The sequence below is a fragment of the Chryseobacterium sp. FW101-FHT12H09 genome, assembly GCF_058790395.1.
In genome coordinates this window covers 1-115343 of record NZ_JBYTCP010000002.1, presented here as the reverse complement: position 1 = coordinate 115343, position 115343 = coordinate 1, and the positions used below count along the sequence as shown (strand labels likewise).

The 115343-nt window shown below is 33.8% G+C and carries 100 protein-coding genes and 2 riboswitches; of the genes, 59 read left to right on the top strand and 41 right to left on the bottom strand.

The features are described from left to right. Positions 1 to 58: 58 nt before the first annotated feature. The 11 genes from AC3WRL_RS06200 to AC3WRL_RS06150 all read left to right on the top strand — a co-directional run bounded on the left by AC3WRL_RS06200 (position 59) and on the right by AC3WRL_RS06150 (position 8831). Positions 59 to 772 (top strand): Crp/Fnr family transcriptional regulator, encoded by a 714-nt coding sequence (locus AC3WRL_RS06200; protein ID WP_089028117.1) that lies wholly within the window; start codon positions 59 to 61, stop codon positions 770 to 772. Positions 773 to 832: 60 nt separating this feature from the next. Continuing rightward, complete coding sequence (panB, locus tag AC3WRL_RS06195) at positions 833 to 1648, top strand: 3-methyl-2-oxobutanoate hydroxymethyltransferase (RefSeq protein WP_261510269.1); 816 nt, start codon at positions 833 to 835, stop codon at positions 1646 to 1648. Continuing rightward, a complete protein-coding gene (locus AC3WRL_RS06190) occupies positions 1648 to 1971 on the top strand; it encodes a hypothetical protein (protein WP_261510268.1) in 324 nt (107 codons plus the stop codon). The genes panB and AC3WRL_RS06190 overlap by 1 nt, the downstream gene beginning before the upstream one ends. A 6-nt stretch (positions 1972 to 1977) precedes the next feature. Next, on the top strand, positions 1978 to 2658 hold the full coding sequence (locus AC3WRL_RS06185; protein WP_261510266.1) for an RluA family pseudouridine synthase: 681 nt from the start codon (positions 1978 to 1980) through the stop codon (positions 2656 to 2658). Positions 2659 to 2787: 129 nt separating this feature from the next. After that, positions 2788 to 2885: riboswitch (TPP riboswitch) on the top strand. A gap of 65 nt (positions 2886 to 2950) precedes the next feature. After that, entirely contained in the window at positions 2951 to 3157 is a 207-nt protein-coding gene (gene thiS, locus AC3WRL_RS06180; protein WP_492329943.1) for a sulfur carrier protein ThiS, read from the top strand. 27 nt (positions 3158 to 3184) lie between these two features. After that, a complete protein-coding gene (gene thiC / locus AC3WRL_RS06175) occupies positions 3185 to 4996 on the top strand; it encodes a phosphomethylpyrimidine synthase ThiC (RefSeq protein ID WP_492329942.1) in 1812 nt (603 codons plus the stop codon). Further along, positions 4993 to 5583 (top strand): thiamine phosphate synthase, encoded by a 591-nt coding sequence (locus AC3WRL_RS06170; RefSeq protein ID WP_492329941.1) that lies wholly within the window; start codon positions 4993 to 4995, stop codon positions 5581 to 5583. The genes thiC and AC3WRL_RS06170 overlap by 4 nt, the downstream gene beginning before the upstream one ends. A 9-nt stretch (positions 5584 to 5592) precedes the next feature. Continuing rightward, positions 5593 to 6207 carry a thiamine phosphate synthase gene (locus AC3WRL_RS06165; protein ID WP_492329940.1) on the top strand — a complete coding sequence of 205 codons (615 nt, stop codon included), beginning with the start codon at positions 5593 to 5595 and terminating at the stop codon, positions 6205 to 6207. Continuing rightward, complete coding sequence (locus AC3WRL_RS06160) at positions 6204 to 6977, top strand: thiazole synthase (RefSeq protein WP_492329939.1); 774 nt, start codon at positions 6204 to 6206, stop codon at positions 6975 to 6977. The genes AC3WRL_RS06165 and AC3WRL_RS06160 overlap by 4 nt, the downstream gene beginning before the upstream one ends. Before the next feature lie 13 nt (positions 6978 to 6990). Then, complete coding sequence (gene thiH, locus AC3WRL_RS06155; RefSeq protein WP_492329938.1) at positions 6991 to 8109, top strand: 2-iminoacetate synthase ThiH; 1119 nt, start codon at positions 6991 to 6993, stop codon at positions 8107 to 8109. Between the two features lie 11 nt (positions 8110 to 8120). Next, complete coding sequence (locus tag AC3WRL_RS06150; protein ID WP_492329937.1) at positions 8121 to 8831, top strand: HesA/MoeB/ThiF family protein; 711 nt, start codon at positions 8121 to 8123, stop codon at positions 8829 to 8831. 159 nt (positions 8832 to 8990) lie between these two features. Here the strand turns inward: AC3WRL_RS06150 and AC3WRL_RS06145 are convergent, their stop codons facing one another. Beyond that, positions 8991 to 11213, bottom strand: a complete 2223-nt coding sequence (locus AC3WRL_RS06145) for a TonB-dependent receptor domain-containing protein (protein ID WP_492329936.1) — start codon at positions 11211 to 11213, stop codon at positions 8991 to 8993. Between the two features lie 200 nt (positions 11214 to 11413). Next, a riboswitch (SAM-I-IV-variant riboswitch) is annotated at positions 11414 to 11513 on the top strand. A 306-nt stretch (positions 11514 to 11819) separates the two neighbouring features. On the opposite strand from AC3WRL_RS06145, the gene AC3WRL_RS06140 reads away from it, so the two are divergent. Beyond that, positions 11820 to 14564, top strand: a complete 2745-nt coding sequence (locus AC3WRL_RS06140; RefSeq protein ID WP_492329935.1) for a TonB-dependent receptor plug domain-containing protein — start codon at positions 11820 to 11822, stop codon at positions 14562 to 14564. A gap of 72 nt (positions 14565 to 14636) precedes the next feature. Here the strand turns inward: AC3WRL_RS06140 and AC3WRL_RS06135 are convergent, their stop codons facing one another. Both AC3WRL_RS06135 and AC3WRL_RS06130 read right to left on the bottom strand, forming a co-directional pair. Continuing rightward, positions 14637 to 16904 carry an aconitate hydratase gene (locus tag AC3WRL_RS06135; RefSeq protein WP_261510250.1) on the bottom strand — a complete coding sequence of 756 codons (2268 nt, stop codon included), beginning with the start codon at positions 16902 to 16904 and terminating at the stop codon, positions 14637 to 14639. Between the two features lie 316 nt (positions 16905 to 17220). Then, positions 17221 to 20001 carry a bifunctional aconitate hydratase 2/2-methylisocitrate dehydratase gene (locus AC3WRL_RS06130; RefSeq protein WP_492330248.1) on the bottom strand — a complete coding sequence of 927 codons (2781 nt, stop codon included), beginning with the start codon at positions 19999 to 20001 and terminating at the stop codon, positions 17221 to 17223. Positions 20002 to 20472: 471 nt separating this feature from the next. Between AC3WRL_RS06130 and AC3WRL_RS06125 the strand changes: the two genes are divergently transcribed. From AC3WRL_RS06125 to AC3WRL_RS06090, 8 genes are all read left to right on the top strand, one after another. Then, positions 20473 to 21237, top strand: a complete 765-nt coding sequence (locus AC3WRL_RS06125) for a WG repeat-containing protein (RefSeq protein ID WP_492329934.1) — start codon at positions 20473 to 20475, stop codon at positions 21235 to 21237. Positions 21238 to 21575: 338 nt separating this feature from the next. Then, a complete protein-coding gene (locus AC3WRL_RS06120; RefSeq protein WP_492329933.1) occupies positions 21576 to 23687 on the top strand; it encodes a TonB-dependent receptor in 2112 nt (703 codons plus the stop codon). A 151-nt stretch (positions 23688 to 23838) separates the two neighbouring features. Continuing rightward, positions 23839 to 24591 (top strand): HU domain-containing protein, encoded by a 753-nt coding sequence (locus tag AC3WRL_RS06115; protein ID WP_261510246.1) that lies wholly within the window; start codon positions 23839 to 23841, stop codon positions 24589 to 24591. After that, positions 24576 to 25118, top strand: a complete 543-nt coding sequence (locus tag AC3WRL_RS06110; protein WP_492329932.1) for an acyl-CoA thioesterase — start codon at positions 24576 to 24578, stop codon at positions 25116 to 25118. Before AC3WRL_RS06115 ends, AC3WRL_RS06110 begins: the two co-directional genes overlap by 16 nt. Positions 25119 to 25302: 184 nt before the next feature. After that, positions 25303 to 26232: a 2-hydroxyacid dehydrogenase gene (locus tag AC3WRL_RS06105; RefSeq protein ID WP_492329931.1), complete on the top strand. Its 930-nt coding sequence runs from the start codon at positions 25303 to 25305 to the stop codon at positions 26230 to 26232. 229 nt (positions 26233 to 26461) lie between these two features. Beyond that, a complete protein-coding gene (locus AC3WRL_RS06100) occupies positions 26462 to 27724 on the top strand; it encodes a serine hydrolase domain-containing protein (protein WP_492329930.1) in 1263 nt (420 codons plus the stop codon). A 25-nt stretch (positions 27725 to 27749) separates the two neighbouring features. Then, positions 27750 to 29480 carry an Ig-like domain-containing domain gene (locus tag AC3WRL_RS06095; protein ID WP_492329929.1) on the top strand — a complete coding sequence of 577 codons (1731 nt, stop codon included), beginning with the start codon at positions 27750 to 27752 and terminating at the stop codon, positions 29478 to 29480. An 11-nt stretch (positions 29481 to 29491) separates the two neighbouring features. Then, entirely contained in the window at positions 29492 to 29944 is a 453-nt protein-coding gene (locus AC3WRL_RS06090; RefSeq protein WP_492329928.1) for a heme-binding domain-containing protein, read from the top strand. A gap of 114 nt (positions 29945 to 30058) precedes the next feature. Here AC3WRL_RS06090 and AC3WRL_RS06085 read toward each other — a convergent pair whose 3' ends face one another. From AC3WRL_RS06085 to AC3WRL_RS06065, 5 genes are all read right to left on the bottom strand, one after another. Further along, positions 30059 to 30574, bottom strand: coding sequence for an NUDIX hydrolase (locus AC3WRL_RS06085; protein WP_261510236.1), 516 nt, complete (start codon positions 30572 to 30574; stop codon positions 30059 to 30061). Positions 30575 to 30615: 41 nt separating this feature from the next. Further along, on the bottom strand, positions 30616 to 31530 hold the full coding sequence (xerD, locus tag AC3WRL_RS06080) for a site-specific tyrosine recombinase XerD (protein WP_261510235.1): 915 nt from the start codon (positions 31528 to 31530) through the stop codon (positions 30616 to 30618). A gap of 5 nt (positions 31531 to 31535) precedes the next feature. After that, the gene (locus tag AC3WRL_RS06075; RefSeq protein ID WP_200243497.1) at positions 31536 to 31958 is read right to left on the bottom strand and encodes a deoxycytidylate deaminase; all 423 of its coding nucleotides are present in this window, start codon (positions 31956 to 31958) and stop codon (positions 31536 to 31538) included. Positions 31959 to 32003: 45 nt separating this feature from the next. Beyond that, entirely contained in the window at positions 32004 to 32771 is a 768-nt protein-coding gene (locus AC3WRL_RS06070; RefSeq protein WP_261510231.1) for an enoyl-CoA hydratase/isomerase family protein, read from the bottom strand. 106 nt (positions 32772 to 32877) lie between these two features. Then, entirely contained in the window at positions 32878 to 34365 is a 1488-nt protein-coding gene (locus AC3WRL_RS06065) for a catalase (RefSeq protein ID WP_261510229.1), read from the bottom strand. Positions 34366 to 34485: 120 nt separating this feature from the next. Between AC3WRL_RS06065 and AC3WRL_RS06060 the strand changes: the two genes are divergently transcribed. The 8 genes from AC3WRL_RS06060 (at position 34486) to AC3WRL_RS06025 (ending at position 41992) form a co-directional block, all read left to right on the top strand. Next, the gene (locus AC3WRL_RS06060; RefSeq protein WP_261510228.1) at positions 34486 to 35436 is read left to right on the top strand and encodes a LysR substrate-binding domain-containing protein; all 951 of its coding nucleotides are present in this window, start codon (positions 34486 to 34488) and stop codon (positions 35434 to 35436) included. A 232-nt stretch (positions 35437 to 35668) separates the two neighbouring features. Next, positions 35669 to 36949: a methionine adenosyltransferase gene (metK, locus tag AC3WRL_RS06055; RefSeq protein ID WP_261510226.1), complete on the top strand. Its 1281-nt coding sequence runs from the start codon at positions 35669 to 35671 to the stop codon at positions 36947 to 36949. An 84-nt stretch (positions 36950 to 37033) separates the two neighbouring features. Next, the gene (locus AC3WRL_RS06050) at positions 37034 to 37525 is read left to right on the top strand and encodes a hypothetical protein (RefSeq protein WP_261510225.1); all 492 of its coding nucleotides are present in this window, start codon (positions 37034 to 37036) and stop codon (positions 37523 to 37525) included. A gap of 197 nt (positions 37526 to 37722) precedes the next feature. Continuing rightward, positions 37723 to 38313 (top strand): RNA polymerase sigma factor, encoded by a 591-nt coding sequence (locus AC3WRL_RS06045; RefSeq protein WP_261510223.1) that lies wholly within the window; start codon positions 37723 to 37725, stop codon positions 38311 to 38313. A 199-nt stretch (positions 38314 to 38512) separates the two neighbouring features. Continuing rightward, the gene (locus AC3WRL_RS06040) at positions 38513 to 39208 is read left to right on the top strand and encodes a YjjG family noncanonical pyrimidine nucleotidase (RefSeq protein WP_492329927.1); all 696 of its coding nucleotides are present in this window, start codon (positions 38513 to 38515) and stop codon (positions 39206 to 39208) included. Positions 39209 to 39292: 84 nt separating this feature from the next. Continuing rightward, positions 39293 to 39742 (top strand): PepSY-like domain-containing protein, encoded by a 450-nt coding sequence (locus AC3WRL_RS06035; protein ID WP_492329926.1) that lies wholly within the window; start codon positions 39293 to 39295, stop codon positions 39740 to 39742. Between the two features lie 295 nt (positions 39743 to 40037). Continuing rightward, positions 40038 to 40709: a response regulator transcription factor gene (locus AC3WRL_RS06030; RefSeq protein ID WP_261510220.1), complete on the top strand. Its 672-nt coding sequence runs from the start codon at positions 40038 to 40040 to the stop codon at positions 40707 to 40709. Further along, positions 40709 to 41992, top strand: coding sequence for a sensor histidine kinase (locus AC3WRL_RS06025; protein WP_492329925.1), 1284 nt, complete (start codon positions 40709 to 40711; stop codon positions 41990 to 41992). Before AC3WRL_RS06030 ends, AC3WRL_RS06025 begins: the two co-directional genes overlap by 1 nt. Positions 41993 to 42007: 15 nt before the next feature. Here the strand turns inward: AC3WRL_RS06025 and trpS are convergent, their stop codons facing one another. From trpS to ileS, 7 genes are all read right to left on the bottom strand, one after another. Beyond that, complete coding sequence (gene trpS, locus AC3WRL_RS06020) at positions 42008 to 42976, bottom strand: tryptophan--tRNA ligase (protein WP_261510218.1); 969 nt, start codon at positions 42974 to 42976, stop codon at positions 42008 to 42010. A 156-nt stretch (positions 42977 to 43132) separates the two neighbouring features. Further along, positions 43133 to 43777, bottom strand: coding sequence for a SanA/YdcF family protein (locus AC3WRL_RS06015; protein WP_492329924.1), 645 nt, complete (start codon positions 43775 to 43777; stop codon positions 43133 to 43135). Between the two features lie 11 nt (positions 43778 to 43788). Further along, entirely contained in the window at positions 43789 to 44427 is a 639-nt protein-coding gene (locus AC3WRL_RS06010; RefSeq protein WP_261510216.1) for a lipoprotein signal peptidase, read from the bottom strand. Next, complete coding sequence (locus AC3WRL_RS06005; protein WP_261510215.1) at positions 44427 to 44621, bottom strand: DUF2683 family protein; 195 nt, start codon at positions 44619 to 44621, stop codon at positions 44427 to 44429. The genes AC3WRL_RS06010 and AC3WRL_RS06005 overlap by 1 nt, the downstream gene beginning before the upstream one ends. 17 nt (positions 44622 to 44638) lie before the next feature. Beyond that, positions 44639 to 44884 carry a DUF6576 domain-containing protein gene (locus tag AC3WRL_RS06000; protein ID WP_261510213.1) on the bottom strand — a complete coding sequence of 82 codons (246 nt, stop codon included), beginning with the start codon at positions 44882 to 44884 and terminating at the stop codon, positions 44639 to 44641. A gap of 80 nt (positions 44885 to 44964) precedes the next feature. After that, on the bottom strand, positions 44965 to 45345 hold the full coding sequence (locus AC3WRL_RS05995) for a TraR/DksA family transcriptional regulator (protein WP_034740299.1): 381 nt from the start codon (positions 45343 to 45345) through the stop codon (positions 44965 to 44967). Positions 45346 to 45404: 59 nt separating this feature from the next. Beyond that, on the bottom strand, positions 45405 to 48794 hold the full coding sequence (gene ileS, locus AC3WRL_RS05990) for an isoleucine--tRNA ligase (RefSeq protein ID WP_492329923.1): 3390 nt from the start codon (positions 48792 to 48794) through the stop codon (positions 45405 to 45407). 543 nt (positions 48795 to 49337) lie between these two features. Between ileS and AC3WRL_RS05985 the strand changes: the two genes are divergently transcribed. The 3 genes from AC3WRL_RS05985 to AC3WRL_RS05975 all read left to right on the top strand — a co-directional run bounded on the left by AC3WRL_RS05985 (position 49338) and on the right by AC3WRL_RS05975 (position 53096). Then, positions 49338 to 51017: a M23 family metallopeptidase gene (locus AC3WRL_RS05985; protein ID WP_492329922.1), complete on the top strand. Its 1680-nt coding sequence runs from the start codon at positions 49338 to 49340 to the stop codon at positions 51015 to 51017. Between the two features lie 72 nt (positions 51018 to 51089). After that, entirely contained in the window at positions 51090 to 52382 is a 1293-nt protein-coding gene (gene flxY / locus AC3WRL_RS05980) for a flexirubin biosynthesis putative acyl-CoA ligase FlxY (RefSeq protein WP_261510209.1), read from the top strand. Positions 52383 to 52496: 114 nt separating this feature from the next. Beyond that, positions 52497 to 53096 carry a hypothetical protein gene (locus AC3WRL_RS05975; protein ID WP_492329921.1) on the top strand — a complete coding sequence of 200 codons (600 nt, stop codon included), beginning with the start codon at positions 52497 to 52499 and terminating at the stop codon, positions 53094 to 53096. Between the two features lie 31 nt (positions 53097 to 53127). On the opposite strand, the gene AC3WRL_RS05970 is transcribed toward AC3WRL_RS05975, so the two are convergent. Further along, entirely contained in the window at positions 53128 to 54369 is a 1242-nt protein-coding gene (locus AC3WRL_RS05970) for an NAD(P)/FAD-dependent oxidoreductase (RefSeq protein ID WP_492329920.1), read from the bottom strand. A gap of 98 nt (positions 54370 to 54467) precedes the next feature. Between AC3WRL_RS05970 and flxA the strand changes: the two genes are divergently transcribed. From flxA to AC3WRL_RS05930, 8 genes are all read left to right on the top strand, one after another. Then, complete coding sequence (gene flxA, locus AC3WRL_RS05965; protein ID WP_261510206.1) at positions 54468 to 55988, top strand: flexirubin biosynthesis tyrosine ammonia-lyase FlxA; 1521 nt, start codon at positions 54468 to 54470, stop codon at positions 55986 to 55988. 56 nt (positions 55989 to 56044) lie between these two features. Beyond that, positions 56045 to 56776: a flexirubin biosynthesis SDR family reductase FlxB gene (gene flxB / locus AC3WRL_RS05960; RefSeq protein ID WP_492329919.1), complete on the top strand. Its 732-nt coding sequence runs from the start codon at positions 56045 to 56047 to the stop codon at positions 56774 to 56776. A gap of 17 nt (positions 56777 to 56793) precedes the next feature. Continuing rightward, positions 56794 to 58014 carry a beta-ketoacyl-[acyl-carrier-protein] synthase family protein gene (locus tag AC3WRL_RS05955; protein ID WP_261510204.1) on the top strand — a complete coding sequence of 407 codons (1221 nt, stop codon included), beginning with the start codon at positions 56794 to 56796 and terminating at the stop codon, positions 58012 to 58014. Between the two features lie 4 nt (positions 58015 to 58018). Next, positions 58019 to 58273: an acyl carrier protein gene (locus AC3WRL_RS05950; RefSeq protein WP_492329918.1), complete on the top strand. Its 255-nt coding sequence runs from the start codon at positions 58019 to 58021 to the stop codon at positions 58271 to 58273. Positions 58274 to 58333: 60 nt separating this feature from the next. Next, positions 58334 to 59215, top strand: coding sequence for a lysophospholipid acyltransferase family protein (locus AC3WRL_RS05945; RefSeq protein WP_261510202.1), 882 nt, complete (start codon positions 58334 to 58336; stop codon positions 59213 to 59215). A 140-nt stretch (positions 59216 to 59355) separates the two neighbouring features. Continuing rightward, a complete protein-coding gene (locus AC3WRL_RS05940; RefSeq protein WP_261510201.1) occupies positions 59356 to 60894 on the top strand; it encodes a phytoene desaturase family protein in 1539 nt (512 codons plus the stop codon). Between the two features lie 85 nt (positions 60895 to 60979). Beyond that, entirely contained in the window at positions 60980 to 62641 is a 1662-nt protein-coding gene (locus AC3WRL_RS05935; RefSeq protein ID WP_492330247.1) for a C45 family autoproteolytic acyltransferase/hydrolase, read from the top strand. Then, positions 62638 to 63003 (top strand): hypothetical protein, encoded by a 366-nt coding sequence (locus AC3WRL_RS05930; protein ID WP_492329917.1) that lies wholly within the window; start codon positions 62638 to 62640, stop codon positions 63001 to 63003. The genes AC3WRL_RS05935 and AC3WRL_RS05930 overlap by 4 nt, the downstream gene beginning before the upstream one ends. A 132-nt stretch (positions 63004 to 63135) precedes the next feature. Here the strand turns inward: AC3WRL_RS05930 and AC3WRL_RS05925 are convergent, their stop codons facing one another. The 4 genes from AC3WRL_RS05925 to AC3WRL_RS05910 all read right to left on the bottom strand — a co-directional run bounded on the left by AC3WRL_RS05925 (position 63136) and on the right by AC3WRL_RS05910 (position 67187). Next, positions 63136 to 63543: a hypothetical protein gene (locus AC3WRL_RS05925; RefSeq protein ID WP_261510199.1), complete on the bottom strand. Its 408-nt coding sequence runs from the start codon at positions 63541 to 63543 to the stop codon at positions 63136 to 63138. Between the two features lie 750 nt (positions 63544 to 64293). Continuing rightward, positions 64294 to 64617 (bottom strand): helix-turn-helix domain-containing protein, encoded by a 324-nt coding sequence (locus AC3WRL_RS05920; protein ID WP_492329916.1) that lies wholly within the window; start codon positions 64615 to 64617, stop codon positions 64294 to 64296. A gap of 132 nt (positions 64618 to 64749) precedes the next feature. Beyond that, complete coding sequence (locus tag AC3WRL_RS05915; RefSeq protein ID WP_492329915.1) at positions 64750 to 65217, bottom strand: transposase; 468 nt, start codon at positions 65215 to 65217, stop codon at positions 64750 to 64752. 536 nt (positions 65218 to 65753) lie between these two features. After that, on the bottom strand, positions 65754 to 67187 hold the full coding sequence (locus tag AC3WRL_RS05910; RefSeq protein WP_492329914.1) for a LuxR C-terminal-related transcriptional regulator: 1434 nt from the start codon (positions 67185 to 67187) through the stop codon (positions 65754 to 65756). A 394-nt stretch (positions 67188 to 67581) separates the two neighbouring features. On the opposite strand from AC3WRL_RS05910, the gene AC3WRL_RS05905 reads away from it, so the two are divergent. Both AC3WRL_RS05905 and AC3WRL_RS05900 read left to right on the top strand, forming a co-directional pair. Further along, on the top strand, positions 67582 to 68676 hold the full coding sequence (locus tag AC3WRL_RS05905; RefSeq protein WP_492329913.1) for a hypothetical protein: 1095 nt from the start codon (positions 67582 to 67584) through the stop codon (positions 68674 to 68676). Positions 68677 to 68704: 28 nt separating this feature from the next. After that, the gene (locus AC3WRL_RS05900) at positions 68705 to 70717 is read left to right on the top strand and encodes a CRTAC1 family protein (protein WP_492329912.1); all 2013 of its coding nucleotides are present in this window, start codon (positions 68705 to 68707) and stop codon (positions 70715 to 70717) included. Between the two features lie 68 nt (positions 70718 to 70785). On the opposite strand, the gene AC3WRL_RS05895 is transcribed toward AC3WRL_RS05900, so the two are convergent. From AC3WRL_RS05895 to AC3WRL_RS05795, 21 genes are all read right to left on the bottom strand, one after another. After that, positions 70786 to 71958 carry a DUF2062 domain-containing protein gene (locus AC3WRL_RS05895; protein WP_492329911.1) on the bottom strand — a complete coding sequence of 391 codons (1173 nt, stop codon included), beginning with the start codon at positions 71956 to 71958 and terminating at the stop codon, positions 70786 to 70788. A gap of 4 nt (positions 71959 to 71962) precedes the next feature. Then, positions 71963 to 72448, bottom strand: a complete 486-nt coding sequence (locus tag AC3WRL_RS05890) for a hypothetical protein (RefSeq protein WP_492329910.1) — start codon at positions 72446 to 72448, stop codon at positions 71963 to 71965. Continuing rightward, positions 72445 to 72825: an ApeI family dehydratase gene (locus AC3WRL_RS05885; protein WP_261510191.1), complete on the bottom strand. Its 381-nt coding sequence runs from the start codon at positions 72823 to 72825 to the stop codon at positions 72445 to 72447. The genes AC3WRL_RS05890 and AC3WRL_RS05885 overlap by 4 nt, the downstream gene beginning before the upstream one ends. A 3-nt stretch (positions 72826 to 72828) precedes the next feature. Further along, positions 72829 to 73464: a flexirubin biosynthesis protein LolB2 gene (gene lolB2, locus AC3WRL_RS05880; RefSeq protein WP_492329909.1), complete on the bottom strand. Its 636-nt coding sequence runs from the start codon at positions 73462 to 73464 to the stop codon at positions 72829 to 72831. After that, a complete protein-coding gene (lolA2, locus tag AC3WRL_RS05875) occupies positions 73430 to 74056 on the bottom strand; it encodes a flexirubin biosynthesis/transport protein LolA2 (protein WP_261510189.1) in 627 nt (208 codons plus the stop codon). The genes lolB2 and lolA2 overlap by 35 nt, the downstream gene beginning before the upstream one ends. Further along, on the bottom strand, positions 74049 to 74804 hold the full coding sequence (locus tag AC3WRL_RS05870) for a polysaccharide deacetylase family protein (protein ID WP_261510188.1): 756 nt from the start codon (positions 74802 to 74804) through the stop codon (positions 74049 to 74051). The genes lolA2 and AC3WRL_RS05870 overlap by 8 nt, the downstream gene beginning before the upstream one ends. Positions 74805 to 74903: 99 nt before the next feature. Next, positions 74904 to 75965 (bottom strand): beta-ketoacyl synthase N-terminal-like domain-containing protein, encoded by a 1062-nt coding sequence (locus AC3WRL_RS05865; RefSeq protein WP_492329908.1) that lies wholly within the window; start codon positions 75963 to 75965, stop codon positions 74904 to 74906. Continuing rightward, positions 75962 to 77161: a beta-ketoacyl-[acyl-carrier-protein] synthase family protein gene (locus AC3WRL_RS05860; protein ID WP_492329907.1), complete on the bottom strand. Its 1200-nt coding sequence runs from the start codon at positions 77159 to 77161 to the stop codon at positions 75962 to 75964. The genes AC3WRL_RS05865 and AC3WRL_RS05860 overlap by 4 nt, the downstream gene beginning before the upstream one ends. Positions 77162 to 77164: 3 nt before the next feature. After that, entirely contained in the window at positions 77165 to 77422 is a 258-nt protein-coding gene (locus tag AC3WRL_RS05855) for a phosphopantetheine-binding protein (RefSeq protein WP_261510185.1), read from the bottom strand. Between the two features lie 87 nt (positions 77423 to 77509). Next, positions 77510 to 78049, bottom strand: a complete 540-nt coding sequence (locus tag AC3WRL_RS05850) for a 3-oxoacyl-ACP synthase (RefSeq protein WP_492329906.1) — start codon at positions 78047 to 78049, stop codon at positions 77510 to 77512. Between the two features lie 11 nt (positions 78050 to 78060). Beyond that, the gene (locus AC3WRL_RS05845; protein ID WP_492329905.1) at positions 78061 to 79194 is read right to left on the bottom strand and encodes a beta-ketoacyl synthase N-terminal-like domain-containing protein; all 1134 of its coding nucleotides are present in this window, start codon (positions 79192 to 79194) and stop codon (positions 78061 to 78063) included. Beyond that, entirely contained in the window at positions 79191 to 79619 is a 429-nt protein-coding gene (locus AC3WRL_RS05840) for an acyl-CoA thioesterase (RefSeq protein ID WP_492329904.1), read from the bottom strand. Before AC3WRL_RS05840 ends, AC3WRL_RS05845 begins: the two co-directional genes overlap by 4 nt. Beyond that, a complete protein-coding gene (locus AC3WRL_RS05835) occupies positions 79609 to 80877 on the bottom strand; it encodes an ABC transporter permease (RefSeq protein WP_492329903.1) in 1269 nt (422 codons plus the stop codon). The genes AC3WRL_RS05840 and AC3WRL_RS05835 overlap by 11 nt, the downstream gene beginning before the upstream one ends. Beyond that, a complete protein-coding gene (locus AC3WRL_RS05830) occupies positions 80864 to 81622 on the bottom strand; it encodes an ABC transporter ATP-binding protein (protein ID WP_261510180.1) in 759 nt (252 codons plus the stop codon). Before AC3WRL_RS05830 ends, AC3WRL_RS05835 begins: the two co-directional genes overlap by 14 nt. A gap of 1 nt (position 81623) precedes the next feature. Continuing rightward, entirely contained in the window at positions 81624 to 82619 is a 996-nt protein-coding gene (gene darH / locus AC3WRL_RS05825) for a BtrH-related acyltransferase DarH (protein ID WP_492329902.1), read from the bottom strand. A 63-nt stretch (positions 82620 to 82682) separates the two neighbouring features. Further along, positions 82683 to 83087: a flexirubin biosynthesis protein DarG gene (gene DarG / locus AC3WRL_RS05820; RefSeq protein WP_492329901.1), complete on the bottom strand. Its 405-nt coding sequence runs from the start codon at positions 83085 to 83087 to the stop codon at positions 82683 to 82685. 11 nt (positions 83088 to 83098) lie between these two features. Further along, a complete protein-coding gene (locus AC3WRL_RS05815) occupies positions 83099 to 83539 on the bottom strand; it encodes a hotdog family protein (protein ID WP_492329900.1) in 441 nt (146 codons plus the stop codon). Between the two features lie 5 nt (positions 83540 to 83544). Next, a complete protein-coding gene (locus AC3WRL_RS05810) occupies positions 83545 to 83976 on the bottom strand; it encodes a hotdog family protein (RefSeq protein ID WP_261510176.1) in 432 nt (143 codons plus the stop codon). After that, positions 83976 to 85115, bottom strand: a complete 1140-nt coding sequence (gene darB, locus AC3WRL_RS05805; RefSeq protein ID WP_261510175.1) for a dialkylresorcinol biosynthesis protein DarB — start codon at positions 85113 to 85115, stop codon at positions 83976 to 83978. Before darB ends, AC3WRL_RS05810 begins: the two co-directional genes overlap by 1 nt. Before the next feature lie 3 nt (positions 85116 to 85118). Further along, positions 85119 to 86033: a dialkylrecorsinol condensing enzyme DarA gene (locus AC3WRL_RS05800; protein WP_261510174.1), complete on the bottom strand. Its 915-nt coding sequence runs from the start codon at positions 86031 to 86033 to the stop codon at positions 85119 to 85121. A gap of 31 nt (positions 86034 to 86064) precedes the next feature. Then, entirely contained in the window at positions 86065 to 89730 is a 3666-nt protein-coding gene (locus tag AC3WRL_RS05795; RefSeq protein ID WP_492329899.1) for an MMPL family transporter, read from the bottom strand. Between the two features lie 187 nt (positions 89731 to 89917). Here AC3WRL_RS05795 and AC3WRL_RS05790 point away from each other — a divergent pair, with 187 nt between their 5' ends. The 18 genes from AC3WRL_RS05790 to AC3WRL_RS05705 all read left to right on the top strand — a co-directional run bounded on the left by AC3WRL_RS05790 (position 89918) and on the right by AC3WRL_RS05705 (position 114815). Beyond that, positions 89918 to 90925, top strand: a complete 1008-nt coding sequence (locus AC3WRL_RS05790; protein WP_261510171.1) for a hypothetical protein — start codon at positions 89918 to 89920, stop codon at positions 90923 to 90925. Then, the gene (locus AC3WRL_RS05785; protein ID WP_261510170.1) at positions 90922 to 92061 is read left to right on the top strand and encodes an EpsG family protein; all 1140 of its coding nucleotides are present in this window, start codon (positions 90922 to 90924) and stop codon (positions 92059 to 92061) included. The genes AC3WRL_RS05790 and AC3WRL_RS05785 overlap by 4 nt, the downstream gene beginning before the upstream one ends. Positions 92062 to 92378: 317 nt before the next feature. Then, positions 92379 to 95885, top strand: a complete 3507-nt coding sequence (locus tag AC3WRL_RS05780) for a T9SS type A sorting domain-containing protein (protein ID WP_492329898.1) — start codon at positions 92379 to 92381, stop codon at positions 95883 to 95885. Positions 95886 to 96144: 259 nt separating this feature from the next. Then, positions 96145 to 98706, top strand: coding sequence for a type I DNA topoisomerase (gene topA, locus AC3WRL_RS05775; RefSeq protein WP_261510168.1), 2562 nt, complete (start codon positions 96145 to 96147; stop codon positions 98704 to 98706). A gap of 143 nt (positions 98707 to 98849) precedes the next feature. Then, positions 98850 to 99962, top strand: coding sequence for a family 43 glycosylhydrolase (locus AC3WRL_RS05770; protein WP_261510167.1), 1113 nt, complete (start codon positions 98850 to 98852; stop codon positions 99960 to 99962). A gap of 459 nt (positions 99963 to 100421) precedes the next feature. Beyond that, positions 100422 to 101492 (top strand): formimidoylglutamase, encoded by a 1071-nt coding sequence (locus AC3WRL_RS05765; RefSeq protein ID WP_261510166.1) that lies wholly within the window; start codon positions 100422 to 100424, stop codon positions 101490 to 101492. Between the two features lie 3 nt (positions 101493 to 101495). Next, entirely contained in the window at positions 101496 to 102500 is a 1005-nt protein-coding gene (locus tag AC3WRL_RS05760) for a glycosyltransferase family 2 protein (RefSeq protein ID WP_492329897.1), read from the top strand. 109 nt (positions 102501 to 102609) lie between these two features. After that, complete coding sequence (locus tag AC3WRL_RS05755) at positions 102610 to 103728, top strand: glycosyltransferase family 4 protein (RefSeq protein ID WP_261510164.1); 1119 nt, start codon at positions 102610 to 102612, stop codon at positions 103726 to 103728. 37 nt (positions 103729 to 103765) lie between these two features. Then, positions 103766 to 104632, top strand: coding sequence for a polysaccharide biosynthesis/export family protein (locus tag AC3WRL_RS05750; RefSeq protein ID WP_261510163.1), 867 nt, complete (start codon positions 103766 to 103768; stop codon positions 104630 to 104632). Between the two features lie 4 nt (positions 104633 to 104636). Beyond that, complete coding sequence (locus AC3WRL_RS05745) at positions 104637 to 107120, top strand: exopolysaccharide transport family protein (protein ID WP_492329896.1); 2484 nt, start codon at positions 104637 to 104639, stop codon at positions 107118 to 107120. Positions 107121 to 107332: 212 nt separating this feature from the next. Next, positions 107333 to 108226 (top strand): type IX secretion system protein PorG, encoded by an 894-nt coding sequence (porG, locus tag AC3WRL_RS05740; protein WP_261510161.1) that lies wholly within the window; start codon positions 107333 to 107335, stop codon positions 108224 to 108226. Between the two features lie 5 nt (positions 108227 to 108231). After that, entirely contained in the window at positions 108232 to 108981 is a 750-nt protein-coding gene (gene uppS / locus AC3WRL_RS05735; RefSeq protein WP_261510159.1) for an undecaprenyl pyrophosphate synthase, read from the top strand. A gap of 29 nt (positions 108982 to 109010) precedes the next feature. Then, positions 109011 to 111566, top strand: coding sequence for an outer membrane protein assembly factor BamA (bamA, locus tag AC3WRL_RS05730; protein WP_261510158.1), 2556 nt, complete (start codon positions 109011 to 109013; stop codon positions 111564 to 111566). A gap of 8 nt (positions 111567 to 111574) precedes the next feature. After that, complete coding sequence (locus tag AC3WRL_RS05725; RefSeq protein ID WP_492329895.1) at positions 111575 to 112135, top strand: OmpH/Skp family outer membrane protein; 561 nt, start codon at positions 111575 to 111577, stop codon at positions 112133 to 112135. 66 nt (positions 112136 to 112201) lie between these two features. After that, positions 112202 to 112705, top strand: a complete 504-nt coding sequence (locus tag AC3WRL_RS05720) for an OmpH/Skp family outer membrane protein (RefSeq protein ID WP_261510156.1) — start codon at positions 112202 to 112204, stop codon at positions 112703 to 112705. 69 nt (positions 112706 to 112774) lie between these two features. Then, the gene (locus AC3WRL_RS05715) at positions 112775 to 113260 is read left to right on the top strand and encodes an acyl-CoA thioesterase (protein WP_261510155.1); all 486 of its coding nucleotides are present in this window, start codon (positions 112775 to 112777) and stop codon (positions 113258 to 113260) included. Beyond that, positions 113260 to 114120, top strand: coding sequence for a dTDP-4-dehydrorhamnose reductase (rfbD, locus tag AC3WRL_RS05710; protein WP_261510154.1), 861 nt, complete (start codon positions 113260 to 113262; stop codon positions 114118 to 114120). Before AC3WRL_RS05715 ends, rfbD begins: the two co-directional genes overlap by 1 nt. A gap of 11 nt (positions 114121 to 114131) precedes the next feature. After that, on the top strand, positions 114132 to 114815 hold the full coding sequence (locus AC3WRL_RS05705) for a hypothetical protein (RefSeq protein ID WP_261510152.1): 684 nt from the start codon (positions 114132 to 114134) through the stop codon (positions 114813 to 114815). The last annotated feature ends 528 nt before the right edge of the window (positions 114816 to 115343 follow it).

Below are 115343 nucleotides of genomic sequence, written 5' to 3'. Positions count from 1 at the left end.
AAATTTTTTTGTTTATCGAGTTAAAATGTTCTATTTTTGTGATAAATGTCATATTAAAATGTCGCAGGAACAACAGATTGCAATTGAAGAGAGGTTCGCCAGAGTTTTTAATGATAAATCCTTTAAGGAAAGACTTTCAAGCGCAGATTTTGAAAAATATATTAGCACGAAAAAGAAATTAAATTTTCAAAAACACGACACTATTTTTGAAGATGGTGAAACTCCAAAAGGAGTTTACTTTTTAGAAAATGGTGCAGCTAAACTTTCTAAATCCGGAGCTTTTGGAAAAGATCAGATTTTAAGATTTATTAAAGAAGGCGATATCATTGGTTACCGATCTTTACTTTGTGGAGAAAATTTTCAGGCTAAAGCTGAAGCAATGACTGATATTGAATGTACTTTTCTACCTGCTGATGTATTTATGTATCTTTTGGAAGTAGATTCTCAATTATCATTCGTAATGCTTCAGAAAATTGCTTATGAACTGGGTGAGTCTTCAAACACCATTACATTCCTTGCTCAAAAAACGGTTAGAGAAAGATTAGCTGAAATTTTATTACTTCTGGAGCAGAAGTTAGGTGTTGATCCGGAAGGATTTATTAAAATTTCTTTAACAAGAGAAGAGATTGCTAATATCATAGGTACAGCTACCGAGAGTGCTATTCGTTTGATCTCCGAATTTAAACAGGATGATCTCATAGAAGTTGATGGTAGAAATATCAAGATCCTCAATCACGACAAACTAATGAAACTAGGTCACGTAGTTTTATAAATCATACAAAATTTAAGTCGGCGGAAGCCGACTTTTTAACTTTTAAAAAATAGATACATTATGTCTGTTCATTCTGAAATAAAAAAAGTTACAACTGAAACCTTGCGTAAGATGAAATTCGACAAGGAAAAGATAACAATGCTTACTGCATATGATTTTACTACTGCGAAGATGGTAGATGCCGGAGGAGTTGATGCTATTTTGATAGGAGATTCTGCTGCCAATGTAATGGCAGGTTTTGAAACAACATTACCAATTACTTTAGATCAGATGATCTATCATGCTCAAAGTGTTGTTCGTGGAGTAGACAGAGCACTTGTCATTGCGGATTTGCCATTTGGCTCTTATCAGAGTAATCCTGAAAAAGCATTAGAGTCTGCAGTTAGAATGATGAAAGAAGGAGGTGCTCACGCTGTGAAAATTGAAGGTGGTAAGGAGATTTCAAAATCTATCAAAAAAATTGTTAATGCAGGAATTCCTGTAATGGGGCATTTAGGATTAACACCACAGTCAATTTACAAATTCGGAACTTATAAAGTAAGAGCAAAAGATGAGGCGGAAGCTGAAAAATTGATCAGTGATGCGCAACTTTTGGAAGAATTAGGCTGTTTCTCTATTGTTTTGGAAAAAATTCCGGCAGATTTAGCTAAAAAGGTATCCGAAAGTATTTCTATTCCGACAATCGGAATTGGAGCAGGTCCTGATTGTGATGGGCAGGTTTTAGTTTATCATGATATGGTTGGAATGAATCAGGGATTTAGTCCAAAGTTTTTAAGGAGATACCTTGACCTTTACACTGAAATTACAGGTGCGGTTGCACAATATGTAAAAGATGTGAAAGCTGTGGAATTTCCGAACGAAAAAGAAAGTTATTAATGAGAAATAATCAACAGGCTATACAGGGAATTATTTCCGTTATCGCTTTAATTTGTCTGGCAACAGGATGGTTTAAATTCTTTTCACCGGAAATTAATGATATTCTTTCAAGAAGGGTATTTTATATTTTAATAGGAATAAGTTTTGCTGTTCAGGCACCTTTTCTATCCAATAGAAATTTTGTCTATCCAATGTATGCAGCAGCAGGTCTTTGTATTGTAGGGGCATTTTTGCCATTAGAATCAAGATTAGCAGGAATGAAAACACTTGGACTTCTTGGAGGGATCATTCTTTCTTTATCCAATAGAAGACAGACTAACTAAATTAAAATGGAGGAGCAGATTGCTTATGAAGACAACCATCTTTTGGTTGTAAATAAAAAAGTTGGTCAGCTTGTACAGGGTGACAAGACTGGTGATGAATCGTTATTAGAATCAATCAAGAATTTTATAAAGAAAAGAGATGCTAAACCGGGAAATGTTTTTCTCGGTTTGGTTCATCGTATAGACCGACCAACTTCAGGTTTGGTTATCTACGCAAAAACGTCAAAGGCTCTTACCCGTCTTACTCAGATGGTAAAGAACAGGGAAATTGAAAAAACGTATTGGGCTGTAGTCCCTAAAGAAATGATTCCGCATAGTCAAAAGCTGATTCATTATTTAAAGAAAAACGAAAAAAATAATAAAGCAATTGTTTTTCCAAAAGCGACAGAAGGAGCTAAAGAAGCGATCTTAACTTATAATGTCATTAAAAGTCTGGAAAATTATATGTTGCTTCAAATTGATTTGGAAACTGGAAGGCATCATCAGATCCGTGCACAATTATCAAAAATTGGAATTCCCATCAAAGGAGATTTAAAATATGGTGCACCACGATCTAATCCTGATGGAGGTATTAATCTTCATGCAAGAATGTTAAAATTTATCCATCCTGTCACAAAAGAAGAGATTGAAATTGTAGCTTCTGTTCCACAAAATGATGCCATCTGGAGAGCTTGTGAAGAAATATAAATCAATACGATCTTTTTATAAGATTAAAAAGAATTAAAAAAGTCTGTTTCATTTTGAAGACAGACTTTTTTATTTGCTTTAATAATAAAGCTGAAGTTTTGCTCATTTTGAAAAAATAACTATCTTCGCTCCATACTTTAGGGGTGTCTGCTTACAAACAGACTGAGACTTTACCCTTTGAACCTGATCTGGATCATACCAGCGTAGGGAAAAGTGAGATGACTTTTTGTTGTACATTCTATTGTACAATTATAGCCATTCCTAAAGTGATTTGTTTAACAAAAACCTTGGAATGGAACTTATAATCAATCACACACGGAAAATTTTCAATATCCCCCCGGAAAACCTGGAGGCATTGATGGCTTTGGAGGCTCCCGGCCGAAAGAAAGGAATTGCTGTAGCATTAAATAACAGTATCATTCCCATTTCATCCTGGCAGAATACTTTACTGCAGGATCAAGATTCAATTTTAATTATCACTGCCACACAGGGCGGTTAATATTCATAATAACAATATCCCAAACTTATGGCACATTCTATTACATGTTCACCATTTCCCAATTCTAAAAAAATATATGTGGAAGGACAGATCCATCCCATTAATGTGGCAATGCGTGAAATTCATCTAAGTCCCACAAAACTTAGTAAAGGAGGACTTGAACATAATCCTCCCGTAACAGTTTATGATACATCGGGCCCTTATACTGATGAAAATGCAGAAATCGATATTTTAAAAGGCCTTCCAAGAATAAGGGAGCAATGGATTTTAGATAGACGAGATGTGGAAATATTGCACGGAATATCATCAGAATACGGAAAGGCACGTTTGGCCGATCCAAAGCTCGATGAGTTGCGTTTTTCTTACAATCATAAACCTAAAGTTGCTTTAGAAGGAAAAGAAGTTACCCAATTGTATTATGCTAAACAGGGAGTCATCACTCCTGAGATGGAGTATATTGCTATCAGGGAAAACCAAAGAATAGAACAGCTTGATTTTGTCTCTAAAGAAATGGCTTCTCAGCATCCAGGAAATAACTTTGGAGCCAGAACTCCCAAAAATAAAATTACCCCTGAATTTGTAAGAGATGAAATCGCAGCCGGAAGGGCGATCATTCCCAATAACATCAACCATCCTGAAAGTGAACCGATGATTATCGGAAGGAACTTTTTGGTGAAAATAAATGCTAATATTGGAAACAGTGCTGTTTCATCCAGTATTGAAGAAGAAGTTGAAAAAGCCGTTTGGGCTTGCAGATGGGGTGCGGATACCATTATGGATTTATCCACAGGAAAAAATATTCATGAAACCAGAGAGTGGATCATCAGAAACAGCCCGGTACCCATTGGAACAGTTCCCATTTATCAGGCACTGGAAAAAGTGAAAGGTGTTCCTGAAGATCTTACCTGGGAAGTATTTAAAGATACACTTATAGAACAGGCAGAACAGGGAGTTTCCTACTTTACCATTCACGCTGGAGTTTTATTAAGATACATTCATCTTACCGTGAATAGAGTGACGGGAATTGTTTCGCGAGGTGGTTCAATTATGGCAAAATGGTGTCTTTTCCATCATAAAGAAAACTTCTTATATACTCATTTTGAAGAGATCTGTGAGATCATGAAAAAATATGATGTTGCATTTTCTCTTGGCGACGGATTACGTCCGGGCTCAATTGCAGATGCTAATGACGAGGCACAGTTTGCTGAATTGGAAACTTTAGGAGAGCTTACAAAAATTGCCTTGAAACATAATGTGCAGGTGATGATTGAAGGCCCTGGCCATGTACCAATGCATATGATCAAAGAGAATATGGATAAGCAATTGGAAGAATGTCACGAGGCTCCATTTTATACTCTGGGTCCATTAACTACAGATATTGCGCCAGGTTATGATCATATTACTTCGGGAATCGGAGCGGCAATGATCGGATGGTTTGGATGTGCAATGTTATGTTATGTTACTCCAAAAGAACATTTGGGACTTCCGAATAAAAAAGACGTAAAAGACGGAGTTATTACATATAAGTTGGCAGCACATGCTGCAGATCTGGCAAAAGGTCATCCTGGTTCTCAGTATAGAGATAACGCTTTAAGTAAAGCGAGATTCGAATTCAGGTGGGAAGATCAATTCAATCTCTCGTTAGATCCGGAAACGGCAAAAGCTTATCACGACGAAACACTACCCGCAGAAGGAGCGAAGATTGCCCATTTCTGTTCTATGTGTGGACCAAAATTCTGTTCTATGAAAATTACTCAGGAAATCCGGGAATCAGCAGAAATGGGAATGTTGGTGAAATCACAGGAGTTTATTGAGAGTGGAAAGGAGATCTATTTATGATCATTGTAATAAGCTCTGAAGAAACAATTTCTAATGAAGCTAAGGTTGTAAATCAATTATTTCTGGAGGGATTGGACTTATTTCATGTAAGGAAACCTTTCCTCAATGATCATGAAATGAAAGGTTTCTTAAACCAAATTAATGAATCTTTTTGGCCTCAATTGGTTTTACACAGCCATTTTGAACTTGCTAAAGAATATGGCATTTCCCGACTTCATTTCCGGGAATCTGATCGGATTAATGGCTCATATCAAATGTACGTTAAAGAAAATATGATCTCTACTTCAGTACATGGTATTGATACTTTTAATGCACTTGGACAAGAGTGGGAATATGCTTTCGTCAGCCCCTTCTTTCCAAGTATCTCTAAAAGAGGATATGGAAATGAGACCACCATTCTGGAAGATAGTAAAGCAAGTGATAATCCAAATGTAAAGTTGGTTGCTTTAGGCGGGATTACTGATGAAAATATGAAAGAAGCACTTAGAGCAGGAGCTGATGGGGTTGCTTTATTAGGAGCTATATGGCAAAGTGAAAACCCACTTGATATATTTCAAAGGTGTAGAGAAAATAAAATGAATTATTGAAAACTGGTCATGGAAAAATTACAATATATCTCACAGGGAAGTACAAAAGAAGAACAGGAATTAAATATTTATAAAGCCCTGGATGCGGGAGTAAAATGGATTCAGGTAAGATGGAAAAATGCTTCTGAACTGGAATTGATTGGACTCTGTGAAAAAGCCAAATTATTGTGTGGTGATTATAAGGCAATATGCATTATTAATGATCATGTAAAACTGGCAAAAGACATCAATGCAGATGGAGTGCATTTAGGATTAAATGACTGTTCTATATTAGAAGCAAGACATATTTTAGGAACAGATAAAATAATTGGAGGAACAGCAAACACATTGGAAGATGTCCTTCAAAGAATATCAGAACCATGTAATTATATTGGTTTGGGACCATTAAGGTTTACTTCCACAAAAGAGAAACTCAGTCCAATACTTGGTTTTGAGGGATATCAGCATCTGATTCAATATTTAGAAGAAAGATCTTTTGATCTACCTAAAATATTCGCAATTGGAGGGGTAAGACTGGATGATATAGAATTATTACAACAGATCGGAATATATGGAGTGGCAGTTTCCGGACAAATTACAAATCAGCCATCCATTGCAAATGACATTATAAAATCTTTCAAATGAATCAAATACTAACAATAGCAGACAGAAATTTTGCATCAAGGCTTTTCCTTGGAACTGGTAAATTCGGAAACCTGGCGGAAATGACACAATCTATCATTGCATCAGAAAGTAATATGGTGACAATGGCTTTAAAAAGAATTGATGCCTATTCACAGGAAGATGATCTTCTCAATGCTTTAAAGCCTACAAATACTCATCTTTTACCCAATACTTCAGGAGCACGAACTGCTAAAGAAGCTGTTTTAGCGGCGCAATTGGCAAGAGAAGCACTCGAAACGAACTGGGTAAAATTGGAGATACATCCTGATCCCAAGTATTTATTACCTGACCCTATTGAAACATTATATGCGACAGAAGAACTTGCCAAACTTGGTTTTATTGTAATGCCTTATATTCACGCTGATCCTGTTTTGTGTAAACGTCTTGAAGATGTGGGAACAGCTGTGGTGATGCCTCTGGGGGCTCCGATTGGAACTAATAAAGGACTTAGAACGATGGATTTTTTAGAAATTATCATCAGCCAAAGTAAGGTTCCGGTGGTGGTTGATGCCGGAATAGGCGCTCCATCTGATGCTGCAAAGGCTATGGAAATTGGAGCAGATGCCGTTTTAGTAAATACAGCAATTGCGGTTGCCAGAGATCCCATCAATATGGCATTGGCATTTAGAGAAGGGGTAATTGCCGGAAGAAGAGCTTATGAAGCAGGACTTGGATCAATAAGTTCTCATGCCGAGGCATCGAGTCCACTGACTTCATTTTTATTTGAATAATAAAGATCATCTAATGAATAATTTTGAAGAAGTTTTTAGCTGCTATGAATGGGACGATGTTAAACAAAGATTGGAAAGCGTCACATTATCCGACGTAGAATACAGTTTGCATAAAAAACAAAAAACATTAGATGATTTTCTCAATCTGATTTCAAAAGCTGCTGCCCCAAAACTGGAAATAATGGCTGCTATGACGCGGGCTATTACTCAGAAAAGATTTGGGAAAGTTATACAGCTGTATGCTCCTTTATATCTTAGTAATGAATGTCAGAACATTTGCACCTATTGCGGTTTTAGCTTAGATAATAAGCTGAAAAGAAAAACGCTCAATGATACTGAGCTTATGATGGAAGCGATGGTCTTAAAAACAATGGGGGTAAATCATGTGTTACTCGTAAGTGGTGAGGCAAATAAGACAGTAGGTATTTCCTATTTTATTAATGCAGTCCGTTTATTAAAGACTCATTTTGCTAATATTTCAATTGAAGTACAGCCGCTATCAGAAGAGGAGTATAGATTATTACATAAGGAGGGGGTTCATTCTGTCTTGGTATATCAGGAAACTTATCATCAGGAAGTTTATAAACAATACCATCCCAAAGGAAAAAAATCTAATTTTCATTTTCGTTTGGATACCCCTGACAGAATTGGAAGAGCTGGAATTCATAAGATGGGCTTAGGAGTTTTACTTGGATTGGAAGACTGGCGGGTAGATAGTTTGTTTAATGCAATGCACATTGACTATCTGCAAAAACAATATTGGAAAAGTAAACTCTCAGTGTCTTTTCCAAGACTAAGACCCGCAGAAGGAATCATAGAACCCAATTTTATCATGGAGGATAAAGATCTGTTACAGCTTATCTGTGCATATAGGATTTGGAATGAAGATATTGAAATATCTATTTCTACCAGGGAAAATGAGAGTTTTAGAAATCATATTGTCTCATTAGGTGCTACAGCAATGAGTGCCGGTTCAAAAACAAATCCAGGTGGTTATGCGGTCGATAAACAGTCTCTGGAACAATTTGAAACCAGTGATGAAAGAAGTATGCACGTGATTAAGAATATGATTAAAGGAGCGGGATATGATCCGGTAATGAAAGATTGGGACTCCGTATATAGTGGTTTTTAAAAAAGATGATCATGAATAGTGAAGAGATGTTTTCAAGATATAGCCGGCAAATATTTATTAATGAAATAGGTGTTGCAGGCCAGCGAAAAATAATCAATGCAAAAGTACTTGTTGTTGGTGCTGGAGGACTTGGAAGTCCGGTTATTCAGTATTTGGCTGCTGCAGGGGTTGGAACATTGGGAATCGCAGATTTTGACGTCGTAGAATTACATAATCTAAACCGACAGATTATTCATAGTGAAAACAGTGTAGGAACGTCAAAGGTAAAAAGCGCAGTCGAGTTTGTTGAGAGTCTCAATCATCATGTAAATGCCATTCCTATTGAAGAGAAAATAGATCAATCCAATATTGAAAAAATAATTTCTGAATATGATCTTGTAGTAGATGGATCAGATAACTTTGCCACTCGATATTTAATTAATGATACCTGTGTAACATTAGAAAAATCTTTGGTATATGGAAGTATACTTGGGTTTTCTGGCCAGGTTGCAATATTTAATTATAAAGAGAGCAAAAATTTAAGAGATCTTTTTCCTGAACCTCCTTTTGATGAAGACCTTAATGACTGTGACAGCCTTGGTGTCCTGGGATCATTGCCAGGAATTGTTGGAAGCATGATGGCGCATCTGACTTTAAAAATAATAACAGATTTACCTTTAAATCTAAATCAACTAACTCTTATCGATACTTTAGAATGGCGATTTCAAACCATTAATTTTTAAATTATATTGTTTTAAATAAGAGAGGCAGTAAGAATATTCTTACTGCCTCCTTTTTTATTTTAATACTTAGTATAGATTTCTCCTTTGTTGAAATGACAGACAACATTGAGCACGAGTGTACAAATTAACAAATCAACGATTTTGCAATTTCACGAAGTTTTATTTATTGTCCTGTTGCATTACTCCGCCGTTGTCCTCTTTTTTAGTACTGTTTAAGATATTAGGGTCTTCCTTAGCTAATTTATTCTTAGTTGGAATTTTATAATTAATAGAGATCCCGAAGTTTCTTGTATCATATTTCGTTCTTAGCGTAACAGCTTCGCCATTTGGTGGATTAGAACGTACCTGCATTACCTGCCCATTGAAGATATCATTGGCAAAAACAGAGACTGTAAGGCGATTATCCAAAAACTTTTTAGTTAAGGTAATATCAACCGTGTTGCTGAATGGTTTCTCTGCAGTAAAGTAGAAATAGCCTGCCTTTGGAGTCAGATAACTATAATTAGCCGTCAGCTTTATTTGCTTAGGTAAAATTAACTGAGTCATCACATTGAAAATCCAAAATCCTCTATTGTTTAAATTATCAATTTCATGTTTTTGGTATCCGGCGTAGATATACATAAAGTTAATCTTATCAGGGTTAAAATCAAACTTCATGATCTCACTCATAGGCTTACTGAAAATCATAAATGGTACAGGAAGGCCTATATTGAAATTATGAATCCTCATACTGGAGATATTCACCTGTTCGTTGAAGAGATTCTTACCATCTTTTCTGATAATCTGAGCCACCTGATTCTTTGCTGAACTTACACTATATCCAATAAATGCATAATCAAAAGCAGAAAGCTTTACTTCATAGTTATCAAAAATTGTTGGCTGTAGATTAGGGTTACCTGTAACCTGAGTGTTTGGCCCTTGGAATGTTGTGTTGTTTGGGTTAAGCGCAGAAATACTTGGCAAACTGATCTTCTTGTTATAGTTAGCAGAAAGAGAAACCTGATTCATCAGGCTGTATTGTACGCTTGCATTAGGAAATAATTTGAACTTGTTAAAAGGAAGTAAGTCTTTCTGAACAACTGCCCCTTTGCTATCAATGACTCTCGTTATTCCGGAAATGTCATAGTTCTCAGCACGCGATCCTAACGTAAAATCGAATTTTTTCAATTTTGCCTGAAACTCTAAGTAAGTAGATGCTGTTTGCCTTTGGTAATCCAGATTGGTCAACCCTCTGCTTTGAGTGTCGAAGTTTTGCTTTTCATATAATCCTCCAAAACTTACTTTTCCACCATCAAGAATTTTAATTGGCTGGGAATAATCAATTTTGAAATTGGCTATTTTCATGTCAGATTCGTTGTTTAGTAAGATGCCATCTGAAAATCTCGGGAAAGTCTCATCAGGATTAATATAAGTGATATCCCTAAAGACATTATTCTGATCAAACTTACTGGTAGATTTAGTATATCCGAATTGGAAATCTAGTTTCTGAGATTTATCACTAAAGCGTTTCTGATAAGTCACAACAGCTTCCTGTCTTAAGTTGTTTGTATAGGCAGCATCAAATGCATGAAAATTACCCTCTCTTATGCTATCTTTGATTGGAATATATGGTAGATCGGCAAAACCATTGCTGTCAGTATAGTTGCTATTTCTATTGTGATAAATGTCGTAGTTTAATAATAATCTGTCCTGGCCTAAATCAAATGTTAATCCTGACTTTGCAAAATAGCCACGACCAACCCTATCCGTATTACTTAGTAATAAGTCATTTTGATTCGAGTTTAGCATACTTTCACGATAATTCTGACCAAAATTCAATTGCCATCCGAAATATTTATTTCGGGCATTTAAATTTAAAGAATTAGTGGTTCTATTTCTGAATTTACCATAATTGCTAAAAGAATAGTTTCCTGAATAGGTTGCTGTTAGGTATTTATTAGCATTTTTATTCGTAATGATATTCATGATTGCACCCCCTGAAGTTGCTGGAAATTCAGCTCCAGGTTGTGTAATGACTTCAATCCTGTCTACCGAATTAGCTGGCATTCCTTCCAGAAAAGAATTAAGTTCATTGGACGTAATATTCAAGGGACGCCCATTAAGATAGACATCAAGTATTTTTCCCTGATACATCATTCCTGCAATATCTGTTGAAACAAGCCCTGGAAGTTTTTTGATTCCTTCTAATACATTCCCGTTATTAAGCTGAGGTTGCTCAGAGAAATCGAAAATTGTTCGGTCTGCTTTCTGTTCAACGGCTTTTTTAGTTTTGGTCATTACAACCTCTTCAATTTGCTTTTCCTTTACCTGATTATTGGTCTTTTCCTGTGCATGTATAACTGTAATACCTAGAAAAGATAAAACGAGTATAATTTTTTTCATAATGTTTTTTTACTACTACTTGGTTAGACGCGTAAAAGTAAATTTTGTTACAAGAATCTTTTCTTGTATCATATGATATTTCCCTAAATGTGCCAAGAATACATTAAATTATAGACTCTAAGGACTTGGATTGATTTTGCGATTAATGTAATTTTTCCGTGAATTATTTTTTTATTTGCAAAATAGTTATATCTTTGCCCCATAATTATCAAGAATCTCATAGATGGGATAGCAACCTGCAAAACAAGCAAGGTGCTGAAATAGATAAGCCGACTCAGTTTCGGAAAAAATGTTTACTCTATTCTTCCCATCTTATAATTTTTGTTTTAAAGTATAAATCAATGTTTAAGAACACGGGAAATGACACCACAATGAATTTGACTTTTTGTCTACCGGATACTGAAGCGAAGCTTCAGTATTCCCATCAATATGCATATCATTATTTGATGTGTATGTGTTGCTGTTCTTAGTTTTCTATAGTTTCTATTAACTAATAAATCCGTTTATCGTTTCCGTAATAGCCTTGTATCCCAGGGTTACGGAATTTCTATTGCTTAAAAGTTTTAAGCAGATAATCATTAATACAAAAAATTAAAAATAAAACACATGCGCAATTTTAAACACAGAAGTATTATTACTTCAGCCACCCTTATTTCGACATTTTATTATGCTCAATCGGATACTTTGAAATCTAAAAAAATTGATGAGGTGGTTCTACTTGGATCCAGAGGATCTGGTAGATCACTAACAGATACACCCGTTCCGGTAGATGTTATTAATATCTCAAAAATATTGAAACAAAGCCCTGTCAACAATATCAGTCAGGCCTTAAACTATATAGTCCCTTCTTTTTCTTCTACATCACATACTGTGAATGATGGAACCGATTTTGTCGATCCGGCACAACTAAGAGGGTTAGGACCGGATCAGGTTTTAGTCTTACTTAATGGAAAAAGAAGACACCAATCTTCACTGATTAACGTTACCCTTACACCTGGAAGAGGTTCTGTAGGAACAGACCTTAATGCTATTCCTGCTTTTGCATTGGATAAAATCGAAGTATTAAGAGACGGTGCTTCTGCACAATATGGTTCCGATGCGATTGCCGGAGTTGTCAATTTAGGTCTTAAAAAGAGATTAGGTTTTTCCGGTCAACTATTTTTGGGTGGATATGCTTCACCTGTTACCAATAATTTTTCGGGAGGCTTGGATGGAGAAACCATTTCCTTAGATCTTAATTATGGTTTTAAATTGGGGAAACAAGGTTTTTTTAATATTACCACATCAACGCAATATCGGGATCCTTATTCAAGAGCAGGGGTGAGAAATGGTGATATTTACAATGCCTATAATGCCATTAACTATAGAGCAGCACAAGATGGAGTGGACATTGATGGATTGTATAAAAATATTGGTAATACACTTAATAACCAACATATTATCAATGCGATCAAGCAATATGCAACAAAAGTAAATTACTTTTCATCTAGTTTACAGTCGCAAATTTCAAATGCAAATAGTATTTCAACATTACAGGGATTACTGGGTGGAGACGTTACTAATGATGAACTTGCTTACAGAGGATTGGAACGAAAAGATTTCAGTATCAGAGCTGGACAATCGAAACTGCAGTCGGCACAGGTGTACTATAATTCAGAAGTTCCTATTAATGATGACTGGAAAGTTTATTCTTTTGGTGGTTATAGCTACAGGTTAGGAAATGCGGGTGGTTTTTTCCGTTTACCAAATACGGAAAGGAATATCAATTTTATTACCCCTAACGGATATTTACCACAGATTGAAGCAACCATTAATGACTATTCTTATGCAGCTGGAATTAAAGGAAAATTGAATGGCTGGAATGTAGACCTAAGCAATACTTTTGGTAAAAACATATTCAATTTCGGAGTAGTAAATACTTTTAATTCTTCCCTGGTTAATAACTCTCCAAGAAGTTTTGATGCCGGAGGTTTAGAGTTTTTACAGAACACACTTAATCTTGATTTCTCAAAAAAATATGACGTACTACATGGGCTAAACATAGCTTTAGGAGGAGAGTACCGTTACGAAAATTATAAAGTGAATGTGGGTAAAGAAAACTCTTATGCTTCTTATGATATTTTTGGAAATGTAGTCACAGTCAATACTCCTAAAAATGAGTTGGTAACCGATTTTTTTGGAAATACCAGACCTGCCGGTTCACAGGTATTTCCGGGTTTCAGCCCTGATAATGCAGTTTCTGGTAATAGAAATAGTGTTGCGGGATATTTGGATGTTGAACTGGAGCCAACTGATTGGTGGTTGGTAGAAGGAGCATTACGATATGAGAATTATTCAGATTTTGGATCAACATTCAATTATAAATTTGCGACCAATGTAAAATTGGTTGATAATTTCAATTGGAGAGGTGCTGTATCTACAGGGTTTAGAGCACCATCATTGGCTCAGATTTATTATAGTTCAACATCTACGTTGATTCAGCAGGGACAGACTACACAGGTGGGAACCTTTAGAAATAATTCTGAAGCGGCACAGGCTTTGGGAATTCCAAAATTGAAACAGGAAACATCACAATCTTATAGCACAGGCGTTACATGGAAAGTTCCAAAATTGAATCTTACCCTAACAGCGGATGTTTATTATATTAAGATTAAAGACAGGGTAGTATTGACGGATTTATTTTCCCGTCCGGAAGGCACCTTTACCCCGGGATCTGACCAAGCTGTTCTTCAAAATGCTTTTGATCTTGCCAGGGCTAGCGCTGCTAATTTCTTTGCTAATGCAGTTGATTCACAAACAAAAGGGCTTGATCTTACTATTTCACAGACCACGAGATTAGGTTCTGGAATTAGCCTGGAAAACTATTTTGGTTTCAATCTTAATCAGACCAAAAGGATTGGTGAGATCCATGCGTCTCCCAAGTTAGTAAGTCAAATTGATAGTTATTTTTCAGAGCCTAACAGAGTGTATTTTGAAGAAGCAGTTCCTCGTGTAAAAGCTACTCTTTCGAATGCTCTAAAATTTTCTGCCTTTAATGTTCTGGTAAGAAATTCTTTCTTTGGTAAGGTAACAGATGCTGATGTTTTGGATGCTAACTTTGATGGAGTTGTAGGTAAACAGGAACATTTTGTATTGAATAATCGCTTTGTAACCGATCTTTCTGTTGGATATGATTTTAATAAAAATGTTTCAGCAACAATAGGAAGTAATAATATATTCAATGTTATGCCTTCTAAAAATCCTCTTATCAATTCTTTAACTGCAGATAATCAGTTTGTTTATTCGAGACAGGTTTCCCAATATGGTATTGGTGGGAGATTTTTATTCGCAAGAGTTGAATTTAAATTTTAATAATATAATCCAAACTGGAAAAGAAAAAGCCTCGCATTTGCGAGGCTTTAATTATATAGAACTAAAATTTATTTAGTTTTCCTGTTTCTTGATAAGGTTTAGCGCAGAACCTGCTTTGAACCAGTCAATTTGTTGAGCATTGTACGTATGGTTTGCCATAATAATGTCTTTTGTTCCATCAGCATGTACAAATTCTAGTGTAAGCTGTTTTTCTGGGGCAAACTGATCAAGATCTAAGAAGTTAACAGTATCATCTTCTAAGATTTTATCATAATCAGCTTCATTAGCAAATGTTAACCCTAACATACCTTGTTTTTTAAGATTCGTTTCGTGGATTCGTGCAAATGATTTTACCAATACTGCTTTTACACCAAGATGTCTTGGTTCCATTGCGGCATGCTCTCTTGATGAACCTTCACCATAATTTTGATCTCCTACTACAATCGTAGGAATTCCAGCAGCTTTATAAGCTCTCTGTACAGCAGGAACTTCTCCAAATTCACCTGTTAATTCATTTTTAACATGATTCGTTTCCATGTTGTAAGCATTGACAGCTCCAATCAACATGTTATTTGAAATGTTATCAAGGTGACCTCTATATTTCAACCATGGCCCAGCCATAGAAATATGGTCGGTTGTACATTTTCCGAAAGCTTTAATTAGAATTTTAGCTCCGGTAATGTTTTTACCATCCCAAGCTGGGAATTCTTCCAGCAATTGAAGTCTATCAGATGTAGGGCTTACCTTTACTACTACTGACGAACCATCTTCAGATGGAGCCTGGTAACCGTTGTCATCTACAGCAAATCCTTTAGCCGGTAATTCAGATCCTTTTGGCTCGTCAAGTCTTACCTGATCACCGTTTTCTGCAGTTAATGTATCTGTAATAGGGTTAAAGTCTAATCTTCCTGAAATTGCTACTGCTGCTACCATTTCTGGAGAAGCTACGAAAGCATGAGTATTTGGATTACCATCTGCTCTCTTTGCAAAGTTTCTGTTGAAAGAGTGGATGATTGAGTTTTTCTCTCCTTTATCAGCACCTTCTCTGTCCCATTGTCCGATACAAGGCCCACAAGCGTTCGTAAAGATTCTCGTGTTTTCAAATTTTCTGAAAGAATCTAAGAAACCATCTCTTTCTGCTGTGAATTTCACTTGCTCGGATCCAGGGTTGATTCCTAAGATTGCTTTTGGTTTTACTCCTTTTGCTACCGCATCTTCAACGATAGAAGCAGCTCTTGATAAATCTTCGTAAGAAGAGTTGGTACAAGAACCGATAAGAGCCCATTCAACTTCTAATGGCCATCCGTTAGCTTCAGCTTTAGCTCTGAATTCAGAAACCGGAGTTGCTAAATCTGGAGTAAAAGGTCCGTTTAAGTGAGGTGCCAGTTCTGAAAGGTTAATTTCGATTACTTGGTCAAAATATTGTTCAGGGTTTGCATATACTTCAGCATCACCAGTTAGGTGTTCTGCAATTTTGTCAGCCGCATCTACTACATCTTGTCTTCCTGTTGCTGCCAAGTATCTTCTCATTGAATCATCATATCCGAAAGTAGAAGTAGTCGCTCCGATTTCAGCACCCATGTTACAGATGGTTCCTTTACCTGTTGCTGAAAGTGATTCTGCTCCTTCTCCGAAATATTCTACGATACATCCTGTTCCCCCTTTTACGGTAAGGATTCCTGCCACTTTTAAGATCACATCTTTTGCAGAAGTCCAGCCACTCATTTTACCGGTTAACTTGATACCAATCAATTTAGGCATTTTAAGTTCCCAAGCCATTCCTGCCATTACGTCTACCGCATCAGCACCACCTACTCCGATGGCTACCATACCAAGGCCTCCTGCATTTACCGTATGAGAGTCCGTACCGATCATCATACCTCCAGGGAAAGCATAGTTCTCCAATACAACCTGGTGAATGATACCAGCTCCCGGCTTCCAAAAGCCAATTCCATATTTATCACAAACGGAACTCAGGAAATTGAAAACTTCAGAGTTTTTGTTGATACCTTCCTGTAAATCTGATTCTGCACCTACTCTTGCCTGGATCAGGTGATCGGCATGAGCAGTTGAAGGAACAGCCACTTTAGCTTTTCCAGCCTGCATGAATTGTAAAAGTGCCATCTGCGCTGTTGCATCCTGCATGGCTACTCTGTCTGGAGCGAAATCTACATAAGAATTTCCCCTTTCATGTGCTTGTGTTGCATTTCCTTCCCAAAGGTGGGTGTATAATATTTTTTCAGATAGCGTAAGAGGTTTTGCCACGATTTGTCTTGCCGCAGCAATTCTCTCGGGGTAGCGCTCGTACACCTTTTTAATCATATCAATGTCGAAAGTCATATCTATTTTAATTTTTCTTTTTCAATAATTTTTTCCGGACTTTAATTTAAAATTAGGAGCAGAAATTCCTCAAATGTACTCATCAAATTCTATTCCTACCATCTAAAAATGGTATAAATAAGATGAATCATTAATATTTTTAATACCTATCAAGTTAAGGAAAAAATAATTTTTGAGCCGTTGACATAGGTTAAAATAATTCTACTGACTCTTAAATGGAAAGGTTCTAAATAAAAAAAGAAAGATTTCAAATCCAATGGATTAAAATCTTTCTTATATAATGTAAAACAGTCTTTTGACTTGTCATTTAATGCTGTTAATGACCAACCTGAACCAGTTCTTTAATAGGGGGTACAAACTTAGTCAGGTCAATGCCCTCAACTGCAGCTTTATATTCGTCTATGTTAGGAATTCTTCCAATGATAGCAGATAGAACAACAACCGGAGTTGATGCAAGTAGAGATTCTCCTTTTTTACGCTCAGAATCTTCAACTACTCTTCCTTGGAAAAGACGGGTAGAAGTCGCCAATACAGTATCTCCTTTAGCCGCTTTTTCCTGATTACCCATACAAAGGTTACATCCGGGGCGTTCAAGATACATCATGTTTTTATATTCAACACGAGCCTCGCCTTTAGGAGTATTATCATCAAATTCGAAGCCAGAGTATTTTTCTAAAAACTCCCAGTCTCCTTCTGCTTTTAATTCATCGATGATGTTGTATGTTGGTGCAGCTACAACAAGTGGAGCATTAAACTCAACTTTGCCTTGCTGTCTTTCAATATTTTTAAGCATTTGAGAAACAATTTTCAAATCTCCTTTGTGAACCATACAAGATCCAACAAAACCAAGATCTACTTTTTTCTCTCCTCCATAAAAAGAAAGCGCTCTGATCGTATCATGGGTGTATCGTTTAGAAACATCATCATTGTTTACATCAGGATCGGCAATCATTGGTTCTATAATCACATCAAGATCAACAACCACTTCAGCATAATACTTAGCATTTGCATCTGGAGTTAGAGCCGGTTTTTCACCTGATCTGATTTCAGCGATTCTCTTGTCAGCTTTGTTAATTAATCCCTGAAGAACCTGATTATGATTATCCATGCCTTTGTCAATCATGATCTGGATTCTGCCTTTTGCAATTTCCAATGATTCAATTAGGGTGCTATCTTCAGAAATATTGATAGAAGCTTTTGCCTTCATTTCGGCAGTCCAGTCTGTAAATGTGAATGCCTGGTCAGCAGGAAGCGTTCCAATGTGAACCTCGATGATTCTTCCCTGGAATACATTCTCTCCTCCAAACTGTTTAAGCATTTGAGCCTGTGTTGCATGAACCACATCACGGAAATCCATATGCTCCTTCATGTTTCCTTTGAAGGTTACCTTAACAGATTCGGGAATTGGCATAGATGCCTCACCTGTAGCGAGTGCAAGAGCAACTGTTCCTGAATCTGCTCCAAAAGCAACACCTTTGGACATTCTTGTGTGTGAGTCACCACCAATAATGATCGCCCACTCATCGATTGTTATATCATTAAGAACTTTGTGAATTACGTCTGTCATAGCGTGATACTCACCTTTCGGGTCACGAGCTGTGATCAAACCGAAATCGTTCATGAATTTCATTAATTTTGGAATATTGGCCTGAGCTTTTTTATCCCATACTGAAGCGGTGTGACAACCTGATTGGTATGCACCATCAACAATTGGGGAAATTACTGTAGCCGCCATTGATTCCAATTCCTGAGAAGTCATAAGACCAGTTGTGTCCTGTGAACCAACGATATTAACTTCTACACGAACATCTGAACCTGCGTGTAACACTTTTCCTGGTGTTGTACCTACTGCATTTCTGTTGAATATTTTTTCTACTGCTGTAAGACCCTGTCCCTCATGAGAAATTTCTTTTGACGGAGCAAAAACAAGGGGTGTTTCTATTCCTAGAAGTTTTGCGGCAAATGTCTGAAGTTTTTTACCAAATACGATAGCGTATGATCCACCAGCTTTTATAAATTCAACTTTCTGTGGAGTGAATGCCTTAGAAATGTCAATCAGCTCTTGATCACCATTATAAAGTTTTTTTGTCTTTGTATTAATGGTAAGAACAGTGCCGGTAGCTACAGAATAAGTTTCCTCAAGGATGGGTTCTCCATTTTCATTACGGATCGGGTTGCCATCTGCGTCCAGCTTTTTCACCCAGTTTTTAAGGTCAATACCAATACCTCCTGTAACATCAACAGTTGTAAGGAAAATCGGAGAAATACCATTTGTTCCGCCCACGATTGGAGCAATATTTACAAATGGAATATATGGGCTTGCTTGTTTGCCAGTCCATAAAGCAACGTTGTTTACTCCAGACATTCTTGATGAACCTACGCCCATAGTACCTCTCTCTGCGATTAACATCACACTTTTGTCAGGATGTTGTGCCTGAAGAGCCTTGATCTCCTCTTGTGCCTGGGGAGTAATCATACATTTACCGTGAAGTTCACGGTCTGATCTTGAGTGAGCCTGATTACCCGGAGAAAGTAAGTCAGTTGAAATATCCCCTTCACCAGCAATAAATGTCACTACTTTAATCTCTTCAGCAACTTCCGGTAGTTTAGTGAAAAACTCTGCTTGTGCATAGCTTTCAATAATTTCTTTTGCGATTTCATTACCGCTATTGAATGCTTCCTTTAAACGATTTGTATCAGCATCATAAAGGAAAACCTGTGTTTTAAGAACGTTTGCCGCTTCTTTGGCAATAGATATATCATTACCCAAAGCCAGATCCAGCAACACTTCAATTGAAGGGCCACCTTTCATATGAGATAACAACTCAAAAGCATAAGCTGGTGAGATCTCATCTATTAGAGATTCACCCAGAATAATTTCTTTTAAAAATTTAGCTTTCACTCCCGCTGCACTTGTCGTTCCGGGTAAGGTGTTATAAATGAAAAATTTAAGAGAATCCGATCGATCTGCATTACCTGAATCTTTAATTTGTGTGATAATTTCACTTAGTAATTCAGCACCATCAATTGGCTTTGGATTAAGCCCCTGGTTTTTTCTTTCTTCAATCTCTTTGATGTAATCCTTATAAATATTCATAATAGAAGTCTCTTTTTCAATGTTAAAGGTAAATTTATAACGCAGTTCGTAGTACTGCCACATTTTTTGCCAGTCTGTATAAACTACAATAATACCATTTGAGCTGTCGAATCTTGATATGCAAGATGGACTGAAGTAAAATCAGCATAATCTATACCTCTTTTAAAAATGTGAGATAATAATTCCGTCCCAAAAGTGATTATAAAAGGGCCTTGTCTGAAAAATGTAAGTAGCTTACCTGTAATCTTTCTTGCCGCAAAAAACTCTTTCCGGGTAACGTTCGGATACTTTTTTGATCATGTTAGTGTCAAAAGTTCGATCTCAATACGTTTTAAAATTATCAAACAATTAAAAATGTTCCCAAAATTACGAATTTTTAATATTTTATCAGGGTGTAATTATTTAGATTCTTTATAAATATGATTTTTATATTTTCTATTTTGGCTGTACTTTTGCAAAAAAATGATGAAAGTGAAAAACACAATAAGTCTTCTATCCCTCTTTATTTCGGTTTTTGTTTTTTCCCAAACAAAATCTGTAAAAAAATATCAGGTTAAAAAAACTTCAAAAACGGTTCAGAAAAAAGTAGCTCAACCTAAAATTAATCCTGATCTGGTATTTATTAATGAAGATATTCCTGTCCTGATTCCTCAAAAGAAGGATGGAAAATTCGGATATATTAATCAAAAAGGAAAGTTTATTATTCAACCTGAATATCATATTGCCGTATTTTTTGCTGAAGACTGTAATCTTTTGTACTCTCCTAATGAAAAAATCAGAAAGTTTGGAACAAAAGATTATGCTACTGTTGAAAAAGATCTGATTTCCTACAGAATAGATCAGTCCGGTAAAAGAGTTTACCAATACAAAAATCCAGATTTGGGAAAATGTAAAACTGAATTTAAACAACAGCAATATCAGGCTTATATTTTGAATGGCTTCTATGGAATTATTGAACCTTCAAAATTCGTAAACGCAGCCGATTATAGAGATTATCAGATCTATCCTCAGTATGAATATCTTCATATCATGGAAGGGGATGATGTTTCAGACCCTATGATCGTAGCATCTCATAATGACAGATTTGGAGTGATCGATGTTCATAATAAAGTGGTCATTCCTTTTGAGTATTCTAATATCAAGCGAAACTTCAGTTGGAAATTGGGGAAAATGTTTGAAGTAACCAAAGATGGAATCAACTACTATTATATTGATTCAAAGAACAAAGCATATTAGATAAGGGGCGAGGTGTAAAATATTTGTGCCTGTTATTCGATCTGGGAAAAGAATATTTCAAAAACGTGAATTATTCGTAAATGTTGACTATTCTTAACTCGAAGCCTTGTTCCTGAACCTCGCAAATGGAGCCAGTTAGCTGAATCTCGAACCCCATTTCTCGTCTCATATATTTTTTGTAATTTTGCGGCTGAAATAAAGGGGTGCTTTTACAGGCTGAGATTATACCCAATGAACCTGGAACAGGTAATGCTGTTTAGGGACGCTTCGACTAAATGTCGGAAATGTATAATATCTTATTGATCCCCTTTTATTCATTAAATTTTAAAATTTATAGAATGAAAGGATTACTTTTTTTAGGGCTTACTGCAAGCTCGTTGGGTTTTGTACAAGCCCAAAAAACAGACACCATAAAAATTAAGGAAATTGAGGCTGTCAACTTCACCAAAAGACTTCCTGTTGCTAAAGAAATTATTAATGTTCAGAAAGATCTTGATAGTCGAAATCTAGGTCAGGATCTACCTATACTTTTAAAAAATCAGACTTCTGTTATATCTACTTCAGATGCTGGAAATGGAGTTGGATATACCGGATTTAGAATTCGTGGGGTTGCTGGTAGAGGAATCAATGTGATGATGAATGGAGTTCCTTTCAATGACTCCGAAAGTCAGGGGACCTTTTTTGTGAATGTTCCTGATTTAACGAGTTCTGCTTCACAGATCATTATTCAAAGAGGAGTAGGGACATCAAACAATGGAGTTTCAGCCTTTGGAGCAAGTATTAATGTGATCTCTAAAGATCCGGATGATAAGTTCTATGTAAAAACTGATGATAGCTATGGATCATTCAGTACTTATAAATATTCAGCGGAAGTTGGTTCTGGAAAATTCTGGAACAACCGTCTTTCTCTAATGGGAAGATACACGCACATTAGTTCTGATGGATATATTGATAGAGCTTCATCTAGATTGGATTCCTATAATTTCACTGCTTTATTTGAGGAAGGTAAAACAAGAATTCGTTTAATGGCTTTTGGTGGGAAAGAAAAAACCTATCAGGCCTGGAACGGAATAGACAGAAAGACCTGGGAAACAGATCCTAAATTCAATTATTCAGGAGCAATCTACGGAACAGATGGGAATATCACCGGTTTTTATAATAATGAAACAGATAATTACAGACAGAATCATTATCAATTACTTTGGGAACAAGGGTTTAATGATCACTGGAATTTAGAAACTACTTTGCATTATACGAAAGGAAAAGGGTATTATGAAAACTACAAACAGGGGGATCCTTTTTCAACATATAACTTGCCGGATATCCTTGATGAAGGAGAGTTAATAAAAGATTCTGACTTTATCAGGAAAAAATGGCTGAATAATGACTTTTACGGAATTGTTTCAACGCTTTACGGAAAGTATGAAAATCTGGATCTTAATTTTGGAGTAGTTGGAAATCAATATTATGGAAGACATTATGGTAATGTAACCGGAGTTTTTCATCCTATTAATGAACACGAATACTACAGGGGACGATCTGTAAAAAATGAAGTGGCTGGATTTGCTAAGGCTTTGTATAAAATAAATGACTTTGAGTTTTTCGGAGATCTACAGCTTAGAAATATAGACTATGACACAAAAATTATATTGGCTGGTGATAATGAAGGTGCTAATTTAAAGAAGAATTGGTTGTTCTTTAATCCAAAAGCCGGTGTAAATTATAGAATTGGAAATGGGAAAATATTCTTATCATATGCCCATGCTCAACGTGAACCGAATAGGGATGATCTTATCGCTAATAATGATGTAAAAGCAGAAAAGCTTCATGATTTTGAGGCAGGATTTGAAAAGCAGTTAGGAATTGTTTCGTTGACTGCTAACTTGTATTATATGTATTATGTAAATCAGTTGGTTCTAAATGGTGAGCTTAATAACGTTGGTGCATTTATAAGAACAAATTCTGGTGAAAGTTATAGAAGAGGAATTGAAGTGGGGGCAGTAGCAAAACTTTCAAAACAATGGGAAGTTTCAGGTAATGTGAGTGTGAGCCAAAATAGGAATCAGGATTTTAAAATAGAAAATGAAACGTTGGTTAAGGAGTTGGGAAATACACAGATTTCATTCTCACCGGACATTATTGCCAACTTAGGGTTGAAATTTAATCCTAATAAAAATTTCCAGTTTTCTTTGATGAATCAATATGTAGGGAAACAGTATCTTGATAATACAGAAGATAAAAATTTGCAGCTTAAAGATTATCTTCTTACTGACTTTAATGCACAGTATGAATTCAAAATTGCCAATAACGATATTGCTTTAAAGCTACTGGTGAATAATATTTTTAATAAGAAATACGTGAACAATGGAGCTGTGTATGGTGGAGAGCCTTACTATTTTTCACAGGCAGGAACTAATTTTATGTTTGGAATAAGTTGGAAAATTCAATAACGATATTACAAAAATAAGAGGTATTTATTTCCAAATGTTTAAAAAACGAATTTAAACCTGAAATTATACATTTTAAGACTGTTATGGCAGTCTTTTTTTATGCAAATAAATGTCATAAAAAGTCCTGAAAAAGTTATAAATTTGCTGCCAAATGAATATTTCTGCTTACATTCTAGAATATCTGAAACAATTTGGTACTGTTACAGTTCCGGCTTTTGGTGTGTTTTCTTTGGAAAACTCTAAAGCGATTATTAATTCAGAAAATGGAAGTATACTTCCTCCCTCCAGTCAGATTGCATTTGCATCAGATTATGAGGTGGAATCTGATGAATTGATATCTTTTATAAGTAATCAAAAACAAATTTCACAGGAATCTGCTCAAAGTGAATTACAGATTCAGACTGATTTTTGGAAAAAGAAACTTCAGGCAGACCAGACTTTAGAAATTCAGAATTTGGGGTCGATTTTCATCGAAGATGGAGTGACACACTTCAAAGGGAATAGATTAGAATCTAATCATCCGGATTATTATGGTTTGGAAGAGATCAAGCTTTCTGATATAAGTAGTACAGAGAAGTCATCAGTTTCTGAAAATACAGATAAAGATTACAAGTTCAATAAATCTATTCTCTGGATTTTTCTTTTTATAATTCCTGTTTTAGGTATACTTTATCTGGCATTTACACAACAAGAACTTTTATTTGGTAAAAAATCTTTTGATAGTGTTTCTGTACAGACTAAAACAAGAAGGATAGAAAAGGATACAGTAAAAGTTAAAAGAGATTCTACACAGATGAAGGTTTTGGATTCTTTAAAAAAAGATTCCTTAATACAACCAGCTCAAAAAGGAGGCAACCTCAAAACCACTCAAAACAACACTAAGGCAACATGGCAAAAAAAATAAAAAAAGCGTCAGATTCACTGACGATTATGACTAACATTGTTCTTCCCAATGAAACAAATTCCTTAAGAAATCTTTTTGGAGGTGAACTTTTAGCAAAAATGGATCGTTGTGCATCTATTTCTGCAGCAAGACATTGTGAAAGAAGAGTAGTGACAGCTTCTGTAAATCATGTTTCTTTTAATCATCCAATTCCTGAAGGAGGGATTGTGATTTTAGAATCTAAAGTTTCTAGAGCATTTTCTACTTCTATGGAGGTGTATGTTGATGTTTGGTTGGATGATCCTATTAATCAGAAGAAGATTCATACCAATGACGGAATTTATACTTTCGTTGCTGTAGATGAGTTTAACCGTCCGATCCCGATCCCTGAAATGATGCCTGAAACGGAAGAAGAAAAAGAGAGGTTTGCTGCCGCTTTCCGTAGAAAAGAACTTTCATTGATCCTTTCTGGAAGAATGAAGCCTTTGGAATCTGTAGAGCTGAAGAAGTTATTCCAGGAGCCAGAGAAAGGAAAAAAAGATAAATAGTATCAGGGCTTTGTATAACCCAATACTTGTATATAATTATAGAATATTACAGAGTTCTTGTCATTTCGTAGGAATCTAAACATCTATCTATTATCTTTTTGTTGAAATTCTTTAAAAATGATCAAATGCTCAGTTATAGTGTCATCATAGATTAAGTTAATTTTAAGCTTTCAATACTTATATCATGAGAATCCTCCTTTTAGATAAAAATCACCCCCTTATCACTGAACAGCTTTTAGCGAAAAAATTTGTTTTAGAAGAGGATTTTACTTCTTCCTATGATGAGGTTTGTAATAAGATTGCTCAGTACGATGGCGTTATTATAAGGAGTAGAATTCCCTTAGATAAAAACTTTCTTGAAAAAGGAAAAAATCTGAAATTTATTGCCAGAGTAGGGGCTGGAATGGAAAATATCGATATCCCTGTTGCCGAAAAATTAGGAATTCAACTTATCAATTCTCCAGAAGGAAATAGAGATTCCGTGGCAGAACATGTTGTCGGGATGTTATTGATCTTGATGAATAGACTTTTCATTGCTTCTCAGGAAGTGAAGAATGGGATCTGGTTGCGTGAAGAAAACAGAGGAGATGAGTTGTTGGGGAAAACAGTTGGACTTATTGGCTATGGAAATATGGGAAAAGCCACTGCACAAAGACTTTCAGGATTTGGCTGTAAAGTAATTTTCCATGATATTTTACCTAACCTTTCTGATGAATATGGAACACAGGTTTCTTTAAAGGAACTAAAAGAACAGGCTGAGGTTCTAAGTTTACATATTCCATTAACTGATGAATCTTACTATCTGATCGACGGCCCATTTATTTCCGATATGAAAAATGACTTCTATTTCGTAAATACAGCGAGAGGGAAAAACATAGAAACTAAAAGTTTAGTAGAAGCTTTAAAGGCTGGAAAAGTAAAAGGAGCTTGCCTGGATGTTTTGGAATATGAGAAGTCTTCTTTTGAAAATCTAGAAATTGGAGAAAATGAAGATCTACAATATCTTTTACACTCCGAAAAAGTAATTGTAACGCCTCATATCGCAGGTTGGACTCATCAGAGCAAGGAAAAGCTGGCTCAGGTTATTGTTGATAAAATCATAGGTTCTTTTTAGGTTAAATCACCATCTATTGCTGATGATTCGCTCTATTAATGATTTAGAGCCGATAATCTAATTCAACATTTTCTAAGCTGTTGTTTGTTTCTACAATTGATAATTCTGAGATTTCAAAATTTTACTTTTTTTGTGAATCCCGTTTTTTGTGTTAAATAATTCATAATTTATCTTCTCTGTTCATTATTAATTTTTTGTTTTATTAAATTGCCGCTCATTTTTGATACTCATGAAGAAGCATAATTTTGTCCTTATTTTAACTGTTTTTGCATTTCTATTTTCTTGTAAAAATAAATCCGAAAGTAAAGAATCTGTAACTGAAAACACGACTAACCTTCCTAACTATGGGAATGTAGATCTTAATAAAGTTTTTACAAAAGCGGATGATCAACTTTCTGATAAGGCCTCTTTAGTTCAATATATTGATCAATATTACAAAAAAGTATGGGATGCAGGTGACTTAAGTGGCGGAATACTGGTTGCAAAAGGAGATGATATCTTATATGAAAATTACAGAGGTTTCGGGAGAGAAGGAAATCAGATGCCTATTGATAAAAATACACCTTTACACGTAGCTTCAGTTTCGAAAACTATGACCGCAATGGCAATGATGAAATTGATTGAAGCGGGGAAGGTAAAACTGACAGATCATCTGATTCAATATTTTCCAGGGTTTCCATATCCTAATGTTACCATTCAAAATTTATTGTCACAGAGAAGCGGTCTTCCGAAGTACGAATATTTTATTACTAAAATTCAACCCGCACCTGCAGAACTTTCAAAAGCATTTATTACCAATCAGGATGTATTAAATATGATTATTAAATATAAACCTGAGTTGGCAAGAGATACCGATACCGGGTTTATGTATTGTAATACCAATTTTGCTTTACTGGCACTAATTATAGAACAGGTTACCAAAACTCCTTTCCCCCAGGCGATGAAAGAAATGGTTTTTTCACCACTAAAAATGAAAAATACATATATTTTTCAGGAGAAGGATATTCCTACTGCCGCACAGTCTTTTTATTACGGACGAAACAAATTGTATCCTCTAGACAGACTTGATCTCATTTATGGAGATAAAAATGTATATACCACACCTAGAGATCTTTTTAATTTTTCGAAAGCGATGTATTCAAAAGACTTTTTAAAACCTGAATTGATGCAGATGGTTTTCACACCTTACAGCAATGAAAAAGCTGGAATGAATAATTATGGCCTAGGTTTCAGAATGAAGATTTTTGATAATGGAGAAAAGCTGACCTACCATAATGGATGGTGGCATGGTACAAATTCTGTTTTTGCTCATTTGCTTAACTCTAAAGTAACGATTGTAGCAATCGGAAACAAATATTCAAACAGAGTATATACTGCACTGGCTTTATCGGGATTATTCGAGGATTTTCCGGTACAGAAAGACAAGCTCCACAGTGTAATGAATGATAATCAGGATTCTTTAAAAAACGGACATGAAGTTTTTGGAGAATAATGTTTACTTTTGCTTAAACATATTCATGAAAAGACTTCTTTTACTATTTACTATCGGTTTTCTTGTGCAATCTTGTGCGAGAGTGGGTTCTCCGGTTGGAGGTCCCAAGGACACATTGGCTCCAAAATTTTTAAGTTCAAATATTGATACCACCAGAATAAATGTGCGAAGAGATATTAAGGAACTGCGTATTGATTTTGATGAATATGTGACTTTAAAGGATATCAATAAGAATTTAATTATTTCTCCGCCGATCAAAAAGATCAAAAGAATTTTACCATCAAATATTGCCAACAAATATCTTTTAATTCAGTGGGAAGATACGTTACAGGCCAATACGACTTATAATTTTAATTTTGGAAATTCGATTGTAGATAATAATGAAGCAAATGTTTTACGATACTTCAATTTTGCATTTTCCACAGGCGATAAGCTTGATGATCTGTATATAAGTGGTGATGTCCGTGACGCAGTATCCATAAAAAAAGAAACGAGCTCAGATAATAAATTAGTTGTGGGGTTGTACAAGGTACAGGACACTATGAATTACAAGCAAAAACCTTACTACATTACAAAGGTTGATGATGATGGATATTATGAGCTTAATTATTTATCGCCTGGGAAATATAAGATCATTGCCTTTGAAGATGAGAATGGTAATTCTATGTATGATCCAGGTAAAGAAAAAGTGGGTTTTCAAAAAGAACCTGTAGAGATTGAAAAGTCCATTTCTGGATTGAATTTAAAGATTTATCCATCTAAAAAGCCATTGAAATATGGGGAAATGAAAGAAACACCGGGAGGAATTACAATGATGTTTGAAGGGCGTCCCGATAATGTGAAAGTTCTTTCCATTAATGAAAAATTACAAGATATAAAAGTAACCCATCGTCCTAAATCAGATACTGTAAAGATCTGGTTTGATGCAGTGAAAAATAATATAGGGCAAACAGTAACTGAGAATTTAAAATTCAGTTATGATGCTGATAATAAAAAGGATACGGTTTCTGTGTTTTATAAGTACAATGCCAAAAATGCAATGAGCCTTGATAATAATGATGGATCGCTTTTACCCCCTAAAACTGATTTTAAAATTACTTCAAATTATGTAATTGATAAGATCAATACTGATAAATGGGTGCTGAAAAGTGATAGTTTAACAACTCAGAATTTTACGGCAAAGATTTCCGAAACCAATCCATATCAGATCTTAATACAATCGGATTTTATTGAAGGCAAGAAATATCAGTTAATAGTTCCTAAAACGACCGTATTGTCTTTCTATGATAAGAATCCTGCATCAAAACGTTTTGATTTTGAAACGGATAAAGTGGAAAACTATGGCAGTCTGACATTTAAACTTCAAAATGCACCAACATCAAATTATTGGCTTCAGCTACTGGATACATCAGAAAAGGTAGTGTATCAGAAATATACGAAAGGAGACCAGCTCAAATTCGATATACTGAAACCTGGCGAGTATATTGTCAGAATATTGGTTGATAATAATGATAATAAATATTGGGATGAAGCCGACTTTCAAAAGGATATTTTTGCTGAAGATTCTTATATTTTCTATAAAGTAGCTGTCGTAAGACCTTTATGGGACAGTAATGAAGACTGGGATCTGAAAGATACAAGGGTATTAGATACTAAAACGCTGAATATTCCTAAACCGGAAAATAATAAACCTCCTGAGAAGAAGGATGATCGTACGCTGAAATCGGGCAATACAGCATTACAGCCTTTGAGATAGAAATAATGAAAATGGTAAAGAAGATCGTATTCTGGAGCTTAGTTGTTTTTGCACTGATCCAGTTTGTTCCTATTGATAGAGCTAACAAACCTATTGATCATAAAGTGAATTTTGTTGATGCAAAGAAAACTCCTGAAAAGATCAGAACTCTGATAAAAGGAGCTTGCTATGACTGTCATTCAAATGAGACAGTATATCCAAAATATTCTTATATAGCACCGATATCCTGGTCTATAAAAAGCCATGTCAATGAAGGGCGGGAACATCTTAATTTTTCAATATGGCAGACTTACAACTCGGATCTGAAAGCCAGCATGCTTACCGGTATTCTTCCAACACTTCAAGCTAAGACTATGCCAATGCCAGGATACATTGTTTATCATGAAGAAGCAAATTTATCTGATGCCGAAAGAAAGTTATTGACCAATTACTTTGAGGAAATGTTGAAATCAAAATCTTATTAGATCAATATAGTCTCTTGATCCTAAAAAGGATTTGAGTTTGTGGATAAAATAGTTTCTATACAATAATAGCAGAGCCCAGGCTCTGCTATTAATATTTTTAAATAGGTGTGTAATCTATAAATTCTTTAGATACTGCTCAAAAAATATTTTTTGAGAGTCGAAAGCGATATCATCAAGATTAATATTTTTCAGTGGTATCCATTGCGTTTCTGATATCTCAGATAATGCAAGATTAACTTCAAATTTTTCTGAAACACGATACTCATAAAATAAATCGATTGTATTATAATCAATTTCTTTATACTGGTAGATGTTTGGAAGACTTGTAATATACTTTAAGCTTGAAATATCAATATCTAACTGCAGTTCTTCAAAAAGCTCTCTTTTGCAAGCTTCTTCAGCACTTTCTCTAGGATCAACAAAACCACCAGCCAAATCTAATTTTCCTTTTTTAGGATCCTGATTTCTCCTTGTCAGATAGATTTGATCTCCATGTCTGATAACGACAGCTACCGCACCGGCAACATTGTTATATAGCCTGAAATCGCAATGATTGCAGCTCCATTTTTTTTCGCCGTCCCAGTTTAGAGATTCTTTGCCACAATTTGGGCAATATTTCAATGTCTTCATCTGTTTATAATTATTTTTTAAGTGTCAGATGCAACTTCCTTTTACTGAGTAATATTAATGTTTCTCGGATGATAATTTAAAATTACGTCCCGTAGTTCTTCAGTTTTTAAATGAGTGTATATTTCTGTTGTTGTAATACTGGAATGTCCCAGCATTTCCTGAATATAACGTAGATCAGCCCCGTTTTGTAACAAATGAGTTGCAAAAGAATGTCTAAAGGTATGTGGAGATATTTTTTTGCTAACTCCAGCTTTATCAGTGAGTTCCTTAATGATCAGAAATACAATAACCCGGGACATGGAAGTTCCTCTACTGTTAAGAAATAAAGAGTCTTCATACTTTTTATTGATCTTATTTTTAGCACGAATCTCCTTTATGTAATTCCCTAGTAAATCTGCTGTATAGTCAGCTAAAGGAACGAAACGGGTTTTATTTCCCTTTCCATTTACCTTAATATAATTTTCATTGAAATTAATATTTGAAATCTTTAGATCTATAAGCTCTGATACACGAAGACCACAGCCATACAATACTTCAACAATACACTGGTTTCTTCGTCCCAGATCAGATGAAACTTCAATAGCACCAATAATCTTATTGATATCTACCAAGCTTAGTGTATCAGGGAGATACAATCCTAATTTGGGGCCTTCAAGCAATGCAGCAGGATTATCTTCACGGGCTTCATCCTCAAGCAGAAACTTGAAGAAGGCTTTGATGGAAGAAATCCATCTCGCTTGTGATCGTTCGCTGAACTTTTGTTTAGAAAGGTTAAAGATGTACTCTTGCAGATTGTCGTATCCGATAACATCGGGTGCAATGTTCCCAAGGTCTTCTTCTGCGTATTCTTTTAGTTTTTTAATGTCTCTAACGTAAGCGTCGAGAGTGTTTTCTGAAAAATTTCTTTCGAAACGAAGAAAGATCTCAAAATCCTTAATTTTTTCATCCCAAGTCATTTGTGTTATTTTTTTAGTTCACAATCAGAAATTTGTTCTATTTCAATATTATGGTTTCTCAAGAATGATATCCCGTCGTCATCCGAATATTCATTAATATACACTAGTCTTGTAATTCCTGCCTGTAAAATTAATTTACTGCATTCCTTACATGGAGAAAGCGTTAAATATAACGTTGCTCCTTTTGCAGATTGAGTAGAAGCTGCTAATTTTAATATAGCGTTAGCTTCTGCATGCAATACATACCAGTGTGTTTTTCCATCCGCATCTTCACAGCAATTTTCGAATCCCGAAGGAGTTCCGTTGTAACCATCTGAAATAATCATCCTATCTTTTACGATAAGAGCTCCTACCTGTTTTCTCTCACAGTAGGAAAGTTTCGCCCATTCCTGAGCCATTTTTAGATAAGCTTTATCAAACTTATTCATACCGCTGCATTGGTTTTTTCGAAATAATTTGTAGTAATAATTTTTTTAGAAGTTGGGCTTTCTTTTTTCCATAAAAGCAGCAACACCTTCTTGTTTATCAGCTAGTTCAAAAAGCTCGCCAAAATATTTAATTTCGGTTTCAAAACCTTTATCAGTATCCGATAGATTTACAGCATGAATAGCTTTCGATATTGCCATTGGTGAATTAAAGGCAATAATGTTAGCTAATTCTTTTGTTTTTGTTAATAAATCTTCAATGGGATATACTTCATTTACTAATCCAATTTCCTTTGCTCGTTGAGCAGGAATCATTTTAGCAGAGAAGATAATTTCATTGGCAAGGCCTTTTCCGACAAGCTTTGGAAGTCTTTGTGTGCCCCCGTAACCTGGAATTAATCCCAACGTTACTTCTGGAAGCCCCAATCTGGCATTTTCCGATGCATATCTGATATGGCACGCCATAGCAAGCTCTAAACCACCGCCTAAAGCAAAACCATTTACGGCTGCAATTACAGGTTTAGATAAGTTTTCTATTTTGTTAAAAAGAGAATTCTGACCATTTTTAGCTAATTCTTCAGCTCTTTCCTGTCCAAAATCGCTGAATTCTTTTATGTCAGCTCCAGCAACAAAAGATTTTTCTCCACTTCCTGTAAGAATAACTACCCTACAAGAATTGTCCGAATCTAGTTCGTCTAAAGCTGTACTTATTTCTTGAATTGTTTTAGCATTTAAGGCATTAAGACTTTCAGGTCTGTTTATTGTAATAATAGCTAATTTATCTTCTTTTTTTAATAAAATATTCTCGTAACTCATTTTTCCACTTTAAAATAGTATCGCCTGCAAATTATAATTTTTTTACAAAAAAAAGGAAAAAAAATTGATATTTTTTCCTTTTATGTTGAAATATTGTTTAGTATGACTATTTAATATGATTCATCATATTGCTATCAATATTGATATTTAGTTGTGATGCTACTTTCATGCCAAGTTCTATATTAGCTCTAAAAAAATGACATAATTGACGATTTATAATCTCATCTTTCTTTGGTCCATCTATTCCTTTCATGCTTCCAACGATGTTATGAATAAGATGTTCTCTGTCTTCATTGTTCATGGCTTTTGTATAAAGAAGCCCCGGTTGGGTATAATGATCATCATCATTTTCATTTCTATTATAACTGGCAACATGTGCACTGTCTAATTCATATTCATAATTTTTATAGGCTGCATCTGGTTTAATATCATCAAAACTGTTAGGGTGATAGTTAGGCTTATCTCCATAATCTTTAGAATCTGCCATATAACCATCTCTTTGGTAATTATGAGTAGCAAAAGGACATCGGTTCACTTCCAGCTGATGGGCATTTACTCCCACTCTGTATCGGTGTGCATCAGGATAAGAGAACAGTCTTCCTTGCAACATTTTATCCGGAGAAAAACTGATTCCATTGATCAGGTTGCTTGGAGAAAAAGTAGATTGCTCTACATGGGCAAAATAGTTAACAGGAACTTCATTTAATTCCATTTCTCCTACTTCAATTAACGGAAAGTCTCCCTGGAACCAGACTTTAGTGACATCAAAAGGATTCCATCGGAAATCTTTAGCCTGTTCTTCAGTCATCACCTGAATATACATGGTCCATTTTGGGAAATCTCCATTTTCAATAGCATTACAAAGATCTTCCTGCGCGAAATCAGGATTTTCGCCCGAAAGCTTAACCGCTTCTTCATTATTGAAGTTTTTGATTCCCTGCTTTGTTTTAAAATGAAATTTCACCCATACTCTTTCATTGTTCTCATTGATCATCGAAAAAGTGTGAGAACCAAAACCATGCATATGTCTATAACCATGAGGAGTTCCTCTATCAGACATTAAAATAAGAACCTGGTGAAGTGATTCAGGATTCAGACTCCAGAAATCCCACATCATCGTTGCGCTTTTCAAATTGGTTTTTGGAACTCTTTTTTGAGTGTGAATGAAGTCTGGAAATTTTTTTGCATCCTTAATAAAAAATACGGGAGTATTATTACCTACCAGATCCCAATTCCCATCTTCAGTATAGAATTTTAGAGCAAAACCTCTTGGGTCTCTTGCTGTATCTGCACTTCCTTTTTCACCACCTACCGTCGAGAATCTTGCAAACATCCTGCAAGAATTTCCCACTTTTGAAAACAATTTAGCTTTGGTATATTTACTAATGTCATGTGTTACAGTAAGAGTTCCATAGGCGCCACTTCCTTTGGCATGAACAATTCTTTCAGGGATTCTTTCTCTTACAAAATGTGCTAAATTTTCCTGAAGTATAAAATCCTGCAATAAAACCGGACCTCTTGGACCTACAGTCTGAGAATCCTGATGCTCAAAATATGGCGCACCACTGCTTAATGTTAATTTTTTTGAATCCATATAGTTAAGATTTGATTTATTTATTGTGTCGTTTTGGGTGTAATAATTATCAAATTTACTTGAATTTTTAATTGCTTATAGCAAAAACATCATATCTTTGTAATAGATAATATTAATCAGATGAACATTCAGCAATTGGAGTATCTTATCGCTGTAGATAAGTACAAACATTTTGGAAAAGCAGCTCAAGCATGCTTCATTACGCAACCTACACTAAGTGCGATGATACAGAAATTTGAGGATGAACTGGATGTAAAGGTGTTTGATAGAACTACACACCCGATCCGTACAACAGATGTGGGACTTCAAATCATTGATCAGGCGAAGGTAATTATAGAATCTGTCAATGAGCTGAGGAATAAGGCTAACCTTTTAAATAACATTTTAGGAGGTACCATTAATCTTGGAATTATCCCTACCGTTTCTTCTTTTATTTTACCAAGTGAGATCTTCAAATTCTTGGATGAAAATCCAAAAATTCAGATGAATGTAAAAGAAATGACAACAGATAGTATTATCAAGGCTTTAAAAGCTGGTGAGCTAGATGCTGGAATTATTTCAACGCCATATGATACAGCGGACGAATTTTATCAGGATTTCTTATTCAACGAAGAATTGATGATCTACAGTTCAGATACACAGGCTAACAAAAAGAATTCTTATATCATTCCTGAAGAGCTGAATGTTGAAAAAGTATGGCTTTTAGAAGAAGGAAACTGTTTGAGAAATCAATTTGAAAATATTTGTCATTTAAAAGAGAATACATTGAAACCTAAGAATTTAGACTTCTTAGCTTCGAATATTCAAACTTTAGTTCATATGGTTGATAAGGTTGGAGGAATCAGTATCTTACCAGAACTGGCTTTAAGTCAGCTTTCTGACGAACAGAAAAGTAAAGTTTTCAGATTTAAAAAACCCTTCCCTTACAGAGAAATAAGTATTATCTATTATAAGCCAACCTTCAAACAGAAAATTATTGACGAATTATCTTCTTCAATACAGACTTCTTTGAAAGAAAGGCTAAATTACAATGAAAATCCAAAAGATTTCGTAAGCATAAAACCACAATAGTTTTTAATTCTGAGCGGGATAAATTCCTAATTTCAAGAAAATTATAATTATTTCTTAAAAGTTTTGAGTATTAAAAAATAGTACTTAACTTTGCAGACGTTTACGAACGAGGAAAAATTTGACCTGATTGCAACCTCTATAAAAAAAAGCTAAAACAGTATTCCTTTTTGAGCTTTCAAGGCAATTATTCTCATTATTCCTCAAATTTTAATCTAATAAAACAAAGAATAATATGTCTTATTTATTTACATCTGAATCAGTTTCAGAAGGACATCCTGATAAAATTGCTGATCAGATTTCTGACGCTTTAATTGATCATTTTTTAGCATACGATAAAAATTCAAAAGTAGCTTGTGAAACCCTTGTTACAACTGGGCAGGTAGTATTGGCAGGAGAAGTTAAGTCAGATGCTTATCTTGATGTTCAGACTATTGCCAGAGAGGTTATCAATGGTATTGGTTATACAAAAGGTGAATATATGTTCAACGGAGATTCTTGTGGAGTGATCTCTGCAATTCATGAGCAGTCACCAGATATTAATCAGGGTGTTGACAGAAAAGTTGCGGATGAAACTTTCGAAAGTAAAGCCAATGCACAAGGTGCAGGAGACCAGGGGATGATGTTTGGGTATGCAACCAATGAAACGGCTAATTATATGCCTTTAGCATTAGACTTGGCACATACGATCCTGAAAGAACTTTCTGCGGTAAGAAGAGAGAATACTGAAATTACTTATTTACGTCCTGATGCGAAAAGCCAGGTTACCATTGAATATTCTGATGATCATAAGCCGGTAAGAATTGATTCTATTGTTGTTTCTACGCAGCATGATGATTTTGGATCTGAAGAAGAAATGTTGAACAAAATTCGTGAGGATATCAAAAGTATTTTGATTCCAAGAGTGGTTGCTCAACAAACTGATGAAATTAAAGCTTTATTTAATGATCAGATCAAATATCATATCAATCCGACAGGTAAATTTGTGATTGGTGGGCCTCACGGAGATACAGGACTTACAGGAAGAAAGATCATTGTAGATACTTACGGCGGAAAAGGAGCTCACGGTGGTGGTGCATTCTCTGGAAAAGATCCTTCAAAAGTAGATAGAAGTGCTGCATATGCAACAAGACATATTGCTAAAAACCTTGTGGCTGCTGGCGTTGCTGATGAGGTATTAGTGCAGGTTTCTTATGCTATCGGTGTTGCAGAACCTTGTGGATTGTATATCAATACATACGGAACTTCAAAAGTTGATCTTCATGATGGAGATGTGGCCAAAAAAGTTTCTAAGATCTTTGACCTGAGACCTTACGCTATTGAGGAAAACTTAAAATTAAGAAATCCTATTTATCAGGAAACAGCTTCTTACGGACATATGGGTAAGGAACATTATATTGCTGATAAAACCTTCAATAAGGGGCATAAAAACGAGCTTACGTTAAAAGACCTGGAATTCTTCACCTGGGAGAAATTAGACAAAGTAGAAGAGATTAAAACAGCATTTGGCATTTAATTTTTTCTTTAAGATATTTATACTGCTTTATCTTCCATTAGATAAAGCAGTTTTTTTTAATTTTACACCTTAAATAAATAAGAAATGATGAACTTTCGATTGGTAATAAGTGTTATATCTATATTCTTTCTGTCAACTTACGCAAATGCTCAATATACCATGCATAAGATGATTAATGTAGGATACGTGTACCAGAATCAAAGCTTTGGAGAAGTAGGTGGAAAATTACTGTTTCTGAAGAATGATGATGTTATTTACAGAATTGGTGGTTCTGCATTAATGGGTTCAGCGGACTCTAAATTTGCTATCATGCCCAAACTTCAGGCTGATGTATTACTAAATTTTGAGAAAAATGTAGATTTTTACCACTCTTATTATTTTTTAGCCGGTGTTGAAGGGACAAATAAATATATAGCGCCGAAAGTTGGAGTTACTCTTTTTGGGCTGTTAGATTTAACGGCGGGCTATGCTTTCCCTATTGGAGACGCTGAACTGAATGGAAAACAGCTAAAAGGAGTGAATGTCAACTTTACATTAAATATCCCCACTGTCTTCATTCATGATATGTTTAAGTAGTTTTTTTTAAAAAATATTTCTAAATATTAATAATAGGTTAACAGTTATTAAAAATTTATTATATTTACATCCATAAATAAACGTACCGCTTATTGATTGGACTTTACTCTTAAAAACTGTTTTGTATTTACAGCTATTACCAGATAAAATATCTGGAAGAAGAACTGTCGGCAAATATATATATTGAGAAGAAAGTCATGAAATCAAAATCGGATTGCGTATTAATTTCCCTTTACCAAAAAGGAGACGAAGGAGCTTTATCAACTCTTATTCATCGTCATCAGAGAGAACTGTTTACATTCATTTTTTACAAAATTAATGATGAAGACCTTGCAAATGATGTTTTCCAGGATACATTCATGAAAATTATTGTGATGTTGAAAGAAGGACGTTATAACGAAGAAGGAAAATTTATTCTTTGGGCAAAAAGGATTGCTTACAATCTTATTATCGACCACTTTAGATTAAAATCGAAAAATATCAAAGTTTCAGAAACTACTTTTGAAACCGATGAATACTCTATTTTCGATCTGATCAGGGAGCCTTCAGAAAATATTGAAGACCAATTAGTGACTAATCAAATTCAGGAAGATTTATTGAGAATGCTTCAATTCCTACCACAAAATCAACAAGAGGTGATTAAACTCAGGTTTTTTGATGGCTTAAGTTTTAAAGAAATTGCTGATCACACGGATATGAGCATTAACACTACGCTGGGACGCGTACGGTATGCTTTGATCAACTTAAGAAAAATCATGGAAGAGAATAATATTATCCTAACAAGATAATAATTATTAAAAATTCCCGTTTTAAGGATAAACATGTTTCGCCTATGAAAAAAAATGATTCCTTAAAAGTGAAAACTTTGAAACCTAAAAAACAAACTGTTGATTTTTTACTCAGCTTTTCAAAAAATCTTGAAATAGCTAAGATTAAGAATAAGAATTATTCGATTTCCAAGAATTAAAATTATTAATTTTGTGCTGTATGAAAATTCAGCACATTTTTTTTGACCTGGACAATACGCTCTGGGATCATCGCAAGAACGCTCACCGTACCATTAAAGACCTTTTTGATAAGCAGGAAATAACTCTTAATTATAATATTGATTTTGAGGAATTCCATATGATTTATCATAATATTAACGAAAGTCTTTGGGAGAAAATAAGAGACGGTCTTATTGATAAAGAATATCTTAGAAAACACCGTTTTTATGATACCTTTAAACATTTTGGGATAGAGAATGAGGAGTTGTCCGATTATTTTGAAGAACACTTTTTGGATAATATCCTCAATCATAATGAATTGGTAGAAGGTGCAATATATATTCTGGATTACCTGAAATCTAAAAATTATACATTACACATCATTTCGAATGGTTTTAAAGAAGTAACGGAAAGAAAATGTATCCTTTCAGGAATTGATGGCTACTTCAAAACGATTACCAGTGCAGATGCTGTAGGAGTAAGAAAACCTAATCCTAAAATTTTTGAATATTCTTTAGGTCTTTCAAATGCTCATAAAGAGGAAAGTGTTTTGATTGGTGATGACTGGATTGCAGATGTAGTTGGGTCACAAAATTTTGGAATAGATGTTATTTTCTTTGATGCACTGAATGAGAATAGAAAGGAAGAAGGATTGAAATCAATCAAACACCTTCTTCAGATTAAGGAATATCTATAAAAACTGCTTTTGGATTTTTTTCCTAATTCTTTCCTAAATTAATATAGAATTTTGTCTCATAATAATGAACAAAAATTTTATATTATGAAAAATTTAAAAAAGATCACCAGCGTAATTACTTTTATTTTCTTGTTTGCAGCTAGCTTCTTGTTTGCACAAGATCGGGCAATTAACCAAAACCAATTACCGAAAACAGCCAAGACTTTTTTAGCTGCTAATTTTAAAGGAGTTGCTGTTGGTTCGGTTGTTGAAGACCGTGAAATATATGGTGTGGATGAGTATAAAGTATATTTGTCTACCGGAACAAAAATAGAATTTGATAGTAAAGGAAACTGGAAAGAAGTAAAGGGTGAACATCAAAAGCTTCCTTACGGATTCATTCCTTTATCTATAAGAAACTATGTAGCCAAAAGCTTTCCAAATACCTATATCGTAAAAATTGAAAAAGAAAGATGGTCTTATAAGACCGAGCTTTCAAATGGTGTTGATCTGAAATTTGACAAAAATGGAAATTTTAGCCGAATTGATGATTAACAAACATTATTTTTTAATATTTAAATTGTAACGATATGGTAAATTGGAATATACTAAACAAATCTATAAGACGGGAAATTGTTACCTTTTTAACTAGGAATCATCCATGTGTTGTAGTGGAATCCATTGAACAAATGGAAACCCAATATAAAATAAATCTGTTGAATGGTGAAAATCTTACCTTCCATGCAGATGGAAGTTGTTTTAAGAATAATTTTTAATCTTGATAAATTATGGCCTCCCGGAAACAGGAGGTTATAATTTTATATATTTGATAAGTAGTCCGCTAAGAGTTATGAAAATTTTAATCATTGAAGACGAACCGGAATTAAGGAACATTGTGCAGAGTTTTCTGGAAGGAGAACATTTTATTGTAGAACATGCATCAGATTACAGCTCCGGGCTTGAGAAGATCATTTCTTATGAATATGACTGTATCCTTCTGGATATTATGTTGCCCGATGGTAATGGGATGGATCTCCTAAAGGAAATTAAAAGCATGCATAAAAAAGATCCGGTTATCATTTTATCGGCGAAGGATTCAGTAGATGATAAAGTAAATGGACTTGAAATCGGTGCCGATGATTACCTGGCAAAACCTTTTCATCTTGCTGAATTAATGGCTAGAATTAAATCTGTGATCAGAAGAAAGAACCAGGATGGTGAAAATGTGATCAGCTATAAAAACATCTGCATCTATCCTGAAAGCAGAAAAGTAAAGATAGGAGAGGAGGAATTGATCCTAAATCGCAAAGAATATGATCTGCTATATTACTTCGTGATACATCCAGAAAAAACGCTGCAAAAAACAATGCTTGCTGAAGCCATTTGGGGGGATTATATTGATCAGGCAGATAGTCTGGATTTTATTTATTCTCAGATAAAAAATCTCCGTAAAAAATTAAAGACTCTTGGAGCAGATGCAGACTTTCAGGCAGTCTATGGAATTGGATATAAATTTGTGTAATGAAAGTTTCACTGAAATATTATACGATAAAATACCTGATAACAATTCTGTTATTGATTATTGCAGTCTGGGCTGCATTATTCTATGCTTATATTTTAGATGAAGTATATGATAATGTGGATGATGGTTTAAAAAACAGAAAAATACAAATTATCAAAGCCGTATATCTTGATGAAAATCTGTTAAAGAATAATGAGTTTGGGTTTAATGAATTTAAGATCAACGCCATTTCTGCATCTGAGTATAAAGATAAGAACAGCCTGTATAATAAAATGTATTATATGGAATATGATGACGAAGATCAACCATACAGGGTTCTTAAAACTGATTTTATAGATCAGTTTGGAAAGCATCAGCAACTTACTATCAGAACTTCTACTGTAGAAGAAGATGAATTGGTATATGATCTTACAACAGCCCTCATTGTTTTATATCTGTTGCTTGTAGCAAGTATCATTGTAGTCAATGGATTTCTTCTCCATAAAGCAATGAAGCCTTTCTATTTGATACTGGATAAACTTAAAAAATATCAGTTTGGAATTCCTTCTTCTCATGAGCCTCAAAGCTATTCCATTAGAGAATTTGAAGAATTAAATGTGGAAATAAATGAAATGATCAGTCGTAATGAACTCGTTTTTGATCAGCAAAAACAGTTTATCGAAAACGCTTCTCATGAGCTGCAGACTCCATTGGCCATAGTAATCAATAAAATTGATCTCGTCATCCAGAATGATGACCTGGATAGGAAGAATATAAATTTCTTTAATGAAGTTAAAAATGATTTAAAAAGAATGGCAGGGTTGAATAAATCTTTATTAATGCTTTCTAAAATTGAAAACAATCAGTTCAATACGTTGGCAAATGTCAATTTTACCATGCTGATTAAAGAACTTGTTGATAGTTATGAGGATTTTATAGAGTATAAAAAGATTGAGGTTAATGTACTGGAAAAAGAAGTATTTGAAGCTGTTTTTAATCCTGATTTAGCAAACATTCTTATTTCTAATTTGCTTAAAAATTCGGTTAAATATAACCATCAAGATGGAAAATTAAATATTATCACGGAAAGAGATAGGGTGATTTTCCAAAACACAGGTTCAAAAATTCCTTTAGATAGCCTTCAGATCTTTAACCGCTTTTATAAACAGGGTTCAGATCAGAGCTCTACAGGATTAGGGCTTTCTATTATTAAGACCATAATAAAACAATATCCCGGATGGGATATTGTTTATGAGTTTGTAGATGAAATGCATCGTTTTATTCTTTCTAAGAACAAAAGGTAGCAGTCTGTTTTTTTATTAGATTCCTAGACTTTCTCTTACCCGTTTAATAGTTTGTACTGCGATAACCCTTGTCTTTTCAGCGCCTTCCTGAAGTTTTGCTTCCAGCTCGTCAAGATGAGTCATGTAATACGTAAATGTTTCTCTTTCTGTTTTAAAGCGAGTTAAAATTAAGTTTAAGAGTTCAGTTTTAGCATGTCCATAGCCAAAATTTCCGGCTAAATATTTTGCTCTTAATTCTTCTGTCTGTTCGGGAGTAGCAATCAATTGGTAAATCGCAAAAACCTTATCCGTTTCAGGGTCTTTAGGTTCTTCTAAAGATTTAGAATCTGTTTCGATGCTCATGACCTGTTTTTTCAATTCCTTGTCAGATAAGAAAATATTAATGATATTTCCCATCGATTTAGACATCTTACGACCATCAGTTCCAGGAACATATTTCGTATTTTCCTGAAGTTCAGCCTGTGGAAGAACTAAAACTTCTCCCATCTGATTATTGAACCTTGAAGCTACATCACGGGCGATTTCTAAATGCTGAAGCTGATCTTTTCCTACAGGGACAATCTCTGCATCATATAATAAAATATCTGCTGCCATTAAAATAGGATAGGTAAAAAGCCCGGCATTGACGTCCTGAAGCCGGTCTGCTTTATCTTTAAACGAGTGTGCTAAAGTCAATCTCTGGTAAGGAAAAAAACATGATAAATGCCAAGATAGTTCACAGGTTTCAGGAATATCACTTTGTCTGTAAAAGAATGTTTTTTCAGTATCCAGCCCACAAGCTAGCCAAGCCGCAGCGATCTCATAGGTATTTTGTTTTAATTCCTTTGCATCTTTTATCTGCGTCAGTGAATGCAGATTTGCAATGAATAAAAATGATTCATTCCCTTCCTGTTTTGATAGTTCAACAGCAGGAATAATAGCACCTAATAAATTTCCAAGGTGCGGGGTTCCGGTGGCTTGAATGCCGGTAAGAATTCTTGACATTTTGTTTTATTATTTATAAAAATTAGTGAATTACAAATTTACGAGGTTTGATGGGAATTAAAAGATTAAAAGATTAAAAGATTTTTTGGTAAACCTCATGAATACATTTTACATGAATACTTTTTACAAAAAATCAAAAATACTCGTTCCACAAATCTAAGGAATCGCAATCTTTTCTCCACCAAACTTCGGTTCTACTCCAAATAAAAGATCCCAATAGACTTTAGTCTTAGCAAGGTATTCCCGAAGGTTGGTTTTTAAACCTGCGTATTTATTCACATCATTTGCATTGTATCCATATGCTTCGATCCCATTTTTCCGGGCTAAAAATACAGCTCTTTCATTATGGAACTTCTGTGAAATAATAATGAACTTCGTCTGTCCGAAGATCTCTTTAGCCCGTACTACAGAATCCAACGTTCTGAATCCAGCGTGGTCAAGGATGATTTTATCTTTAGGTATCCCATATTTCATTAAAGTAAGCTGCATATCTTCCGGTTCATTATACTCTTTTGTGCTGTTATCACCACTTACAATAACATACTTTATTTTTCCACTTTTATAGAGATCTACAGCTGCCTGAATCCTATTATAGAAATAAGCATTCGGCATTCCGTTACTCAGTGTTTTGCCTGTTCCCAGAAGTACTGCAGTTTTAGTATCAGGAAGAGTTTGGATGGTATTCGAAAGAAAGGGTGCACTTTGCTTTTTGATATTATAATTGGCAAATGCAATAAAAATAATTCCTGCAACCATAAGAAGCAGGAATATTTTAAATATATTTTTAATCAAATTTTTCATGTATATATTTTCTAGAATTCTAGACCATTTGGAAAAGCTTTCTTTCTGAAAATTAATAAAAATACGGCACCTACTGTAATTGCAGAGTCTGCAACGTTAAAGATGTATTTAAAGAACTCAATATGTTTTCCGCCAATTAACGGATAGCTTTCAGGAACATTCCAATCTACTATTGGAAAGTGAAGCATATCTACTACACAGCCTCTCATAAAAGAAGAATAACCTTCTCCGGCAGAAGCTATTTTTGAAATGCCACCATAGCCGATCCATCGGTCGATACTTGGATCGTATACTGTCCCACTATCGAAAATCAATCCATAAAACATGCCGTCAATAAGATTACCGATTGCGCCGGCAAAAATAATTGCCATGGGAATGATCAGATAGTTAGAGGCCCCTTGTTGAAGCCACTTTTTGAACATATAAACCATTCCACCAATTAGAAAAATTCTTAAAATGACTAAAAAGTACTTGCCAATCACACCACCGAAATGAAGACCATAAGCCATTCCTGGATTTTCTACGAAAGTAAGTTTAAAACCCGGAAGAACAGAAATGCTATCATCAAGGTTGAAGTGGGTTTTAATATAGATTTTTGAAGCCTGATCAATTAATAAAATAAGAAAGGTTACGGCTAATATCTTTTTCATTACTGTCCTTTAGGTTTTGAAGGTTTTGCAGCCGGTTTTACAACTTTATTATCACTTGCTTTCTTGATCACTTTCTGCCCATTAAATGAACTCTTAACATGAGCTTTTTCAAATTTAATGTTCATTTCTTTCAGAACACTTTTCAGTGCACTGAGCTCCATAGGATTTTTAGGATGTACTATTATAGATTCCATTGTTCTTGATTTACATTTTACTTCTTAGATAATTCGTCAAGTCTTTTCCTGTCTCTTGGAGACAGATCATTGATGCCATTTTTGCCCATCTTACCTAAAAGTTTGTCAATTTCTTTTTCCCTTTCGCGTTTATCTGAATTAAACTGGTCATCCATCGTATAGTTGGTATGTCGAGGAGGAAAGAATTTATTCTTAATCCTGTCTCTGTTAAAAAACCATAAAACGGCAATAAGGATGATGCCTAAAATTAAATATTCGCTCATGGATATAAATTAAAAATTAGGTTTATAAAGTATTACTGCTAATACAATATAAACCCAAATTTATTTTACAAACCTTACGGTTATTTCTGCATATTTTTCGCTTCGATGCTTAACGTAGCGTGAGGAACTGCCAATAGTCTTTCTTTTGGAATCAGTTTACCAGTCACTCTGCAAACACCATACGTTTTATTTTCTATTCTGATTAATGCATTCTTAAGATCTCGAACGAACTTTTCCTGTCTTCCGGCTAGGATCGAGTTTTGTTCTTTACTAAGAGTTTCAGCTCCCTCTTCAAACGCCTTGAATGTAGGTGATGTATCATCTGTCCCGTTATTCTGATCGTTGATAAAACTTTCTCTTATCAGTTGTAAATCTTTTTCTGCTTTTTCTATTTTTTCTTTAATGATCGCTTTAAACTCTTGTAAATCAGAATCATTATATCTTACTCTTTCGTCTGACATGTTCTTTTCTCTTTTTTAATAAAATTATGAAATGGAATTTGAAATGCAATAACTATATGTTAATTTTTTTCAACATTTACCTTAAAATTAACCTCATCTATCTCGATTTCGTTAAAATTTGAAAGTGAAGATACAATTTCTATTTTATTTGACAAGACCTCTGCAGAAATATATTCTTCATTTCTCTTGATATTATCAAGGAACGGTGAATTTTCTTCTATGAAGATATTTATTCTGTCGGTTAAGTCAAAGTCTTTGTCTTTTCTCAGGTTTTGAATTCTATTAATGAATTCTCTTGCAATCCCCTCAGATTTTAACTCGTCTGTTAACGTCAAATCTAATGCCACAGTTGTTTTCCCATCAGAAGTTACTGTCCATCCCGGAATATCTTTTGTTGAAATTTCTACGTCATTCATTGTTATTTCGTAGCCCTGGATGTCAATTTTTCCTTCTTTTTCTAAATTGGAAATTTGTTCTGCCGAAAAATTAGCAATTTCATTTCCAACCACTTTCATATCTTTTCCAAGTTTAGGACCTAAAGCCTTAAAGTTGGGTTTAATTTGCTTTACAATTAAATGAGAAGCTTCTTCTGCATTAATTAATTGTAATTCTTTTACATTCACTTCCTGTTTGATCAGTTCTGCAACAGCTAAAATCTGCTCTTCTGCTTTAGAATCTAATACAGGAACCAATACCTTTTGCAAAGGTTGACGTACTTTTATGTTCTCTTTCTTTCTTAAAGAAAAGACCATACTTGTGATCTGTTGAGCTAAATGTGTTTTTTCAACCAGATCCTGATCGATCAGGCTTTCGTCAGCTACAGGGAAATCTGTAAGGTGTATAGATTCACAATTTTCTTTTCCCGTTACTTTATTAAGATCCTGATATAATTGATCCATAAAGAATGGAGCAATAGGAGCTGATAATTTAGCAACAATTTCAAGACAGGTATATAAAGTCTGGTAAGCAGAGATCTTATCATCAGAATATTCTCCTTTCCAGAAACGTCTTCTGCATAATCTTACATACCAGTTACTAAGGTTGTCATTTACAAAATTACTGATGGCTCTTGCCACTCTTGTCGGTTCGTAATCTTCGTAGAATGCCTTTACTTCTTTGATCAAAAGATTCAATTCAGAAAGGATCCATCGGTCGATTTCAGGACGGTTCTCTACCTCTTTTTCTGAATAATTAAATCCATCTACATTCGCATATAATGCAAAGAAAGAATAAGTATTGTAAAGAGTTCCGAAGAACTTTCTTCTTACCTCGTCGATTCCTTCGATGTCGAATTTCAAATTCTCCCAAGGGTTCGCATTGGAAATCATATACCAACGCGTAGCATCCGGTCCGTAAACAGAAAGTGTTTCAAATGGATCTACTGCATTACCTAAACGCTTAGACATTTTCTGACCGTTTTTATCCAAAACAAGTCCGTTACTCATCACATTTTTGTAAGCAACTGAATCAAAGACAGCTGTTCCTATGGCATGTAGTGTATAGAACCAACCACGGGTCTGGTCAACGCCTTCAGCAATAAAGTCTGCAGGGAAAGCCTTTTTATTATCTATTAATTCCTTATTCTCAAAAGGATAATGCAATTGTGCATATGGCATAGAACCTGAATCAAACCAAACATCGATCAGGTCACTCTCGCGACTCATAGCTCTGCCTGATTCTGAAACTAAAACAATCTTGTCAACCACATTTTTATGCAGATCAACCAAAGAATAGTTTACTTCAGACATATTTCCTATTTCAAAGCCTTTGAAAGGGTTTTCTTTCATGAAGCCCTTTTCAACAGATTTTTCGATCTCGTTGTATAATTCTTCTACCGAACCGATAACTACTTCCTCCTTTAGATCATCCGTTCTCCAGATTGGTAATGGAATTCCCCAATAACGTGAACGGGATAAATTCCAGTCATTTACATTTTCCAGCCAGTTGGCAAAACGACCCTCTCCGGTAGCTTTTGGCTTCCAATTGATTTCTTTGTTCAGGTTTACCAAACGGTCTTTTACAGCCGTCATTTTTACAAACCAGGAATCCAAAGGATAATATAATACAGGTTTGTCAGTTCTCCAACAATGTGGATAACTGTGAACATATTTTTCTACTTTAAAAGCTTTATTCTCCGTCTTTAATAAAATCGCCAGTTCTACATCCCAAGATTTTTCAGGTGCAGTTCCATCATCATAATACTCGTTCTTAATATATGTTCCTGAGAAAACCTCAGGTACATTTTCCCCTTTGATGAATCTTCCCTGTAAATCTACTAAAGGAGCAAGATTGTCATTTTCATCTTTTATCAACATAGGAGGTATGCCAGCGTCTTTTGCTACTCTTGCATCATCTGCACCAAAAGTTGGAGCGATATGAACGATACCCGTACCGTCTTCAGTGGTTACAAAATCTCCTAGAATTACTCTGAATGCTTTTTCAGGAGTTTCAGATGGTACGAACCAAGGGATCAATTGTTCATACTGAGTTCCCACTAGTTTATCTCCAGTGAATTCCTTAAGGATCTGATAAGGTATTACTTTGCTTTCTGAAGTATAGTTGGTAAAATCTTCATCCGTTCCTGCAGCATATTTTTTACCGAAGTTCTTTTCTAAAAGAACTCTCGCCAATACAACTGTAACAGGTTCGAAAGTATATTGATTGAATGTTTTAACAACAATGTATTCTATATCTCTTCCCACAGCAAGTGCTGTGTTTGAAGGTAACGTCCATGGAGTAGTCGTCCAGGCTAAAATATCCAGATTACCATCAATATCATTAAACAGATCGTTCGTTTCTTTTTTAACTCTAAACTGGGCTACTATGGTCGTGTCTGAAACATCACGATATGTTCCCGGCTGATTCAGTTCATGTGAAGAAAGTCCTGTTCCTGCTTTTGGAGAGTAAGGTTGGATCGTATAACCTTTATACAACAAGTCTTTGCTGTATAATTGTTTCAACAACCACCAAACGGTTTCCATATATTTTGACTTATAGGTAATGTATGGATCATCAAGATCTACCCAGTATCCTATTTTCTCAGTAAGCTCATTCCAAACATCCGTGTAACGCATTACTGCTTCACGACATGCTTTATTATAATCTTCAATAGAAATTTTTTTGCCAATATCCTCCTTAGTAATTCCTAATTCCTTTTCAACACCCAGCTCTACAGGAAGTCCATGCGTATCCCAACCCGCTTTACGGAAAACCTGCTTTCCATTTTGGGTCTGATAACGACAGAAAATATCCTTCAACGCTCTTGCCATTACATGGTGAATTCCAGGCATACCGTTTGCAGAAGGCGGACCTTCGTAAAATACAAACTCAGGGCTACCCTCACGAATTTCAACACTTTTATTGAAAGTTTTATTTTGTTTCCAAAATTCCGAAACGTTCTCGGCTATATCAATAAGGTTGAGGTTTTTGTATTCTTTAAATTGGCTCATTGTACTATCTCAATATCGTTGATTAATTAAGTTTGCAAATTTAGTGATTTTTTGTCGGTTTATAATATATGTTTTATTTTGATATCATCTATTAAAAAGTTCAATTTCAGAAATGTAAATAAAGACATTCATTATTTGTGAATTGGGAAATGCAAAATGGAGATTTTTTGTTGAACTTTCCTACAAATGAAAGTTGATTTTACCCTGTTAAAATGTGAAATAGTGAGGTCAGAATGAGAAGCTTTGGTTTGCTGCTACTCATTTAACATATCATGTCATTTTAAACGCAAAATTTTAATTTAATGATCATTAGCTTTAAAATAAGCAAAGTGTGATCATCAATTTGATCTGATGAAGCTGCGTTTTCAATCTTCGGGAAGCAGATTTATCAGCCTTTGCTTCTTAAACTAAAACAATAAAAGAATAAAATCTTTACGTTAAAACAAAAAATAATCATCCGTGAAATCATTGAGAATAGAGAGATCTTTCCAAATGGTTAAGTAAAATTTTGTAAATTTAAAATAATACTTAAAGACCATTTGAATGAAAATCTTTTCCAAATTATTGCTTATTGTTTTTTTTGTGGGTAGAAATTTAATCTTTGCTCAAAACAATTATCCGCAGAATTATTTTAGAAATCCCTTAAATATTCCAATACAGCTAGCTGCCAATTTTGGAGCTGTCCGTGCTAATCATTTTCATATGGGACTGGATATACGAACTAATAGTCAGGAAAATCTACCTGTTGTTGCAGCAGCGGATGGTTACGTAAGCAGAATAAAAGTTGAGCGTTATGGTTTTGGAAATGCGGTCTACATTACACACCCTAATGGATATACGACAGTTTATGCCCATTTGAATGCATATTTTGATCAGCTGGATAAATATGTAAAAGAAAAGCAATATAAAGATGAAAAATGGGAACAGGATATCACTTTTTCGCCTCAGCAGTTTCCTGTAACAAAAGGTGAGCTGATTGCGCTAAGTGGAAATACAGGAGGTTCTGCTGGCCCACATTTGCATTTTGAAATAAGAGATACAAAAACCGAAGACTGTCTCAATCCATTACTTTTTGGGTTTAATATTCCGGATCGTGTTTCACCGATTATCAGCGGTTTGTATTGGTACGACAGAAGGTTCAGCTCTTATGAACCCGGAGCAAATTCTGTTGCAGTTAAAAAAGCGGGAAATTTGTACGCCTCGGGTATAATTCAGGTGAATTCACCGTCAATCAGTTTAGCTATAAAAGCGGTGGATAAAGCCAATCAAGGTTTTAATCTAGGAATTTATGATGCTGAATTGCGGATGGATAATAAATTAATTTACCGTTTTAAAATTGATAAGATCAGTTATGATGATACCCGTTATAGTAATGGCTGTATTGATTATCCGAAGTTTATTCGTGATAAAATGAGTATTCAACACTTGTCTGCTTTACCGGGAGTGAAACTGCCAGATTATAGTTTTGATTCAAATGGGATTATTAATCTTCAGGACGAAGAGATTCACAATATTGAAATTGTTTTAAAAGATGTTAATGGAAATACAAGCCGATTAACAACAAAAGTTCAGTTTGTCAAAAGTTCAGATAAAGTCTTTTCTAGCAATAAAACGGTAAATCCTAATGAAGGAAAAATTATTAAAACAGAGAATGCAGAAATTAATTTTAGTAACAGTGCTTTTTATGATGCCGTAAATTTTAATATGTATGAAAGATCTGATTCAGAGGCTATTTCAAATGCTGTTATATTAAATGATTCTTCCATTCCGGTTCATGATAATTATTCTTTGAAGATAAAGCCTAATAGAAAATTGAATGGTGAAGAAAGGGATAAAATAGTTATGGAGTTCAATTACGGCAGTGATAAAGATGTGATCAAAGGAAAGTGGAAGGGCGATTGGATGGAAGGTCAGTTTAACAGATTGGGTATTGCCAGATTACTTTTGGATAATAGTTTGCCCTCTGTTTCTCCAGGTTGGAAAGAAGGTTCGCTTGTTGGAAGTAATTCATTACGGTTAAAAGGAACAACTGAGATTGGTGATATTGAATCATTCCGTGCAGAATTGGATGAGAAATGGCTTCGGTTCGCTCGTGTAAAAGATGATTTCGTATATATTTTTGATGAGAATTGTCCCAAAGGTTCTGGTTTACACACTTTAAAAGTAACAACAATAAACACAGCAGGAAATATAAATACTCAAACTTTTACATTTCAGAGGTGAAAATATTGGAATTTTTATTTTTTAATCTTTTTAATTTTAATTAAATAAATTTGTTGCTTAAAATTAAAATCATTGGAATTTTATCCGTCAATTGAGAAATCAGATCTTCAGGAAATTAAAGCATTCCAGGAGGAAAAACTTCAAGAGCTTTTAGCCTACCTTGAAAGCAAATCGCCATTTTATAAGAAATTATTTAAAGAAAATAATATCAGCATTCATGATATTCGATCTTTAGAAGATTTGCAAAAGATTCCAACGACAACCAAAAATGATTTACAACAGTATAATCATGATTTTTTTTGTATTCCACCTACTGAAATTGTGGATTACAGCACTACTTCCGGAACCTTAGGAGATCCTGTAACTTTTGGATTGTCAGATAATGATCTTGAAAGATTAGCTTATAATGAGGCTGTTTCTTTTGCCTGTGCCGGAATACAAAAAGGAGATGTTGTGCAGATGATCACTACGATTGATAAAAGATTTATGGCTGGCTTAGCCTATTTTTTAGGGTTAAGAAAAATGGGCGCAAGTGTGGTAAGAATGGGCCCTGGAATTCCAGAATTGCAATGGGATTCTATTTTCAGATACAAGCCGAAATACCTGATCACAGTACCTTCCTTCTTACTTAAAATGATAGACTATGCTGAAAAGCATGGAATAGATTATAAAAATTCCAGCGTGTATGGCGCAGTTTGTATTGGAGAGAGTATAAAAAATCAGGATTTTACGGATAATATTCTTTCTCAAAAAATTAAAGAAAAATGGAATATTAAATTATTCTCAACATATGCTTCTACAGAAATGAGTACCGCATTTACAGAATGTGAATTCCAGATCGGGGGGCATCATCATCCGGAATTAATTATTACTGAAATTCTTGATGATAATGAAAATCCTGTGCAAAAAGGTGAAAGCGGGGAGCTGACGATTACCACTTTAGGAGTAGAAGCTATTCCGTTACTTAGATTTAAAACAGGAGATCTTGTAAAAGCACATGACGAACCGTGTCAATGTGGAAGAAACACAATGCGATTAGGGCCTGTTGTCGGAAGGAAACAGCAAATGATCAAATATAAAGGGACTACTCTGTATCCACCTGCAATGAATGATATCCTGAATGACTTTAATAATCTACTATGCTATCAGATTATTATTCAGTCTAATGAAATTGGATTGGATGAAATTATTATTAAAGTAAGTACAGACGAGGAGCCTGAAAACTTCGTAAATGAAGTACGGGATCATTTCCGCGCAAAGTTAAGAGTAAGCCCTAAAATAGAAATCGTAGAATTTGATATTCTGTCTAAAGTTGTTCACAATCCTAACAGCAGAAAACCCATAACTTTTGTTGATCTACGATAGATTAAATACGATAGTCTGCTAAAATATTATTAATAAGAAATAAGACTGGCCCATGCAGCTGGTCTTTCTTTTTGCATATATTTGCGAAATTATTTAAGAAAATAAATGTAAACTATGAAAAAATTATTAGTAGTGCTATTTGTAGCGATTTTTACGACGGCCTTTTCTCAAGAGTTAATGATTGTTTCTGGAAATTTTGATTTTTTAAAAGATCAAACAGAAGTTAATGTAGAATTGAAATTTGATAACGCTCTTTATCAGGTAGAAAATTTTACTGAAGCTCAATATCTTGAGAGAAGAAAAAAAGAGGTGCTGGCTAAAAAGACAGAGCAGGATTGGAAGAAATGGAATGAGGAATGGGAGAAATATAAATCGTCAGAGTACATACAGTATTTTTTTAAAGGAATAAATGGTAAATCAAAGAAAGTTACTTTTAAAAATGATGTTAAGGCAAAATATACTTTGATTATTGATGCTAAGTGGATTTATGCAGGATGGCATGGTGGAATAATTGGACAGGAAGCAAAATTATCTTCTGATATGAAATTTGTAGAAACAGATAATCCTTCAAAAATTGTAATGGAGCTGAAAGGTGATAAAGTTCTAGGGAAACCACAAAATAAAGCTTTTGTAATGGAATATGGAAGAATTGCCGGGGCATATGAAGCTACTGGAAAAGTGATAGGAAAAGAAATAAAAAAAGTTATAAAATAAAAAAAGCGGTCTGAATTTCAGACCGCTTTTTTTATTGTTGTTTCTCTGTTTTAATAAGATTAGCGAGATTTTTTATGACAGTATCATGTTTTTTTACAAAAGGATTGTCTTTATTCCAGACATAACCTGCAAGAACCGCACATATCTTTCTTTTTACATCTTCGTTTTCCGGTCTGTGGAAGAATAATTCCTGAAGGTTTCCGGTATACCATTCCTTTACATAAGTTGTGAAAACGTCTACTCCATATAATATATAATCCGAGTATTCTTTTTGCCAGTCTATAGTATCACCATTTAACTGTCTGATGGCCAATTTTGCAGCCAGCATTCCCGATTCTGTAGCAAAGGCCATTCCTGAAGAAAAAACAGGATCTAAGAATTCGGAAGCATTTCCAGTGAGTGCAAATCCATCGCCATATAGTTTTTTAACAGAACATGAATAATCAACTAGTTTTTTAGGTTCAAAGATAAAGTCCACATTTCCAAAACGTTTTACGTAATAGTCGGATAAGGAAATTGCCTTTCTTAGAGCTTCTGTTGTATCTCCGCTCTCTGCTAGTTTCTCAATATAATCTGTAGGACCTACAATTCCGACACTTGTATTTCCATTTGAAAAGGGAATTACCCATAGCCATACTTCAGTTTCAATAATGTCGAAAGAAATCAACGTACCTTCTGTACCTTCCTCCCTGTTTGTATCTATGACATGAGAGAAAATAGCAGAATGGGGAGATAGTTTTGAAGGTTTCTCAAGATCTAATAAGCGAGGTAAAACTCTACCGTATCCACTGGAGTCAATAACAAACTTTGCATGGATTTCTTTCGTTTCTCCATTCTTGTTTTTTACGGTAGTGATAGAATCTGTTCCCTCAAATTTGATGTTAATTACTTCTGTTTCGAATTCAAGATCAATTCCTTTGTCAATGACTTCATTAGCTAAAGTATTGTCAAAATCAGCTCTTGGTACCTGCCAGGTCCAGTCCCATCCTTCACCGAATTTATCACTGAAATCAAATAGGCAGACTTCATCACCTCTTAAGAAACGGGCTCCCAGTTTTTTTTCAAAACCCATTTTATCCAAAGCAGGAAAAAGCCCGGCTTCTTCAAAATGATCCATTACCCTGGGAATTAGGCTTTCACCTACAACTAATCTTGGGAATTTTGTTTTTTCAACAACTTTTACGTTGATACCGTTCTTCTTTAAGTATGAGGAAGATACGCATCCGGAAGGTCCGGCGCCGATTACAAGAACGTCAACAAATTCTTTACCCATCTTTGATTTTTTATTTTAATAATAACTTCTATCTTTGCCGCAAAATTAGTGACAATTAATTAATATTTTATAAAATTATCTACTATTACTTCTGATTAATGAAAATAGACAACTTTTTAGAACTGAGGGATTTTCAAAAAATTATTATTGAAAATGAAAAAATAGAACTGGATGATTCACTTTTAACAAGAGTGGAAGAAAGCTTTCAGTTTTTAAAAGAATTTTCAAAAAATAAGGTAATATATGGTGTAAATACTGGTTTTGGGCCAATGGCTCAATTTAAAATCAGTGATGAAGACACCCACCAACTTCAATATAATTTAATAAGAAGTCACTCTTCAGGAATAGGAAATCCGTTGCCTGAGCAGGAAGTTAAAGCTTGCATGTTAGCAAGACTTAATACTTTGTCTTTAGGAAATTCTGGTGTTCATAGTTCTGTAATTTATTTACTTAAAGAGTTAATAAACAGAGATATTACACCGTTGATCTTTGAGCATGGAGGAGTAGGAGCAAGTGGGGATTTAGTTCAATTGGCTCATTTGGCATTAGTGCTAATTGGTGAGGGTGAGGTGTTTTATAAAGGAGAAAGAAAATTAACTAAAACAGTTTTTGAAACTGAAGGACTAGAACCGATAAAAGTTGAAATTCGTGAAGGCCTTGCCTTGATGAATGGAACTTCAGTAATGTCCGGTATCGGAACTGTTAATGCATATAAAGCGAATCAGCTTACAGACATATCTATAAAACTTTCCTGTGCTATTAATGAAATTGTTCAGGCTTATGATGATCATTTCTCAGAAGTATTAAATGGGACAAAAAGGCATTATGGTCAACAGAAGATTGCCGAAAAAATGCGTGCTCATTTATCTGACAGCAAGTTGATCAGAAAAAGAGAAGATCATTTATATACTCACTTTGAAGAACAGGAGAAGGTATTTAAAGAAAAAGTTCAGGAATATTATTCATTAAGATGTGTTCCTCAGATCCTAGGTCCAGTATTGGATACTTTAGAGTATACAGAAAAGGTTCTTGAAAATGAGATCAATTCGGCTAATGATAACCCGATCATCAATGTTGAAGACAAACATGTTTATCATGGTGGAAACTTTCATGGAGACTATATCTCTTTGGAGATGGATAAGCTGAAATTGGTGGTTACAAAATTAACGATGCTTGCAGAAAGACAATTGAATTATCTTTTGAATTCAAAGATCAATGAAATTCTACCTCCTTTTGTAAATTTGGGTAAATTAGGATTTAATTTTGGAATGCAGGGAGTGCAGTTTACGGCAACTTCAACTACCGCTGAAAGCCAGATGTTGTCCAACTCTATGTATGTTCACAGTATCCCTAATAATAATGATAATCAGGACATTGTAAGTATGGGAACCAATGCGGCTGTTGTTTGCAGGAAAGTGATTGAAAATGCTTTTGAAGTATTGAGCATAGAAGCGATTACCATCGTTCAGGCTATTGAATATTTAGGTTTTCAGGATAAGGTTTCATCTGCTACAAAGAACTTGTATGATGATATAAGAAAAATTATACCAGCTTTCTCGGATGATATGGTAATGTATCCTTATCTTGAGGAAGTAAGAAAATATTTAAAGACAATGTAACCATCGGATATAATAAATTGTCTATTACTAAGGGGGAAATATTAAAAACTAAACACATGAAATGTGCAATTGTAACAGGTGGCTCAAGAGGTATTGGAAGAGCTATTTGTATAAAACTGGCTGAAGAAAAAAACTATCATATACTGATCAACTACACTTCAAATGAAGTGGCAGCCAAAGAAACACTGGCTAAAGTTGAAGAGCTTGGTGCTACAGGAGAAATACTTAAGTTTGATGTTGGGAATGCAGAAGAAACCCTTAAAGTGTTAGGAGAGTGGCAGGAAAATAATGCTGACGCATTGGTTGAGGTTATTGTAAATAACGCTGGTATTACAAGAGATGGTTTATTTATGTGGATGAAACATGAAGATTGGAATAGTGTGATCAATACAAGTTTAAATGGCTTTTTCAACGTGACGAATTTTTTTATTCAAAAATTGTTGCGTAATAAATATGGCAGAATTATCAATATGGTTTCCGTTTCCGGAGTTAAAGGAACAGCGGGACAAACCAATTATTCTGCAGCAAAAGGAGCCTTGGTAGGAGCTACGAAAGCACTGGCACAAGAAGTGGCTAAAAGAAATATCACAGTAAACGCGGTTGCCCCTGGATTTATCAGGACAGATATGACACAGGATTTTAATGAAGATGAATTGAAAGCAATGATTCCTGCCAACAGATTTGGAGAAGCAGAAGAGGTTGCTGATCTGGTTGCATTTTTAGCTTCTAGAAAAGCCTCCTACATTACAGGAGAAGTGATTAATATTAATGGAGGTATTTACTCATAATCAATATTATAAGTAAGATGGAAAATAGGGTTGTGATTACCGGAATGGGAATTTATTCTTGCATCGGAACTTCTTTGGAAGAGGTGAAGGAATCCCTATATCAAGGAAAATCCGGTATTGTCCTTGAGCAGGAAAGAAAAGATTTTGGATACAGGTCTGGATTAACAGGGCGTGTGCCAAAGCCTGAATTGAAGGGTCTTCTCAATAGGAGACAGCGTGTAAGCATGGGAGAAGAAAGCGAATATGCTTACCTGGCTACAGTTGATGCATTAAAACAGGCTCTGGTAGATGAAGATTTTCTTGATCATAATGAAGTTGGGATCTTATATGGCAATGATAGTGTTTCTCAGGCAGTCGTTGAAGCTATTGATATTGCAAGAGAAAAAAAAGATACCACATTAATGGGTTCGGGTGCGATTTTCAAATCTATGAACTCTACAGTAACAATGAATCTTTCTACTATTTTTAAACTGAAAGGGATCAATCTTACCATTAGTGCAGCCTGTGCAAGTGGATCACATTCTTTAGGATTGGCTTATTTGATGATTAAAGGTGGTTTGCAGGATATGATCGTATGTGGTGGAGCACAGGAAACCAATAAGTATTCAATGGCAAGTTTTGATGGATTGGGCGTCTTTTCAGCAAGGGAAGATGAACCTGAAAAAGCATCAAGGCCATTTGATTCAGCAAGAGATGGATTAATACCAAGCGGAGGAGCTGCCACTTTAATTGTGGAAAGTTTAGAATCCGCGCAGAGAAGGGGAGTTCCTATTTTGGGCGAAATTATAGGATATGGATTTTCTTCAAACGGTGGGCATATTTCTACTCCCAATGTGGACGGCCCGGCTTTAGCAATGAGCAGAGCATTAAAACAATCCGGATTAAATGCAAATGATATAGATTATATTAATGCTCATGCAACTTCCACTCCAATAGGGGATGCCAACGAAGCGAGAGCGATTTATGAAATTTTTGGAGAAAATGTTCCTGTAAGTTCTACAAAGTCGATGACTGGGCATGAATGCTGGATGGCAGGAGCCAGTGAGGTGGTCTATTCGGTATTGATGATGCAGAATGATTTCGTGGCACCAAATATCAATCTGGAGAATCCTGATGAAGAAGCAAGAAGGATAAATTTAGTATCCAAAACAAAAAATCAAAAAATTGACGTATTTTTGTCAAATTCTTTCGGATTTGGGGGAACCAATTCCGCATTAATTGTTAAAAAATTTGATTAAAAACATGGAAAGAGAAAAAATTGTTGCTATCGTTAATGATTTTTTAGTGAATGAATTTGAGGTTGATAGCGACGACATACAAAATGACGCTAACCTTAAAACAACTTTAGGTTTAGACAGTCTGGATTATATTGACATGGTGGTCATTATTGAAGCCAATTTCGGAGTGAAACTAGGTGAGGCCGACTTTAAAAAGATGATCACATTTGATGATTTTTATGCGACTATTGAAGATAAAATCACTAATAAAAACGCATAATTATTTGACTGAACTTTATTTTTTATTATAAAATTCCACGATAAACTTTACGGATAAAGGATGAACAAATGGAAAGGTAAGTCTAAAGGGACAATATTAGGATATAAAATATTCGTCTACTGTATTAGAAATATCGGCATTAGAAGTTCGTATTTTGTGCTTTATTTTGTAGCCACCTATTACTTTCTGTTTCTAAAAAAGAGTAATCGATACATCTATTATTATTTCAACAAAAGATTAAATTACAGCTTCTGGAAATCTAAGATTTCTATATTTAAAAGTTATTTTATTTTCGGAAAGGTTTTAATTGATAAGACCGCGATCTCAGTAGGATTGAGAGAACGGTTTACCTATGAATTTGATGGAATTCAAAATCTTAAAGATCTTCTTAACGAGAAAAAAGGAGGTGTTCTAATCAGTGCTCATATCGGAAACTTTGAAATTGCAGAACATTTTTTTGCAGATATAGATTTTGATTGTCAGATCAATTTAGTGACAACAGATCAGGAAGTTACAGTGATCAAAGAATATATGGATAGCGTTGCTGTTAAAAAGAGTAATATCAAGTTTATCTATGTTAAAGACGATATGTCCCATATTTTTGATATCAATACGGCTTTGTCCAATAACGAGTTGATTTGCTTTACGGGAGATCGTTATTTCGAAGGTTCAAAGTTTCTCGAGACAAAATTATTAGGAAAAAGCGCAAAATTTCCTGCTGGTCCATTTCTTATAGCTTCCAGGCTGGGCGTTCCTGTTGTGTACGTTTATGTAATGAAAGAAAAAAATCTACATTATCACCTTTATGCACGAGTAGCACAGGTAAAAAAACGAGATGCCCAGGGATTGTTGAACTCATATGTACAGAATCTGGAATCTATGCTGGCGAAATATCCTCTTCAATGGTTTAATTATTTCGATTTCTGGGATGATATTAATTAATTTTCTATACTTTTAAGGCATAAAAACTAACAATAAACTCAACTTATCAATGTCAATTTTAAAAATAAGGTTTCTAATCTTCAAAGATGATAATATCTGATCGAGCCTAATTTTAAAATGATCTAATAACACAATTTCCTTTGAAAAAAGAATACGACATACTTGTAATCGGTAGCGGATTAGGGGGGCTTGTTTCGGCACTGATTTTAGCGAAAGAAGGCTTGAGAGTATGTGTATTGGAAAAAAACAATCAATACGGAGGCAATTTACAAACCTTTTCACGTGATAAACTGATTTTTGATACAGGAGTTCATTATCTGGGAGGCCTTTCAAAGGGGCAGAATTTACATCAATACTTTTCATATCTGGAGATAATGGATGATCTGGAAATCCATCAGATGGAACGGGATGGATTTGATAAAATTACTTTTAATGGTGATGAACAGGAATATCCCCATGCCCAAGGATATGATAATTTTGTATTGCAATTATCTCAATTTTTTCCAAACGAAAAAGAAAATCTGGAGAGATATTGTGAAGGAGTTCAGTATGTATGCAACCATTTTCCAAGATATAATGTAACAGGAGAAGATAATTACAACGAGGAGATTCTTCACCTTAATACCAGGAGATTTATAGAATCCATTACTTCGGATAAAAAACTGCAGTCTGTTTTATTGGGATCTAATTTTCTATATGGTGGGGATTCCGAACACACCCCTTTTTATGTTCACGCACTTACTGTTAATTCGTGTATTCAAAGTGCTTATAAATGTGTAAGAGGTGGAAGCCAGATTTCTAAATTACTTATCCGAAAACTCCGGGAATATGGTGCAGAAGTTCATAAACATGCAGATGTATCTGAAATGGTTTTTAACGATAAAAATGCTCTTATAGCAGTAAAAACTAAGTCAGGAAAAGAGTATGCCGCTAAAAAATTTATTTCCAATATAGAAATTCGTTCGACGCTTAAACTAATAACTGAGAAAAGATTGAGAAAATCCTTTCTGAACAGGGTTTTGAGTTGGGAGCCGGTTTCATCATGTTTTAGTGTATATTTGGTTTTAAAACCCAATAGTATTCCTTATTTCAATCATAATATTTACCATTATTCTTCTGAAGACCATGTGTGGAAAGCTTATCGCTACGAAAAAGAAAGCTGGCCGGAAGTATATATGCTTACATCAACGCCCTCAAAGCATGCTGCTGAATTTGCAGAAAGCTTAACAATTATTTCCTATATGGATTTCGATGAGGTGAAAACCTGGCAGAAAACGGTAAATACTGTAGTAGATGAGCATGAACGAGGAAAAGACTATGATGAGTTTAAATTAGAAAGAGCTCATAAAATGATTGATGCCTTAGAAAAGAAAATTCCTGATCTGAGAAAATTCATTACGAATATTCATACTTCCTCACCACTTTCATATCGTGATTATATCGGAAGCTTTGATGGGAATATGTATGGGTATGCAAAAAGTTCTGATAACCCCTTAAAAACAATGGTTTCACCACGAACCAAGGTTGATAATCTATTTTTAACCGGACAGTCGGTGAATATGCATGGCATTCTTGGATGTACGATCGGTGCATTCAGCACCTGTGCTGAGATCTTGGGAAAAGACGTTATTAACGAGCGTTTAACGCAAATGATTAAGAATAGTAATGAAGAAAAATAGTATCAGATCTATCATTCTGATGGGGATCAAATGGAGTGAGGAATATAAACCCACGAGAGTAGATTTTTCTTTTCTTAGAAATGAGATGACTCAAAGGGTGTTGATCTATCTTTTCTTCATTCTTAACCTTATTTCTTGTGGCATAAGAAAATCAATTCATCATCTTCCGGAAATAAAACAATACCCTTTAGAAATCCCAATTGTTAATAAAATCAACGATTCGACTTTTAGGTATAATCAAAATTATTTAACCAAAAACAAACAACAGCTTTGGGAATTATATATCAAAGGAAACGCGCTTCAACTGGGTTATAATAATGGAGCGCTTACCCAGGATTTAATGCAAAAACAGGAAGCTATTTTCTTTTCTAAAGTGGAAGGTTTTGTTCCGTCGAAGTTCAAACAAAAATTATTACGCGGTTTTCTGAAATGGTACAACAGGAAAATGTACTTAAATGTAAGAGAAGATTACCAGGCCGAGTTATATGGCTTATCAAGGTATTCCTCTGATCAATATAATTTTATTGCACCACGGTATTTGCGCAGTTTATATTTACATGGGGCACACGACATTGGTCATGCAATGCAGGATCTGGCTATGGTAGGATGCAGCTCATTAGCGGTTTGGAATGAAAATACAGAAGATGGAGATTTGTTAATTGGTAGAAATTTTGATTTTTATGTTGGGGATGATTTTGCTAAAAATAAACTTATAGAATTTGTAGAGCCTGAAGAAGGTATTCCTTATATGTCTGTAAGTTGGCCGGGAATGATAGGGGTAGTCTCCGGAATGAATAAAGAAGGTATTACTGTAACAATTAATGCAGGAAAATCCAAAATTCCATTAACTGCCAAAACCCCGATTTCTCTCGTTACGAGGGAGATTTTGCAATACGCTAAAAATATTGATGAGGCAATTACTATTGCAAAAAAAAGAAAAGTATTTGTATCCGAATCGATACTTGTGGGAAGTGCAAATGATAAAAAAGCGGTTATTATAGAAGTTTCACCTACTAATTTTGGAGTCTTTAAAGTTCAGAATTCAAGCAGCATTTTTTGCACAAACCATTTTCAGTCAGAAGCGTATAAAAATGATAGGAAAAATCAGAAACATATCGTTGAAAGTCACTCCGAATACCGTTATGAAAAACTTCAGGAGCTCTTTCAGGGGAATAAGAAATTAAATCCCGAAAAAATGGCTTCTATTCTGAGAGATAGGTCAGGTCTGAAAGGTGAGAAAATTGGTTATGGAAATGAAAAGGCAATTAATCAACTGTTAGCTCATCACGCAGTTATATTTTCGCCACAAAAGAAGCTGGTATGGGTTTCTTCAAATCCATATCAATTAGGAGAGTTTGTATGCTATGATTTAAATAAGATCTTTTCTAAAGATCGATTGGTTTCTGGAGAACTAGCTGCTTCTCAATTTAATATTGCAAAAGATCCTTTTGTGGATTCAGAAGAGTTTGAAAATTATGAAACGTACAAAATGATGAATTCGGAAATTAATGATGCTTTGAACAGTAAAAAAATGGTTTTAACAGAAGATTTTCTTTCTTATTACCAATCCTTAAATCCTAATTTTTGGTTGGTTTATTATCAATCTGGAAAATATTATTTTAAGGAAAAAGAATATACGAAAGCAAAAATAGAATTTGAGAAAGCTCTGACGAAAGAGATTACCACAGTTCCTGATAAAGAGAATGTTCAGAAATATCTTAAAAAGACACTTAAAAAGATAAAATGATTTCAAAGAAAATTAAAATATTGTTCAGTATCCCGTTCATCATTATATTTTGCTACATCTGTTATTTGTTGAGTAAATATGATTCAATTCCTGAGGTTATTCCAATTCATGGGTATGGAAAAAATACAGATGGGTTTGGGAATAAAATATTTCTTTTTTTTCCGATTTTACTCAATTTAATACTTTTATTATTTATTTGGTGGATTCTTAAAAGACCGGATAAGATCAATTATTCATTTGAAATTAAAGAAGAAGATAAGGCTAAAACTTATGCTATAACGCAAATGGTATTGGTCATTATTGCAATATTTATTACGGTTATACTTAGTGTTTTGCTATTTTCAGGTGTTGTATTTAAGTAAGATCATTACAATAGTATTTTAATTTTTATATGATATTCAGAAAACTATCTGTATTATGCAAAAGAGATTATAACAGAATAATGTTATAATCTCTCTTAAAAAAATCTATTATGAAGGTGCTTATTATTACTTCTATAGACTATATATTATTTTTTTAGATCTCGTTAGAGTATAATTGTCTTTATCTTTAATAAGTGTGAGTCCTCCTTTTTTATAAACGGTTGTGTTTTTATATGATGTTGTTCTGGAAAGTATGACACTTCCTTTAGATGTAGGGAGAAAGATTTCGGCTTTTTTATGGTCTTCACTGAAAACTACAGCTGCATTTGATGTATAACTTCCTTTAGGATTAGCTTCTTTTAACAGTACCTTTTGTTCAAAAAGTCTGATACAATCTTTTTTGATTTGTGAGTATGTATAACCTGCTGAGCCTATGCAGCCATGCTTATCTCTATCTGAACCTAGTGCTTTTGGACCAACTTCTTGGGCATAACTAAAAGAAGCAAGTAATATTGTCATTACTAAAATTTGTTTTTTCATACGTGTGAATTTATAAATTATTGATATTGTAAAATTTTCTAATTGTAATTTATTTCCAGCAACTCAAAAGGAGTTACTGTCATATTTAGACCTTAGAAATTTCTTTAAGAATGATCAATGAAGGATTAAAAAAAGAGCCAAAAACAATTTATTATGTTTAATGAATTTGTATGTTGTAACATCTTATTATGATTGAATTTGTGTTTTTAAAGGAATTTGTGTTGTCAAAAAATCCATTTTATCATAAAAGCAATGTGTTTTTGGCCTAATTTTTTTAATTATTTGTAATTGATCATTATTGTAATTAACCTGTGTTTTTAGTGGTGCAAAAATATTTCCATTTATAAGTTTTGCAAAAAAAATATATACAACATAGGTACAACACAAGTACATCGACCCTTGTTCAGCACTGTGTAGGCCTTGTTTTTCTAATTTGATTTCATTGAGCAATCACGTCTTTAGCCTACCGTTTTTAGATGGTAATTTTCTCTTTATTAAGTATTTTGTATCTTGTTTATCATTCTAATAAATAAAAAGAAGGGAACATTAATTCATTTTTTAAATTTATTTTCATTCATATTGTTCCTTCATCAGACTTTTTATTTGAATAAATATTATGTTGTTTTGATTCAATTTTTGTTTTTTTAGAGAAAAAATAAGTATCAAACTAAGTTTGATACTTATTATAATTGTTCAATTATTTATTAATCTATGGTTGAAGGTATTTTTTGATTTAATGTTTCGTTTTTTTCATAAAAACAGTTTTTTCCAATAGGCTATAGTGGTACGGCTTAACCCGAATTGTATTGCCATCTGGGTGTTATTCAGGTTGTGCTTTTTCTGATAGTCAAGGATCATAAGAATATCGGATTTATTGTAGGAACGAAACCTTTTATTCTGTGATTCAGATACCAGGTTTTCTTTTCCGAAAATTTTTTTGTTGAGTTCTATTACGTCCAGAACAGTTAATTTTTTTTTATTTAGAATACTCATGCACTCCAATATTTTGTCAGGAAACTTCTCATTAAGAATATCTTCATATATTTTTTTATAGTTTACTGATTTTGATTTCATCTGTTTTTTTATTAGTAATTCGAACATCTTGTTACTACCGAATACAATACGTAAAATTTACCTGTGGTAAACCATTTGGTATAGGTTGTGAATCTTAACTAAAGAATTTGCATCCTTCTACACGTAGATCCATTATTTGAGTTTATTTTTAATTATAAGTTCATTAGGTTGTTCGTTAGTATATTTTTCAATCCATTTATATAGGGTAGTTTTCGGTATTCTATACTGTTCTATCACTTGAGCTTTACTTTTCTTTCCTTTTTTTATCATTTCTAATATGGAGTCTATAATTTCCTTTGTATAGATGTTTTTGCGAAACTCTGGAAGAGAAGATTTTTTATTTATCTGGTTGTTATAACTTGCATTTTCCTGTGGTGCGTACAATATCAGATGTTGGCTGTAAAATCTGAAAAAATCATAGCCTAAAAGCTTACTCCATTTTAAAAGGACTTCTGCGTCCAGGCTTTTTGAACTAAACATTACATGGATTTCGTTTTCTTTGCATTTAAAATAATTACAAAGGCGAGATATCTCTATGTTTCTTTCTATAACCTTTGTTTCAACTGTTTTTCCGATATGAATATTTTTAAAATTGTGCATACGCTTTTATTTTAATGCTAGTATTTTTTCAAAATAAAGTACTGTTAAATATTATCATTATTGTTTGTATTTTCCCGCTTGTATTTATATTTTCCTATTACTTAATAGATTAAATGAAAAGAAAGATTTTATATTTTATGACTTTATCTTCACATTAAAATCTCCGACAGTTCATTATATCCATTTTATTATGGGTTGATATCCAAATAGTTTTAATTTTTGGACATTAAAGTTTTTGGGGTATTGTTATATATGCAAATGTATTTACATGGATAAATACTGCAAAAAAAAGTGTACAACAGAGATACAACGTAAATACATCAATGATGAAAAAAGTGTTATAAAAATGATCTTAAGTCCAACTTCAAGTGTCTTTGACAAATTTTAGGTCTATTTATCTCAAATTAATTCTTTGTATGAAATAGATAATTTAAAGAAGCTATTATACTTTCCAGCTAGAGCTTTTCACCTATTAACTAATTAATAGCTTGTAAATTTTACTTCAGTTTCTATGTAAATGATTAATTTGAGATAAACTAGTTTAAAGTTTTAAAGAAATTATATAAATTAACATCAGAAGAAATATTGAGTTTTTTCCTTAATCTTCCTTTTTTAATCTGTACTGACCGATGTTGCATAAATGAAAAATCAGCAATATCTTTTGAAGAAAGACCCAGTAGGATCATTCCACATAATGATAATTCTGATCTTGTCAGTTGAGAATTATGTTTGAAAAGGTTTTGAAAGAATGTAGGATGGGTCTCCTCAAATCTATTGAGAAACTTAATATCATTATTTTTTGCCAGACTAAGCAACTCAGTAAAATATTCATCAGGTATGGTGCTCCTTATTTCTGAGGTTTTTTCTTCCGATATAGGAACAGAAGAATCTTTATTTTTTTGTTTTTTAGGGTATTTGAAAAATAAGATAATAATTACTCCCAGAATAGAAAAAAATATGATAAGATAGAGTGTAGAGTGTTTAGTAATCGAAGAGTTATTATTTTCTATTGCTTCGCTCGTTGAAATGTCTATTGCTTCATTTCCGGATTTATTTAAGCTGTCATTCAGTTGATTATATTTTGTTAAATACTCATTCTCTTTTTCAAATCGATTAAGTTTTTTATACGTTAATGCAACTTTTTGATAGACTTCAGGCAGTTTATTAATTCTTCTTGTCTTCTTTAAGATTACAAGAGATTTCTCATAAAACTCTAAAGCCTTTGTATAATCTTTTTGTTTAAAACACAATTCAGCATAATAAAAGTAAATAATACCAGGTCGGGTTGTTAAATTATCTTTCTTTTTTAATAGTATGAGTGCATTATTAATATAAAATGAAGCGGAATCCAGATTATTGGTCTGTCGTAGATGATAATTACCTATTAACGCACTATTAAGAGCAGAAGGATCTACATCAAATCCTTTATGATAGTAGATGAAGGCAGAATCTTTATTTTTATCAAGCAGAAAATCAGCTCTCTGGTCATATATATTCCCTAACAGCCATCCTTTTTCATCTAATTTGTTACCATAATAGATCGCTTTAGAATTGTACTTTAAAGCGGTTGATATCAATCCTATGACATAATTCATTTGCCCATATTCATGGTATAATCTGGTATAGACAAAGTCATCGTTGATTCTGAAAGCTATTTTTTCAGCTAATTTTAAATAATGTTGGCTTAATTTATAATTTCCAATGGTTCCAAAAATATTTGAAAGATTTATATATGCTAAAGCTTCTCCTTTTTTATAATTTTCTTCTTTTGAAACTTTGATTATTTCATTATTCACAGATATGACCTCTTCCTTTTTTCCCTCTAATCTAAGTCTGTCACTTTTGTTTAAAGCAAGGTTTATGTAAGTAATATTATTCTTTTTATTACAACCGTTCAGAAAAACTAAAACTGAAATTATTAAAAGCCACTGAAATAATCCCTTATATTTTACCTTTAACAATAGACACATGCCATAATTTTAATATTTTTTATCATAAAATTGCAAAAATGAAGCCAACTAAATTCATTGTACGCCTTACTGGAAACGATATTTATACTACAAAGAACTTATTTCTCTAGTCTGTTACTAATTTACAAAATAATTCTAATTTATGTTAAAAATAAACTGAAAAGGTTAAATATTATAATCTACTTTTAATATGCTTTTTTAATATTTATTTATTTATTTTTTAACATTTTTTTATAATTGCTTTTTTTAGATCTTCGCGTATGTTTTGTTGGTAAATTCATCTTATTTGGTAGGTTTTGTTGTTTTATTTTAATTGATTTGCTTTTTTAGATGCAAAATATTTGGCGATATATCGCTTTATTATTTATATTCGTTATCTAAAATTATTGAATGAATGAAAAAAATCTACTTTTTATCTCTCTTATGTTTAATTGTACTATTTTCTTGTAAAAATGATGATAGAATAGAAGGAGTACCGGGCGAAAGTTCTTTTGTTAATTTTGATATTAATGCAGTTCCTTATGCTAAATTATCTACCTATTCTTTCTTCACCGGAGACTTAAAAGATTTAACCCCATCTAATGAGGTAATACCTTATGAACCTGCAAGCTCACTTTTCACGGATTACGCTTTAAAAAAGAGATTTATCTGGATGCCCGATGGAGTAAAAGCTACTTTCGATGCGGACGATAAGACACTGAACTTTCCTGTGGGAACTGTTTTAATAAAAAGTTTTTATTATAATACAGTACAGCCCAACAATACAACGAAGATACTTGAAACTCGACTAATGATTAGAAAATCAAGTGGCTGGGTGTTTGCGGAATACTTGTGGAACGATGACCAGACTGAAGCTAATTTAGTTACGGGAACTGATTTTACAAGTGGTAGCTCTAAAAATTTAACCTTCAAAAAAGAAAATAATGACGTCATGACAATTGATTACAGAATACCATCTGAGTCAGAATGTTATGCTTGCCATAAATTGGATAATAAACCAATTCCTATTGGTGTGAAGCCGCAAAATCTTAATACAGCCTATAGCTACTCCGGCGGAGTTAAAAATCAACTGCAAAAATTAGTGGATGAAGGTTATTTGGTTAGCTATCCCTCTAATATTGTTTCCACCGTTAATTATAAAGATACGAGCAAGCCTATAGACATCCGATTACGGTCCTATTTAGATGCCAATTGTGCGCACTGTCATCAGCAGAATGCACGTTGTGATTATCGTGCTATCAGATTAAGCTTTAGTAAAACAACAAACTTAACAAATATGGGTGTTTGTGTATTGGCTGATGAACCTATCGATGCGTCACTACAAAAAATTATAACTCCCGGAAACCACAATAAATCGGTTATGAGTTTTAGACTCAATTCTGTAAATGAAAGCAACAGAATGCCTTTATTAGGAAGAACTATAGTACATGATGAGGGAGTGGCACTCCTAAATCAGTGGATTAATTCCCTGAATCAAAACTGTCCGTAAAATTAATAACAACTAAAATGAAGAAAATATGAGAAAAAATTTATCCTTTTTTGTTTTATTATTCAATATAACATGGGGAATAGCACAATTAACGTGTGCTTCTGCAGTGAACCTTACCCTTGGAACACATACTGCACCGAGTATTACTGGGACGGCTCCTACCACAGCATGCTCTTTAGGAAGCCCTGGAACTGCAGGATTATGGTACAAATATATCCCTGTCCAAGATAAGACCATTACCGTTTCTACAGTAATTGCAGGACAAAATACAGATACGAGGCTGATGGTATATAAAGGAAGTTGTGGAACATTAACCTGTGTAACAGCGAATGATGATTTTTCAGGAAATTCGTCACAGGTTTCTTTTACAGCATTGGCAGGAACTACATATTATATTGTCTTTGATAACAGATGGTCTAGCTCAGGTTTTAATTTTACAGTAGTTGAAACAGCACCTGTGATCAATAGACTTTCGTTTACAGCCCTACCAGTAAGTGTAGCGGGAAACTTTAATCACTGTATAGTTGATATGAATGGCGATTATTTGGATGATATTGTGTCTGTTGTAAATAATACCCAAATGGTGATCTCCTATCAACAATCGGGAGGTGGATTTAGTAATGTTACTTATACAATTCCCAATACGGTAGTACAGCCTACCTGGAGTATTGCTGCCGGAGATTATGATAATAATGGTTTTAATGATCTGATCTATGGTTCAGGGAGTGGAATTGCTTTTGTAAAAGCTAATGCTGACGGAACAGGGTATACTTCTGATAGAAAACCTCAGTCATTTTTAACACAGCGTACAAACTTTATAGATATTAATAAAGATGGCAAACTAGATGCTTTTGTATGTGATGACAATGCCCCAAACAGGTTTTATATAAATGATGGGACGAATATGAACCATAATCAGGGAGGATTAGGCGATTTTCCTTCAGGAGGAAATTACGGCTCTATCTGGATCGATTATGATAATGATGGAGATATGGATATGTATATTGCAAAATGCAGTGGTGGGGGCTCTGGGCCTGGTGGAAATATAGATGAATTGCTTAGGAATAATGGTAATGGAACTTTCACGAATGTTGCTGTTGCTGCAAATATGGCCAACCCGACGCAGACATGGTCTTCAGCTTGGGGAGATTTTAATAATGACGGTTGGATGGACGCTGTCGTAGGAATAAATTCAATTGCTAATGGTCTCAGTAAAGTAATGAAAAATAATGGCAATGGAACTTTTACAGATGTTTCTATAGGTTCGGGATATGATGTTGTTAATAGCTTAAGCAGAGAATACGTTGCGTACGATTTTGATAATGACGGATTTCTTGACGTTCTGGGGGCAGGTAATACAATTATGTTTGGCGATGGAGGATTTAAATTTACTCCCAATCTTACTCCCTATAGTTTAGATTATGATAACAGACCAATTGGAGACCTTAATAACGATGGTTTTTTAGATATCCAAAATGGCAATACGGTTATGATGAACGATGGAAACACCAATAAATGGCTAAAGGTAACATTACAAGGAACTCAGAGTAACAGAAATGGAATTGGTGCAAGAGTAGAGATCTATGGTGCCTGGGGAAAACAAATTCGTGATGTACAAAGTGGTGTAGGATTCCAGAATATGAATACATTGAATACCCATTTCGGAATTGGTCAGGCAAGTGCCATTACGAAAGTCGTTATAAAATGGCCTTCAGGTTTGGTTGATACCCTATATAATGTGACACCCAATACAACATTGCATGTTGTTGAAGGAACACATCTGGGTGTAAAAGAAGTTCAGAATACAGAGGATTTATTTACTGTTTATCCAAATCCAAGTGAAGATATGATCAACTTTAAATCTAAAAATGATTTTAGCCCGGTAGAGGCAAAATTGTACGAATTAAGTGGTAGAATTGCTTTACAGACAAAGGTAGAAAGAAATTCAATTTCAATTAAACAATTAACTTCAGGTGTTTACATACTTGTTTTAATTGATAAGAATGGTAAAACATATTCTCAGAAAGTGACGAAAAAATAGAAGATGATCAGTTAATAATAACTATTACTGCAAGGTCGAAAGGCTTTGCAGTTTTTTTGATTAAAGAATTAGTCTTTTTCCGGATCAAATTTATTCAAGAAAAGGAAAACAGCTACTCCTGAAAGCACAGACATTGTTGTCGCTAAAATGATACTTCCGATCACATATTGAAGCAGATTATTCTTTATTAAATCAAAATTTAATTCCTGATTTAGGATATTACTGTCTCCATGCACAAAAGGGGCTCCTATAAATAATGAAGCTGCAATAATAAATGGAATAAAAGGTGGTAAACTAACATTAGATGCAACGAAGGCTAATACCTTGTTCAATTTAAAAAGAACAGACAGTGAAATAACCAATAGGGTCTGAAATCCCCAAAAAGGAGATAGTCCTATAAAAACACCCATTGCAACAGAAAATGCCTTAATACGATTGGTGCCCGCACTCTCCAGAACATCCTCTTTGATGAATCTTTTAAAACTTTTCTTTCTGAAATTATTGATAAAGTTTCTTGGTATAATATATATTAAAGTGATGCTGACAAGAATAGTGTTTAAGATACTTATTCTTGTGAAATCCTTAAAGGGTCTGAAATGTGAAACCCTTTCTGCTGGATCATACAATACCTTAACGGGAACGTTTTTAACGGGAATGTTTCTCCAGGCTGATCTGACTATGATCTCAATTTCAAATTCAAATTTTGGGGTAAAATATTTTTTAGGAATTTTGAGCAAAGGATACAAACGATATCCAGATTGGGTATCTTCTAATTTAATGCCTGTTTCAAACCAAAACCAAAAATTAGAGAAACGATTTCCAAAACTGCTTTTCTTTGGAATACCGTTCTGAGACATATTTCGATTACCGATCAATAAAACATCTTCCTTCTCATTCATTAGGGATTCAACAAAAACCGGAATATCATCAGGGTAATGTTGCCCATCAGAATCTATGGTTATAGCATAACGATAGCCTAATTGTTTTGCCTTTCTGAATCCTGTTTTTAAACCATTTCCTTTTCCTTTGTTTTCTTGTAATGAGATGATCGTGATCTCGGGATAACTGTTTAATATTTGAGTCGTAGAGTCGGTAGAGCCGTCGTTAACGACAATAATATCAGGGGTATAGCCCAATACTCCATCAATAACTCTGTTTAGAGTTTTTTCATTGTTGTATGTGGGAATTAAAATACAAATTTTCTTTTCGGAAATTGCATTTTGTACTTCAGGAAGGGTCATTGTTTTATTTTAGCGAAGCTTTTTCTGCAGAGGTAAAAGTTTTAGACTGTGCTGCAAATTTCTGAACATAGCTTTTTAAAGCCGAACTTTGTTTGCTGTAGTTGCTCAAAATGAATGCTTTATCATCTTTTAAACTGGAATGATATCCAACGATTTTAGGAATGTTTTCCTGAACGCTTAAGCGGATCACTCTTAATTCAATGTTATTAGGATTACTTTTTATAATACTTTCAAGACTTGTTGCCCCTGTTTTTACAAATGATTTCCTCTTTCCTTTTTCCGTGGTTACTTTAGCTGCCATGATTTGTGCTGCTGCTTTATAACCAGAAATGATAGGATCTGATGAAGACTGTTTTTCAGCCACACTGATGAAAGCCTGTATATTGGCGTTGGATTGATTTGCTTTCGCATAGCTATTTCTTAAGGTCTCTAAATCTGAAGATTGAAAGAAAAAAAGAAAAGCTGTTACCAATGATAAGATCAGTTTCATAAAGTTTGTCTTTTATAATTAACTGACATTTTTAATGCAATTGTCTCGCCAAATAAAGTTGTATTTTTTACTTTAACCTCGTCTTCGGTTTCATTGATGTCCAATTGTACCATCAGATCTGGAGTTTCAAACGGATTAATGATCGCCATAAACTTCACATTGGAAGCCGTTTTTAAAAATAATTTTAAACCCGTAAACTCTTCAGTAAGTTCCTTTACAATCTGCATCATACATACTCCGGGAGTTACCGGATTTCCTGGAAAATGGCCTTTGAAAATATCGTGATCCTTGTTTAACGTAATGTTTGCAATGAAACTTCCGTTTTCAGCTTTCTCGTAAGATTGTAAGGTGTAAAAGTCTGTAAGAATGGTCTGCATTTTTTACTCGGTTTCTGTTATTTGAAATAGCTTTATATTGATCTTAAAATCTTTGTGTTGAAGATTTATACTATCCGCGAATATATGTTTTTTTGCCTCAAAATTAAAATCGATTTTTGGTTTATTATTCTTAGTAAACATGATCTGACTGAGTAAACCATTTTCTTTATTAAAGAACAGATAATACTTTTTATCATCCGTCTGAGAAAGATAAATCCTTGAATTGGTATTTTCGAAACTTTCACTTACAGGATATTTCTGTTTCAAAAGTTGCTGGAAATCATTTCGTAAAAAATTTTTAACGATTTTTTTATCTAAATCAGGAATGATATAATTAATCTTGAAATCCTGATCAGAGATTTCAAAATCGATAAGTTTATTTCCAAAATCTGAAGTTAATGCAACACGGTGCTTTGTTTTACTTATTTTTTTAACAATCAAAATTCCACTGATATGGTTCTTATAAATATCGATCTGACATTTATAGACGTAATCTTCTTTAGAAGAAAAGTATAAGTTTTCAATTTCTTTCTCGGAATTAGGAATCGTTTTTACATCTGTAAGCTGATAGGTTTTACAGGATATAAACAATAAAAAAAGAATACTATAGAGAAAACTCTGAAGCAGAAATCGGCGCATTGATCTTCGTGTTTTTGAAAACAATATTCGTAGTATCCCCAGATGCTTCCAACATATTAACCTGTGCAACAGTAGATTCGTTTTTAGGGAAATACAGCTCGATCTGTCTGATATATTTTAATAACTGAGCAGATTTGGGAGTGAACTTCGCAATATTATAATTGGTACTTTTAAAGTAAGTTACTGTAAATTCAGGATCAGTAAACATTTTTCCGTTAGAGCTTCCTACAATTAATTTATTGATTTTTTCGAAAGTTTTACTTTTTGCATCAACAGAGGATTTCTTTCCCTGATCATTGATAAAGATTTTATTTTCTTTAAAAACAATACTGTACTGATAAGGCTTTGTATATTTCCAGCTAAGCATATTCGGAGATTTTAGAGACATTTTACCATAAGTAACAATGTTTTTATCTAAAAAGTCCATTTTTTTTGTTTGTGTAAAATCACTCTGCAATGTTTTGATTTGCTGAGTTTCTGAAGATACTTTCGTTACAAATGCTTTTGCCTCAGATCCTGTCATTGCCGTATTTTGTGCAAAAAAGAAACTGGAAACTAATAAAAATGCTCCGAAAGCAATATGTTTAATCATTTTTCTTTGATTTTATAATTGAATCGATGGTAAAAGTTGAATACTTTTTATCCTTCAAAAATAGCAATAAATCTACCAAAACGTTATAAGTCTTTTCAGAAGTATCATGGAGAAGAATAATGCCACCGGGTTTTATTTTTCCAGTAATTCTTTTGTAGATCTTCTTTTTGTCATCAATCACCGTATCTAAAGAGCGGATATTCCATCCAATACTTTTTTTACCAGTTCTTTTGATAGCCTTTGCTATTGATGGGTTGGTAACTCCAAATGGAGGCCTATATAAATAGGTCATCCTATTTCCCGCCAAAGCAATTGCCTCATCACACTTTTTGATCTCTTCGATCATTTTTACAGTAGATAAAAACCCCGTTGAATTAGAATGTGAGTAGGTGTGATTTCCAATACAATGGCCTTCAGCAATAATTCTTTGAAAGGTTTCTGGGTATTTTTCAATCTGTTTTCCAATGCAGAAAAAAGTCGCTTTTATCTGATGTTCCTGAAGTAAATCTAAAAATCTGGGAGTGAATTCTGTCGGTCCGTCATCAAAAGTAAGAGCAATTTCTTTTATTCTTGTTCTTTTATGGGTAATGCTGTTTACGAAATATCCTAATTGAATATCAAATGACCCCCAGACAACAACAGCCGAAAAAGCCAGGAAACAAAATATATAGACCCAGAAACTCCCGTGAAACGCATATATAAACACATTACAGAAAAGATAAAATAGGATAAATGGATAATGTTTCACCTTTTATATTTTTAGATTTGTATTTTATATTGATGTTATTCAGAGTGAAACGTGAAATCTAGATTAATCTTTGAATATCAATTTTGTTTTTCAGCCAGACTAAACTTTTCCCAATAGTACCAAACTGTGATCGTCTCCTAAAAGATGATTGTATAAGAGGATATTTTTAATATGATCTTTTTTTACCGGTTGAATATTCATTACTTCCGGAATATGTTGATTTTTGAGGATATGGCAAGCCATAAATGTCGAAAAACCACTGGCCGTATTAAATTCTCCACTCAAATGTTTATAATATAATAATGCAGATTCTGCAAATACATCCATTGCTTTTTTATAATAAATATCTGATTTCTGATCTCCACTGAGTCCAAGAATTACAGCATCAATATCTTTATGGGTTAAGTTATTTTTCGTCAGAAAGTTTTCAATAAATCGTTGAACCTCATTCTCCTCTAAGGTATTAATAATTTGAATGTCCTTAACCTGAGCATATGAATTTTCCGTCTGGTTTTTACCAATAACAAAAAAGCTAGAACCTTCACCCCAGATTACACCTTGAGTTTGTGAGTTTAAAAAATCGAGAGGTAGATCCTCAGTTTTCTTAATGATGTTATGGAGTTTATAAAGCTCCATCGTTCTTTCCGTCTGTTCATCCGTAGATCCTACTAAAACATTTTCTGCTTCATCATCCAGGATTTGGAGTTTAGCGTCCAAAAGAGAAAATTCTAAGGATGAAGAAGTATTCACATAAGTGAAATTATAAGCATGGCATTGCAGAGCTAAAGCAATTTGGCCCGCGACTGTATTATGAGTTGATTGAATAAAATAGGTAGGTGTTAAAAACTCTTCCTGATTGTCGATCACGTTTTTTAAAAACTTTTCAGAATCCTGGGAGCACCCCATCCCTGTACCTACAATGATAGCATCTGGCTTTTCAATTCCAGCCTCTTTTAATGCGTGCTGAGAAGCTACTGAGCTCATCTTTACGGTTTTAGACATTCTCCTGATCATAGCAGGAGGAATGAACTCTTTGTAATTGGGTTCAATTGTTTTTACAATCTGAGTTGAATTTTCAGGTTTCAGATTATAGAAAAAATTTTCGTTTAAAGTATCCTGAACAGAAATACATGAAGCACTATTGATGTAAACTACTTTCATGATTTTGAGAAGATTAAGGTTGAACAGTTTCCTCCAAACCCAAATGAATTGGACAGCACATGATCGATGTTTTTCTCCTTAAGCTCTGTGACCGGAGTTAAATCAAATTCTTCCATTTTATTTTTGAAGTTCAAATTTGGAAAAATAAGGCTGTGTTGCATAGCCAGAATAGAATACACGGCCTCAATTCCTGCAGCGGCAGCCAGGGTATGCCCTGTGAATGCCTTTGTAGAACTAAATTCAGGGACGTTTCCTTCTCCAAAAATCCGGATCATAGCAATTCCTTCTGACAGGTCATTATTGGGGGTTGCCGTTCCATGAACATTAATATAATCAATCTGTTCTTGTTGAAGTTTGGAAACATGTAATGCCTGTTGCATTGCTAAGTATGCCCCCTGTCCATTTTCTGAAGACGCGGTTTGATGATGAGCATCATTTGCATTTCCATATCCGGAAAGGTAAGCCAGCACTTTTTTATTTTCCTTTTTTACTAATTCGTCGGATTCCAGTACCAGAAAAGCGGCAGCCTCACCTAAATTTAATCCTTTTCTATTTTGATCGAAAGGAGTGTTATAGGAATCAGTGAGGATCATCAGGGTATTAAATCCGTTCAGAGTAAACTTTGAAAGTGAATCTGTTCCACCGACAATCACCCGATCCAAAACCCCATTTTTAATAAGTTTTGCTCCCATCATAATCGCGTTAGCTGCCGAAGAGCAAGCTGTACTGATGGTAGAAACCATTCCTTTCAGACCCAGAAAGTCTGCAATTGCTAATGAGGAATTTCCTGCATCATGAGAATCGATATATTTTTGCTTTTCAGGAAAGTCTTCGTAGTTATAGAAATATTTTTCGGTGATATCCATTCCTCCTACACTTGTGGAAGAGATGAAACCTGTTTTGTAGGCATTAATATCTGAAATCCCAGCACTTTCTACAGCTTCTTTTGCAGCAACCATTCCTAATAAAGAGGTTCTTGTTACATTGTTGTCTTCATTTAATTGAAGCTGTTGTACAAGTTCTTCATTAGAACGTTTTATTTCACCCGTTTTTATTTTTCCGGCATGACGGGTCTCAAATAACTGAATATCTGAAATACCATGCTTACCAGATTGTAAAGAGGTGAAATTTTCTTCTACATTGTTACCGATAGAAGAAATAATGCCCATTCCTGTTATGGCAATTTTATGACCCATTAATTATTTTGTTCTGTTTTCTTCGATGAATTTTGCCATCGTATCGATCGATTGAAAAATTTCTTTTCCTTTCTTTGGATCAGCTAATTTTATTCCGTAGTCTTTGTCAAGAAGAACAATCAGCTCTAAAGCATCAATAGAGTCCAGTCCTAATCCCCCTCCAAATAATGGATCTGTGTCTTTGATTTCCTCCACTGAAATGTCTTCAAGGTTAAGAACTTCTATGATTTTGTGTTTTAATTCTGATTTTAAATTTTCCATAATATATTAATTGTAGTGTAGAATGCACCAATTCGTATTTTCTTTATTGGATTGTTACATTGCTAGACTGTTACATTTTTATTTTTTTCACAAGGTTAGCAAATATACAAAAGCTTTATAACTTTCCTGATATAGTTCTACCCAGCCACATAATACCTTTTCTGCCTTTTTAGTCTGTAAGATTTGGGTGGCATAATCGGTTAAAAATTTTTCGTCAAATTCGTCCAAAACAAAAAAAGCATTTTCAGTTTGCATTTGATGTCTGATACTTATCTCCCCTACGCAGATATTGGGTAGCGTATAAACAAAAACAGCCGGACTTGGAAAGTAGTTATTCTCGGAGTTAATGTTGTCCTGATATTTAAAATCGGTATCTAGGCTGGAGGATTTATTAGCAAAAACCAATGCAGTACCATTGTTGTCCCGATCTTTCAACAGCATTTCAGCAGACAAAAAAGCCAATTTGCTTAAGGAGTCCATTTTATGAAATTTGGGATAATTCATATCAAGACTTTTATAAGCTTCTTTTGCAAACTCCTGGAATGTTGTATCCCTGCTTTCAAAAATAATATTTCCGTTAACCGTGATGGTTGAATTTTCTATAGTACAAGTAGCGTCTTTCTTCATTTTTTCCGGGTTTAACATTTTTCTAAGACAATTGCTGCATTACAACCTCCAAAGCCAGACGCCGTTTTCAAAATATATTTGATTGTTGCAGGTTGCTTTTCTTCTATAATATTCAAAGGTAGGGAAACTCCCATTTCTTCAAAGTTTTTAGACGGAATCAGAATGCTGTGTTGAGCACTCTCCATAGAAATAATGCTTTCTAATAAACCGGACGCCCCTAAACAATGTCCATAGAATCCTTTCATACTATTTAAAGGTGTATTCTGTAATCCCATTCTGTTAAATGCAATAGCCTCCATTTCATCATTATATAATGTTGCCGTTCCATGTGCAGAAATAAAGTCAATGTCGTTTGCACTCACTTTAGCTTCTGTCATTGCATTTTTAATACTTACATATAATCCTTCTCCAGTTCTTGATGGGCCAGAAATATGATTGGCATCATTGATAGAAGAATCTCCTGTAACTTTAAACCTAAATTTTTCGTTTTCAGTTTTCTCTCCTGTAATATAAGCTGCAGCTGTTGCTTCACCAATATTTATTCCGTTACGGTTTTTATCATATGGTTTGCAAGGTTCTGCTCCTATAGCCTGAAAAGAATTGAAACCTGAAATTACAAATTCAGTGATTTCATCTCCAGCGATGACAAAAGCATCTTTATATTTCCCAGCTTGAATTAAATTTTTAGCAACAGCAAGAGCCATTACTCCGGAAACACAAGCGTTAGAAACTACAATGGGTTTAGTTTTAAATCCAAAAAAATCAGCAATTTTTTGCGCTAATGCAGAAAGGAAAACTCCTTCCGGTAAAGAAGATTGATTTTTCAGTAAACTGATATTCCCCTTTGTAGTAGACAAAATAAAAGCAGTATCATGTGTAATGTTATGTTTTTCAACCAAAGGTTTTAGGCATAACAAAAACATTTTTTCTAATCTCGTAAAATTTTGATCGGAAAAGTTCTTATTAAATGCTTCTTCTAATTTTTCTGTATCTAGTATTGAAGCATAAAAAGGCTCCTGATTTTTAATAATTTTGTGCAGTGCTACTCCAGATTGGTTTTGTAGTAGAGCATTCCAATTATCCGTTACATTCATTCCAAGTGGAGTGACGCAGTTATAGTCTGTAATATAGATTTCTTTCATCATAAAAGTCCCATTTTATCCTTCCAGTTCTGAAAAAACGCTGGATTATACAGACATAAATTCCCATCAGAATCTAAAAACACCTGAATGGTCTCACCACTGCAAACCAGTTTATTTTCATGGTTAAACAATTCATATTTGAAAATTAATTTTGCTGCAACTGAATTAACGAAGGTAGTTTCGATCCTGAAAGTTTCTCCATATTTTAAAGGTAGAAAATGCTCACAAGTACTTTTGACGATAGGAGTTAAGTAACCTGCTTCCTGAATATCCAGATAAGACAGTCCATGTTCTCTTCCAAATGCTTCTCTTCCATCCTCAAAATAGACAATATAATGCCCGTGCCAGACAATTCCTAAAGGATCTGTTTCATTGAATCTTACTCTGATTTCCTCAGAAACGCTAATGTTTTTTTCTTTAGACTGCATTTTGTTTCCTTTCGTAAAAAATAGAAATTGTGACCATTGCGATATAAAATAAAAATAATAAAATGAGTTCTTTAGCTATATCAGTAATTCCACTATTTCTTAGAATAATATCATAATAAGCATTTAATCCCCAGTTCATAGGGGAGAACTTTGCAACATGCTGCATGAATTCAGGCATCAGAAAAACAGGAACCCAAATTCCTCCTATGGCCGCTAATACGACAACAGAAGTGGCGCCAAAAGGGGCAGACTGTTCCTGAGTGTCGGCAATTGTTCCCAATAAAACACCAAAACCAATAGCTGCCAATCCAGCAAATAATGTTACAATAATAAGATGAAACATTTTTCCTGAAACATCAAAAGCCGGCAGATCCATATAAGGGAAAAGATACATTCCAACTGCTACCATGAGTAAGAACTGTATCATACAGATGATAAGGTAAGTGCATGTTTTGCCCAAAATATGAATGTAATAGGGAGTAGGACTCACTCTGGCTCTTACGCTTGTGCCCTGGCTTTTTTCTTTAACTAAATTAATAGAAAGAGGAACTACAATGAAGAAGATTGCAAAAAGTGTCCAGGCAGGAACATTATGCTGAACAGAATTCGGAATGATTTCGACATTTCCTTTTGAGGGTGTGATTTCCTTAAAGCTGATCAGATTTTGGTTTTCCGCCATGTTTTCGGTGGTTCCTAATTGATCCTGAAAAGCTTTGTATATCTTTTTGTTTTCAATCTCAAAAACCATTTTATTTACAGAATTCATTACTGAGTTTTTGAAACCCGCATTGGTAGCTGGATCAAAATACAAATGAATTTCTTTAGCTTTTGAAACGTGTTTTTTAATAGATGCAGAATCCGCTTCTAATCCAAAAGAGCTGACAATGGTCTGAACCTTAGATTCGATATTGGAATTTAGATCTTTTGTTAAGTTTTTAGGAATAACAATAGCCATCTGATACTTTCCTGAAAAAACGGCATCCTGAGCAGATTTTTCATCGTAATTTGTTAGTAACTGGAAAGTTTTGCTGTTTTCAAGCTCCTTTTTTATATTTTGGGAAACTTCAGATTTATCCTGATCAATGAAAATAATAGGGATTTTTGAACCTTCAAGATTTTTAAATGTAGAATCCTGAATTAAGGTGATTGTTACAATCAACAATAAAGGCATTACAAAAATAATGACGATACCTCCGATATCTCTTTTTAATAAAAGAATTTCTTTTACAAAGCTTCGCCACAATTTATACAACAACATCTCTTAATTCTTTTCCGGTTAATGAAATAAAAACATCTTCCAGGTTTTCAGCACTGGATATTTGTGATACGAGTTCTTCCGGGGTTCCGACAGCGTGGATTTTCCCTTTATCTATAATCGCAATCTTTGTACAAAATTCTTCCGCTTCAGAAAGGTGATGGGAAGTGTAAATAATGCAGGTTCCATTTTTATTGAGTTCCTGAAGGAAATCGATGATTACTTTTTTGGACTGAACATCAACACCCACTGTTGGTTCATCCAGGAAAAGTACTTTTGGATTGTGTAGAGTTCCGGCAATAAGATTGCAACGGCGCTTCATTCCTCCCGAAAATTGCTCTACTTTTTTATCTGCAAACTTTGACAAACCCATTAATTCTAATGATTCATCAATGGCTTTATGAAGTTTTTTATGTTTTAAACCATATAAACTTCCGAAAAACATCAGATTTTCTTTAGCCGTAAGAGTAGGATAAAGTGCATATTCCTGTGGAACAATACCAATAATCTGTTTTATTTTAAAGCTGTCTTTTTGAGGAGATAGACCATTGATTTTAAATTGCCCTGATGTTGGTTTTATCAATCCTGAAAGCATAGAAATCAAAGTTGTCTTACCAGCTCCGTTTGGCCCTAATATTCCGTAGATCTCATTTTTTTCAATATTCAATGAGATGTCATTTACAGAAAATTCTTCTGCATGCTTATACTTTTTATATAGATTTTTAATCTCAATAATATGGTCTGCCATGTTAGATCGCTTTTCTTAATTTTTTATAGAAAGCTTCTTCCAGGTCCGCAATATGTAGCATTGACTTTGAAAGCTCCTGATAAATATTGCTTTTCGAATTTCTGTTCTTATAAACCCGGGCAATATCCACTGCAAAGTCACGCCAAAGATCTCCGATTGCAGTAATTTCTTTTGAGAGTTCCCTTAATTGATCGTTTTTAAGAATCTCTGCTGCTTCCTGCAAAAATGCACCATAAATAAACCTGAAACCTCCGCCTCCGGTTCCTATCTCTTCCTGCATTCTTATTAACTGTCCCAGATAGTGATTGGTAACTTTCGTTCCTTTTTTATCGGCCCATTTTGGAATGCTTTTCGCCACCCATCTCATGGCCCTTACTCCAATAAGAGGAACGGGAGCAAGCATATTTTTACAGGTATCTTTTATTCCTTTTTTTATTGCCTCTTCTACATTTGTGTTTTCAGGAATATAAACAGGGTAGTACATATGACCTTTTGGAGGTAATGCCCCTTTCGCATATCTTACTTTTTCAAGCTCTGCCTCAGAAAGGGTCGTTACATAATCCATAACAGGATCACTGATTAAGAACTTCCCATCCTCTTTTCCATAAACTACCAGATTATGAGCATTGAAATGGAATTTGTACTCTTCCGGAAAATAGGTGAGATTAAAAACCCCAACCTGAAGTCCGGTGGGAATATTATTTTGTAAGTTCTTTTCTAATGCTAATTGTGCATCTTTAGGATTAGAAAACTTTTGTCTTTTAATTTTAATACCCAATCTTTTTGCTGCCTTACTGAAAATAGCTCCGGGCATTGGGCGATAGCTAAAACCAGGTGCAAAATTTACTTTTAAGAAAGGCAAATACACAAAAAATAACCCTGAACCTATTCCAAAAATCATAGGTTCACTTAGTTTTATACCTTTGTAGAGTAATAAATTAGAGGCAACACCGTTTTCGCAATGGGCAGTTTGATGGTGTTCAAAATTCAATTTCATCTGTACATTTTTTACGATTTCTTGGTCAGATGGAATTACACATAAAGTTTATGCTTCATTTCATTATTTTCCATCGAAATTCTTTAATTCCGATACTGTGATTTCAAATGCATCAGCATATTTTTTCAGCACAGTATCACTTAGTGTTTTAAATACTTTTGGTTTAGTATGTCTTTTTACCCGCCATTGCCATATTCCAACGTAGGCAGAAAGTACACTCAGGTCCATTTTATTTAATTCCATAAAATAAATAATAGGACTTGCTATTTGATCAGCAACATTTTGTCTGGCTTCTTCTATTCTCTCATTAATGAGAGACATAGATTCGTCTAAAGCCAATTTCTTCGCTTCCCAGCCAATGCTGTTGGCTGTTGTATAATTATCATTTTCATCAGTAACATATACTACCTCGGTCATGTTCGCTGATTTCAGATTACTTTCATCTTGTGGGAGATCTTGCTTTTTCATCCTTTACTTTATTATTGTACTTTTTGAATAAACAAATTGATTTCAGCTCTTATCAATAATTCGTCATTATTATAAGTTTCACAAAAAATATTACAAATGTTTTCATATTGAGAAATAAGTGATGCTTTTGAGATAATGGTATCACCTACTTTCGGTAATGAAAAAATTTCAATCTTTTTGATGTTCGTTATAAAACCAATCACCTTTGTTTCTGCATCCGGACCTTCAAAAAAACTTTGTCCGACAATAGATGAACAGGTTTGTGCTGAATTTTCAATTAATCCGGCTTCTACAAATTCATTATTATGAACAAAAATATTATCTGTTGTTATTTGAAAGGAAGTAATGACGTTCTCTTTGGTCAACTCCAAAATGTAATCTACCATAAGCATTGGCTCACGATGAGGTAAAAAATGATGGATATTGATGATGTTTTCTTCCTTAATTTTCATTAAAATTATTTTACAACAGTTTTCATTTGAGAACTTGCTATGATAACATTATTCAACCTGGTAATGCTATTGACTAGTGTCACTCCCATCACTTCATTAAGAATAGTCACTTCTGTTTTTAATAGATCTCCAACTTTTGGTAATGCTTCAGCTTCAAAAGATTTAATGGCACCGATGTAACCGGTTGGAGCTTCTTTCCCCAATAGGTAATATTTATATCCGGTGTGTAAAGCTACACTTTGAGCCTGATGCTCTATTAATCCTGACGCCTGAAAAATACCGTCCTGAACAAAAATATTTTCCTCCTTGATAACAAATCCTGAAATTAAATGGTTTTCAGAATATTCAGAAAGTTCATTCACCATTACAAAAGGAAATCTCTGTGGAATAAGACTCTCCACAAAATCCTTATTTGATGTTGGTAGATTGATTTCCATTAGCAAACAGTTAATAATGCACAAGAATAAGCAAATCTTCCACTTTCAGGAACACAAAGAAGCACTTTTTCACCCTTTTTAAGTTTTCCGGAATTCATTAATTCCTCCAAAGCAATAAAAATAGAACCTGCTCCAATATTTCCAACTTCGGAAAGGTTATAATACCATTTTTCCCAAGGGAAATCCATTCCTTTTTTAGCAAACTCTTCTTTTAATCCATCTTTGAAATAGCCTGAAGAGATATGTGCTAAAACATGGTCAATTTTGTCAGGATCCAATTGATGCTTATCAAAAGAAGCTCTTAAACTTTCTGCTCCTTTTACTAAAATATATTGATCTAAAAGCTTTGTATCTTGTTTCAATGCAAAAAGAGATTGCTTTAGCCATTCATCAGAAGGATAATCTGCCCAAGATTTTAAACTGCCATCTTCTTGTTTTTCGCAACCTGAATACATGCAAGCTTCAATCTCATGAGCGTAAGAATAAAAATCGATGAATTCTATTTTTAAAGAAACACTGTTTTCTCTTGGTTTATTTTCTAATAATAAAGCTCCGGCACCATCGGAAAGCATCCATCTGAGAAACTCTCTTTTAAATGCGATGATAGGTCTTTCTTCCAGTAATTTTAGATTTTCCGCTTCATGATTAAATTTATCTGCAGTCATCCAAGCTGAGAATCTTTCAGAACCTACGCAAACGGCATTATCCCGAACACCCGCTTTCACAGAAAGAAATCCATAATTAAAAGCATTCATCCCTGAATTACAAAGTCCTGTTGACGTATTTATTTCGATAGATTTTCCTATGTTCAGTTCACCATGTACCATAGAAGAATGTGAAGGCTGAATCTGATCGGCAGAAGTCGTTCCACAAGACAACAATTGCATATCATCTTTTGTGAAGTTTTCATCGAAAAGTCCTTCCACAGCTTTTGCTGTAATTTGCGCGTTGGTATGAGTAGGTTTCCCATTTTTATCCAATGCGTAATATCTTGTTTTAATTTGGTTATTTCTTAAAATTAAAGCTCTCGCCTTAGAAGGAGTGTCATTTACCAGACCAAGATAACTTTCCATTTCATCATTAGAAACCGGTTCATTTGGCAAGTATGTTGAAGCTTTGGTTATAAATACGTCGTTCATCTCTTATTTTAAATTTATTCCTTGTAAATATTTTTTTTCTTTTCGTCTTTTAGATCTTAAAATTGGTGCTAATAGTATGTGAAATACCAAAACAATAGGGGAAATAATCCATATTGCAGCCATCAAATATACCTTAAAGAATTTTATCAGCAATGGTCGCCTCTCTTTTTTCTTGATTATCAGATTAGACCATACAGTGAAGATTTTGTTACCCACTTTTTCCACCCTAACCAGGAAAGGTCTGATTTCTACAGCGCCATTTTTGACTAGCTCTGGCTGAAGATTTTCATAATGATTGTTATCAAAATGTCTTTTAATAATTGCGCCATACTTTCCAGCTCCGGCAATTTCTTCATCTGAAACTCCTGCTGCTGGCAACATCCCTGATTTTTCTTTCTTTCCGGTTGTCAGCCATCGTAAAATAGTTAGAACACTGGTATAATTATCATGTCTGTCTACCAATGCAATGTTTCCGACTAGTTTTGCATTTAGGTTCTTTAAATACACTTTAAGCTTTTCCTGAGATAGCATCCACATATTCCGGGTACCTGAAACTGTAACTACGGGAGTGTCTCTTAGAATATTTTCGGCATAGCCACTTTTTAAGAAAGAAATTATCGGAATAGAAGGTGTCAGGTACCAAACCTGATATCCAAAAATGATCAGATCATATTTTTTATTCAGAACTTCTTCCGGAGGTGGAAGTATTTCTCTGGGAATCTGTAAATAGGACTCTGGAAACGTGTTAAAGAAAACATCACCAGGCCATGGAAAAGGGAAGTCCTCCTTAAGTTGGATATTATAATAAGTAACGTTGTAGTCGTCCTTTTTATCCTCGAAAGGCTGAGCGATATTTTTTACAATATCCTCTAATTGACCCGTTTGTGTATAGTATAAGACAAGTATGTTCTTCTGCATGGACATTTTTATTGATTACAAAAATATACTTTTATAATTTATCTGTTAATTTCTTATATATTTTAATTGATTCTGAACTAAAATACGAATGATATTCACTGTTTTCAAACAATATGTTTTTTATATTAAAAAAGATGATCACTTCAGGAAGCTGTGCAAGATTACCCAGATCATAGTTTTCATTAGATACTAAAAGCATACCAGCCTTTTTATTAATCTCTGAAAAGTCTTTTACATAATTAATTTTCCTTCTTTTTAACAGATAATTCTGTTCGGCAATTTCTCTTTTTTCAGTATCATGTATAAAACTGAATATTTTCCGGTTTGCCTCCTGAAGGGTCAGTAGAATATCAGTCTGACCATAGTCATCCGCGATATGAATGATCGTTGCATCTTTCGGAATGTACTTATTCAACTCAAAGTATGCCGACTTTTTGATGGTGAAATCTTTTTTAAGCTGTTTTACAATATCATTTTCTTTGTATAAAAAACTTAAAAACAATTTCTTTTTAAAATAATTTTCATCCTCAAGCTCACTTCTGAGTTTTGCAAACTCCACTCTAAAATAGGCGTTGATCTTTTTCGTTCTTTCCGAATAAGTGTTTCCAAATCGATTATCTTCTTTAAGGATACGTTCTCCTATTTTTACTGTAATACTTCCGTCATAAATGATAAAATCTCCTTTTGGTAATACTTCAGAGTTTCCGTGAATATACATTGGAAGAATATCTAAATCCAGCTGCTCTGAAAGATAAAAAGCACCTTTGTGAAATCTATTGATATTATTGGTATAAGAACGCTCGGCTTCTGGAAAAACAACTAAAGAATATCCCTGTTGTACTTTTTCCCGCAACTTATCTATTCCATTTTCTATACCCTGGGATACAGGGTAAAAGCCTAATGCTTTTACAAGTCTTCCAAAAACAGGTGAATTGTAAACCCAATCATTTACTAAGTATATGATCTTGTAATTAGTCATTGCAAGAGCTAACGTATCTAGGAAAGAAGTGTGATTAGCGATGATAATTGCCGGTTTGCTGAAATTCTCTTTAGGGTTTTTTATCACTCTTTTCTTTACAAAAGGATTACTGTATAAAACTGATGTTAAAAATTTAGCAATAAATATTTTGATATACCTCAGTGTATTCCCTTTGGTGTTCTTCACAAAAACAGTTCCGAACAGAGAGAAAAGGAATCCTCCCAAACCATAGTAGATAAATGATACAACGGAGTGTAAGAATAATCTGAATGTAATAGGAGAAAGTCCTTTTTTTGCTCTGTTAATGATTAAAAATCTAAACCAGAATGGGTAGAGCGTTGAAGTAATAATGATTACAGAAAACATTCCTATGAGAGCAACCAATGCTAAAGAATGTAAAGCTGGATGTTTTGCAAAAATCAGTGAACCTATAGATAAGATGGTTGTAAAGACAGCCAGAATAATTGAGATTCTATAGGTAGGGAGTTCATTTTTCCCTGTTGTATGTTCCTTTTGCATTGCCTTGGTTAGGAATATACTGAAATCATCCCCAACCCCAAATATTAGAGTACACACTACTGTGCTGAAAATATTAAGCTCCAATCCCAGGAAATATAAAATTCCCGCTGTCACAATTCCTGTTAATACAATGGGAAACATGGTGAGAACAGTTAATTCAAAGTTTCTGAAAAATACAATGATCGTAAGAATGATGGCCAATAAAGAATAATTGATCAAAGTGTTGAAATCCCTTTTCAGCAAACCAAGAAAGTTTTCATTCATTTGCTGGCGGTCAATAGCCAGAGCATCATGTTTCTTTTCTACATCTTTTATGAATGCGTCTCTTTTACTTTCATCAAGCTTTACAACATTTGAAATAGTATAAAAGCCTTTTTCATTACTGAGAAATTCAGAAACCTGTAGTGCTTTTATCTTTTCGTAATCCTGTAAACTTAAAGTTGAATAGTTTTTATTTAAAAGATCAGTAAATTGTCCGAAAGCTGAATTGTTGAATCCAAATTTATTTCCATTGGTGATCAATTCAGAAACCGTTTGGCTTTTTTTATTGCTATCCCAGAATTTCTTCCAGTTTTCGATCTTTTTTTGCTGGTCTTTTTTAGATAATACGACATTTCCCAAAGAATTATAGCTTAAAATCTTTCCTTCTTTTTTTTCTTTTTCCAGAAACTGATTCAATTGGGTATTTCTTGTTAATGACTCTTCTTCAGAATTTCCATAAGAAATAGTATAAATTGATTTTGAAGTAATATCCGAAAGCTTTTGTAGCTTAGCTTCACTTATTTTAAGATCTTTAGGAATATAGTTTAAATCTCCAATGTCTTCATTAAAGCCTACATGGCGGAATCCAAATAAACAGGCAATAATTACCAAAGAACATCCAATGATCAGTGGTTTGTTTTTTTCATAAGGATAAGAACCAATCTTATCAATGAAATTAGTACTTGTTTTTCCAGATTTTTCCTTCGGGTGGTAAAGCTGGGGAACAATAATTAATGCTGAAATCGAAGAAAGCATTACTGTAATTGAAGCAAACAATCCCAAATCTTTCAGTGCTTCCGATCTTACAAAGATCAGACAAAGAAAAGAAACAGCAGTGGTAGCACTACTCAAAATGATGGGTTGAGTGATCTCTTTATAAAGCTCTTCAATATTATTGTTATGTTTGTAGTGGGTAAGAATATGCAGGGCATAATCAATTGTGATCCCAATTAAAATTGCTCCTACACTTAAAGAAATGGCGGAAATTTTGTCCTTAATAAAATATAATATGAGCAGGGCAAGCAGAACTGAAAATACAGTTGGAAGGAAAACGATAATAGGGGTGAAAAAATTTCGGAAATAATAAATTAATAAGATCAAAAGAACAGTCATAGAAATCATCACCGTATTCTGGATGTCTTTTTTTATCTGCTGGGCATTGGCTACGGCAATCACAGGAGAACCAAAATAACTTATTTCTGTTTTTTCCTTAAACTCTTTATTGACATCATCTTTTATTTTATTAAGTTCATCAACAAAAAATTCATTGTTTTTAGTGTCATTACTTTTATTTTTAGGATCAATGAAGAGTAAGAGATTTTTGCCGTCTCTGGTAACAATATAATTATCTTCAAGTTTAAAATCTTTACTGATGTTAAGTGTATTTAGTTTTTTAAGGCCCAGAAAAGTAATGCCCAGTGGATCTTTTTTTATAAATTCTTTAGTAACAAGACTCGTAGGAGAGACTAATGAGACATAGTTGCTTTCTACCTGCTTTGCAATACTGTCTTTTTGCAGTTTTCTGGTGATTTCCTTATAATCGTTCTCATCTAAAAATAAAGGTAAGTTTTGATTTACAAAATCAAAAGTTTCAGAGATTTCATTATCATTTACTTTTCCCTGAATAGCTCCTATATATTTTTCCAGGGGCGAGAGCTTATCTAAAAAGCTATTTGCTGTTTCGGACAATTGGAAATTATCATCAGAAGATTTATTTTCTATTATAACAATAATTTTGTCAGAAAAATTGAGTTGCTTAAGAATTTTTGCGGTCAGATCAGATTTTTCACTTTTGGGAATAATCTGATTAATGTCTTCCTCAAAATTTATTTTTGATGCAAAAAATAAGCATACAAGGGTAATCCCTACTGTAAATAATACAGAAAGGAGTTTGTTTTTAGAAATTAAATAATATAGAAATATAAAAAAACGATGCATCACGTTAAAAAATCAAGTTTGCAAATTTAATTTTTTAAGTATTAGTTCAAAACTTTTACCGCTTAAGTTTTGTCTGAAAATCAATAAAATGTTTAGGTAAAATGAAAAAAACTTATACTTTTGCAAATGTTCCCTATTAATAATATATTTTAAAACAAAATTATTCCTAATAAAAAGCTGTTTTGATATGTTGAAAATATTTGATGAAAAAATGAACGGATTTTTATTTACAATAATACTTCCGCTATTGCTGTTTTCGATGTCCTATTATGGATTTGAGTCTTCTTATACAAGACTGAAGACAGCGCCAGAGCCCCCCGATTATCTATTCTCATCTGTATATGCTTATAGGGTAATCCCTAATTATCTTAGTTTATACCTTACAGATACCGTAGGATACATTATTAATAATTATTTAGATTTTTTTCGCAAATTTCTTTTAAAGAACGGAACTGCATTTTATCATGGCCTTTTTTTAATGAATAGCTTTTTCTTTGTTCTTTCTTCTATTGTTTTTAATTTTATTCTCAAGTTGAAATCGATAGGGCCTCTTTTGAATATTAATGTAAGAAGAATAATCCATTTGCTTGCAGTTTTCTTTATCGTAATTACACAGTACGCACCTACTAATTGCGATATGATGGCGCTTTTTTGTTATTTATCAGGTGTTTATCTAACACTGAAATACCTACATACGCATAAATCTGCCTATTTCTATATTTTAATTGCTGTTATTTTTTTATCAACATTTGTGAGAGAAACGGCCTGCTTAAATATTGCTTTTTTTGCAGCACTTTTTATAAATGTTGATGACCTTAAGAAAAGAAACTTTAAATTTATCTGGAAAACGATCCCTCTTGTAGTGGCTTTTTTGATCCCTTACTTAGGGTTGAGATTAATGATTGTTCAGGAAACAACTTTTGTTGAAGGCTTTTATATTAATAGAAACTTTGAAAGCCCTTTTAATTTAGCAGGATTACTATTTGGATGTATTGTACTCTATTTTATGTACAAGCTGTGTATTTCAATTGAGAATAGGGCTGTTTTTAAAAAGTATCTCTTTTTTTCCCTGCCTTATCTTATGATGATAACTATGGTTGGGCTTTATTGGGAGGTTAGACTTTTCCTGCCGTTGATTCTTACTGGAATTGTAGTTGCGTATCACCAATTTAATAATGATCTGAATCAAGCATGAGTTTATTACACCCATATTATATAATTGCCATTATCTATATGCTATTTTTTAGCGTTCAAGAGGTTTTTGGAAATAAGGTAGACAAAAAATGGTTTTGGTTTTTAGGTATTTATCTAATAATAATTGCTGGACTTCGAGATAGTGTAGGTCCGGATTATGGGAGTTATAAAGGGATTTATATTTATTCAGACACAAAAGATTATTGGAGTATTTTTTTGAAGGCCCTGCATATCGAAGGCTCTGAAAATGTAGATATAGAATGGTTATATGCATTGATCAATAAAATATTACTCAATGTATTCAATGCTCCATTCTATATGTTGACTTTGGTAATAGCGATTTTTGCTATCTTTTTTAAGATCAAATACACTGAGGACAATACTTTTTATCCATTCACTTTTACATTGTTTATGTTTATTCCCAATTTCTTCATTGGAGAAAGTGGGCAAATCCGACAGAATTTAGGAACCTTTATTATTTATTTTGCGATCAGATATATTAAAGAAAGGAAGCTGTGGCACTATTTGTTGTTTGTCTTTATAGCTTCCGGTATCCACAATGTATGTTATATATTTTTACCAATGTACTGGCTTGCAAGGGTGCCATTGAATAAAACGGTCATGCTTGCATTAATTATAGGATCAATATTTTTATCTCCATTTGAGGTCTATAAGGTATTTGGTGATTTTTTAAGTAATATTGCTTCAGACAGTATGCTGGTAGAAGGCTTTAACGGATATGTGGACGAGACCGCTCAAAGGCTGAATGGAGGCTTTGGTATTCCTGAAGCCCTGATGGCGATCCTGACATTCTTTTTGTTTGTTTTTGATACTCCAATGAAAGAGAAATATCCATACTACGAATACCATAGAAATTATGCAGTAATTGGAATTTGTCTTTATTTTATATTTAGAAATAATCCTATATTTTCATCAAGATTGGCAGGCGCATTTATTGGCTTCTCCTTTGTGCTGATTCCCAACGCAATGTATGTGGTTTCTGACAATACAAAAAAAATGATCTATTCATTTATTATTGCGTTAACGATATTCAACTTCGTGGTATTCTCCAGTTTCAGAAATATTATTGGTGGAAGGTTTACCATTGATCTTTACAAAAACCATATTCTACCTTAATTTAGCTCTACAATATTAATAAAAAGACGAAGCATTATGTTTCGTCTTTTTTAATGAATTCATGCCCTAAGGTTACTGTATGGGGGTATTTGATTTTATTATTTATAAAAATTTACACAACTTATTTACAATTTCCTAATATAAAATTGTAGTTTTGCGCCGTCCGGGTTCAGAAATGAAATATTTACATATAATGCTTTAGGATTGTGTTGTTTACATTATAATAATTCTATTAAATCATTATTAGTAATATAAATCACTATTTGTTGATGAGGGCTTAAGATTTGTATTGCTGTAATAACACCAAAGCTAAGGATATGAAAAATATAGTATTCAAAAATTTAATGGCAATTTTTTGCCTTGTATCAATTAGTGCTTATTCTGGTACCGGTTCAGGATTTGGAAGAAATATTCAAAAGTCTTTCAGTCATTATACTAAAAGTAATGACTCCTTAATTACGATTTCACAGAACATCAATAAAAATAAAACACAAGACCATTTAAGACCCTTTTCATCAGAAAAGGATAAAAATGGATCTGAAGCCAGAAAAGCCGTTGTTGATTGGACAAAAGCTCCTAATAGTTATATTTTTGATCCTAGTCAAAATTATGGAGGACTCCTTATACCAGTCAGAAAAGCATATGCTATGTGGGAAAGCGACAAATATATCGGAAGCGGAGGTATTCCTGATGGAAAGCTTACAGCCGATATATTATGGGAGGATGTTCCCGGATTGATCATTAGTGAAGACAGTTATTCCTTAGAAGTAGTAGATTCTGGACAGAACGCAAAAATTAAAGTTCCGATAAATAAAGCAAAAGAGGGAAATGCAGTGATTGCTTTTAAAGTAAATGGTGATATTTTTTGGTCCTGGCATATATGGGTTACCGATGATCCAACAAATGGGTCATCGTACAAAAGTTTTGAAGGTATAACAAGAGAAAAGAATGATGGAACTATTGAAGCTATTCCAGATTCGGACTGGAGGTGGATGGATAGGGATTTAGGCTCCGTAAGCGGAACTATAACCGGTACAGAATGGAATAGAAATGGAGGTCTTTTATATCAATGGGGAAGAAAAGACCCAATACCTCCCCTTGTATACAGAGGTAATGATTTTTATGAAGTGTCAGGTTCCATTGGGAGAGTTAGACATCGTGGTGCTAAAAACTTTACTAATGCTATTAAAATTGATGATCTTAGAAAATTTGTATTACTGTCAGATGCTGAGGTTAAGAACAATATCAGACTTGCGGTAAGAAATCCACTTAGTCTTATCTATGTAAATAAAGATGATAATTCTGGTCCCGCATATTATAATAACAATACTAATCTAATGGTTAACTGGTTTGGGAAGTCATCTAATTTTAAAGATAGTCAGCTTACAGAACTTAATTTATGGTCTGATAATTCACAGGGCAAACTAAATACAAACTATAATACTGATGCTGCAGCACAGCCTTATCGAGATAAGTCCTCTTATGACCCATGTCCAAATGGCTGGAGAATTCCCTCTGCTTTGGTTGCTAACCAGGCCTCGGCAAGTTATACCGATGATATCAGAATTGATTTCTCGCCTTTTGGTACCAGAACCAATATGGCAAAAAATATTTTTGAATCCAATGGTTATCATATTATAAAACCCACTGATTCAAGTATGCCTCTCTTTATGCAGGGTATTAAATTATATCCGAATATTGCATTTGATTTGTCAGATACAGGTGGATATGATATGGGAATATTTCCAGGAACCGGTCAGATTGCTATAAATATGCAGGCTGGTCAATATGCAGATCAGCATCATACAAGTATATGGACGGCAACTATGGCCAGACAATTTGATACAACGCCAGCTACCATTGCAAGGGGGCTATTTATGATTCCAGATAAAGGGCAGGCCGATGTTCCTGATTCAAATTTCCCCACCGTAAAAGGGAGATTCCAATATATGCCATTAGCAAGCATGAATACCTCTGAGGCTAATGGCTGTAGATGTATAAAAGATCCTTTATATCTTGTCGATAGTTACGATTTTCCAACTGAGTTTTTAAATGTTACTGATGAGTACCGAGAAGGAATTGATAATCCTAATACTTATCAGATAGTAAAAACTAATGCAGTATCCACTATTGAAATTCCTGTTAGTAAAGCGTTCTCAGTTCAGAGCCAGATTCTTAATAATCATGATATTTTAAGCCCTGCTAATTTTAATAACCTGAAAGGCAATGTACTTTGGACAACTAATAGTAATCTGATCAGTAATGTAACGATTGCTAATTCTACTCCAGGATCTTTAAGTGATTTAAGCAACACGAAAATTTTAGTTGTTATTAATCCTAATCAAAGTGGAAATGCTGTAATTACCCTACATAATGGTGCAATTACTAATCCTGTTTATTGGAGCTGGCATATATGGGTCACGGATACTCCTATTAACAGTCGTATATATACTACAGAATTACCTGTTGGAAATGTGACCAACTATATCAATTATGTAGATAAAGCAGATGTGATCTTACAGACAGAATTTATGGATAGAAACTTAGGAGCAATTGATGCATTTCCAACAGTAGTCAATAATCTTACCCCAACTTCTGCTGAGTTGACAAAAATAAGGGCATCTACAGGATTACATTATCAATGGGGAAGAAAAGATCCCATTCCTACATTCCAAAATGCTGATAATAGAACTTCTTACAATGTATTTTTGGGAAATGTATCAGCTAGTGGAGCTGTCGGCTATACTACTCTTACCGCTGCAAACTACAATAATATTTCAGGAAATTATATAGTACCTTATAATAGTTATGCGGCTAATGTTAATTTATTAGACACAGATAAAACATCCGATAAAATTGCAAAGGTTTTATCTTATTCTGTAAGGAATCCTCTTGTATATATGGTTCCAAGTACTTTTGCTCCTTACAACAGTAGTGTACCCAACTATACCAATGGGACAGACTGGTTATCAACTGAACCTAATCTGGGAGCAGATAGATGGGGAAGAGGAGGTCAGAAGTCCGTATTCGACCCCTGTCCTGCAGGTTGGAGAATTCCAGATGTTTCTGGTGTTGCCATTGTATCGGGTAAGGATTTTGGAATGACACCCTGGTATAAAAAAGATAAAAATGTAGCTACTCAATACAGTATCGTTAATGATTATTTAGGGGTGAGGGTTAGAAATCCGAGCACCACTTCAACCATCGGATATACTTTTAACCACTACGCTTACAATACTGGAAATTACCCCAATTCCGGTAGTAGAGGATTTAGGAGTGTGACTGGAAATCAGTCTGCACAGGGGACTTACAATGTGCTTAATTTTCAATATCCCGGAATTTGGACAGGAGCTTTAGTATCTAACTACATAGGGAGACCAATTAGTATTTTATTTGATGCAGCTTCAAGTGCAAATCGTATGATTGCTTTTCATGATAATAATGATCCTTATTTTGGAATGAGCTGCCGTTGTGTAAAAATCAAATATGATGAAAATGGAAATGAAGAAGGGGTGGTTCCAAAGCTTCAGATTACATCTTCGCCAGTTACAAAAGCGGCCACTGTTTTAAGTGAAAATGAAGCTGAAGGTATATTAGCTAAAGAAAGAGTTTCCGTATATCCTAATCCTATAAAAAATGAATTGCACATTAAGGCATCAAATAATAATGAGGGTTACTATTATCAAATATATAATATGTCCGGACAGTTAGTGAAATCAGGTAAATTTTTAGATGGGAAGACCGATCTTTCATCATTGATTTCTGGGGCATATTTAATGAGAATTAATAATTCAGATAGTTTTATTAAAATTATTAAAGAATAGTTATCTATATTATTTAAAATAAAAAAGCTGTTTCATTTTAGGAACAGCTTTTTTGATTATGCTATTATTTATCGATCTTATAATGATAGAAGAAAAATTCTATAAAGTCATTTTGAATGCAATAATTTCAGCAAAATAATCAGTTTAAAAAGTCTAAAACCCCAAAAATGAACTTCTTTAAGGTGATCCGGTTTTTAAATTAAACAGATGTAACAAAACCTATCTAATAAAAAAGCTTTACTTTTGCAAAAATTTTAGAATGTCGAAAAATTTAGTAATCGTAGAGTCCCCGGCCAAAGCAAAAACTATTCAGAAATATTTAGGAAAAGATTTCGAAGTAAAATCCAGCTTCGGTCACATCCGTGATTTACCTAAAAAAGGAATGGGTATTGACCTTGAGACCTTCAGTCCTGATTACGAAGTTTCTGCTGACAAGAAGAAATTGGTAACAGAATTAAAATCTGCCGTAAAGAAAGCTGAAATAGTTTGGCTAGCTTCCGATGAAGACCGTGAAGGTGAGGCTATAGCATGGCATTTGGCAGATGAATTAAAATTAAAACCGGAAAACAGAAAACGAATTGTTTTCCACGAAATTACTAAAAATGCGATTCTAAAGGCCATTGAAAATCCAAGAGATATCGACCAAAATTTAGTAAATGCACAACAGGCAAGAAGAGTTTTGGATAGGATCGTAGGTTTTGAAATGTCTCCGGTTCTTTGGAAGAAAGTAAAACCAGGATTATCTGCAGGAAGAGTTCAATCGGTTGCTGTGAGATTAGTTGTTGAAAGAGAAAAAGAAATACGAGTATTTACTCCTAAAGCAAGTTTTAAGCTGGACGGAATTTTCTTAAATAGTGGAGACCAGGAAATTGCTGCAAAACTTAAAAAGGATTTTGAAAAAGAAGATGAAGCTGAAAAATTCCTTGAAAAAGCTAAGACTACGGAATTTAAAGTTCTGAATGTTGAAACAAAACCCGGAACACGCACTGCTTCGGCTCCTTTTACGACTTCTACATTGCAACAGGAAGCATCATCAAGATTAGGATATAATGTAACCAATACAATGCGTCTTGCACAAAGACTATATGAAGAAGGGTACATTACCTATATGAGAACCGACTCAGTAAATCTTTCTCAGGAAGCAATTGAAGGTTCCAAAAAGCAGATTGTATCGGAATATGGAGCAGCATATTCTTCTCCAAGAAATTATACCACTAAATCAGCATCAGCACAGGAGGCTCACGAAGCAATTCGTCCAACCGACTTCGCTGTTAAAAGTATTGGGGATGCACAATTAAACAAGCTTTATCAGTTAATATATAGAAGAACACTAGCTTCTCAAATGGCAAATGCCAAGATAGAGAAAACAGTTATTGAAATAGGAAATCCTGTTCTGCCTCAGAATTTTGAAGCACAGGGTGAGGTTATTATTTTTGATGGTTTCTTAAAGGCCTATGGCATTGTGAAAACTGAAGAGGAAGATGAAGAAAACAATGAGAAATTACTTCCGAAAGTAAAAGTAGGAGAAATTTTAAGCTATAAAACAATTAATGCAACTGAGAAATTCACTAGACCTAGTGCAAGGTATACAGAAGCAGGATTGGTAAGAAAACTTGAAGAATTAGGAATTGGCCGTCCTTCAACGTATGCACCAACAATTCAAACTATTCAAAATCGTGAATATGTTGATAAACGTGAAATAGAACCACAAACGCGTGAAGTAGTAAAAATGACCTTGGTTAAAGACAAGATCAAAAAAGTAATACTTGATGAAAAGTTTGGTGGCGATAAAAATAAATTTGTTCCCACAGATATTGGAGAAGTTGTAAATGACTTCCTGATCGATCATTTCAAAGAAATCTTAGATTATGGGTTTACCGCGAGAGTGGAGGAAAGCTTTGATGAGATTGCTAATGGAGAACAAAAGTGGAAAGAAATGATGATCGATTTCTATTCCAAATTCCACCCTAGAATTGCAGATGTCGAAGAAAATGCAGACCGTGCTAATGGAGATAGATTATTAGGAATTGATCCTAAAACAGGTAAGAACGTTCATGCAAGGATCGGAAGATTTGGGGCAATGATTCAGATCGGTGAAACCGAAGATGAGGAAAAGCCTACTTTCGCATCGTTGATGAGTGGTCAGAATATTGCGACAATTAGTCTTGAAGATGCATTGGAACTATTTAAATTACCTTTTGATTTAAAAGATTTTGAGGATCAGACTGTTTCTGTAGGTGTTGGTAGATTTGGACCTTATGTAAAATGGGGTGAAACTTATATCAGTATTCCAAAAGGTGAAGATCCACTTTCTGTAGATCAAAACCGGGCGGAAGAAATTATTGGAGAAAAGAAAAAAGCAGATGCTCCGATTGCTACTTATAAAGGAGAGCCTGTAACAAAGGGAACAGGAAGGTTTGGGCCTTTCATTAAATATCAAAGCATCTTTGTGAATGTTCCTAAGAAATATGATTTTGATAATCTTTCTCAAAGTGATATTAACGAATTAATTGATGCTAAATTAGAAAAGGAAGCAAATAGATATATTCAGCAGTGGGAAAAAGAAAAAATATCTCTTGAAAATGGTAGATGGGGTCCATTTATTAAATTTGGAAAAGCAATGTTCAAAATACCAAAGAAAAAAGATGATACAAAATATGATGCTGAAGATTTGAAAGAAATTTCTTTAGATGAGGTGAAAAAATGGATTACAGATCAAGATCCTAAAGCTTTTGCAGAAAAAAAGAAACCCGCTGCGAAAAAAACAACGACAACAAAAAAATTACCGGCTGCAAAGAAAACAGTTGCTAAAAAGAAATAAATTGCTCGAAGATATTTAAAGGCACGGATTCGTAATCCGTGCCTTTTTTATTTTAATGATTATTTCAAAAGAAAGAATAAACCATCAAAGTACGGGATACTCTATTTAAATGGTTGTATTAAATTAGCTGTTAAATAGACAGCATGAGCGATTGCAAAAATATCACACGTAGAGATTTTTTACAAACTTCAGCATTGGGAATCTTGGCTATGGTTTTGGGTTCGTCATTTACAGATTTATCTGATTTTTCTAACCAGCCCTATTTCAGTTTAAAACCAATCGGGCGATCATTTTCTTTGGAAGGATATTATATTTGGTGCAGTTGTCCAATTTGGGGTAAAGATGGAAAAGTTCATCTTTTTTATTCCAGATGGAAAAAAGAAAAAGGAATGGGTGGTTGGCTAAATAGTTCTGAAATTTGCCGTGCAGAAGCGGATTCTCCTTTTGCTGAATTCCAGCACAAACAAGTTGTTTTGGCTCCAAGAGGTGGTGAATTTTGGGATGCAACGACTTGTCACAATCCTTTGGTCAAAGAAATAGAAGGTCAATATTATTTGTTCTTTATGGGGAATTCAAATGGTAAAACAAATACTAAAAGAATAGGACTTGCTACTTCAAAAAATCTCGACGGAGATTGGGCCAGACCCGAACATCCTTTACTTCTTCCCGGTGAAAAAGGTTCCTGGGATGATCATTGTACTACAAATCCTGCTTTTGTAAAAGGGAATGATGGTAAATATTGGCTGTTTTATAAATCATGGAATACTCAGGAATATGAAACTCAAAAAGGGTCCATACGAGGTAATAGAAAATATGGATTAGCAAAGGCTGATTCTCCAATGGGACCTTACGAAAAGGTGTCTTCAAATCCTGTAATTGATTTCTCATCATTACCTAATAATGTGCAGTTGGAAGATGCTTTTGTCTGGAAACAAAACGGAAAATATCATATGATAGCACGTGATATGGGGTTTTTCAATCATGAGTATGGTTTACATTTAACAACAATAGACGGACTTCATTGGTCACAACCGGAAATTGCTTATCTCAATATGCAACATTATATTCAGGAGCCTACCCCGCCAAAAAACTTAAACCGATTTGGAAGATTGGAACGTCCTATGCTTTTGATGGATAAAGACGGGGAAACACCTAAATTTTTAGTGGGCGCAACACAAGGTGGGAAATTTGAAACTTCAACTTCTTTCATATTTGAAATTGTAAGCTCCAGGATTAAAGAGGAAAAATTGTTATAACAATCAAAAAGAAGTCTAAAAAAAGCAGTAATGCTAAAGTGATATATGGAGCCGTTAATATGGTGTGTTAACGGTTTTTTCATGCACAAATGTGCTTCGAGGTTTTTACTTGATGAGGTTTTTTGTATGTTTGTGAGAAATATATTTTGATGAAAAAGATTACAAATTAGAAATTATGTTACTTTATCAGGGAAGCTACAAAATATGATATTTAGTTTACCTGTAAGGTTAAGACGAATATATTTATTTTCAGGTGATAGATTTATTATGAAGTGAAAAGCAAAGTTAGAAACTGTATATTAAAAATATTAATTGCGAAAAAAGCTTATAAACATCTATTACGTAAGAGTACAAATCAAGATTTCCTTATGTTTATTCAAAAATATGAATGTTGAATTTGGAATTTGGAAAGTTGAATGGAATATTATAGAAGTAAAATAATTTAGATTAATTACATAAATGGATTTTGAAGATTTTATCATTTCACCAAGAAATTTCAAAACAGAAAGCTGGCAGATCGGAAATCAGATCAAGAAGGAAATAAAAGAAGACAGCATTGTTCTCTTGTTTGTTTCTGATTACAGAGGAGCGAACGGTGAAGCGGAGGTGCAGGATTTTACAGCAATAAGAAAAGAGTTTTATAAACTTTCTCAATTAGATTTTGAAATCCCGTTGATAGATCTGGGAGATCTGGTTTCTGGTAAATCAGTTCAGGATTCTCATTATATCTTACAGGAAGTGCTATCTGCATGTCATTATAAAAGAGCAATTCCAGTAATTATAGGAGGGTCGAATGATTTCGCTTTTTCCTTATTTTCGGGGTTAAATTTTCATCAGAAAAATATTAACTACACACAAATCAGTAATATAATTTCTCTTAAGCAAGGAGAGAGTATCAATGAACATACTTTTTTGAGTAAAATCTTAGGCGCTAAAAATTTCTCAATTAAAAATTATCATCATTTGGGGTATCAGAAGCATTTGAATGAAATGGACTCTGTGAAATTAATCAAAGAAGTTGAGTTTGATATTATTCGCTTAGCGGAGATGATGAATACTACCGAAAAAACAGAGCCCTTCTTTAGAAAAGCAGATTTAGTTACTGTAAATTGTGATGCTATCGAAAGTTTTACTGATCCTTTTTCAATGAACCCTCAGGTAAATGGATTAAACAGGAGAGAGATATGTGCTTATATGAAGGAAATTGGTTTGAGCGAAAATTTGAAATCTGTTGGGATTTTTAATTATAATATATACTCAGAAAATCAGCTCAATCACCAGCTTTTAGCACAAATGATCTGGTATCTGATCGAAGGAATCAACATTCAGAATTCACACCCAAAAGAAAGGCATTACGAAATGTTTTACGTCCTTATTGATGATCATCAGTATGCTTTTAAAAGAGATACATTTAGTAATTTATGGTATTTTGGGGATGATGAAAACATTGATAATTGTATTCCATGTTCAAGAAAAGATTTTGATGAAGCAAAAAAAGGCTGGTTAAATGCAAGACTGACGAAAATTTAATATATGACAAATCTTGTTCCCCCAAAAGTTTCTATCATAGTCCCTGTTTATAATGTTGAAAATTATTTAGCAAAGTGCCTTACTTCTTTAGTTAGTCAGACCCTTCAAAACATTGAAGTTATCATTGTAAATGATGGTAGTAAAGATCATTCTGAAGAAATTATTCAAGAATACGTTAAGAAATTTCCAGAAAAATTAAAAGCCTATCAAAAAGAGAATGGCGGTTTAAGTGATGCCCGTAATTTTGGACTTAATAAAGCAACAGGCGAATATATAGGCTTTGTAGATAGTGACGATTATGTTAAAAAAACAATGTTTGAAGAAATGTTGTATTTAGCAGAAAGACACAATGCTGAAATGGTAATTTGTAACATTCAAAAAGTAGATGAGAATGGAAATGTTACACAAAAGCTGACACAAATTCCCAATATGCCTGAAAAAATTATATTGGAAGATCACTTTTCAGTTTTTTCGGATCTAAGTTATTTTGCCTGTAATAAATTATTTAAAAAAGAACTTTTTGCTCAGAAAAGATTTAAAAAAGGAATTCATTTCGAAGATATCCAGCTTATTCCGCAGCTTCTACTGGAGTGTAGGATATTGGCACAGACTCAAAATTTCCATTATCAATATCTGGAACGAACAGATTCGATCAGTAAAACACATACAGAAAAAGGATTAGATATCTTAAAAGCAGTGAGTGATGTTGAGTCTGCATTTGAGAAATCCCAATATTCAACAAAGAGGAAGGAGTTGAAAAACTTTCAGATCCTTGAAGGAGTGTACACATTTTTAGCTTATCTGGCGTTCGTTAAAAGTACCGATACTTTTTATAAAATGGCTGACCAGTTAAAGCTTTTCATACTTAAAAGAGACATTAAAATTAAAGATATATTGTACTATAGTCGTTTTGGTAAGAATTATATTTTATATTTGCCACTGAAAAAAAAGTTATTTTATCTGTTATTTTTTGCAGGACAAAAAAGATTGATAAGAAAATTGATGTAAACACAAATGTAAGTACTACCGTTTCGATGTATTAAAAATTCCGTGCTATATTTTAGAACGGGCTTGTAATAATTCTTGCCGAGAATGTAATGTACTTAACCAGAAAAAAATGAAGAATTTTGAATTGTTCTTAAGCGAGATGGATATTTCTATTTTTTACGTGAAAATAGGATTAGGCTTCTTATTCTCTTTTTTAATCACGTTTTTCTCCATCCCTACAATTATTAAAATATCCAGAAGAAAAAATCTTATGGATGAGCCAGGTGTGAGAAGTTCTCATCTGAGAAAAATTCCAAATCTTGGCGGAATTGCTATTTTCTACTCCATTGGAATCTGTACTTCTGTTTTTGCATATGAACTATTTGATCTTTACAAATTTCTATTTGCATCTTTGCTTATTCTCCTGTATATCGGGGTAATGGATGACATTGTTGTAATGAGGGCTTATAAAAAACTGGTTGCACAAATTATTGTATCAGCACTTATTGTTACAGGTTCAGATATCAGAATAAGAAGTTTATTTGGTATTTTTGGTATTTACGAATTAGAATATGCAGTAAGTATTATCTTTAGTATTATAACTTTTATCATTCTTATTAATGCGTTCAACCTGATCGATGGGATTGATGGTCTGGCGGGAGGATATTCAGTAATATGCAGTGCTTTATTTGGTATAAGCTATTATAGATTAGGCGAATACAATTACCCTTTGGTTGTATTGTCAGTAGTAATAATTGGAGCTGTTTTAGCATTTTTATATTATAATCTTTCTAATTACAGGACCAATAAAATATTTATGGGAGATACCGGATCCATGTTACTCGGATTTTTGCTTGCATTCACAAGTATCTGTTTTATTGATATATTTATTGATAAGAAACTCCCGGAAGTGCCAAGATATCATTTACAATCTGCACCAGCTATAGCCGTTGCTATATTAATTTTACCCATAGTGGACACATTGAATGTGATTATTGTTAGACTATGGAATAAGAAATCACCATTTGACGCAGATAAAAATCATATACACCATAAGCTACTAAGACTCAATTTGACGCATAGGAGGTCTGGATTTTATATAGTAGTCTATTATTTATTTATAGTAACAATTGCTTACTGGTTTAGACATTTAAATGTAAACCTTTTGCTACTGATTATTGTCGTATTAGGCTTTACTGGTGCTTATTTGCCCGATTTTATTTATAGCGTGAGAAATAATAGGAAGTAACGATTAAATTTTTATTTTTGTAGAACAACATTTGATTATGATAAGAAATTTTAAATATCTATCCCTCTTTTTAATACTGCCTTTTTTTATTACATCTTGTATTACAAAAAAAGATGTAAGATATATGCAGCCCAATGAAAATCTTGTGATTAATGAAGAAGGCCTTGTTCCTTACAATATTCCAGTTTACAGAATCACAAAAAACGATATATTAAATCTGAATATTGTAACAACACCTAAAGGGGATGCCGCACAGTTTTATTCTACGCTAAATACCTCAGGAAGCACAGTCGCTCCAGGTGTTAATGCTAATGCCGCAGCTACTTTAGGACGTACTGGAAGTAATGGTGGTGGGAATACCAATTTCTATTTTAACGGATTGAAAGTAGATTCGAACGGAGAAATTAATGTTTTTGGAATTGGATACATCAAGGCAGAAGGACGAACTATTGAAGAAATTACCAAAGAAATTCAGGAAAAAGTAAATGAAAATTTTCAGGATGGAAAATCACAGGTAAGATTAAATACAGATGGGATTACATATTACATTCTTGGAGATACTGAAGCAGTTGGTATTACTGGAGAGAAAGTAACTCATAAAAATACACTTACAATCACTGAGGCTTTGGCAATCAATGGCGGGCTAAATAAAAGTGTAGACAGAAAAATGGTGGTTATTCATCGAAAGCTGCCGGAAGGAATCAAAATTGCCAAAATAGATCTAACCCGTGAAGATGTAATGAACTCGCCGTACTACTATGTACAAAATGGTGATGAGATTTATCTTAATACAAGAGGAAAAAGCTTGAATGGATTGGGTAAAGACCCGGTACAAACAATAACAACAGGTATTTCGTTGATTACTACAGCGTTGTCAGTTTATTTAATCCTAACAAGACTTTAATATCATGATTCCAGGAAAAGAAACTACTGTTGAGAAAAATAATTCTCAAAAAGACAAAAGCGGATCTTTTGAGTTATTTGATATTGAACATTTTTTAAGAAGAATATTAAAAAATTGGTATTGGTTCGTTCTGATGCTATTAATTGGGTATTGTATCTCTTGGATGTATGGGAAATATTACGCACAAAATATTTACGCTTCAAACCTATCCTTAAGTGTTTCCAATAATACATCGAGCTATTTTACGCCCAATCAATCAATTAACTTTATTTGGGGACAGGGAGGGAATCAAGATGGAATTTATTTGAAGAAAATGCTTTTGTCGAGATCTCACAATGAATTTTTAGTCAAAGAATTAGACCTATTTGTAAATTACTCAACCAAAGGTTCTATTAAATCTACATACCTCGATAAAGATGATTCACCGGTTTTTGTACAAATAGATAAGAAACATCTACAGCAGATGGATTATCCGATCACTTTTATTCCTAAAAGTGGTAATACATACGAAGTCATACTACCGGAAAAAGGTGAATCAACAAATTTGTATAATTACGAATTGGAAGGTTTTCAAAATATTAAAGGTTACAAAAAGCCAGCAAATAAAATAATAAAAGTAGGCGAGTGGTTTACGGCTCCAAATTTAAAGTTCAGATTACTTCAGAATCCTGGGACTCCAAGTATAAAACTAGAAAATATTATCGTTAACCTTAGTACAGTAAATCAGTCTGTTAATGGTATTGTTTCTACTATCGGAGTTGAATTTGACAAAGAAATCAACTCAATTATGATTATTACCAAAACGGGTCTTAATCTAAACGGAACAGTTAACTTTTTGAATAAATCTGTAAGTGAATTACAGAAGAAAAGATTGTTGGATAAAATTACGGTAGATAAAAATACGGATACCTATCTGCAGGATAATCTTACAGGAATAAGAAAAAAACTGGATTCGAGTGCGAACGTTCTTAATTACCTGAAAACTTCAGAAAAATTATATGATATTAAAGATAGGGATGAAAAATCTTTAACGAAGATCAAAGATTTAGAAGCTAAAAAAGCAGACTTAACGAGCAAAATAAGCTCTCTTAATACGATCAAGAATACTCTGGAGACACAGAACTTTGATAAAATGATCAGCACGAGTGCCGCAGGTTTTGATGATGGAATGTTCTCAGCATCCGTCTCCGAACTGAAAGCATTGTATCTTAAAAGAAGAGAGATGGCGACAATTTATACACCGAATTCGGAGCCTATGAAAGAAATCAACAGGCTTATCAGCGATGCCAAACTAAGCTCTTCCAATTCTTTAAATACCTATTATAACGGATATAATATTGAGATCAATAAAATTAATAGGCAGGTATCTGATGCTAATGCTGATCTTGAAGCTTACCCTGAAAAAGAAAGAAGATATTTAGATGCAGAAAGGGGATATAATATGATTGAAGCTACCTATAATAGTTTACTTGGAAGACAGAATGAGACTAAAATGAGAATGGCAACCAATCAGTCTGATATCTCTGTGATTGACCCTGCAAAAAATGTGGGACAATCTCCGATCGGACCCAATATAAAAGGAACTAAGCTTCTTATTATGGGTGGGTTATTACTCCTGCCTTTATTATTTATCTTGATTGGAGAATTGTTAGACAATAAAGTAAGAAATATTAAAGAATTACTGAGTGCAACCAAAATTCCACTACTTGGAGTGGTAGGTAACAATAACAACGAAAATATGCTTACTGTTTTGGATCAGCCGAAATCTTCAGTTTCGGAGGCATTTAGAGGGATAAGAGCAAATATGAGATTTCTGTCTGGAGAAAATGATAAAAGCAAGGTAGTGCTTATTACGTCGTCTATTGGTGGCGAGGGTAAGACTTATGTTTCAATTAATCTTGCATCAGTTCTTGGACTAAGTGATAAAAAAACTATTTTATTAGGAATGGATTTAAGAAAACCAAAGATCTTTGGGGATTTTAAGATCGATAATAAATATGGAATTTCAAATTATTTAACTGGTGAAGTTTCTATTGATCAAATTATTAATAAAACAAATATTCCTAATCTGGATGTTGCTACTTCCGGACCTATTCCACCTAATCCATCTGAATTATTGATGAGTAATAAGAATATTAAATTTATTGAAGAACTCAAGAATATATATGATTTTATTATAATAGATTCCCCTCCTGTAGGCCTTGTGGCGGATTCTTATGAATTGATGAAATATTCGGACACCAATATCTATGTGGTTCGTCATGAATATACAGAGAAATATATGCTTAAGATGATTACAGAAAAATACCATAATAATGAAATTGAGAATTTAGGTCTTGTTTATAACGATTACATCATAAAGCAAGGATACGGATATGGATATGGTTATGGATACGGGTACGGATATTTTGATGAAGATAAAAATTATAAAGAACCACTATTAATAAAAATAAGAAATAAGGTACAAACCATATTTAATAAAAAATAATACATTGAACCCTCATTTAATGGGGGTTTATTGTAGATCAGATTTATTGAATCTATTAAAAAAAGAATATTTTCGGCACTTTGTCGTTTACTTTATAACAAATTATGTTTTTTTGTTTGTTTTTAACTAAACATTAAGAATATCATTAATATAAAAATGTTTTATATTTGCAAAAATTAAATTTTAAAATAACCATAAATCCATATTCTTTTATGAATAAAAAATTATTATTTAGCTTCCTTGCCGTCCTTGGAACATTGGTGAGTGTGAAAGCACAAAGAAACGAATTGGGAGTTCGTCTAGGTATGAGTAACCTAGTGGGTGATATAGGAAGTACGAGTTATATTTTACAAAAGCCGTTGGATTTAAGCAGAGCATCAGATTGGGGAGTTCCATTTTATGGAGGTATTCTATATAGATTTAATTTTAACCCCTATCAAACTGTTAGATTAGATTTAGGATATAATCAGGTTCAGTTTAGTGATAAAGCAGCAAAAGAAGATTATAGAAGAAACAGAAACTCATTTGGGAAAAATAATGTATATGAAGCTAGTTTAATGTTTGAATATAATTTTTTTCCTGTGAATAATGAGCAGATAAGTATGGTAAGTCCATATATCTTTGGGGGAATTGGAGGTTTAATGTTTGACGCCCCTAAAGCTACTCTTGTTAATGATTTTAAAAGAGATGCAGATGGTGTGGCTCAAGCTCCAATTAATGAAATGGACTTTACAACAAAAGCTGAATATTCACTTGGCAAAAAAGTAACAATGCACATTCCTTTTGGAGTAGGATTGAAATATAAGTTTAATCATAGCTGGGCAATATTTGCAGAAGCTACATTTAGATATACATTAACAGATCAGTTAGATCATAGTAAAGTAGTGGCTAAAGATGTAGTATCTACTTATAATGGAGACATTTTAAACCCTGCAACCGGAGGGTCTTTATTACAAACCGGAGATTATTACGCTGTTTCTAAAGAAAGAGAGACTGCATTTATTAGAGATAGGAATATTGGAGACACTAAATCCAAAGACTGGATGAATACCTTTAGTTTAGGTCTTACATTCTCCTTTGGTAGACCTCCATGTTATTGTGAGTAATTAATATGTCGTTGATTAAAGATAAAATAAATTCAGAGAATTTACCAAAGCATGTTGCTATCATTATGGATGGTAACGGAAGATGGGCCAAATCTCGTGGCGAAGAAAGAACTTTTGGCCACAAAAATGCAATTAATGCAGTAAGAAATGCAATTAATGCTTGTAATGAGATTGATATCCCATATTTAACATTGTATACCTTTTCTTCGGAAAACTGGAATCGCCCTTCTAATGAAGTGAATACTTTAATGAATTTACTTACAGAAACATTATTGTTAGAGGCTGAGGAGATTTTCAGTAAAGGCTTAAGAATGCATGTTATTGGTAATTTAGAAAAACTGCCATCACTTGTAAAAGAGCAATTGCTTAAAGTGGTAGAATTAACAAAAGAAAACACAAAAGGAAATTTAGTACTAGCAATAAGCTATGGCTCTCAAAATGAGATACTGAATGCCGTGAAAAATATAAGTTCCGATGTAAAAGAAGGAAAGGTAGACGTAGAGAATATCGATGAGAAATTATTTGAAAACTATCTTTATACAAAGGATTTTCCACCAGTGGATTTACTTATAAGAACTAGCGGTGAAACAAGAATTAGCAATTTCCTCCTTTGGCAGATCGCCTATGCAGAACTGCAGTTTTTAAATGTTCTATGGCCAGACTTTACAAAAGATATTTTCTTTCAATGTATTGTAGATTATCAAAACAAAGAAAGACGATATGGCCTAACCGGCGAACAAATAAAAATCCAGTAAAATTTTAAGAAAAGAAAGACTACGATAAAATGAAGTTTAGACTATTACCCATCATCATGTTTGTTGCTTCTGCACATTTTTATGGACAGGTAACTCCACAGGATAGCACAAAAGTGAATAACCCTGTGCATGCAGAAAACCAAGCAGGAACCTACGTTCTTAAAGACATTGTTGTAGATGGGGTTAAAAAGTATACACCTGCACAAATCTTAAGATTTACAGGATTATCTAAAGGAGAAAGTGTAGATATCCCCGGGCAAAAAGTTAGCAATGCTATCAAAAAGCTTTGGGATACTCAATCATTTTCTGAAGTAGAGGTTTACGTTCAAAGTATTGAAGGAGAAACGGTAGTTTTGAAATTTTACTTGCAGGACTTAAAAGAGCTTGGAGAAGTTAAATTTTCCGGAAGGGGAATTGGCAAATCTAAAAGTGAAAAAATGGCGAAAGATAATAACCTTAAGCCAGGAACAAAAATTACACAAAATTTAGTTTCAAGCCTTAAAACAAATATCCCAAAAGATTATATTAAAAAAGGGTTTGCAGATGCAAAAATATCCATTCAGGATAAAGTAAATGCAAATGACCCTGCTCTAGTAGATTGGACGATAAATGTAGAAAAAGGTAAAAGAGTAAAGATCGATCACATTGAGTTCGAAGGAAACGAAAGTGTGAGTGATGCTAAGCTTAGAAATAAAGCCTTTAAGGAAACGAAACAAAAAAGATTTGGTATCGGTGGTATTTTAAAATCTTCAAAATTCATTGAAGATAAATATCAAGAGGACAAACAAAGTTTAATAAGCTATTATAACTCTTTAGGATATAGAGATGCAACTATTGTATCTGATTCTGTTTGGAGAAATAAAAGAAATAATTACGAAATTAACGTAAAATTAAAAGAAGGTAAAAAGTACTATATAGGAGATGTTACTTTCACTGGTAACACGGTATACTCTACTGAATATTTACAAAGACTCTTAGGGTACAAGAAGGGAGATATTTACGATGCTGTAGGTTTCAACAAAAAGGTTGGTGAAGATGGTGGTAAAGAAGATGATTCAGATATCAAATCGGTATATATGAATAACGGTTACCTATTTTCTAATGTAACTCCAGTTGAAAAATCTGTTTCAGGTGATTCTATTAATTTGGAAATTAGGGTAAATGAAGGAGAGCAGGCAACTTGGAATAGAGTTACATGGCAAGGAAATACAACGACCCATGACCATGTTATCCTTAGAGCGTTAAGAACAAAACCTGGAGAGTTATTTAAGAAAACTGAAATCAAAAGAACCTACTTCGATTTAGCAGGGATGTCTTTCTTTGATCCACAACAAATTGGTCAGGATATTCAGCCTAACCAACAAGATAATACTGTAGATGTTAATTGGAAATTAGTTGAAAAAGGATCATCACAAGTACAATTACAAGCCGGTTATGGTGGAAATAGTTTTATTGGAACCTTGGGGCTAACGTTTAATAACTTCTCACTAAAGAATTTCCTGAAGTTTAAAGATTTCAGACCTGTACCACAGGGAGATGGGCAGACACTGTCTATTCAGGCTCAAGCTGGACAGTATTTCCAGAATTATGGAGTTTCATTTACTGAACCTTGGTTATTTGGAACAAAGCCTACAGCACTTTCTGTAAGTATTAATAATTCAATTGTTAGATATAGCACATCTATTACGAGTACGAGTACTGATGCTTCAAGATTGAATATTTTCTCAGCTTCTGTTGGTTTGAATAGATTACTTAAATGGCCAGATGACTATTTCTCTTTGTATACTGGCATCCAATATCAGAAATATGATTTTAAGAACTATCCATTTGATTTTGGTGGAACCCAAGAAAACTATGGAACTGCAAATAACTTAAGTTTAAATATAGGGTTAAGCAGAAACTCTGCTGGTATTGATCCTATATTCCCTACAATGGGTTCTAATATCGAACTTTCAGGAAAGTTCACTCCACCTTATTCATTGTTTACGAATAAGAATTATGCTACAATGACTCCAACGGATAAGTATAAATGGATGGAATTTTATAAGATAAAATTCAAAGCTGACGTTTATAACGAAATTGCTGGAAAACTTGTACTTAGATCTTCTGCAGAAATGGGGTTCATGGATGGGTATAACAAACAATTGGGAGCACCACCTTTTGAAAGATTCTATATGGGAGGTACCGGACTTTTTGGAGGACGATATGATGGTAGAGAATTAATTCCATTACGAGGGTATGAAAATGCCTCTAGTTATGGTGGAGATCCTAGCCAAGGAGATATTACTCCTCAAGGAGGGGGTACAATTTATAACAGATTTACTCTAGAGTTAAGATATCCGATCTCATTGAATCAGACAGCTAAAATTTATGCTTTAACTTTTGCGGAAGGAGGTAATGTTTGGAATTCATGGGGTAACTACAACCCATTCCAACTTAAAAGATCAGTAGGGGTAGGAGTAAGAGTTTATATGGGAGCATTTGGTTTAATTGGATTTGACTTTGCTTATGGATTTGATAAACCAATTAATGGATCAGAGCCTTCAGGTTGGAAGACACACTTCTTGATGAACCAATCATTATAATTCACGATATGAAAAACTTTAAAATCATTTTCACATTTGTATTATTTTTGCTTTTCGGTTTTAACAATGCCCAAAAAATTGGAGTTGTTGATACAGAATATATCTTAAATAAGCTTCCACAATATAAAGAAGCTGAAGCAAGATTAAACTCGCAGATTGATACTTGGCAATCAGAACTTCAGAATTTAAATTCTGAATATGAAAAGAAAAGATCTGCCTTTGAAAATGAAAGAGTTTTATTGGTAGGGGATCAGTTGAAATTAAGAGAGAAGGAAGTAATGGATCTGGATAAAAACATTAAAACCACTACAAGTTTACGTTTTGGGACTAATGGAGAAATTACAAAATTGAGATCTAACCTCGTTGAACCTTTTCAGGATCAAATATGGGGCGCTGTTAAAACAATGTCTGAGAAAAATGGATTGGGCATAGTTCTTGATAAAAGCAATAATAATAATGTTATTTTCCTACTACCAAGGTATGATTATACAGATAAAGTATTAACAATATTGTTGAAAGGAACTTCAACAGAAAAAAAAGAAAAAACTAATACGAGAAGTAAAAAGTAATCTTTATAATTAACTTTTACTGAAATTAAAAATCTAAAAACAAATTAAATTATTTATTTACCAATTATGAAAAAATTAAGTGTATTATTTGCAGCAGTAATGATGGTTGTATCTGTAGGTATGGCAAAAGCTCAAAAAATTGCTACTTTAGATGTTATAGGTGTTCTTAATGCAATGCCTGAAAAGAAAAAGGCAGATGCTGATTTAAAGACTTTCTTAGATACTAAGCAAGCAGAGATCAAAAAGAAAGCAGATGCAGGACAAGCTAAATTAAAGCAATATTCTGAAGAGGCTCCTAAGAAAACTGCCGACGAAAACAAAGCTAGAGAAGGTGAATTAGCTAAAATGCAAGAAGAAATTCAGCAAATGAACGATAAAGCTCAAAAAGATTTTGTTGCTAAACAAGATCTTGCTTATGAACCTATTGAGAAAAAACTTAACGAAGCTGTATCTAAAGTTGCTAAAGCTAACGGATATGACTTTATCATGGATGCAAACTCTTCTGCGTTTGTTTACAAAGGAGGTCCAGATGCTACTCCAGCAGTAAAAAAAGAATTAGGTGTTCAATAATTTAACAAATTAACAAACATTTATAAAACTAACCACCTCTTTTAGGGGTGGTTTTTTTATTTTTGCCAAATGGAAAAAGAAGTATCAACCACGGTCAAAGTTAGATTCAGCGATTGCGATCCAATAGGGCATTTGAATAATGTTAAATATTTGGATTATATGTTTAATGCCAGAGAAGATCATGTGGAAACATTTTATGGTTTTACCTATGAAGAATATACAAAGAAAACTGGTTGTACCTGGATTGCCATACAAAACGAAATAGCATACTTAAGAGAAGTGCGATACAATACTCAGGTTGTAATAAGCAGCAAGACGATCGATATACAGGATAGAACTGCTAAAGTTGAAATATTAATGAAGAGTCTTGACGAAAATACAATTCATGCTGTTTTATGGGTTACTGTTATTTATTTTAATGTTAAAACAAGAAAGTCTGACATACATCCTGAAGATGTTAAAGAAATTTTCCATAAATTCTATGTTGATTTAGAACAGAAAGATTTTCAATCAAGAGTTAAGTTTTTAAGATCTCAAAACGCAAAAAATTCATAATGAAAAAAATAGTTGTTATTGGAAGTAACGGTCAACTGGGGAATTGTATTAAGAAAATTGCTCCGGATTTTGAAAGTGATTATGAATTTATTTTCACAGACTCTCAAACTTTAGATGTTACTAATGAAGGGCAGGTTGAAGCTTTCTTTTATGATAGCAAACCAGACTTTTGTATTAATGCTTCAGCATACACTGCTGTAGATCTTGCCGAAAAAGAAAAAGAAAAGGCTTTTGCTGTCAACGCTGATGGGGTTGCTTATCTCGCTCAGGCATGTTACGATCATAAGGCCGTTCTAATCCATGTTTCTACTGATTATGTATTTGATGGAGAAACGAATTTATGTTATTCTGAAGATGATTTTACAAATCCAATCGGAGTATATGGAGAATCTAAATTGAAAGGGGAAGAATTAGCAATGGAGATCAATCCAAAAACAATTATTCTAAGAACCTCTTGGCTATATTCAGAGTTTAATAAGAACTTTGTGAAAACAATGCTGAATTTATTTTCACAAAAAGACGAACTGGGAATTGTAGCTGATCAATTTGGACAGCCAACAAATGCCAATGATTTAGCAGAGGCTATTATGGATATTGTTAGAAACCCTCAGTTAAATTTTGGAATTTTTCATTTTTCAAATTATCCTGAGACGACATGGTATGAATTTGCAAAAAAGATTGCTGAGTTTTCTAAATCTTCAATCAAATTAAATTCTCTTACCACAGAACAGTATCCAACGCCTGCGAAAAGGCCAAAAAGAAGTACTATGTGTTTAGACAAGATAGAAGAAGTGTATAAAATAGAACCAAAACATTGGGAAAACAGCCTGGAAGAATGTGTAAATATTCTTTTACAATAATAAAACACGATATGAGAAACCTTTTAACTTTTATTTTTCTTTTACTGCTTCAGTTTTTTAGTGCACAGAATGTATACTTAACTAAAGTTGAAAAGACAAGCGATAACACAGATAAATTTTTATTTAAAATAAATGAGGAAATAAAAGATGCTCAATACTTAGGGGAAGTTGAAGTACAGGGTTTTTCAAAAGATGATGCAGGCACTTTTTCTTTAATATTTAAAAAAGCAAAAGAAATAGGGGCAAATGCAATTTCGATAAAACCCTTTGAAAATGTGGATGGATCTCCGCAGGCTTTTAACCCTTCCAATTACAAATTGAGCTTGTACTATTTACCCAAAGAAAAGTTCATTTCACAAACAGGATATTTGTATTTATTTGCTTCGTCAGATAAAGAACAAAGAATAAGTGTCAATAAGAAGGATTATACCTTGTCTCCGAGGTCTTTTTTCATAATAAAAACAGTACCAGGAGATCTTTATACAATATCTACTAAAAAACTCTTAGGTTCTACCATTAAAGTACAACCCAAAGCAAACGAAACAAATCAGTATTTTCAAGTATCTGCTTTAAAAGTAAGATCAGATAATACTGGAGTAGGTGGTTTAAATTTAAAGTCAGGAGATATTGTAGGATTAGAGAAATCATTTGCAGAATTTTTAAGTCTTATTTATATTAAACTAGATAAAGAGTAATAAAAAATTCATAAGCCTCTTTCTTAGAGGTTAGATAAATAAACCCCGGCTCAGTTCGGGGTTTATTTATGATTGGCCGGTTCTCAGTACACTTAATAGAAACAAGCTAGTAGTACAGAGTAAAGAATTTTCAATACTATATCTATTATATATAGTATACTAGAAGAACAATTCATTGTTACTATATGCCTTTTTAAAATATTTCTTTTTAATTTCTGAATGAAATTTTCCCATTTCCCCTCTCGAAACCTTCTGTTTTTCTTTTATAGCATTAATTTTTCTTACCTAACTCCTGCTGCTTACTGGGTTTTACTTAATTCCCAAGCTCAGTATGGCAGTTCTTTGCCAATAGGATTAAAATTTTAGTTCTTGTAATTCAGGGAGTTAAAAGTAAATATGAATTAAAAGTAAATTTTATGTTAAATAAGTTTGGATTGTAGTGTTAATAAGGTGTACTTTTGCCCCACTGAAAACGAGAGATAGTAGGTAGCGCAGACGATAAGTAAATAGGACTGAAGGTTAGAAAAA

Bases quoted from the DNA above. Each gene is read 5' to 3' on its own strand.
- AC3WRL_RS05795 (WP_492329899.1), bottom strand. From the start codon at position 89,730: ATGCATCGTTTTTTTATATTTCTATATTATTTAATTTCTAAAAACAAA.
- AC3WRL_RS05920 (WP_492329916.1), bottom strand. From the start codon at position 64,617: ATGAAATCAAAATCAGTAAACTATAAAAAAATATATGAAGATATTCTT.
- AC3WRL_RS06170 (WP_492329941.1), top strand. From the start codon at position 4,993: ATGATCATTGTAATAAGCTCTGAAGAAACAATTTCTAATGAAGCTAAG.
- AC3WRL_RS05720 (WP_261510156.1), top strand. From the start codon at position 112,202: ATGAAAAAATTAAGTGTATTATTTGCAGCAGTAATGATGGTTGTATCT.
- AC3WRL_RS06120 (WP_492329933.1), top strand. From the start codon at position 21,576: ATGAAAGGATTACTTTTTTTAGGGCTTACTGCAAGCTCGTTGGGTTTT.
- AC3WRL_RS05850 (WP_492329906.1), bottom strand. From the start codon at position 78,049: ATGAAGAAAGACGCTACTTGTACTATAGAAAATTCAACCATCACGGTT.
- AC3WRL_RS05835 (WP_492329903.1), bottom strand. From the start codon at position 80,877: ATGTTGTTGTATAAATTGTGGCGAAGCTTTGTAAAAGAAATTCTTTTA.
- AC3WRL_RS06070 (WP_261510231.1), bottom strand. From the start codon at position 32,771: ATGAGTTACGAGAATATTTTATTAAAAAAAGAAGATAAATTAGCTATT.
- AC3WRL_RS06005 (WP_261510215.1), bottom strand. From the start codon at position 44,621: ATGGAATCTATAATAGTACATCCTAAAAATCCTATGGAGCTCAGTGCA.
- AC3WRL_RS05765 (WP_261510166.1), top strand. From the start codon at position 100,422: ATGGATTTTGAAGATTTTATCATTTCACCAAGAAATTTCAAAACAGAA.
- AC3WRL_RS05975 (WP_492329921.1), top strand. From the start codon at position 52,497: ATGAAAAAATTATTAGTAGTGCTATTTGTAGCGATTTTTACGACGGCC.
- AC3WRL_RS05755 (WP_261510164.1), top strand. From the start codon at position 102,610: ATGAAGAATTTTGAATTGTTCTTAAGCGAGATGGATATTTCTATTTTT.
- AC3WRL_RS06200 (WP_089028117.1), top strand. From the start codon at position 59: ATGTCGCAGGAACAACAGATTGCAATTGAAGAGAGGTTCGCCAGAGTT.
- AC3WRL_RS06025 (WP_492329925.1), top strand. From the start codon at position 40,709: ATGAAAGTTTCACTGAAATATTATACGATAAAATACCTGATAACAATT.
- thiH (WP_492329938.1), top strand. From the start codon at position 6,991: ATGAATAATTTTGAAGAAGTTTTTAGCTGCTATGAATGGGACGATGTT.
- metK (WP_261510226.1), top strand. From the start codon at position 35,669: ATGTCTTATTTATTTACATCTGAATCAGTTTCAGAAGGACATCCTGAT.
- AC3WRL_RS05780 (WP_492329898.1), top strand. From the start codon at position 92,379: ATGAAAAATATAGTATTCAAAAATTTAATGGCAATTTTTTGCCTTGTA.
- AC3WRL_RS05745 (WP_492329896.1), top strand. From the start codon at position 104,637: ATGATTCCAGGAAAAGAAACTACTGTTGAGAAAAATAATTCTCAAAAA.
- AC3WRL_RS05705 (WP_261510152.1), top strand. From the start codon at position 114,132: ATGAGAAACCTTTTAACTTTTATTTTTCTTTTACTGCTTCAGTTTTTT.
- AC3WRL_RS05890 (WP_492329910.1), bottom strand. From the start codon at position 72,448: ATGAAACTGATCTTATCATTGGTAACAGCTTTTCTTTTTTTCTTTCAA.
- AC3WRL_RS05810 (WP_261510176.1), bottom strand. From the start codon at position 83,976: ATGGAAATCAATCTACCAACATCAAATAAGGATTTTGTGGAGAGTCTT.
- AC3WRL_RS05955 (WP_261510204.1), top strand. From the start codon at position 56,794: ATGGAAAATAGGGTTGTGATTACCGGAATGGGAATTTATTCTTGCATC.
- AC3WRL_RS06045 (WP_261510223.1), top strand. From the start codon at position 37,723: ATGAAATCAAAATCGGATTGCGTATTAATTTCCCTTTACCAAAAAGGA.
- DarG (WP_492329901.1), bottom strand. From the start codon at position 83,087: ATGAAAAAGCAAGATCTCCCACAAGATGAAAGTAATCTGAAATCAGCG.
- AC3WRL_RS06150 (WP_492329937.1), top strand. From the start codon at position 8,121: ATGAATAGTGAAGAGATGTTTTCAAGATATAGCCGGCAAATATTTATT.
- AC3WRL_RS05760 (WP_492329897.1), top strand. From the start codon at position 101,496: ATGACAAATCTTGTTCCCCCAAAAGTTTCTATCATAGTCCCTGTTTAT.
- AC3WRL_RS05995 (WP_034740299.1), bottom strand. From the start codon at position 45,345: ATGTCAGACGAAAGAGTAAGATATAATGATTCTGATTTACAAGAGTTT.
- AC3WRL_RS06050 (WP_261510225.1), top strand. From the start codon at position 37,034: ATGATGAACTTTCGATTGGTAATAAGTGTTATATCTATATTCTTTCTG.
- AC3WRL_RS05915 (WP_492329915.1), bottom strand. From the start codon at position 65,217: ATGCACAATTTTAAAAATATTCATATCGGAAAAACAGTTGAAACAAAG.
- AC3WRL_RS05725 (WP_492329895.1), top strand. From the start codon at position 111,575: ATGAAAAACTTTAAAATCATTTTCACATTTGTATTATTTTTGCTTTTC.
- AC3WRL_RS06040 (WP_492329927.1), top strand. From the start codon at position 38,513: ATGAAAATTCAGCACATTTTTTTTGACCTGGACAATACGCTCTGGGAT.
- uppS (WP_261510159.1), top strand. From the start codon at position 108,232: ATGTCGTTGATTAAAGATAAAATAAATTCAGAGAATTTACCAAAGCAT.
- AC3WRL_RS05840 (WP_492329904.1), bottom strand. From the start codon at position 79,619: ATGCAGTCTAAAGAAAAAAACATTAGCGTTTCTGAGGAAATCAGAGTA.
- AC3WRL_RS05800 (WP_261510174.1), bottom strand. From the start codon at position 86,033: ATGCAGAAGAACATACTTGTCTTATACTATACACAAACGGGTCAATTA.
- AC3WRL_RS05985 (WP_492329922.1), top strand. From the start codon at position 49,338: ATGAAAATCTTTTCCAAATTATTGCTTATTGTTTTTTTTGTGGGTAGA.
- AC3WRL_RS05865 (WP_492329908.1), bottom strand. From the start codon at position 75,965: ATGAAAGTAGTTTACATCAATAGTGCTTCATGTATTTCTGTTCAGGAT.
- AC3WRL_RS05900 (WP_492329912.1), top strand. From the start codon at position 68,705: ATGAGAAAAAATTTATCCTTTTTTGTTTTATTATTCAATATAACATGG.
- thiS (WP_492329943.1), top strand. From the start codon at position 2,951: ATGGAACTTATAATCAATCACACACGGAAAATTTTCAATATCCCCCCG.
- AC3WRL_RS06115 (WP_261510246.1), top strand. From the start codon at position 23,839: ATGAATATTTCTGCTTACATTCTAGAATATCTGAAACAATTTGGTACT.
- flxA (WP_261510206.1), top strand. From the start codon at position 54,468: ATGAAAATAGACAACTTTTTAGAACTGAGGGATTTTCAAAAAATTATT.
- ileS (WP_492329923.1), bottom strand. From the start codon at position 48,794: ATGAGCCAATTTAAAGAATACAAAAACCTCAACCTTATTGATATAGCC.
- AC3WRL_RS06165 (WP_492329940.1), top strand. From the start codon at position 5,593: ATGGAAAAATTACAATATATCTCACAGGGAAGTACAAAAGAAGAACAG.
- lolB2 (WP_492329909.1), bottom strand. From the start codon at position 73,464: ATGCGCCGATTTCTGCTTCAGAGTTTTCTCTATAGTATTCTTTTTTTA.
- AC3WRL_RS06085 (WP_261510236.1), bottom strand. From the start codon at position 30,574: ATGAAGACATTGAAATATTGCCCAAATTGTGGCAAAGAATCTCTAAAC.
- AC3WRL_RS06140 (WP_492329935.1), top strand. From the start codon at position 11,820: ATGCGCAATTTTAAACACAGAAGTATTATTACTTCAGCCACCCTTATT.
- AC3WRL_RS05950 (WP_492329918.1), top strand. From the start codon at position 58,019: ATGGAAAGAGAAAAAATTGTTGCTATCGTTAATGATTTTTTAGTGAAT.
- porG (WP_261510161.1), top strand. From the start codon at position 107,333: ATGAATAAAAAATTATTATTTAGCTTCCTTGCCGTCCTTGGAACATTG.
- AC3WRL_RS05750 (WP_261510163.1), top strand. From the start codon at position 103,766: ATGATAAGAAATTTTAAATATCTATCCCTCTTTTTAATACTGCCTTTT.
- rfbD (WP_261510154.1), top strand. From the start codon at position 113,260: ATGAAAAAAATAGTTGTTATTGGAAGTAACGGTCAACTGGGGAATTGT.
- thiC (WP_492329942.1), top strand. From the start codon at position 3,185: ATGGCACATTCTATTACATGTTCACCATTTCCCAATTCTAAAAAAATA.
- AC3WRL_RS06015 (WP_492329924.1), bottom strand. From the start codon at position 43,777: ATGAAAAATTTGATTAAAAATATATTTAAAATATTCCTGCTTCTTATG.
- AC3WRL_RS05860 (WP_492329907.1), bottom strand. From the start codon at position 77,161: ATGGGTCATAAAATTGCCATAACAGGAATGGGCATTATTTCTTCTATC.
- AC3WRL_RS06090 (WP_492329928.1), top strand. From the start codon at position 29,492: ATGGTAAAGAAGATCGTATTCTGGAGCTTAGTTGTTTTTGCACTGATC.
- AC3WRL_RS05905 (WP_492329913.1), top strand. From the start codon at position 67,582: ATGAAAAAAATCTACTTTTTATCTCTCTTATGTTTAATTGTACTATTT.
- AC3WRL_RS06110 (WP_492329932.1), top strand. From the start codon at position 24,576: ATGGCAAAAAAAATAAAAAAAGCGTCAGATTCACTGACGATTATGACT.
- lolA2 (WP_261510189.1), bottom strand. From the start codon at position 74,056: ATGATTAAACATATTGCTTTCGGAGCATTTTTATTAGTTTCCAGTTTC.
- AC3WRL_RS05885 (WP_261510191.1), bottom strand. From the start codon at position 72,825: ATGCAGACCATTCTTACAGACTTTTACACCTTACAATCTTACGAGAAA.
- AC3WRL_RS06065 (WP_261510229.1), bottom strand. From the start codon at position 34,365: ATGGATTCAAAAAAATTAACATTAAGCAGTGGTGCGCCATATTTTGAG.
- AC3WRL_RS05785 (WP_261510170.1), top strand. From the start codon at position 90,922: ATGAGTTTATTACACCCATATTATATAATTGCCATTATCTATATGCTA.
- AC3WRL_RS06160 (WP_492329939.1), top strand. From the start codon at position 6,204: ATGAATCAAATACTAACAATAGCAGACAGAAATTTTGCATCAAGGCTT.
- topA (WP_261510168.1), top strand. From the start codon at position 96,145: ATGTCGAAAAATTTAGTAATCGTAGAGTCCCCGGCCAAAGCAAAAACT.
- AC3WRL_RS05845 (WP_492329905.1), bottom strand. From the start codon at position 79,194: ATGATGAAAGAAATCTATATTACAGACTATAACTGCGTCACTCCACTT.
- flxB (WP_492329919.1), top strand. From the start codon at position 56,045: ATGAAATGTGCAATTGTAACAGGTGGCTCAAGAGGTATTGGAAGAGCT.
- darH (WP_492329902.1), bottom strand. From the start codon at position 82,619: ATGAAATTGAATTTTGAACACCATCAAACTGCCCATTGCGAAAACGGT.
- AC3WRL_RS06060 (WP_261510228.1), top strand. From the start codon at position 34,486: ATGAACATTCAGCAATTGGAGTATCTTATCGCTGTAGATAAGTACAAA.
- AC3WRL_RS05925 (WP_261510199.1), bottom strand. From the start codon at position 63,543: ATGAAAAAACAAATTTTAGTAATGACAATATTACTTGCTTCTTTTAGT.
- xerD (WP_261510235.1), bottom strand. From the start codon at position 31,530: ATGACTTGGGATGAAAAAATTAAGGATTTTGAGATCTTTCTTCGTTTC.
- AC3WRL_RS05945 (WP_261510202.1), top strand. From the start codon at position 58,334: ATGAACAAATGGAAAGGTAAGTCTAAAGGGACAATATTAGGATATAAA.
- AC3WRL_RS06010 (WP_261510216.1), bottom strand. From the start codon at position 44,427: ATGAAAAAGATATTAGCCGTAACCTTTCTTATTTTATTAATTGATCAG.
- AC3WRL_RS06105 (WP_492329931.1), top strand. From the start codon at position 25,303: ATGAGAATCCTCCTTTTAGATAAAAATCACCCCCTTATCACTGAACAG.
- AC3WRL_RS05815 (WP_492329900.1), bottom strand. From the start codon at position 83,539: ATGAAAATTAAGGAAGAAAACATCATCAATATCCATCATTTTTTACCT.
- AC3WRL_RS05910 (WP_492329914.1), bottom strand. From the start codon at position 67,187: ATGTGTCTATTGTTAAAGGTAAAATATAAGGGATTATTTCAGTGGCTT.
- AC3WRL_RS06095 (WP_492329929.1), top strand. From the start codon at position 27,750: ATGAAAAGACTTCTTTTACTATTTACTATCGGTTTTCTTGTGCAATCT.
- AC3WRL_RS06000 (WP_261510213.1), bottom strand. From the start codon at position 44,884: ATGAGCGAATATTTAATTTTAGGCATCATCCTTATTGCCGTTTTATGG.
- AC3WRL_RS05855 (WP_261510185.1), bottom strand. From the start codon at position 77,422: ATGGAAAATTTAAAATCAGAATTAAAACACAAAATCATAGAAGTTCTT.
- trpS (WP_261510218.1), bottom strand. From the start codon at position 42,976: ATGTCAAGAATTCTTACCGGCATTCAAGCCACCGGAACCCCGCACCTT.
- AC3WRL_RS05715 (WP_261510155.1), top strand. From the start codon at position 112,775: ATGGAAAAAGAAGTATCAACCACGGTCAAAGTTAGATTCAGCGATTGC.
- AC3WRL_RS06100 (WP_492329930.1), top strand. From the start codon at position 26,462: ATGAAGAAGCATAATTTTGTCCTTATTTTAACTGTTTTTGCATTTCTA.
- AC3WRL_RS06130 (WP_492330248.1), bottom strand. From the start codon at position 20,001: ATGAATATTTATAAGGATTACATCAAAGAGATTGAAGAAAGAAAAAAC.
- bamA (WP_261510158.1), top strand. From the start codon at position 109,011: ATGAAGTTTAGACTATTACCCATCATCATGTTTGTTGCTTCTGCACAT.
- AC3WRL_RS06135 (WP_261510250.1), bottom strand. From the start codon at position 16,904: ATGACTTTCGACATTGATATGATTAAAAAGGTGTACGAGCGCTACCCC.
- darB (WP_261510175.1), bottom strand. From the start codon at position 85,115: ATGAACGACGTATTTATAACCAAAGCTTCAACATACTTGCCAAATGAA.
- AC3WRL_RS05930 (WP_492329917.1), top strand. From the start codon at position 62,638: ATGATTTCAAAGAAAATTAAAATATTGTTCAGTATCCCGTTCATCATT.
- AC3WRL_RS06035 (WP_492329926.1), top strand. From the start codon at position 39,293: ATGAAAAATTTAAAAAAGATCACCAGCGTAATTACTTTTATTTTCTTG.
- AC3WRL_RS06190 (WP_261510268.1), top strand. From the start codon at position 1,648: ATGAGAAATAATCAACAGGCTATACAGGGAATTATTTCCGTTATCGCT.
- panB (WP_261510269.1), top strand. From the start codon at position 833: ATGTCTGTTCATTCTGAAATAAAAAAAGTTACAACTGAAACCTTGCGT.
- AC3WRL_RS05895 (WP_492329911.1), bottom strand. From the start codon at position 71,958: ATGACCCTTCCTGAAGTACAAAATGCAATTTCCGAAAAGAAAATTTGT.
- AC3WRL_RS05790 (WP_261510171.1), top strand. From the start codon at position 89,918: ATGTTGAAAATATTTGATGAAAAAATGAACGGATTTTTATTTACAATA.
- AC3WRL_RS05830 (WP_261510180.1), bottom strand. From the start codon at position 81,622: ATGGCAGACCATATTATTGAGATTAAAAATCTATATAAAAAGTATAAG.
- AC3WRL_RS05770 (WP_261510167.1), top strand. From the start codon at position 98,850: ATGAGCGATTGCAAAAATATCACACGTAGAGATTTTTTACAAACTTCA.
- AC3WRL_RS06145 (WP_492329936.1), bottom strand. From the start codon at position 11,213: ATGAAAAAAATTATACTCGTTTTATCTTTTCTAGGTATTACAGTTATA.
- AC3WRL_RS06075 (WP_200243497.1), bottom strand. From the start codon at position 31,958: ATGAATAAGTTTGATAAAGCTTATCTAAAAATGGCTCAGGAATGGGCG.
- AC3WRL_RS06030 (WP_261510220.1), top strand. From the start codon at position 40,038: ATGAAAATTTTAATCATTGAAGACGAACCGGAATTAAGGAACATTGTG.
- AC3WRL_RS06185 (WP_261510266.1), top strand. From the start codon at position 1,978: ATGGAGGAGCAGATTGCTTATGAAGACAACCATCTTTTGGTTGTAAAT.
- AC3WRL_RS05970 (WP_492329920.1), bottom strand. From the start codon at position 54,369: ATGGGTAAAGAATTTGTTGACGTTCTTGTAATCGGCGCCGGACCTTCC.
- AC3WRL_RS05935 (WP_492330247.1), top strand. From the start codon at position 60,980: ATGACTCAAAGGGTGTTGATCTATCTTTTCTTCATTCTTAACCTTATT.